The organism is Microbacterium sp. lyk4-40-TSB-66 (assembly GCF_030209475.1).
GTDB lineage: Bacteria > Actinomycetota > Actinomycetes > Actinomycetales > Microbacteriaceae > Microbacterium.
In genome coordinates this window covers 1-114,693 of record NZ_JARVRW010000011.1, presented here as the reverse complement: position 1 = coordinate 114,693, position 114,693 = coordinate 1, and the positions used below count along the sequence as shown (strand labels likewise).

Here is a 114,693-nt window from a genome sequence, read left to right as displayed (position 1 = left end):
CCCCGACGGCACGAAGTCCTTCACGGTGACGTGCTTCGACCCCGATGCCCCGACGCCGAGCGGCTTCTGGCACTGGGTGCTGGTGGATCTTCCCGCCGACACGCGCGAACTGCCCGCGGGCGCCGCCTCGGCGCCGCTGCCCGAGGGGGCGTTCCACGTGCGCAACGACGGCGGCCGAGCCGGGTTCCTCGGCGCCGCACCGCCCCAGGGCGACCAGCCCCATCGCTACTTCTTCGTCGTTCACGCCGTCGGCGCGGACACCCTGGGCATCGATGCGGATGCCACCCCGGCGGCGGCGTCGTTCGCCCTCGCCTTCACGACCCTGGGCCGAGCCATCGTGCACGGCACCTACCAGCACTGAGGAGCGGTCATGACTCGACGCACCGAAGGTTTCGACAAGGAGCAGACCGTCGCGGGCGTCGAGGAGCGCGTCGCCGCGCGGTTCCCGGGGGCCGCGCCCGACCTGGTCCACGGCGAGGCGGTCGTCGCCGTGGACCGCTACGCCGATGCCCCCGTGAAGGATTTCGTCGAGATCATCGCCGAGCGCGACGCCCGCGCGGCCGTCGAAGAGACCCTCGAACAGGGCTGAGCGGGCTCAACCCAGCTGCAGCTCCGCCTCGGTCTTGGGATAGGAACGCCGCAACCACTCACCGAACTTGCGCGTTCCGAGGCACGCTGCGCGATCGGCGCACCGGATCACCTCGTCCTGCTGCGTGTAGATGCGGTAGGTGTCGACTTTCGCGTCCAGCACCGCCCCCTCGACGTTCCGCGGCAGGTCCGCCGACGGATAGCCCACGAAGTAACGGATGCCGGGTGCCACCGCCGGATCCGAGGACAGGGCGTCGCGTACGACGCTGCCGACGACCGAATGGTCGGGGTGGTCCCCCGGAGCGAAGGCACTCCCCCGAGGGATGTGCGTGAGGACGCGTTGGGGAGCGAAACCCGTCGAGAGCTCGTGCACGGTGGCCAGTACCTGCTCCCGAGACACGGGCGACCCGCCTGAAACGGGCGAGAGCGACGGGATCCCCCCGTCGTAGAGACGACCCAGCGTGGCGAATCCCGTGTCCGCGAACCCCGCTCCCGTGATGTTGCCGTCGGGCAGGCGGAGGAAGATCACCGACACCCGGGGGTCCCCCTGCGGAGTCAGGCGGCGCACGTGAACGCCGCTCGTCAGCGTGAGATCGGTGGAATCCCACAGGCCCTGCGCCCCGCGCATGTCGTTGTAGGCGCGCAGGATGCCGAGTTCTCGGGCTTCGACGTATCGCATCCCCTTGCCCGCGTCACCCGCGGTCACGAACACCGTTCGCACGCAGTCGCCGGCCTCGAGCGCGTCGGAGATGGTCGGGTTGCCGAAGATGATGTCGTCGTCGGGGTGCGCCCACACGCCCATCACGGTGGACGGACCATCGCACCCCTGCGCCGCGGGCGAGGCGGGCGCCTCGGGCGTCGGCGCGGTCGTCGCGCTCGGTGTCGCGGTGGGCGACGGGGATGCCGTCGCGGTGGGCGCGGCCGAGGTCGACGGCGTGGGCGTCGCCGACGCCGCCACCGTCGGGGGGTCCGGCCGCACGACGGCGAAGGCGAACACACCGGCGACCGCCGCGACGACGACGGCGCCGATGACGACGGTCGCGACGAGGCCCGCGGATCGGCGTCGACGGCGGGCGCGGTGCGTGCGCGCGGAGGCGCGAGACATGGATGCCCCTTCTCGGACGACTGACACGGCTGGCCCCGAGCACGGGGATCCCGCGCCGGTCGAGCCGCTCCGGCGCACGCCGGAGTGATCGAGCTGACGCGCGCCCGAGTGTAGGGGAAGACCGGAACGCGAGCGAATACGTCCCCCGCGAGCGCGCAGCGCGCGCTTCCCGTTCACGTTTCGGGCGTATGAAGACATCCGACGGGTGAATCTGCGGGTGACATTGGCCTGTTAGTGTTCGCGAGGTGGGATCGACGCAGGTCGATCGGGGGGAGGCATAGGTCGTGACAGTGGACCTTCGCGGCAGCGCATCGGTGTCGGGTTCGCACCCGCCGGTCGCCGAGACGACATCGGCGCCGCCCACGACCGACAGCCCCACCCCGATGTACCGTCGCGATCCCTGGCGCCGCACGTACCGCCGCGCCCTGGTGATCACCGACCTCCTGTCGCTCGCCTGGGTCGTCTACGGCACGCAGCTGCTCTGGTTCGGTCTCGGCAACGCCCAGCTCGCCGCGCGAAACGACGGGCGCATCACCGACCTGTCGTACTGGGCGTTCTCCGCCATCCTCGTGGTGACCTGGATGTGGGCCCTCGCCTTCGTCGAGTCGCGCAGCGACCGGGTCATCGGAACCGGGTCGGCCGAGTACGTCCGGATCGCCGACGCGAGTTTCCGCCTCTTCGGCGCCGTCGCGATCATCGCCTTCCTCACCCAGATCGACATCGCCCGCGGGTACCTCCTCATCAGCCTCCCGTTGGGGATCGCCGTCCTCCTCTTCACCCGGTGGGTCTGGCGCCAGTGGCTGATCGTGCAGCGCTCGAAGGGGCGCTACTCCGCGAACGTCCTGCTCGTCGGGTCGCTGACCTCGGTCACCCAGTTGGCGCGCGAGTTCGCCCGGATGCCCAGCGCGGGCTATCGCGTGGTCGGCGCCTGCGTCCCGAACGGCAAGATCGCCGACGTCATCCCCGGCACGGACATCCCGGTCATGGGTCACGTGGGAGACGTGTCCCGCGCCCTCGAGGTCACCGGCGCCGACACCGTCGCCGTCACGAGCGCCGACGAACTGCCCGCCGACAAGGTCAAAGAGATCTCGTGGAGCCTCGAGGCCGGGCGTCAGCACCTCGTGCTCGCCCCGAGCATCGTCGACATCGCCGGTCCCCGCCTGCACACACGCCCCGTCGCGGGCCTTCCTCTCATCCACGTGGAAACCCCGAAGTTCTCCCGCGGTCAGAGCTTCCTCAAGCGCACGGTCGACCTCACCGCCGCGTCGGTGGGTGTCGTCCTGTTGAGCCCGCTCCTGGTCTTCCTCATGCTCTCGGTCCGTCTCTCCAGCGACGGTCCGATCTTCTTCCGGCAGACACGCGTGGGTTTCCGCGGCCGCGAGTTCACGATGATCAAGTTCCGCTCGATGGTGGTCAACGCCGAGGAGCTGCTCGCCCAGCTCGCCGAGCAGCAGCGCGACTCGGGCAACGAGGTCCTCTTCAAGATGAAGAACGACCCGCGGGTGACGCCGATCGGTCGCGTCATGCGCAAGTACAGCCTCGACGAGCTCCCCCAGCTGTTCAACGTCATCGGGGGCTCGATGTCTCTGGTCGGCCCGCGTCCTCCGCTTCCTTCGGAGGTCGCCGTCTACGCCGACCACGTGCACCGGCGGTTCCTCGCCAAGCCGGGCATCACCGGTCTGTGGCAGGTCAGCGGGCGCTCCTCGCTGTCCTGGGAGGAGTCGGTTCGTCTCGACCTTTCGTACGTCGAGAATTGGACCCTGCTCGGAGACTTCGTCATCCTGGGTAGGACCGCCCGCGCCGCGCTCGCGCCGGGCGAGACCGCCGCGTAAGACTTCCACCCCGTTCCCTTTCCCGAGTGCCGGCGCCGCCGGCGCGGGACGACACCCCTCCGAAAGGCTTCCATCGTGCGTCTGTCTGTAGTTGGTTGCGGTTATTTGGGAGCCGTGCACGCCGCGGCCATGGCATCCATCGGTCACGAGGTCGTCGGCATCGACGTCGATGAGCGCAAGATCGACGTCCTGTCGAAGGGCCAGGCGCCCTTCTTCGAGCCCGGCCTGCAGGAGATCCTCACCGAGGGCATCGCGTCGGGCCGCCTGTCGTTCACCACCGACATGGCCGCCGCGCAGGGCGCGAAGGTCCACTTCGTGGGCGTCGGCACCCCGCAGCAGGCCGGCGGGCACGCCGCCGACCTCACCTACGTGGATGCCGCGATCGACGGCCTGGTGCCCTACCTCAGCGACGGCGACATCGTCGCCGGCAAGTCCACGGTCCCCGTCGGCACCGCCGCTCGCCTCGCTCCCCGCGTGGCCGAGCGCGGCGCCACCCTGGTGTGGAACCCGGAGTTCCTCCGCGAGGGCTGGGCCGTGCAGGACACCATCGACCCCGACCGCCTCGTGGCGGGCGTGCCCACCGAGAACGGCGCTCCGTCCGCCGAGGGCGAGCGCACGGCCCAGGTGCTGCGCGAGGTCTACCACCCCTCCATCGCCAAGGGCACGCCCTTCATCGTCACCGACTACGCCACGGCCGAGCTCGTGAAGGTCTCGGCCAACGCGTTCCTGGCGACCAAGATCAGCTTCATCAACGCCATCGCCGAGATCGCCGAGGTCACCGGGGCCGACGTCACGACGCTGGCCGACGCCATCGGTCACGACGCCCGCATCGGGCGACGCTTCCTCGGCGCGGGGATCGGCTTCGGCGGCGGGTGCCTGCCGAAGGACATCCGCGCCTTCTCGGCGCGGGCCGAGGAGCTCGGCCGCGGCGAGTCCGTCGCCTTCCTGCGCGAGATCGACGCGATCAACCTGCGTCGGCGCGACCGTGCCGTCGAGCTCACCACCGATGCGCTCGGCGGCAGCGTGTTCGAGAAGAAGATCGCCGTGCTCGGCGCGGCCTTCAAGCCGCACAGCGACGACATCCGCGACTCCCCCGCGCTCGACGTCGCGGTGCGTCTGCACGGCCTCGGCGCCCGCGTCACGCTGACCGACCCCGCCGCGATCGAGAACGCGCGTCGCATCCACCCCCAGTTGACGTACGAGGAGGACCTCGACGCGACCCTGCGCGACGCCGACGCCGTCATCGTCGTCACGGAGTGGGACGAGTACCGGCGCGAGCTCTCCCCCGAGCACGCCGCGTCGCTCGCCCGCGGGCTGGTCGTGGTGGACGGCCGCAACTGCCTCGACCCCGCCGCGTGGCGCGCAGCGGGATGGACTTACTTCGGCATGGGTCGCCCCTGACCGACCCGCCGTCGACGAGACGCCCCGACCGTTCGGTCGGGGCGTCTCTTGCGTGGTGCAGGATGCATCGACGGCGGGCGTGACGATTCGCGTGCTCGACACGTCTCCTTTATGACGAGCCCATCCGCCTCCCCATCGGGGACGAGACGGCGAGCGGGATCACCTCGTCCGAACGGAGGATGCCATGCGCAACAGAATCATCGTGATCGGCGCCGTCGCGCTCATCGCCTACGTGGTGGGCACCCGCACCTCGAGGGTCCAGGTGAAGAACCGGGAATCGGTGGGACATCAGGTCGTCCGCCTGTGGAACGACCCCCGTGCGCGCAAGCGCCGTCACAAGGCCGCGAAGAAGGCCGCCGCAGCGGCCGAGAAGCGCGCGAAGAAGACGTTCCGCGACCTGCGCCACTGAGTCGGGTCGGTGAGGGGGTGCCGCCGGCGGGCACCCTGGGGATAACGTCCGTTCCCCGGCATCCGCATGTCAAGATGTGCATGTCACACCGAGGAGAACCATGGACACCACCCCGCTCCCCCTCCCCGTCCGGGGCGCCGCCGACGAGGCCGATGCCGACGACCTCGTCGACGGGGCCCTCGGGTTCGCGCCGCACTGCCCTCGCTGCTTGCGCACCTGCGAGCCCTGGCAGGCGGGTCGCGCCTTTGCCTGGCGGTGTCCGGACTGCGCACTCCCCCTAATCGGCTGATCGCGGAGGCTACGCTGACCCCGTGGTCGCCAGCATCCTCATCTCGATCTCCGCCGTCGTCTCGGCCGTGCTCGTCGGCTTCGTCGCGCGCCGCATCATCGGCACGGCGGTGGGGTGGCCGCGGAGCATCGTGGTGGGTCTGCTGGTGTTCGTGTTGGGGGTGCCGTCGGCGGCGTGGACCCTGAGGCAGACGGGTCTCACCGCGGCGGGAGACACGATCCCCGCCGAAGACGTCTGGCTGTGGGTGGGGCTCGTCGCCCTGTCCCTCGCCTGGGTATTCGCCCTCGGCGTCGCGGCGCTGGTCGCGAGCGAGGCGATCTTCCCCACGCGTGCGTTGCCCAACCCCGTCGACCTCGTCCGCGCGGCGTTGCGTCAGCGCAAGCGCACGCGCCGGTACCTCGAGATCCTCACCATCGCCTCACGACACGGTGTGGGCTGGCTGTTCCACGGTGGCCGCTCCCGGGTCGAAGAGCAGTTGAGCACGTCCGAGGAGCGAGCCAACGCCATCGTGGCGACGATCAACGACGCGGGGGTGAGCTTCGTCAAACTCGGCCAGGTGCTCTCGACCCGCCGCGACCTCGTTCCCGAGCCCTACCTCAGCGCACTGGCATCCCTGCAGACGAACGCCACGACGCTGCCGTGGTCGACGGTGCGACAGGTCATCGAGGCGGACCTCGGAGCCGCGATCGACGAGGTGTTCGCCGAGGTGGACCCCACTCCCCTCGCCGCCGCCTCCGTCGCGCAGGTCCACCGGGCGCGCCTCTTGGACGGCACGCGCGTGGTCGTGAAGGTGCAGCGCCCCGCGGCACGCGCCCAGGTCGAGGCGGATGCCGACATCATCGGCCGCCTGGCACACCGCACCGAGGCGCGCACCCGTGTCGGCCGCGACCTGCGTCTCGAGGCCGTTGCGCGCGGGTTCACCGCCACCCTGCTCGAGGAGCTCGACTACCGCATCGAAGCGCGCAACACGTCGATGATCGGAGCGACCCTCGACGAGATCGACCGCGCGGAGCCCGGCCGACGCGGTGTCGTCACGGCGCCGCGTGTCTTCCCGGCCGCGTCCCATCAGCGGGTGCTGACGATGGAACTCGTCGACGGCGCGGCGCTGAGCGACTCCGCCGACAGGCTCTCGGCGATGGATGCCGAGCAACGCGACCGTCTCGCGCAGGTGCTCATGTCGACGGTGATCGAACAGATCCTCGTCTACGGCGTGTTCCACGCCGACCTGCACCCGGGCAACGTGCTCCTGCGGGCCGACGGGACCCTCGGGATGATCGACTTCGGCGCCGTGGGGATCATCGAACGCAGTCGGCGACAGCAACTGACCGCCCTGCTGCTGGCCGCGCTCAGCGAGAACGACGTCGCCGCCGCCGATGCGCTCCTCCTCATCGTCGACGTCCCCGATGATCTCGACTTCGACGCCTTCCGCCACGACGTGGGCGTGGTCCTCACGACCGAGCACCTGCGCACGACCGGACACGGATCGATCTTCACGCGGATGGTCGACGTCATCCGGCAGCACCGCATCGCGCTGCCGGGCGAGCTGGCCTCCGCCTTCCGCAGCTTCGCCACCCTCGAGGGGTGTCTGCGGGTGCTCGTCGACGACTTCGACATGGCCGGTCGGGCCCTGCCGCTCATGCCCACGTTGCTGCGGCGCACCCTGTCGCTCTCGCGGATGGCGACCGACCTCCAAGCCCAGTCCGTGATCGCCCTCGCGCGCCTCGAGCAGGTGCCCCGTCGGCTCGACGCTCTCCTGACGGGCGCCGAGAACGGCTCGATCGGCATCACTCTGCGCGGACAGGACGGCTCCGACATCAGCGACATCCTCGGACGCGCGACCGGCGAGATCGCGTCGACGCTCGTCTCGATCGCGGCCGTGGTGATCGCCGTGGTCCTCGTCATCGCGGGCGGAGGACCCGTTCTGGGTGGGTCGATCACCCTCTTCGCCGTCCTGGGCGCCGTCGTCGGGCTCTTCGGCTTCCTCGGACTGCTGAGGATCGTGCGCCGCGGCTTCACCCGTCGCGGCTGAGTCGCGCGCGGCGCGTCGACGGTGCGCGGCTGCGCTTACGGTGTGGCGTGCTTTCCGTCCCGCATCACTCCGGAGACCGTCGGACCGTCAGGACCGTCGGTCGGCTCGGGATCGTCGCCGCGGCGATCTATCTCGTGCTCCTCGCGGTCATCCTCCTGTCGCCCACCCATCTCGACCGGGATGCGGACCTGGTCTTCCGCCTCGCGTTCCGCCTCTTCCCCTCCGCCAACGGGCGGGAGGTGGATTTCGGTCTGAACGTGCTGCTCTTCCTTCCGTTCGGCGGCCTCCTGGCGCCTCTCCTGCCGCGACATGCCTGGGCGGTCCTGGTCATCGCCTGGGGCGTTCCGACGCTCGTCGAGATCGCCCAGGGACTCCTCCTGCCGGCCCGCGTCAGCAGCATCTTCGACGTCGTCGCCAACGCCGCTGGCAGCCTCACGGGGGTTCTGCTCGTTGCGGGCCTGCGCCGTCGGCTCAACCCGTGATTCACCCGTCGGAGAGTCACGTTCCACCCGCTCGCCGTCGCTCTCCGCCGCTCTGCGCACGTCGGCTCCCAGCTCGCGCAGGATGCGTCGGGGATGCAGTTGCCGCGGATCGTATTCGCGCCAATCGGGAGCCATGTCGTCGAGATCGCGGGTGACCTGGGCTCTGCCCTGCTGGTACAGGGCATGCACTCGTCCGACCATCTGCGGGAGCTTCCGACGCCATTCGACGAGGCGCGAGGGCCCCACGATCAGCCCGATCAGAACGCCGACGAAGATGAGCTTGTCGAGCTCGATCCCGAACATCTCAACCCCTCCGCGCCGCGCGGCGGCTCGCCGGCACACCGTGGCGGGTGCGGTACTCCCGACGCGTGCCGGCGACGCGCTGTGTCGTCTCGAGCGGAGATCCGAGTGCGGGCAGTCCCGCCATCGCCCCCAGGATCGTCGAGACGGCCCGGGTGGCCTGGCGCTCGAACTCGGTCCACACCTCCGCGGGCCGACCGACCGGGTCGATGACGTCGTCGACGTCATCGACCGCCGTCCGCCCGGCCAGACGCGCCCGCGACGCCGCGCGGACGAGCCCGGCCCAGTCGGACGCCGCAGCCTGCACGGCCTCGTCGTCCACGAGACGCGCGAACTCCCGCACCGTGAACACGCTCGAGAGCAGGTCGGGCCGCAGATCGAGCACCACCCTGCGGTGGGCGCGTTCGGCGCACAGCACCGTGTCGCCGGTCGCGAGGACACCGTCGGCGAGACGACGCGTGCGATGAGCGGAGAGCTCGAGTCCGAAGGTGCGCCCGAGGCCGACGACCTCGGACGCCGCTTCGTCGCCCGGCCGCGCCGCGGTTCCCGCGCTCTCGACCTGCGGAGCATCATCGGTCATCACCGAGAGCCGTGACGAAAGCAGCCCGGCGATGAAGGGCGAACGGATCATGTTGGCCGTACAGACGACGACGATGCGGTTGCCCCCCACGGTTCCCTTTCGCGACAGCGCGACCCCGTCCGTGCGACGGTCGCTTCGGCGCCCAGTCAAACGGATACCCCCTCGACCAGCGTCCACCGCGGCCCGGCGCCGACATCCGCTCCACGGGGTGATATCCCGGATGCCGACGGGCGAGGTTGCGGTCGTCTTCGACGATCGCCCGCGCGTCCGGTCGAACATGGGCACTTGACCCCCCCACACGAAAGGTCGTCATGGGCATCTTCGGGAACGCATTCTCCGGCTGGCACCTCCTCCTCATCCTCGCCGTCGTCCTGCTGCTGTTCGGCGCGGCGAAGCTCCCCGGGCTGGCCAAGAGCGTCGGCGAGTCGGTGCGCATCCTGCGCACCGAGAGCAAGGACACGGCCGCAACGGGTGACGACGAGCCCACCACGCCCGCAGACCCGGACCGCACCCGGCCCGGGTCGTCGTCCACGACGTGACGCGGGCTCCGAAGGCTCGCCGTCCGCGCAAGCCGCGTTCGACAGATGGGACAGGAGGGGCCATGCCCCTCCTGTCCCATCTGTCCGAGTTGCGCAAGCGTCTGGCGATCGCCGCGGTCGCCATCGTGATCGGTGGGGTGGTCGGCTTCGCGCTGTCGGACGCCCTCATCGCGGCGGCCGCCGATCCGCTCTCCCACGTGCACGGCCCCTCGATGACGGGGCTCAACTTCACCCGCATCGGCGAGGCGTTCGATCTGCGGTTCAAGATCGCGATGACGGTCGGCATCGTGCTCGCGTCGCCGGTGTGGATCGCTCAGGCCTGGGCATTCCTCGTGCCGGGGCTCACCTCGCGCGAACGACGCACCGGCGTCACGTTCGTCGGCCTGGCCGTGCCGTTGTTCCTCGGCGGCGCCTGCTTCGCATGGGTGATCGTGCCGCAGATCGTCGAGTTGCTCGCCGGCTTCGCGCCGTCGGGTTCGACGACCATGCTCACGGCGAGCCAGTACTTCGATTTCCTCCTCAAGCTCGTGATCGGTGTCGGCCTGGCCTTCGTGTCGCCACTGGCGATCATCGCCCTCAACGCGGTCGGCGTGCTCAGCGCCCGCAGCGTCGTGCGGGGCTGGCGCGTCGCGCTCGTCGTGATCGTCGTCTTCTCGGCGGCGGTGACGCCGCCCGCTGACCTGATGAGCATGGGGATCATCGCTCTACCGCTCTGCGTGCTCTACGTCGGCGCGGCGGCATGGACATGGGTGCACGACCGGCGGGCAGCGCGCCGCGCGCGCTCGACCGCGTGACCTGTGCGGCGACGGCTCAGTGCCCGTCGCCGTCTCGGCCGAGGATCCCGCCGGGCCCGATCTCGTCGTGCAGCCGTCGCTGCAGGAGCCTCGCCCCGTCGCGCGTCAGCGCCAACGACGCACCGATCCCCGTCTCGATGACGATCCACGTCTCGGACTCCCCCGCGCGGCGAAGTGCGCCGAGTTCGAGCTCGGTCTCGCGCCCGGGGCCGTGATCCTCCGCCCTTCGGGCCGTCACCGTCAGGGCGACACCCGCGCTGCGGTGATCCTCGTCGTCGGGGTGCACCGTGGCTCCGTGCGCGGTGACGCACCACGGGTGAATGCACCGCCCGTCGCCGACACCGTCGGTGAGGAGTCGCTGGTTCATGCCTGACACCTTTCTCGCGGGGCCGTCGCACGCGACGACGACCCGAACATCGGTGGGCACGAACGAAGTGAACCGCGAACCTCCGACATCGCGGTCAGTGCGCGGGTGGAAGCCCCTCCGGAGGGGTGGGGATCAGCTCGCGCAGTGGCACGCCGAGCACGTCGGCCAGTGCCACGAGTGTGCGCAGCCTCGGATTCGCCGCCGTACCGGGGTTCGACTCGCCCTTCTCCAGCTTCCGGTAGGTGAAGGTCGCGAGACCCGCGGCGTGAGCCACCTGCTCCTGCGACATCCGCTTCTCGGCTCGGGCGCGCAGCATCCGGGCGCCGAGCTCGCGCGCGAAGTCGTTCCAGGGGTCGGGCTCGTCGCTCATCGGTCCAGCTTGCAGGCCCACCCACTCTCACATGAACATGTAAACATTTCTCAGAGCGTTCGTGCGCCCCACCTTGTGTGGCGCCCGACGGAGGTGAGGGGTCCTCCCGCGCGGGTGAGGGGAGGGGCGATCGTGGCCGGACGACGCGGGATCCCGGTCGACGGACGGGTTCCGACAGGCCTGTCGCCTCACGAGGAGAAACCGTCGCGTGGCGCTTCACCCCGCCCCCGCCGTCACGCCGCACCGTCGGGCTTCAGCGCGGCGATGGGAGAGTGCCCGCGCCCACCGCTGCGTCCAACCCCGGGCGCCGGTCTCGTGAACATCCGACGGGCATCGACCACGGAGCACACATGAGCACATCCGTCTCACTCATCGAGTCACCCGAGCAGTCCCGCAGCCTCACCTCCCACACCCGCGCGTCTTCCTGGCAGCGTCGATACGCGCGCTGGGTGACCGTCGTGGACGCCGTCGTCGTGACGGCGGTCACCCTCGGCACCCAGGTCCTCTGGCTCGGTCCGCACCCCGTCGCCGTCGCCTCCTCACCGTTCTCGTACACGACCGTCTCCGTCGGACTGAGCGTCGCGTGGATGGCCGCCCTGTCGCTCTGGGGCACCCGCCAAGCGCGCGTCGTCGGGTACGGCGTCGCCGAGTACCGTCTCGTCGTCGCCGCGTCCGTGCAGTTGTTCGGGCTGGTGGCCATCGTCGCGTACCTGACGGGGGCGGAACTGTCCCGCGGATACTTCCTCCTCGGACTCCCGCTCGGCTGCCTCGCGCTGATCGTCGGCAGGCTCCTGTGCCGAGGCGGGCTCGCGCGAAGACGGCGGGGCGGCTCGATGAGCGCGCGGGTCGTGCTGATCGGCAGCGCGGAGGAGAACGCCCGCGTCGCCACCGAGCTCGCCCGCCAGCCGTCGGCGGGGCTCCAGGTCGTCGGAGTCCACACCCTCGACCGCGCCGCGTTCGGATCGACGTGGTCGGAGGAGCAGGCACGGCACCTGCGCCGACGGCTCGACGACCTCGATGCCGACAGTGTCCTGGTGTCCGGCGGCGCCGTGGTGGATGCGCACGACATCCGGCGGATCGGCTGGAGCCTCGACCCGGGACGCCAGCACCTCATCGTCGCCGTGAACCTCACCGATGTGGCCGGCCCCCGGTTGCACACGCGCCCCGTCGCGGGACTCCCGCTGGTGCACATCGAGACCCCGCAGTACTCGATGACGCAACGCGTCCTCAAGCGCGCGTTCGACATCGCGGGAGCGGGCCTGCTCGTCGTCCTCCTGTCGCCGGTCTTCGCCGCGCTGGCCGTGCTCGTGCGCGCGTCCGGTCCCGGACCGATCCTGTATCGCCAGGAACGCGTCGGCCAGGGCGGCAGCCGCTTCGGCATGCTGAAGTTCCGCTCCATGGTGGATGGCGCGGATTCCCGCCTCCAACAGCTGCTCAGCGAGCAGGGCCGCGACGGCACGCCCCTGTTCAAGGTGGAGAACGACCCCCGCATCACGCCTGTCGGACGGTGGCTCCGCAAATTCTCGCTCGACGAGCTGCCGCAGCTGTTCAACGTCCTGGGGGGTCAGATGAGCCTCGTGGGTCCTCGACCGCAGCGCGAGGCCGAGGTGGAGTTCTACGATGACGACGCCCACCGCCGCCTCATCGTGCGTCCGGGGATGAGCGGGCTCTGGCAGGTCAGCGGGCGATCGGCGCTGGCGTGGGATGACGCCATCCGCCTCGACCTGTTCTACGTCGAGAACTGGTCGCTCGTCGGCGACATCGTCATCCTGCTCCGTACCTTCAAGGCGGTGCTCGCCCCGGGCGGCACCGCGCACTGAACACGACGAAGGCGCCGGCTCTCAGGAGCCGGCGCCTTCGTCGTGTCCGTGCGGGTGATCAGCCGCGGCGGGTGCGACGACGGCTCACCGTGTCGACGGCGGTCGGTTCCTCCGCGGACGGCACCGCGATTTCACTCTGGACATCACCCTCGGCCGTGGATGACGTCCTCCGCTGCGACAGGGTGCGCAACCCGCTGACGTTCTCCGGCGGCAGCCCGCCGGACCGCCGGCGCGGCGCCGCCTCCTGCTCGGCCGGGACGGCTTCGGCTTTCTTGCCGCGTCGGCGCAGACTCAGACGCCGCCAGCCCTTCACCGAGGACCGCGGCATCCCGTAGCCGTAGCCGTAGTATCCGCCGTACTGCGATCCGTAGTAGCCGGAATCGGCCCCGCGCAACGGCATCCGGTTCAGCACGACACCCAGGAGATGCCCGCGGGTCTTGGCGATGTTCTCGGTCGCGCGGGTCAGCATGTCGTCGGTCGTACGCCCGGCGGTCACGACGAGCACGGCGCCGTCGGCCCAGCTCGCGATCACGGCCGCGTCGGCGACGGCGAGGGTCGGCGGCGAATCGACGATGACGACCATGTCGTCCGCGAGCTTGCGGGCGAGCGACTGCATGCGCTGCGACCCCACCATCTCGCTCGGGTTGGGGGGCGTGCGCCCCGCCGCCACCACGAACAGCCGACCATGTTCGTCCACCTGGTGGGCGACCTGTTCGATCTGCGCACGGCCGGCCAGGACGTCCGACAGACCCACGTCGTCGGAGAACCCGAACATCCCGCCCACGACCGGGCGCCGCATGTCGGCGTCGATGAGGACGACGGACTGCCCCGTCGCGGCGATGCTGACGGCGAGGTTCGCGGCGATGGTCGACTTGCCGTCACCGGGGAGCGGGCTCGTGACCACCAGCACACGGGCGGGACGGTCGACGTCGACGTACTGCAGGTTGGTGCGCAGCTCGCGCATCGCCTCCTTGTGGGCGAAGGACCCGCGCCCGTCCTTGATGTCGTCGAAGGAGAACACGGCGCGCCCGCCGGCCAGCTCCTTGTCGACGGGGAGGACGCCGACGACCGAGGCGTCGACGGCGTCGGTGATGTCGCGCGCCGAGCGCACCCGCCGGTCGAACGCCCGCCGGACGAGGGCGAAGATGAGCCCGGCGACTCCACCGGCGAGCGCTCCGAGGCTGACGTCGAGCCGCACGTTCGGCGACGAGGGGGCTGTCGGCAGACGGGCCGAGTCACCGGCGACGAGTCGCACCGCGCTCTGACCGCCCCCGCCCGTCTCGAGCTGGTCGACCTCCTGGGTCATGCCGCGGATCCACGCTTCGGCGAGATCCCGCGCGGACTCCGGCGTCGGGCCGGTGGCATCCACTCGGACGTTGACGGTGTCGATGGGGTTCGAGACCCGGACGCGCTGCACGAGCGATTCCGGGCTGTCGGAGAGCCCCAGCTGCCCCCGCGCGGTCTCGGCGACGCTGCGCCAGTAGCCCATGTCGATGAACGACTTCACCTTGGACAGGGCGAGCTGATCGCCCGCGAGCGCGGCGCCGGTGGAACCGTCGGATGCCACGGCTGCCACGTAGCCGCTCGCGTCCGCGGTGTAGACCCGCGGCTGGAGCGAGCTCCACCCGAACCCCGCCAGCCCACCCACGACGATCAGGGCGACGATCGCCTTCCAATACGCGCGCACGACGCGCACCATCCGTTGAATGTCCACAACGTCCGCCTTTCGCGACGCGACGGCGGCACCGTCGGTCGCCCGCAGCATAGGCATACGCAGGAGCCGATGAAGATGCGCCGGCGGACCCCGCCCGGCGGGCGAAGGCGGCAGAGAACGGGGGTCGGGGCGAACAAAAGGGTGACGCCACGAGGGGTGAGAAGGGGATGACGAGGGGGATGAAAGATGCGTTTTTCGCCCGCTCCCGCTCGTCTTCACCCACAGGATCATCTACACGCGGTGGAGGTCTCGCCGCGATGACGAACCTCTTCGCCCGCCCGAGGAGAGGTCGTCCCGACCACCTGGAGGTATCGATGCTCATCGACGTGGACACCGTTCCCACCGCCGTGCGTGCGGTTCGGCGCATCAGCCGATTCTGGGCCTCACGCACCCATTCCCTCGCCCTTCTGCGCGACGCGCTCACCAGCGACGTGGTGCTGCTGCGGGGACCGGCCGGCGTCGGCAAGACGTCTCTGCTCCGGCAGTTCGCGGCCTCTCTCGACGACGACACCCAGCGCGGCGTCCAGTTCATCGACGGCAGCCTGACCACCCCCGAGAGCATTCCGCAGATCCTCGCGGCGTTCGACGAGGGCCCGAGCGCGCACGTTCTGCTGATCGACAATCACGTCGAGGGAGCGGGGCTGTCGACCGACCACCTGCTGCACCTCCTCCGCTCCGACCCGAACCTGCAGATCGTCGTGGCCACCCGGCAGGCGACGGGGTTGGAGAGCCCGCTGGTCGCCCTCGAGTTCGACGTGCAGGTGATCCCCGCCGAGCACCTGCTCATGACGAGGGACGAGCTCGCGGAGGTCCTGGAACTGAACGGGGTCGCGACGACGGAGGTGGGCATCGACGCGCTCGCAGAGCGCACCCACGGCTGGCCCGCCCTCGTGCAGCTGGCCAGCGCCCGGCTCCGCCTCGAGGGGATGCCGCTGCGCACGCGCGACGAGGCGATGGCGGTGGCCGAGTACGCCAACGCCGCGTTGACCGCGGATCTCGAGCAGCGTCTCGACGTGCCCGTGTCGGATGACGTGCGCCTCCTCGCCGTCGCCCCCCACGTGACCGTGGCGATCGCCGATGCGATGGGGGTGGATCCGCTGTCGGGATCGACGGGCGAGTTGGTCGCCCACCTTCGGGACGCGGGTTTCATGTGGCCGAGTTCGACGCGCCTGACCCTCGCCGAGCCCATCCGGGAGCAGTGGTTGCGGGAGATCACCGAGCGCAGGCCCGACGACGTGGGACGTGCCCGCCTCCGCCTGCTCGCCCACCTCGTCGACGGCGGCGAACCCCTGCTCGCCGCCCAGTTGGCGGCCGACGCGGCCCAGTGGGCGACGCTCGCCGGTGTGCTGCGCTCGTCGGGCCCTGAGATCTGGGCGCGCGACCCGGAGGGTTTCGAGCGGCTGGTCGCGCATCTGCGCGCACACGCGTCCATGACGCCCGCGGTGGTCGACGTCCTGCTGATGCTCGATCCCGTGACGGCGACATCGCTCGACACTCCCGGGCTCGTCGTCACCGCACTCGGTCAGCTCCCGGATGCCAAGAGCGCCGCATCCGGCAACGTCGACGCCCTGATCCTGCGTGTGAGCCTCCTGCGCGCGGCCGGGCGCTTCGCGCTCTCCACCGAAGCGGCGGCGATGCTCGGCGACGTCGTCCGCAGATCGCGGGAGCTGCGCCCCGAGGTCTTCTGCGAGCCCTGGTACCAGATCGGGATGACCGCGTTCGCGATGGGCAAGCTCCGCGACGCGCGCGCGGCGCTCACCCAGGTCGAAGGCGCCGCTCCCCCGGCCCGTCGCATGCGCGCCCGCGGCGTCATCGCGATCCTCGACCTGCTCGAGGGAGACGTGCGAGGCGCGCGTCAGGTGCTGACCCCCGGCAGGGACGACAACTGGCGCGTCTCCCCGTGGGGGGAGGGCATCCGACTCGCGGAAGCGTGGTTGCAGCTGGAGGCGGGGGACGCAGCGGGTGCGCGCGCACTGCTCGACGGCATCCCGGCGACGGCGGGAGCCCGCGAGCTGTGGCCGTTCGCGGCCGGGGTGCACGCTCTGTCGTTCCTGCTGTCGGGGTCGGCGTCCGACGCGCTCGGACTCCTGCGCACCTGGATGGTGCGGGCCCGGAGCACGCCACCCTCCCACTACCAGTCCACCCAGATCCTCACCGCGCGGGCCAAGGTCCTCATCGCCCTCCGCCAGGCCCGGAAAGCCCTCTCCCTGTTCGAGGGACCGTTCGCTCTCGCGTCGACGACGGCACCGGCGATCGCCCTGTCTCAGCTGTACGCGGGACGGGCGCATGAAGCCTTCGTGATGAGCGTCAAGTGGGGGCTGCACCACGAGCCTGCGCCGCGGGCCGCGCTCGAGAGTCTCGTCGTGAGCGTCGTGGCGGACGTGCGCTTGAACGGCGTGGCCGCGCACCGCACAGCAGCGCAGCGGGCAGAAGCCCTGAGTGCGCGATACGACCTGTGGAGTCCGTGGAGTGCCGTCGCGCCGGAGGATCGGGCGCTCGTGCTGCAGATGCTCTCGCCCGCCTCGAGGGACGAGATCACCCGCAGATGCTCGTTTTTCGCCTCATCGGTCAGCGTCCCGCACCTGACGAAGCGCGAGCAGGTGGTCCTCGTGCACCTCACCCCGACGTCGACCATCGCCGATATCGCGAGGGCCCTCGTGGTCTCGCCCAACACGGTCAAGACGCAGTTGCAGAGTCTCTATCGGAAGCTCGGTGTCTCCGACCGATCGAGCGCGATCAGGGCCGCCCACGCCTGGGGGCTCATCGAGACCGATCCGGAGGGGTGAGCGCGCGGTCGCGGCGGCGGCGTCGCCGCGACCGCGCCCCGATCACGCGAGCGATCGCGAGCACGATCAGGACGACGACGACCCCGGGCACGGACAGCGGAACACCGGCGCCGCGGAGCACGAGAAGGATGACGACGAACGATGCGAGGGGGAGAACCCAGGACAGCACCAGACGGAGGCGCCGGAGTCGGAGGGGCGCACTCCCTCGGCGACCGCCGTCAGCCATCGGATCGTGCGGCGGTCCGGCGCGACGCGCGATGATCAGCGGCCACCTGCAGGCCGAAGACCCCGAACCAGGCGATGGCGAGCGTGGCGGCGGTGAATTCCAGGTTGCCGCCGAGGACGGTGTCGCCCTTGAACAGGGCGATCATGGCGCCCGTGAGCGAGGTGGCACCCACCGCGACCAGGGTGACGATGCTGGCCGCCCGCATCCACGGACGACGACGGAGCGCGGCGACCTGACCCATGGCCACGATCGCCAGCACGAAGCCCAGCACCGCGAACGAGATGTGCACGAAGTCCTGCACCAAGGCGCCGGGTGTGAAGGGAACGGGGCAGCCCGGCGAACAGGTGACAACGGATGCCACCCCGAAGCACAGGCCGCACACCAGGAGGGTCGTCGCCACCGGCCACCCCACCACGTACCCGGCCCCGCGGGTGAGAGTGGCGCGGTCGACCAGGACCGCCGCCACCGCCAAGAGCAGAAGCGCAAGATTGAACAGCGGCGCGGTCGGCATCCCCGTCGCCCCGAGCTGACTGACGTAGTGCACGGTAGGGTCGCCCGCCCGACAGATCCAGATGAGGGCGGCACTGGCGAAAGCGGAGATCGCGCCGAAGAGAGCCAGCCGCGCCGGGCGTGCGGTCCCGTGCCCGGATTGCGCGTCGACGGGCCGTTCGAGAGTGTCGGTCATCGGCTCCTCCTGGTCGGGCTCGGCCACCCTATCGTCTCCTCCCGCCCGCTCTCGGTGGAGCGAGGTGATCTGTCCCTCGACGCGGGTGATTTCGCGCCGGGGCGTCCGCGCGGACGGACGCCCCGCACCAAGCTGGACGGGCGGGCAGAGCGAACGCGTCGCCTGCGAGCCGGGGGGCCGCACCGCTGGACGCCGCTCTGCCCGCACCTCTCCCCCGCAGGACCCTCTCGCACCCCCTGGCGAATCGTCCGCGCCTCCCCGGGGGGAGAACGGTTCCGTCGTGGGCGAGGACGCCCCCGAGGGGCGAACCCACGGGTGAGAAAAGGGCCCCGTCCCGCAGTTGCCACCCCCGGGTATGCCAGCCTCGACATCGAGCGGTCGTCGAGTGGTTCTCCCCCAAGACCCGCCTCTGCGAAAGCGATCGCTCTCCCCGATGCGCGGTCCCGCGGCTCCGGCACCCGAGCCCGGGACCGCGCATTCCTTACGGACCGGCGTCTCAGCCGACGCGCCTGGCCCTTGCGACCCGAGCGACGTCCGGCACGGGCGTCCGAACCGAGGAGGACTCCCGTGACAGAGAGCGACGAACCCGACGGCACGCGACGTGATCGCGGGTCCGCTCCGGTGGGCACCGGGGCCGGCGCGTCTCTGCTGGACGCGCTGCTGAATCAGACCGGATCGGACGATCGACCCGCACCGGCATTCCCCGTCGGCTTCCGCGGCTACGACCGTGAGGCCGTCGACGATGCCGTTCGCGATCTCGGCGAGCGCGTGGCACGTGCCACCGCGGACGCACGCGAAGCGAAACGACACGCGGAAGCGGTCTTCGCCCAGCAACGAGCCGAGCACGATCGGGAGCTCGAGGAGTCCGCGCGTCTGCGCGCCGAAGAGACCGCCGCCCTGCAGGAGCAGGCGCGTGAGGCCGCGGCACGCGCGGCGGATGCCGAGATGCGGGTGACGGCGCTGTCGGCGGAGTTCGCCGCGGGCCGCAGCGAGCATCCCGACCCGCAGCAGGAACGCCAGCAGTTCGATGCGATCCTGCGCGTGGCCGAGGAGCAGGCGTCCGTGCTGGTGCAGAACGCCGTCGCCCAGGCGGAGAGACTGCTCGCGAGCGCGCGCGACGAAGCGGCATCCCTGCGCGAAGAGGCCGTCGCCGAACAGACGCGACTGCGCGCCGAGGCGCACCACGATGCAGATCAGGTGCGCCTGCGGATCGAGACGGAGGCGACGGCGCACGCGGCACGCCTCGACCGCGAGAGCGCGCACGCGGCGGAGCGCGTCGCTCAGGCCGAGCGCGAGGCCGCCGCCGTGCGCACCGAATCCGAGAGGGGCGCCGCGGCGCTGCGGTCGATGGTGTCGCGCGAGACGAGCGAGCTCCGATCCGCGGCGGAGCGCGACGTGCGCGAGATGACCGCGCGCGTGCTGGAGTTCGAAGAGTCCCTCACCCGACGTCAGGACGAAGCGCAGCAGGAGTTCCTCGTTCTGCACAATCAGGCTGTGGCGCACGCCGAGCGCATCACGGAGGACGCGAACGAGCAGGTGGCCGCCGCCCTCGAGCACGCGCGGCGTATCAGTGCACGAGCCGACGACTTCGAGCGGCTCGCCCGCGCCCAGGCCCAGCAGGTCGAAGCCGACGCGCAGGTGCGAGCCCGCGAGATCCTCGACGACGCAGGAGAGAAGGCGAAGCGCATCGCCGACACGATCACCTCGCACAGCGTCGGGGTGCTGCGCGACGCGGAGGACCGCGCCCGCGACCTGCGCTGGCAGCAGCAGCAGCTCGGCAGCTTCCTGGCCGAGATGAACGAGTTGCTGCGCGCCGTGCCCCGAGGCTCGCACACCCCGAACGATCAGCCTCTCGAAGGCGCGTCTGAGGGGGCGACGACCGACACACCGACGACGGAGGCCGACCCGCCGGGTACCGATCGGGAGGAGTGAGCCGTCGCGTCGTTCCGCGCATTAGCGTGGGACGATGCGAAACGTTCCCCTCGGCACCACCGGCTCGACCGCCCCCAACGTCGTCGCCGGCATGATGCGCATCGACGACAAGACCGACGACGAGGTTCGGGCGCTCTACGGCGCCGCGCGCGACGCCGGGATCGACTTCTTCGATCACGCGGACATCTACGCGCGCTCCCTGCACTCCGCCGAGGAACGGTTCGCCGATGCCCTGCGGTTGAACGCCGCCGAACGCGGCGAGATCCGGCTGCAGACGAAGGCGGGCATCGTGCGGGAGGGACCGTACTTCGACTTCTCCTACGAACACCTCGTGTCCTCCGTGGAGGCGTCGCTGCGCGCCCTGCGGACGGACTACGTCGACGTCCTCCTGCTGCATCGTCCCGACGCGCTCGTCGAGCCGGACGAGGTCGCGCGCGCCTTCGACCATCTCGAGAGCTCGGGCATGGTGCGGGCGTTCGGTGTGTCGAATCACACGCCTCGCCAGATCGACCTGCTGCGGACCGCCGTACGTCAGCCCCTCGTCGCCAACCAGGTGCAGTTGTCGATCGCCCACGCCCCCGTCGTGGTGCAGGGACTCGCCGCGAACATGGAGAGCGCCCCGCAGTCGTCGGTGCGGGACGGCGGCGGACTCGTCGAGTACTGCCGGATCGAGGGCATCACGCTCCAGGCCTGGTCCCCCCTGCAGGGAACCCGAGGAGGCGGAGGCGTCTTCCTGGGGCACCCCGAGTACGCCGAGTTGAACGCCGTCATCGATCGACTCGCCGAGAAGTACGGCGTCCCGCCCCTCGCGATCGCGGTCGCCTGGATCACCCGGCATCCGGCGGGCATGCAGGTCGTCCTCGGCACGACGAACCCTGCTCGGGTCACCGATGCGGCCGCCGGATCCGACCTCCCGTTGACGCGGGCCGAGTGGTACGGGCTCGTCCGGGCGGCGGGATACGTCGTCCCCTGACAACGCGTACGGCGCGTCGGCGGCGAGATCCCGCCTCAGTCGCCGCGGCGTCGTCTGCGCCCGCGGCTGATGACGATGACGCCCCCGACGACGATGATCGCGGCCGCGATCAGCGGGATCAGCACGAACGCGAAGCGGCCCGCCTCGGCCTCGGAGTCGGGTTCGGCCTGGGCCGAGTCATCCGCTCCGGTTGTCGCCGGCGTCGCCGTGGGCGTGGAGCTGCCGCTCGTCGGAGCCGGTTCCGCCGACGCCGCCGAGACGGAGACGGTGACCTCGGCGAGCACCGACTCTCCGGTGCCGACCGCGACGACGATGTCGCCCGAGCGGGTCGGGGTGAACTCCACCACGGCGGACCCGTCCGAGACGGGCACGGCGGCGGTCGTCGCACCGGTTTCGGCGCCGTCGCCGGAGAACGCCCCGGCACTCGGGTCGTCGATTCCGAACGTGGCCGACTCGAGGCCGCCGAGGCCCGACGCGGTGATCGTCGTCACCTCGCCGATGGCGGGGGACGAAGGTGCGGCGACGATGGCGGGGGTCGCAGCCGCCGACGCGGGTGAGGGAGCGTTGGTGAGCGCGGCGAGCAAGACGGCCACGGCCAGCGGAGATGTTCTGATTCGCACGGGAATCCCTTCGTCGGTCCGCGCCACGCTAATGACGCTCTGCCGTCCGCGATCGACCATGGACGGACACGCGGCCGCAGGGTATGAGGGCCGTCTGATGTGCTCGCCTAAGCTGGCCGCAGCCCTGAGGGAGGGAGACCGGATGAGGACGCCGACGCGCTTGCCCCTGGGTGCCGTCTTGAGCGCGATCTCCGCGGCGATCTGCGCGGTGCCGACCCTGGTCCTGCCGGCGGATTCGCCGAACGCGCCGAAGGTTGCTCTGCTCGCGGTCGCCACCGTCATCTTCATCGTCGGCGTCGCACGGGTACGCAGCGAAGAAGGGCCACGCCCGCACACCGACCACATGGCCGACCGGACCGAGGACCCTATCGGCGACCCACCTCGCGGGTGAGGAGACGAGGGAGCGCCACGAGTCAGCGGGACGGCATGCCGACGGTGTCGGCACCGACGACGGCGATCGGTTCGGTCGGAGTGTCCCATGCCGAACCGACGAGTGCGACGGTCGCGGCCGGCCCGGCCCACGCCGGACCGGTCACGCGGCGCGGGCGAGGGTCCGCGCGCTCTTCGCGCGAGCCGGAGCGGCGGGAGCCGGTGCCGCGGAGAGCTCGTCGATCGCGACGTCGAGGCTGAGGCCGCGCGAGGAATTCGCGTCGTTCGCCATGCGCTTCAACAGGTTCTGGTCGAGCGACTCCGGCTGCTCCGAGTCGAAGACGAAACGCAGCGGGATCGACGGCTGCAGCCAGATGGTGGAGCGGCCCACGGGCTCGTCGGCCCCGTGCACCCACGAGAGGGTGAAGCTCTCGCCACGGCGCAGCTTGGTCGCCACGACCACTTTGACGTGAGCCAGAACGCGATCGTCGACGCTGATCGGCGCGGTGGTCGTGCCGTAGTAGAGCTTCGCCATGATGTACCCCTCTGCTCGTTGCTTACGTTTCAACTTACTAAGTAGACTAGCGAATAGGCAAGCGAGATATTAGGAGAGACGATGTCGACCCACACGCCATCACCTCCGTCGTACTGGTACAGCGAGAGCGCGGACGACGACCGTGGAGCACGGATCATGGAGGCCATGCGTTCGTACCGCACCGCCGAGATGGCCATGCGCCGCCGGACGCAGGCATCGATGTCGATGAGCGAGAACGAACTGCTCGTCCTGCGCGTGCTCACCCGCGCCGCGGCATCCGCGCTCGAGGTGACCCCCATCGACCTCGCGCGGCACCTCGGCGTGTCGACCGCGTCGGTCACGGCCCTTCTCGACAGACTCGAATGCTCGGGTCACCTCCAGCGGCGACCCCACCCGACCGACCGGCGAAAGGTCCTGGTCTCCACGACCGGGCACGCCGACGTCGAGATGCACGACACCCTCTCGGCCCTGCACGCGCGCATGATGCAGGCCACTCGCGGCATGAGCGAAAGCGAGACCGCGGCGGTGACGTCGTTCCTGCACCGCATGCGCTGCGCGGTCGCCGACGGGTGCGATGCCGCGGGTGACGGATGCTGCGCGGTGAGATCGATGGCCCGCCCCGCCCTCCTCCCCGACGCCGACGCGGTCCCGGGCGCGGCCGCGTGAACGCCTCGGTCACGGCGGGAGTCGTCCTGCGCGTCGACGACGAGGCGGAGGTGATCCTGTCGATAGCCCCGGCCTCCGGCTGGGTCATCGAGGAGCACCTGCAGATCACCGTCGAGGGCCGAGCGGTGCCGCACCGGGAGCAGGCCGACGCCCACGGCACGCGGCTCCATCGCGCGACGCTGCCCGTGGGCACCGCGATCATCGACTATCGCGCACAGGTCTCACCGCCCACCGCACCGGCCGAGTCCGACGACGTCGACGCCGTGCGCTATCTCCGGCCGAGTCGATACGTGCCGTCCGACGAGCTCGGCGAGGCGGCATCCCTCTTCTCCGAACTGAGTCCCCGCGAGACGGTGAAGCGGGTGCCGGCGTGGGTGTCGGAGCGTCTCTCCTACGTCCCCGGGTCGAGCGGACCGACCGACACCGCCATCGACACCCTCCGGGCGCGAGAGGGCGTCTGCCGCGACTACGCCCATCTGACCCTCGCTCTTCTGCGTGCGAGCGGCGTGCCGGCGCGACTGGTCTCGGCCTACGCACCGGGCCTCGAGCCCATGGACTTCCACGCGGTGGTCGAGGCCTTCGTAGACGGACGTTGGGAGGTCGTGGATGCCACCCGGCTGGCGCCCCGCGACCACCTGGTGCGCATCGCGACCGGCAGGGACGCGGCCGACACCGCATTCCTCACGACCCTCTCGGGTGCTCTCACCCTGGAGTCCGTCGAGGTCACGGCCGTCGCGACGGGCGACCTCGTCGCCGACGACCACGTCCGATCCGTGCTGGTGCGCTGACGCGGGCGGCCGGACTCCCCCACCGCGTCGACGGCCGGTCGACCGCGGTCTCCTATTCGGCGACCCGGACGACTTCGGCGATGACCCGGGGGTCGGCGAGGATACGGAAGTGTCCGCCGTCCGCCAGGCGCACGTTGCGCGCTCCCGCGAGTTCGCTGCCCTCCGGGATATGCGGGTCGAAGGTCCCGTAGATCGACACGATCCGCGCGTTGGCGTCGGCCGCCGCGGCGAGCGCGCGCATCGTGGCATCGCCCGACGCGAAGGCCCGCAGCGAGGGAGTGGGCATCAGCCGGCTGTAGCGCGATCCACCGAAGGGCGTGGCGACGGCGACCATCGCCCGCACCCGCGAACCGGCCGGGTGGAACGCCATGACGTGTTTGCCAATCAGTCCGCCCTTGCTGTGCGCGACGAGCACGACGTCGTCCAGGCCGCGCGTGAGGAGCAGGACGGCGACGCGAGAGGCCTGCTCGGCGATCGGACGACGGTTGTCACCGAGCTCGTCGACGACGTACACCGGGTGGCCGCGTTCGTGCAGGGCGCGGGCGAGGGGCTCGAGGAAGCGCCAGGTCTCGTAGATGCCCGGGAGCAGCACGATGGGAGTGCCCTCCCCCTCCGACAGAGCCTCGGGTCCCTCCCGACCCACGAGAGCGCGCCATTGGCCGCGGAGCGCGTACGCGTAGTCCTGCACCCACCACCGCAGGTCGCGCACAGCGACGCCGAGCCTCGTTCCCCCGCGTCTCCCGGCATCCCTCGACATACGACCATCCTCGCCACGACCCTGCGGGGGAACAGCCGGGTTGCGCCACCGGCGCCGCACACGCATGCCTCGGGCGCAACCCCGGAAATGTGTCCGCGGGCCCGTCCTATCGTGTCGGCCATGGACATCTCAGACATCCGCTGGAACGAACCCGCACGCCAGAAGATCCTCGACGACGCCGACAACGTCCTGCGCGAGGCGGTCGTCGCGATCGCCCGCGAGAACGAGGGCATCTCGTCGGATGAGGCCTTCGCCCAGATCAACGCGCGCATCAAGGACCGCTTCATCGACTACGAGCCCGGCCCCGACATCCGCACCTACGCCGATGCCATCGCCGCCGGCGAGATCCCGACCGACGCCGGGTGAGCCTCCGCTCCCGGGCGCCGCGTCGTGCGCCCGGGGGCAACGCCCAGTGCCGCCGCGCCGGCGCCCGGGAGCGATGTCCGCGCCGCCTTCGGATTGCCTGAGATCAGGCCGGTACGGCGCCGGAGCGGCGTACTCTTCCTATACCCCGCCCCGCCATCGTCGGCGCGGATGACGCCGCTCTGGCGTCCTCGATGACCCTCGCCCGTCGAGCCTTACCCCCACGTGGCTCCGGACGAGGGTCGTCGTCCGTCTGCGTGGGTACGCGCTTCTTCAGCGATCCTCGCCGTAGCCGCGGATGCTGCGGAGGTCGTCCTTCAGGTCTTCGGTGGGCAGTCCCTCGTCGGCGACGGCCGCGTCGGCGGCCCGCTGCTCTCGCGCGCCGTCCTTCTTCTCCTCCACGCCGGCGTCGGTGGCGCCGTCCATGACGGGGGCGTCCTGGGTCTCTTCGCGATCAGTCATCATCGTCCTCCTCGGAACAGGTGTGATCGGAATCCTCGCGCACCGCCGCCTCCCCGAGATGGGGCTTGCGCGCGGTCGGCCCGGTGCGACGGAGGTGCGCGGGGCACCCGCGCGATCGGCCTGGCGCCCCCTTGAGACACGAGAGCGGCCGGACCGCTGGATCTCAGTGGTGCGCGGGATGCCGCCGCTCGAGCGCAGACCCCTCGACGTCGACGTTGGGGATGATGCGGTCGAGCCAGCGCGGCAGCCACCAGGCCGACCCGCCCAGCACGTGCATGACGGCCGGCATGAGCAGCATCCGCACGATGAAGGCATCGAACAGGACGCCCAGGGCGAGGCCGAGGCCCATCGACTTGATGATCACGGAGTCGGAGGCGATGAAGCCCGAGAACACCGCGATCATGATGATCGCGGCCGCGGCGACCACCGTGCGGCCGGCGCGGAAGCCCTGCGCCACCGCCAGGCGCGGTGCCGCCCCGTGCGCCCAGGCCTCTCGCATCCCGGTGGCGAGGAAGAGCTGATAGTCCATCGCGAGGCCGAACAGGATGCCGACGAGGATCACCGGCAGGAAGCTGAGGATGGGGCCGGGGTTGTGCACACCCAGAAGCCCTCCCAGCCAGCCCCACTGGAACACCGCCGTCACCGCGCCGTACGTGGCGAAGAGGGAGAGGACGAAGCCGGCGGTGGCGATGAGGGGAACCAGGAGCGAGCGGAACACCATGATCATGATGAGGAACGACAGCCCGACGACGACGACGAGGTAGATCGGCAGGACGTCCGCCAGTCCCTCGGAGATGTCGATGTTGATGGCGGCTGCGCCCGCGACGCCGAGTTCGATGTCGCCGTCCACGGGAGGCAGTGCCCGGAGGTCCCGCACGAGCTGCTCGGTCGACACCGCGTTCGGGCCCTCTTGCGGGATCACCTGGAAGGCCGCCAGCGTGCGGTCGTCGGAGACGGCGACGGGGGCGACCGCCGCGACGTCGTCCTGCGCGAACAGCTCCCGGGCGACCTCGAGCTGCAGTCCTTGCACGTCGGCCTCGGCGGTGCCGGCGGGGAGTGCCGCGGTGACGAGCAACGGGGCGTTCGCGCCGGCTCCGAAGGCGTCCTCGGTCCAGGTGAAGGCGTGGTAAGCGGTGGAGTCCTCCGCCTCGGACCCGCCGTCGGGGAGCCCCAGCCGCATCGACAGCGCGGGGATGGCCACCACCAGCAAGGCGGCGACGGCCACCACCATGGTCACGATGGCGCGAAGGGTCGACATCGGCTTCGCCTTCGTCGCGGTGGGCACGGCACCCGTGCGGGCGGCGCGGCGGGGGTGCTCCCCGGCATCCACGACGGGGGCGCCCGCGCGGGCGGCGCGGCGAGGGTGCGTCGCCTCGCCCGCCACCGTGACGCGCGACCGGGCACGGCGGCTGAGGATGCGAAGTCCCGCCAGCCCGAGCAGCGCCGGCGTCAGCGACACCGCGATCAGGACGGCGACGAAGACGCTCACCGCACCCGCCGTGCCCATCAGTCCCAGGAACGGGATGCCGGTGATGTTCAGGGCGAGGAGCGCGACGATGACCGTCATGCCGGCGAAGACGACGGCGTTGCCCGCCGTGCCGTTCGCGAGGCCGATCGACTCGACCACGTCGGCACCCTGCAGCAGCTGTCGACGGTGGCGGTACAGGATGAACAGCGCGTAGTCGATGCCCACCGCCAGGCCGAGCATCACGCCGAGGATCGGGGTGACGGACGCCATCTGCACGAGCCCCGAGAACGACAGCGTGGCCATGGCCCCGATGGCGACGCCGACGAGTGCCGTGATGATCGGGAAGGACGCCGCCAGGAGCGATCCGAGCACCACGATCAGGACGATCGCGGCGACGGCGACGCCGATGGCCTCGCCCACGCCGAGGATCTCGGGCACGCCCTGCGAGATCTCGGTGTTGAACGCGACGTCGACCCCGTCGACCGGGTCGGCGGTGAAGTGCTCGACGACCGCCTCCTTCGAGGATTCCGAGAGCTCCAGCCGCGGCTCCCCGAACGAGACGTTGACGATCGCGGTCGACCCGTCGTCGGAGACGAGCCGGATGGCATCCGCGAACGAGAGCAGTTCGGCGCCCTCGGCGAGCTGCGTCTCCTGCGCGGAGATCTGCGCGAGGCCGTCGGTGATCTGGGTCTGCTGCTGCGCGAGCGCGGCGCGTTGCTGATCGAGCTGACTCTGCTGCTGATCGAGCTCGTCGAGCTGCGCCTGCTTCTGGGCGTCGGGCAGGGGCGCCGCGTCGAGCTGCGCGCGCCCGGCGTCGAGCTGCTGCTGCCCCTGGTCGAGCTGTGCGGAGCCGGCGTCGAGCTGCGCCTGGCCCGACTCGGCCTGGGCACGGGCGTCGTCGAGCTGCTGACGACCGTCGACGACCTGCTGGCGCTGCGTGTCGAGCTGCGCCTGCGTGGCGAACGGGTCGGTCACGCGCGCGACATCGGGGAGGTCTCCCGCCGAGTCGACGAGGGCGGTGATGTCGCTCTTCTGGGCGTCGGTGAGGGCCGACCCGTCGGCGGTGCGGAAGACGACCGCGCCGGACGCACCGCTGAAGTCGGGGAGTTCGTCCTGCAGTTCCGCGATGACGTCTCCGGATGCCGTGCCCGGGATGTCGAAGCTGGAACTCAGTCCCTTGAAACCGAGCGCGAAGCCCCCCACGACGACCCCGAGGATCACCACCCACGCGACGATCACGGTCCATGCGCGGCGAGCGGCGAAGGTTCCGAGACGGTGCAGCAGTTCGGCCATGCGGGGTTCCTCTCGTGCGGTGCGCGCGAGGGAGCACCGTCGGCTCCGACCAGTCCCGGCAAAGATAACACGCACCGTCTCGTCTTGATCGCGGTCGACATCGCGCACAATGTGTGACATGGCTCTTCCGCGCAGTGGTCCCGTCCGCAGCGAAGCTGCGCGCCTGGCGATCCTGGAGGCTGCCGCCTCCCTGTTCGCCGAGAGCGGGTACGAGCACTTGACGATGGAGGGCATCGCGCGCCGCGCGGGCGTGGGCAAGCAGACGATCTACCGGTGGTGGCCGACCAAGGGCGACGTGATCGCCGAGGCGATCCTCGAGGGTCGTCTGCTCGGCGGGCGCCGCGACCTCCCCGACACCGGCGACGCCCGCACCGATCTCGCCGCGTGGCTCACCGATCTGTTCACCCTGCGCGCGAGTCCCGACGGCGAGGGTCTGCTGCGCTCGCTGGTCGCCGCCGCGGCAGGGAGCGCCGAGACCGGGCGACGCCTCCGCGCCGAGATCCTCGCGGCACCCCTCATCGACCGACTCTCGCAGGCCATGGGCGGCGTCGGCGGCGCGCGACTCGACGCCGCGGCCGACGCTCTGGTGGGAGCCGTGATCCTCCGCGCGCTCAGCCGCGAGGACTTCGACCACGACGACATGCTCGTGCTCGTCGACGCGATCGTGGGAGAGCGCACTCCCCCGCGCTGACGGTCGGCCCCGCGCAGTGGGATAGCGTCGAAGCGTCATCCCTCCCTCGACCCGATGAGCATCCGATGAGCCGACCCAAGCTGCAGGACGTCGCCGCGCGCGCCGGCGTCTCGGTGACCACCGTCTCGCGCGTGCTCAACAACCGGGGCTACCTCAGCGACGACATCAAACGTCGCGTCGACGATGCGGTGTCGGAGCTCGGCTACCGCCCGAACGAGATCGCCCGCTCGCTCATCGGTCAGCGTTCGACCCTCGTGGGCCTGATCGTCCCCACGGTCGCCGATCCGTTCTTCGGCGAGCTGGCGTCGCACGTCGAGGGGGCCCTCGCGACGCGCGGCTACAAGATGCTGCTGTGCGACTGCCACGATACGCCCGAGCGCGAGGAGAGATACCTCGAGCTGTTGCAGGGCAACCGGGTCGACGGGATCATCACCTCCACGCACAACCGCGATATCGCCGGCTACGGGCGTGCGGACCTGCCCATCGTGGCGATCGACCGCCGCCTGGGCGAGAACATCCCCACCGTGCACAGCGACAACCGCACCGGCGGAGTGCTCGCCACCGAGCACCTCATCGCCCGCGGATCGCGCTCCGCCGTGCACCTCACGGCCACCGATCACTCGGGCAACCAGCGCGCGGCGGCCTACCGCGAGCGCATGCGCGCGCACGGCCTCGAACCGCGTGTCATGGCCTACGGCTACGACACCTCGCTCGACGAACGTCGAGCCGCGATCGAGACCTGGCTGACGGTGAACGCCTGCGACGGCGTCTTCGCCAGCGACGACCTCACCGCCCTGATGGCGCTGGAATGGGCGCGCAAGACCGGGCGCCGAGTCCCCGACGACCTGCGGATCGTCGGCTACGACGGAGCATCGGCGCTGCAGCTGGCCGTACCCGGCCTCACCACCGTCCGCCAACCCATCGAGCGGATGGCGACGCGAGCGGTCGACCTGCTCCTCGAGCGGATGACGGATGCCACGGGCGGCGCCGCAGCGGAGCAACCGCTGCCGGTGGCGCTTCGCCATGGCTGGACGTCCTGAACCCCTCCACCGCCGAGGGGTGGTCGCGGCCGCACCGGGTGGGGGTTGCGGTGCGGCCGCGAGCCTACGGGGCGCTCGGATCGTTGACGGCGAGCGGCGTCACCGAGAGGTCCCGGATGCTGATCGCCCCGCGCGTCGCCTCCGCGGTGACGCCGGCGCGGGCGTCGGCGTATGCCGCCGAGGTCAGCGAGGCACGCCCGTCGCCCGTGAACACCTCGATCGAGGAGGCGTCGACGAGGATGTCGAGGACGATCGAGCCCTCGGCATCCACCGGGGCGGTACGGATCTCCCGATACGTCTCGGGCATGGCATCCGCCACCGCGTCCTGTCGTCGATCGAGGAAGATCACCCCCGCGTCGGAGTCGTAACCGACGGTCACCTCCGCGTCGGCGGAGCCGAATCGCAGGCGCAGCTCGCCCCCGTCCGGCGCGTCGACCCGGGCACGCAGGCGATAGGCGCCCGTGCGCGGTTGTGCGGGCAGGTCGACGATCCCGCCGGGGGCGACAGCGAGGTCGGGCGCCGTCGCGGGCTCGCCCTGCCGCGCGTCCAGGGCGGCGACGGGCTGCGACAGCAGGCTGAGGCGTCCGTCGACCTCGCGCAGGACGATCTCACGGGTGGTCGAGAGCGATCCGCCCTGCCAGCTCCCACCGGGCAGGTCACGGGCATAGGCCCAGTTGTTGATCCAGCCGAGGGCGAACCGGCGCTCCAGCCGGCCCTCGTCGCCGTCGCGCGGGTCGTCCCAGGTCACGGCGGCGTAGAAGTCGGCGCCCCCGTCGAGCCACTGCGGCTCGTCGGTGTCGGCGACGAAGCGCTCCCCGTCCCACGCGCCCGTCCAATACGCGAAGCCGGTCGTCCCGCCCTCTCGGGAGGCATCCGCGCTCGCGCCCAGCACCCATGTGCGCCGGCCCGAGTCGGGATCGACCATCTCGAAGAGGTCGGGGCACTCGAGCAGGCCGTAGTCGGTGCGTACGAAGTCGGAGACGTAGGTCCACTCGCGGAGGTCGGGCGAGGTGTAGAACCCGAGGCGCTCCCCCTCGGCGAGCACCATCACCCACTTCTCACGGGCGTCGTCCCACACGATCTTCGGATCGCGCCAGTCGGTGGTGCCGGGATTGTCCATGACCGGGTTCCCCTCGTAGTTCTGGAACGTGAGACCGCCGTCGGTGGAGGAGAACAACGACTGGCGCTGCACGCCGTCGTCCTGCTGGGTGGTGAGCGCGACGATCGCGCCCGCACCGAATCCGGCCGTGTTGCGTTCGTCGACGACGGCGCTGCCGGTGAGGATGTCGCCCAGACCGTTGCGGTACTTCTCGATCGCGACGCCGCGGTTCTTCCACGTGACCATGTCGGTGGAGGTGGCCAGGTGCCACTCGGTGCCGTTCCCCTCCGGGTAATCGGCGTTGTAGAGGTAGTAGAGGCGCCACTCGCCGTCGACGAAGACGGGGCGCTGGGGATCGTTGATCCAGTGCTGCTCCGGGGTCAGGTGGAACGTCGGGCGGAACCGCTCCCACCCCTCGGGCGTGGCGAACGCGTCCGCCGTCGGGGTCGGGGAGGGCTGCGGCGTCGGCTCGTCGGCGCGCGGCAGCAGCACGATCACGAGCGCGACCACGACGACGGCCGCGACGATCGAGGCGACCAGGATGCCGATGCGTCGACCGCGCGTGCGGCGGACGGGGCGAGGGTCGATTCCCATCATGCGCGTCTCCTGTTCCCTCGTCGGTGGGCAGCCGTCGCGGCACCGGCCACCAGCAGAGCGGCACCGAGGCCGAGGGGCAGCGCGGCATCCGTTCCGGTCTCCGCGAGGCGGTCGGGGAGATTCGGACCGGGCGTCGGGGTGTCGATGACCGGGGGCACGGCGGGGGTCGGCGAGGGAGGGGGCACGACCGTCAGACGGGGTTCCAGGGAGAGCGTGCGGGTCGACTCTCCGGCGACGGAGCGCTTCGCGGTGAAGTCCCCCGTGTTCGACACCTCGGTCGCGGCCTCGTCGAGGATCGTCTCGAGGGTGATCTGGACGATCTCATCACCGATGTCTTCGACGTGAACGCTCACCTCGGCGTCGCCGCAGGAGACGGTCACACGCTCAGCGGGCACATCGGTCGCTCCCACGAGGTAGCCCGTCGCGGGGTCGGTCTCGCCCGCCGCGCGGACACCGACGCCCGCAGCACAGTCGACCCGCTGGCCGGGGCCGGGGCGGTCGACGACGTCGAGCGAGTCCCAGGGCCCTCGCGGCGATTCGAGCACCCAGCGGGCGCGTGTCTCGGTCTCATCCGTCCACGCGCCGTACTTGTTGCCGCGCGAACGGTCGGGGGCGCCGTAGAACGGCCCGGGCTCTTCGCCCGGGCGGAGGGTCGCATCCGCGCCGGATGCGACGGTCTCCACCGTCGGGGGTGCCTGGTCGAGCACTGAGCGCACGACCACCTCGCCGCGCCGGTGGGCGGGGTCGGCGGCGGCGGCGGTCAGCTCGATCGCGGCGGACCCGGCGGCGTCGATGCGCACGACGCCGATCGACACCCCGGTCGAGGCGATCCAGTCGGCTCCCGCCACAGCCCCCGCGTGCTCGGGCAGCGACAACGTCACCACGTCACCGGGCGCCGCGTCGGCGGGCAGTTCCCACCGCACGTCCGAGACCGTCTCGGCGCCGTCGCGCGTCACCGTGACGTCGGCCGGAAGCGGCACCACCGTCAGAGCGTTCGCGGGGACGGCGAGGAGAGTCGAGCCGAGGACGACGCCGCCGGTGACGACGAGCGAGCGGGCGAGGAGACGGGAGCCGACGCGGATCACTGCTCGCTCACCTCACGGGCGGTCCGACGGCGACGCGAGATGACCAGGGCAGCGGCCCCCGCGCCTACGGCGGCGACCGCCAGGCCCGCACCGGTGACCAACGACGCCGAATCCACACCGGTCACGGCCAACGGCGAACCGGGTCGCGTGGAGCCGGCGGCGGGTCCGTTCACCGACGCGGGGACGGGGACGGACGTCGCGGCGGGGCCGGCGGTGGGCTGAGCCTCGGTGGGCGACGGCGAGGGAGAGGGCTGCGCGGGCCCGGGAACCGAGGTGATGCCGTTCGCGGCGAGCAGCAGCGTCGAGTCGAGCTGACCGTCGACCGTGTCGGCGACCGCGGCGACCACCTCGACCGGCTGCCCGGGGGTGACGGCGGTGGTGCAGGTCAGCGCGACGGAGTAACCGTTCATCTCCGTGTCGGCCCCACCCGGCGCACCATCGGCGGTCAGGTTCGACACGTAGAGCTGAGAGCGCGTGTCGGCGTTGATGCTGGTGACGCCCACCGGCACGTCGCCGACCGTCGAGCACAGGCGTCCGTCGACGTACACGCCGAACGCGTCGGTGTAGTCGCGCTCGGCCCAGCCCGCGTACTCCTCGCTACCGATGTGGTAAACGATTGTCAGCTTTTCGCCTTCGGGTACGACGGTGAGACGGAGTTCCGCCGCGTCGTACGTGGTGGTCGCGAACGACGACTCGAGCAGGGCCGAGCCCGGCCCGCCCAGGTCGCCCGTGGTCGTGAGCTTGGCGTTGGGGCCGACCAGCGAGGACGACGTGAAGTCCACGTCGGCCGCGGCCGTCGGGTCGGCGGCGCGCAGCGAGCCGGTACTCAGCGCGACACCCGCGAACGGTCCGGCGGGGAGCCCGAGGTCGAGACCGTCGACGGTTGCGGCCTGCACGGTCCGCCCGAGCGAGAGCGTGGCGGACGACAGCGAGACGTGCTCGCCGACCAGGGAATTCGCGGCGGTTGCGGCATCCTGGCCCTCGAGGGTGGCGACTGTGGCGGCGGCGTGCGCGGGAGCCGCGGCCAGGAGGACGATCGCGGCCGACGAAGCGGCCGCGGCCGCCACCGCGAAGGGGACGCGCCGCGCAGGAGTCCTGCGGGCGGAGGGGACGAGCTGGGTCATGACACTCCTGTGATTGCGATGGGCGCGACGAATGCGGGTCTTTTCGACCGGGTTCACGTCGTCGCGAAGAGGTGGCTGGTGCGGACTCAGACGACCGCGAGAGGAGGGATGCCACGGAGCACGCCACGCGGCGGCTCGAGGTCGAGAGTGCCAGAGATCCTGGGCGAACACAAATTATGTCAATCGTTTGACAGAAACCGCAGGGGCTCCTACGCTGATCGACGAGGAGAAGGATCCACGTCTTGCGAACGAGAAAGCAGAACGACGTGACCACCACGCACAACCGAGCGGGGCGCACGCGCTTCCGGCTCGCGGCGATCGCCGCTGTGATCGCCACCACCGCCGCTCTCGCGGCGGGCGCACCCGCCCAAGCCGAACCCGCGCCCGAGGCCGTCGCGGGCTACCCCGCACCGACGGAGCACACCCAGAAGGCCTACGACCCCGAAGACGACTTCACCGCCAAGTGGACCCGCGCCGATGCGCGGCAGATCCAGGCGATGAGCGATCCCACGGCCGCGTCGCGCGAGAACTCCCTGCCCGAGGAGTACACGATGCCGACGGTGCCCCAGGACTTCCCCGACATGAGCAACGAGGAGGTGTGGGTCTGGGACAGCTGGACCCTCACCGACGGCACCTCCGCCCAGCCCAGCTTCAAGGGATGGGAGGTCGTCTTCTCGCTCGTCGCCGACCGCAAGCTCGGCTTCGACGACCGCCACACCTACGCCAAGCTCGGCTACTTCTTCCGTAAGGCCGACGTCGCCGAGCGGCCCGAGGACGGCGGCTGGACGTACGGCGGACTGGTGTTCCCCGACGGCGCGTCCGGCGCGATCTTCGAGGACCAGTCCTTCAGCCACCAGACCGAGTGGTCGGGCTCGACGCGCATCTTCGACGGCAACAAGCTGCGCATCTTCTACACCGCGGTGGCGTTCTACCGCAACGAGGACGGCTCCAACCGCAAGCCGTACGACCCGCGCCTCGTCCAGAGCGAGGGGCGCCTGTTCGCCGATGAGAACGGCGTCTGGATGACGGGCTTCCGCGACCAGCACGACATGCTGCAGGCCGACGGCGAGTACTACCAGACCGGTGCGCAGAACGAGTTCTTCAACTTCCGCGACCCGTTCACCTTCGAGGACCCGGCCCACCCGGGCAAGACCTACATGGTGTTCGAGGGCAACTCCGCGGTCGCCCGCGGCGAGCGCGCGTGCACCGAGGAAGACATGGGCTACGCCCCCGGCGACCCGCACGCGGAGACCGCCGACGAGGCGATGGACAAGGGCGCGCACTTCCAGATGGCGAACGTCGGCCTCGCGGTCGCCGAGAACGCCGCCCTCACCGAGTGGCGCTTCCTGCCGCCGATCCTGTCGGCCAACTGCGTGAACGACCAGACCGAGCGCCCCCAGATCTACATCAAGGACGGCAAGTACTACCTGTTCACAATCACGCACCGCGGGACGTACGCCGCCGGCATCGACGGCCCCGAGGGCGTCTACGGCTTCGTCGGAGACGGCATCCGCAGCGACTTCGAGCCCGTGAACCGCGGCTCGGGACTCGCCCTCGGAAGCCCCTCGAACCTGAACTTCCCCGCGGGCACCCCCTTCGCCCCGAACCCCGATCAGCACCCGGGACAGTTCCAGGCCTACTCGCACTACGTCATGCCCGACGGCCTCGTGCAGTCGTTCATCGACACGATCGGCACGAGCGACGACTTCGTGCGCGGCGGCACCCTCGCCCCGACGGTGCGCCTCGACATCGAGGGCGAGGACGTGACGGTCGATCGCTCGTACGGCACGAACGGGCTCGGCGAATGGGCCGACATCCCCTCGGGCTACGCGCACGAGATCGCCGGCACGTCCGACCCGCGCCCGATCGGCTGATCCACCGCCCGTTCGGGGGTCCTGCACCCCCGAACGGGCACCCCACCCCGCGAGATGAGACACCCCACCTCGGTCGACGGGGCACCGCACCCCGGGAACGGGGCTCCGCTACGGCGGGGCCCCGTTCCGCCTTTCCAGGGACAGGGGGATGCCTACGTCGACGGCGCGAGGAGTCCGGACGCGTACGCTGGCTTTCACCACCCCTGGGGAGGAGTGGTGAGGGGTCCGGGTGCCGATGGATGCCATGTCGATGGCGGACGCGATCCTCCGCGCCCTCGGCGGCACGGAGAACGTCGGGACGGCGACGCACTGCGCCACGCGCCTGCGGGTCACCCCCCGCGAGCTCTCGCGGGTGGACACCGCAGCCCTCGACGCCGTCCCCGGCGTGCTGGCCGCGCAGGTGGTCGGCGAGCAGGTGCAGATCGTGGTGGGACCGGGGCGCGTCGACGACGTCGCGGACGCTCTGGATCGTCGGCTCGCGCCGCCCGCCGCGGCATCCGTCCGCCCGCTTCCGACGCGGGCGATCAGCGTGCTGGTCGACGTCTTCACTCCCCTGCTGCCCGCCTTCGTCGCCGGCGGACTGCTCACGGCGCTCCACAACGTCCTCGCCGGGCCCGGGGCCTTCGGCGACCTCGCGGTGGTGGATGCCGTGCCGTGGCTGCGCGGACCGGTGGCCCTCTTGGGCCTGCTGGGAGCGGCCGTCTTCGCGCTGCTGCCCGTTCTCCTGGGCTTCTCGGCCGCGGGGCGCTTCGGCGGCAGCCCGTATCTGGGGGCGGCGATGGGGGCGGCGCTCGTGGCCGCTCCCGGTCTCGCGGCCGACTCCGCCCTTCCCGCCATCCATCTCGCCCCCGACACGGGGTGGGTGATCGCGGGGGTCGACGTGCTCGCCATCGACTACCAGGGCACGGTTCTGCCGATCATCGCGATCTGCTTCGTGCTCGCCCGGCTCGAGCGGTTCTTCGGCCGTCGGATGCGGGGATCCGCGCGTCTGCTGCTCGTCCCCCTGCTGACCCTGCTGACGACCGGCCTGCTCGCCTTCCTCGTCCTCGGACCGGCGTTGCGCTTCACCGCGGACGCCGCCGCGGTGGGCATGGAGTGGCTGTACAGCAGCGCCGGGCTCCTCGGCGGCACCGTCGTGGGCGCCGTGTACTCCCCGCTCGTCGTGACCGGGCTGCACCAGGGCCTCATCGCCATCGAGCTCGGGCTGCTCTCGACCGGCGGCTCGTTCATCTTCCCCGTCGCCGCCGCCGCCAACGTCGCCCAGGCCGCGGCGACACTGGCCGTGTGGGTGTCGGCGCGTCGGGGTTCGCGGTTGCGGGCGCTGGCGGCGACGGCGACCGCCCCGGCCGCGCTCGGCATCGCCGAGCCCGCGATGTTCGGCGTGACCCTGCGACTGCGGGTGCCGTTCGCCATCGCGGTGGGGGCGACGGCGATCTCCGCGACCCTGCTCGCCGCCTTCCGCGTGGAGGCCGTGACCCTGGGGGCCGCGGGCGTCTTCGGCTTCCTGTCGATCGCTCCCGGTCGGGTGGGACCGTTCCTGCTGTGCCTCGGCGTCTCGATCGTGCTGTCGTTCACCGGGACGCTGGTGTGGGCGCGGTGGCGACGGCGACGTGGACGCCCCCTCGAGGGGGACGGGGCCACCGAGCCGCGCGACGACTCGGTCGTGCGCTCCCCCGTCTCGGGCACCCGCGTCGAGGTGTCGACCCTGGCCGATCCGGCGTTCGCCGCGAGCGCGCTGGGCCCGACCTCGGCGGTCACCCCCGCCTCCGGGCTCGTGTCGTCGCCCGCGGAGGGGACGGTCAGCGCGATCGCCGCCGCCTCCCACGCTTACGGCGTCACCACCGACGACGGCACGGAACTCCTCGTGCACGTCGGCATCGACACGGTGCGGCTGGGAGGGCGCGGGTTCCGACCGCTCGTGCGCGTCGGCGACCGGGTGTCACCGGGCGACGCGCTCGTGCACGTCGACCTCGCGGCCGTCATGGCGGCGGGGTTGGATCCGGTGGTGCTCACGATCGTCACGAATGCCGACGAACGGGCGTTCAGCTCCGTCGAGGGGTCGCAGGACGTCACCGCGGGGACACCCGTGCTGCGCCGGACGACTTCCCACGACGAAATTTGATTAACCGCTTGACCATCTCTCGGAGAGCTTGCTAGCTTCTGCGTAACCGATTAACCACACGGGTTCGATCGGCGCAGTGAGTCTCGACGAGGAGTCATCCGATGCACGAACGAGGGTTCTTCCGCCCGCCCCACGCCTGGGTCGGCGACGTCATCCCGTGGCAGGAGGACGGCCGGTTCCACCTGTTCTACCTGCACGAGTCGCGGCGGACGCCGAAGGTCGGCATGCCGTGGCACCGCGTCGTCACCGACGACCTCGTCACCTTCACCGAGACGGGGCCCGCGCTGGCCTCGGGCGGCCCGGATGCCGATGACTTCAACGTCTACACCGGCAGCGTCGTCGTCGCCGACGGCATCCATCACCTCTTCTACACCGGGCAGAACCCCGACCACCGCGGCACCGACGGACTGCCGTTGCAGCTGGTGATGCACGCGACCAGCACCGACGGCATGCGCACCTGGCAGCGTCACCCCGCGCACACGTTCGGTGCGACCGCGGGCTACGAGACGGCCGACTGGCGCGATCCGTTCGTCTTCCGCGACGAGGACGCCGGTCTCTGGCGCATGCTCGTCACCGCCCGCCACGCCGACGGACCCGCACGCCGCCGCGGGGTCATCGCGCAGTGCATCTCGCGCGACCTCCGCACATGGGAACCCGCCGAGGCGTTCTGGGATCCGCGGCGTTACATCGCGCACGAATGCCCCGAGGTGTTCGAGTGGAACGGCTGGTGGTACCTGGTCTCCTCCGAGTTCAGCGAGACCTTCACCACCCGCTACCGCGTCTCGCGCAGCCTCCACGGCCCGTGGATGGTCCCCGCGGACGACAGCCTCGACGGCCGCGCGTACTACGCGGCGAAATCCGCCGCCCGCGGCGACCGGCGCTTCTTCTTCGGCTGGATCGCCTCGCGCGAGGGCGGCGTCGACGACGGCGCCTGGCAGTGGGCCGGCACCCTCTCGGTGCTGGAAGCCGAGCAGAACCCCGACGGTACGCTGCGGTTCCACCCCCCGGTCGAACTGGTCGACAGCTTCGATCGGGGCTTCGCGGCCATGGCATCCGGAGCGGCCCTCTCCGCCCCCGACGGCTACGCCGACCTCGTCGTCTCCGAGACCGCCCCCGCGGCCTTCCGCGTCGACGCGGTGTTCGACATCGCCGCCGAGACGACCGAGTGCGGCCTGATCCTGCGCGCGAGCGACGACGGCGACGAGGGTTACGTGCTGCGCCTGGAGCCGCGCCGTAATCGGTTGGTCTTCGACCGCTGGCCGCGTCTTCGCACCGGCGGCGAGCAGTGGCAGATCTCGGGCGACGTGCCCTTCGCGGTCGAGCTCGAGCGTGCCGTCACGCTCGACGCCGGCCCGCACCGACTCGAGGTGATCGTCGACGGCGACCTGTGCGTCGCCACCGTCGACGGAGCCGTCACCCTCAGCACCCGCCTCTACGACCGCACGACCGGCGGTATCCGCGCCTTCGTCGGCGAGGGCGCGATGAACGTCGTCACCCTCGAGGTCTCCACCCGCGACACCGACGGCGGAGTCGTCACGGCCCGCCGCGACGACCTCCTCGTCACCTCTTCCTGACTCCACCCGCACCCGAACCACACACATCAACGGAGATTCACATGGTCCACCACGCACGCACGGCATCCTGGATCGCCCTGGCCGCCGCGACCGCCCTCGTCCTCACCGGCTGCGCCGGCACCGGCGGCGGCGGCGACCCCACGAACGTCGACCCCGAGGGCGAGGTGAAGCCCCGCGAGATCTCGTGGCTGCTCTCGCGCCCCGCCGACGGCGGCGTCATCACCGCGATGCAGAAGATCGCCGACGAGTACGCAGCCGACCACCCCGGCTTCGCGCTCAACCTCATCACCACGCCCGATAGGCCGAGCTACATCCAGAAGTACGAGACGCTCGCCGCGGCGAACAAGCTGCCCGAGCTCTTCGACACGGATGCCACCCCCTTCGCGCAGAAGCTCGCTGGACAGGGGCGCATGGTCGACGTCGACCTGCTGCTCGAGGATCTGGGGTTGGCCGACGAGTATCGCGAGGCGGCGCTGAACTACCAGCGCTTCGACGACGGCTCCCTCTACATGGTGCCGTTCGAGTTCCAGCTGGAGTTCTTCTGGTACAACCGCGACCTCCTGACGCAGGCCGGGGTCTCGGTGCCCGCGACGCTCGACGACTTCGCGCCGATGTGCGAGGCGCTACGCGCGAAGGGCATCACCCCGATCGCGCTCGACGGCGCCGACGGGTGGCCCCTCGAGCGTTACATGGCCTACTACCCGTTCCGTCAGGCCGGTCCTGAATACGTGCAGAAGCTCAAGACGGGTGAGGCGAAGTTCTCCGACGCTCCCGGTCGCGCCGCCGCCGAGTGGCTCGCGGGCCTGGGCCGGGCCGGCTGCTTCCAGGAAGGGTTCTCCTCCACCGGGTACGCCGATGCGCAGGCGCAGTTCACCTCGGGCAAGGCCGCCGTCTACAACATCGGCACCTGGGAGCTCGGCAACCTCGCCACCGACGAGCTCGACGCGGGCGTGCGCGACAGCGTCGATTACTTCACCCTCCCCACGCTCCCGGGGGCCGTGACCGCCGACGACGAGTACGTCGCCCCGTCGGGCATCGGCATGGCCGTCAACGCCGCCACCTACGACCCGCTGGTGCGCGACTTCCTCGCCTTCGCTCTCGAGCGCTACCCGGCCGAGGTCGCCGCCTCCGGCGCCCTGTCCCCGACCACCGGCGTCGAGACCGAGATCCCCGCGAACGCCACGCCGCTCTACGACCGGGCGATCACGCAGGCGGGCGAGGTGGGTGAGAAGCTCGCGATGCCGTGGGACACGCAGCTCGACCCCGCCACGAACACCCGCCTGCAGCAGGAATTGACCCTTCTCGTGCAGGGCGACATCACGCCCGACGAGTTCGTCAGCACGATGGATGCCGCCCTGACGGAGAACGTCGGTGGCTGACACGCTGACCCCCAGCCGGCCCCGGGTGACCGGGGCCGGCCGGCCCGCGCCGCGCCGCGCGGCGATGCGCACCTCGATGCTGCCGCGGCGCTCGGGGTGGGCGGTCGCCGTCTTCCTCGTCCCGCCCCTCGTGCTGTACAGCGCCGCCGTGCTGCTGCCCATCGGCCAGTCGCTCGTGCTGAGCCTGTTCGAGTGGGACGGCATCACCGACCTGCAGTTCGTGGGCCTCGACAACTACGTCAAGATGTTCACCCGCGACGACGTCTTCTGGACGGCGTTCGGCAACGCGCTCGGGTACCTCGCCATCTGCCTGGTGCTCCAGCTCGGCGGCGCGCTCGCGGTGGCGGGTCTGTTGACGGCCCTCCCCCGGGCCCGCGAGCTGGTGAAGACGCTCTACCTGCTGCCCGCGGTGATCTCCACCGTCGCGATCGCCTTCCTCTTCCTCCGCGTGTACTCGCTGGAGCCGGTCGGCCTGGTCAACCAACTGCTGGCGTGGGTGGGTCTCGAAGGCCTGCAGACGGCGTGGCTGTCGAACGTGCAGACCGTGCTGGCGGCGGTGTCGATCCCCGAGGGCTGGCGCTTCACGGGCTTGTACATGCTCATCATCTACGCGGCCCTGATCGCCGTCCCCAAGGAGCTCGAAGAGGCCGCGCGCCTCGACGGCGCCTCGTGGTGGCAGACGTTCTGGCGCATCCGCTTCCCTTACATCCGCCCGGTCTGGATCACCACGACCGTGATGGCGACGACCTTCGCCCTGCGCGGCTTCGACATCCCCTACCTGCTCACCAACGGCGGCCCCGGACAGGCGTCCGAGTTGCTGACCACCTACATGTACAAGACGGCCTTCGTCCACACCGACTACGGCTACGCCAGCGCGATCTCGGTCTTCATCGTCGTGGAGTGCCTGGTCGCCGTCGGCCTGATCTTCCTGCTGCTGCGTCGGAAGGACGCGTGATGAGCCTCACCCTCACCCCCACCCCGGTGGCATCCACCCCCCGGGCCCCCGCACCCGAGAACCGCCGGGTCCACCGCTCGCCGCGCCTGCGGGTGCAGCGCACCCTGCTGACGGTCACCGTCGTGCTGATCGTGATCGTGCAGGTCTACCCCCTGCTGTGGCTGTTCCTCACGAGCTTCCGCACCGCCGCGGACTTCGCCGGCGGCGACCCGTTCGCCCTGCCGCGGGAGTGGACGCTCGACAATTACGCCCGCGCCTTCGGCACCGGCAACCTGCTGCTGAACATCGGCAACTCCCTCATCGTCACGCTGGGCGCGAGCCTGCTGATCGTCGTCGCCGGCATGATGGCGGCGTACGCGCTGCAGGTGCTGGGGTTCCGCCTGAGCGGGTTCGTGCGGGCGTTGTTCCTGCTGGGCATCATCGTGCCGGTGCAGATCGCGCTCGTGCCGCTGTTCATCGACTACTCGCAGGTGGGACTTCTCGACACCCACCTGTCGATGATCCTGCCCCTGGCGGCGTTCTCGCTGCCGATGGGCGTGTACCTGTTCTCGTCGTTCTACGAGTACATCCCGCGCGAGCTCTACGAGGCCGCATCGCTGGACGGGGCGGGCCCGTACCGCATCTTCCTGCAGATCACGGCGCCCCTGTCGGTCAACACGATCATCACCGTCGTCCTCGTCAACAGCATCTTCATCTGGAACGACTTCATCTTCGCGAACACGTTCGTGCTGTCCGACGGACTGAAGACGATCCCGCTGGGCCTGCAAAACTACATCGGAGCGATGGGCAACACCGATTGGACGGCGACGTTCGCCGCGGTGTGCGTCACGGTGACGCCACTGCTGCTGGTGTTCCTCGTGCTCAACAAAGCGATGATCGCGGGCCTGGAGAGCGGAGCCACCAAGGGATGAACGCGAGGACCCCCTCATGACCACGACCATGCGCGATGTCGCCAAGGCCGCCGGCGTCTCGGTCGCGACCGTGTCGCACGTCGTCAACGACAAGCCCGGTGCCCGCATCGGCGACGACGCCCGACGCCGCGTGCAGGAAGCCATCGTGGCGCTCGGGTACCGCCCGAACGCCCTGGCGAAGACGCTGTCGGAGGGCAGCTCGCGCTTCATCGGTCTGGTGGCGGATGCCATCGCCACCACGCCCTTCGCCGGGCAGATCATCCACGGCGCCCAGGACGAGGCGTGGCGCCACGGCTTCGTGCTGCTGGTGGCCAACACCGAGGGCAACGCCGCCGCCGAGAACGACGCGATCGCGATGATGCTGGAGCACCAGGTGCGCGGCATCCTGTACTCCACCTGGTACCACCGCGAGATCGAGGTGCCGCCGCCGCTGCAGCACACCGAGACGGTGCTGGTGAACTGCTTCGCCGCCGACGACGCATTCCCCGCCGTCGTCCCCGACGAGGAGCAGGGCGGGCGCACCGCGACCGAACAGCTGCTCGCCGCGGGGCATCGCCGGATCGCCTTCGTGAACACCACGTCGCCGTCGCCGGCGCGCAGCGGTCGACTCGCCGGCTACCGCTCGGCGCTGGAGGCCGCGGGCGTCGCGGGCGACGACGCGCTGGTGTTCGAGGCCTCCCCCCAGCAGGAGGGCGGCTACGACGTGACCGCCGCCGTCATCGACTCGGGGGCGACGGCTGTCTTCTGCCACAACGACCGCGTCGCCATGGGACTCTACGACGGCTTGCGCGAGCGCGGCCTGCGCATCCCCGACGACGTCGCCGTCATCGGCTTCGACAATCAGGACGTCATCGCCGCGCACCTCAGGCCGCCGCTGTCGACCGTGGCCCTCCCCCACTACGAGCTCGGAGCCGCGGGGGTTCGGACACTGCTCGGCCTCGAATCCCCCGCCATCGGTGCGCGGCAACTGATCGCGTGCCCCTCCATCCCCCGGGAGTCCGTATGAGCCTTCCCCGTCCGCGGTTCCACCTCGCCCCCGCGCGCAACTGGATGAACGACCCGAACGGCCTGGTGTTCACCGGCGACCGCTGGCACGCCTTCTTCCAGTTCAACCCCGAGGGCAACGACTGGGGCAACATGAGCTGGGGCCACGCCTCCAGTCCCGACCTCCTGCACTGGGACGAGCATCCCGTGGCACTGCGCCACCGACCAGGCGAGCAGATCTACTCGGGCTCGATCGTGGCGGGCGACGACGGCACGCTCAGCGCGTTCTACACGAGCGCGTACGACCGCGGCATCCAGGCCCAGTCACGCGCGACCAGCGTGGACGACGGTTTCTCGTGGACGATGGATGCCGCGAACCCGGTGATCGATCGCGGCAGCGCCGACTTCCGCGACCCCAAGGTGGTGCGCGTGCCCGGCGGCGGCTGGCTGATGCTCGCGGTCGAGGCGGTGGAACGGCGCGTGGTGTTCTACGCCTCCGACGACCTGTCCACCTGGCGCGAGACGGGGTCGTTCGGCCCGCTCGGTCCCGAGGGGGTGGTGTGGGAGTGCCCCGATCTCGTGCGTCTGCCGGTGGAAGGGACCACCGAGCGCGTGTGGGTGCTGCTGCTCAGCACCAACCCGGTGGGAGACGACGCCGACCCCGCGGGTTCGGCGATGCACTACGTCGTGGGCGACCTCGTCGACGGCGTCTTCCATTCGCCCGACGGCGACCTGCGCCCGCTCGACCACGGCCGCGACTGCTACGCGGGAGTGACCTTCGACAGCGCCCCCGGGGGCTCCGCCATGATGCTGGCGTGGATGGGCAATTGGCGCTACGCGCGCGTCGTCCCCTCCTCGCCGTGGCGCGGGGCCATGTCGCTCCCGCGGACCCTCGGGCTGCGCCGCATCGGCGACGCGCTCCACCTCGTGCAGGGCCCCGTGCTGCCCCCGTCCGACGAACTCGACGCCTCCGCGCCGCGGATCGCGCCGCACGCCGTGATCGACGTGCGGTGGGACCCCGCCGCCGCGGGCACCGTCCGCCTCCGGCTCCACGGAGACGACGACGCCACGGTCGAAGTCGTCCACGACCCCGCCGCCCGCACGCTCTCCGTCTCGCGCACGGGACGCGCCGCCGACGCCCTGCACCCCGACTTCGCCGGTATGCGCTCCGCACCGCTGGCCGACCCCGCCACGGGCGCCCTGACTGTCGTGATCGACGGGCCGCTGCTGGAGGTCTTCGCCGACGACGGCCTCACCGTGCTCTCGCACCTGGTCACCCTCGGCGCCGGTCCCGTCTCGGTCTCGGCGAGCGCCGCGACCTCCGTCGTCCCCGCCGTGCGCGTCGGGGCGGTGCGCATCGGCGCGCCCGCCGGCACCGCACAGGAAGGTCCCGCGGCTCCGGCGGCCGCCTGACCGACGTCACCCCCCACCGCCGGCCACCCGGCGGGCGCATCGTCGCGCCCGCCGATCACGAGGAAGTGAGTAGCACCATGCCGTTCGAGATCACCCGTCGCACCCTCCTGCAGGGCGCCGGGGCCGGGGCCTTCGGCCTCGCCCTCGTCTCTCCCGCCGCACCGGCCGCCCACGCGGCCGCCCCCTCCCAGCGCGCGGTGTTCCACATGACGCCCCCGTCCGGGTGGCTGTGCGACCCGCAGCGGCCGATCGTCTCCGGCGGGCAGTACCAGCTGTACTACCTGCACTCCGACGTCAACAACGGCGCCGGGGGGTGGGATCACGCCACCACCGACGGGGTGGGTTTCACCCACCACGGCACCGTCATGCCGCTCACGAACGGCGTTCCGGTGTGGTCGGGATGCCTCGTCGTCGACACGGCGAACACCGCGGGCTTCGGCGCGGGAGCCGTCATCGCGCTCGCGACGCGTCCGACCGGCGGCATCCGCAGGTATCAGGAGCAGTACCTGTACTTCTCCACCGACGGCGGCTACAGCTTCACGATGCTGCCCGACCCCGTGCTGGTCAACACCGACGGACGCACCGCGCAGACTCCCGCCGAGATCGACAACGCCGAGTGGTGCCGCGACCCGAAGGTGCACTGGGACACCCTGCGCGGCGAGTGGGTCATGGCCCTCGGCCGTGCCCGCTACGCCGGGTTCTACACCTCGTCGAACCTGCGGCAGTGGAGCTGGCGCAGCAACTTCGACTACCCGAACCCCCAGCTCGGCGGCATCGAGTGCCCCGATCTGTTCCAGATGACGGCCGACGACGGCACCGGTCACTGGGTGCTGGGCGCCAGCATGGATGCCTACGGGGTGGGCCTCCCGATGACCTACGCCTACTGGACGGGCACGTGGAACGGCACGCGCTTCGTCGCCGACGACCTCACCCCGCAGTGGCTCGACTGGGGGTGGGACTGGTACGGCGCGGTGACCTGGCCGAGCATCGAGGCGCCCGACACGAAGCGCCTCGCGATCGGGTGGATGAACAACTGGAAGTACGCCGCCCGCGACGTGCCCACCGACGTCACCGACGCCTACAACGGCCAGAACTCGATCGGGCGCGAGCTGCGCCTGGCCCGGCAGTCCGGTGGGTGGTACAGCCTCTTGAGCGCCCCCGTCGCCGCCCTCGCCTCGCGCGCCACGTCGACGCTCACCCTGCCCGATCGCACCGTGAACGGCGGCGCCGTGCTGCCCTGGAGCGGGCGGGCCTACGAGCTCGAGCTCGACATCTCGTGGACGGATGCCACCAACGTCGGCGTCTCGGTCGGTCGCTCCGCCGACGGCTCTCGACACACCAACATCGGCAAGTACGGCTCCGACCTGTACGTCGATCGGGGGCCCTCCGAACGCGCCGGCTACGCGCTGACGCCCTACACCCGCGCCGCGGCTCCGATCGACACCGCGGCCCGATCCGTGCACCTGCGCGTCTTCGTCGACCGCCAGAGCGTCGAGGTCTTCGTCAACGCGGGGCACACGGTGCTGTCGCAGCAGGTGCACTTCCTCGACGGCGACACCGGGATCTCGCTCTACGCCGACGGAGGCGCCGCGCGGTTCTCCGGCATCACGATCCGAGAGTTCGCGGTGCCGGTGTAGGGGGAGACCGGGGGCGCGGGGGCGCGCCCCCGGTCGCTACCACAGCCGGGGAAGCGCAGTCCAGTCCCCGCTCCCCCGTGGCATCCCGTAGAATCGTGCGAAGCAAGGGGAGTACTCCCACCGCGACGATCTCGTCAGTACGGTCCACGCCATCGTGAACCCGGGACGTCGGCCCATCTCGCCGGGTGGAGGAGACCTTGGTGTCTTGCTGTACACCGAATTCCCTTGGAGGCCGTCTTGGGCGTCACACCCCTCGTCTGGATCATCACCATCGCGGTCACGATCGCGTTCTTCGTGTTCGAGTTCTTCGCTCACGTCCGAAAGCCCCACGAACCGACCGTCGGTGAATCCGCCCGGTGGTCGGCGTTCTACATCGGCCTCGCACTGCTGTTCGGCGTCGGGGTGGGCGTCTTCTCGGGGTGGACGTACGGCGGTGAGTACTTCGCCGGTTACCTGACCGAGAAGGCCCTCTCCATCGACAACCTCTTCGTGTTCCTCATCATCATGACCGGGTTCGCGGTGCCGAAGAAGTACCAGCAGAAGGTGCTGATGATCGGCATCGTCATCGCCCTCATCATGCGCGGCGCGTTCATCGCCGTGGGCGCGGCGCTGATCGAGAACTTCTCGTGGATCTTCTACATCTTCGGCGCCCTCCTGCTCTTCCTGGCCTACAAGCAGGCGTTCTCGCACGGCGACAGCGACCCCGCCAACGGCAAGTTCATGCAGTTCGTGCGTCGCATCCTCCCGGTGAGCGAGGAGTACAACGACGACAAGCTCACCGTCCGCAAGAGCGGCAAGACCTTCGTCACCCCGATGCTCCTGGTGATCATCGCGATCGGCTTCATCGACCTCGTCTTCGCGGTCGACTCGATCCCGGCCATCTACGGGCTCACGCAGGAGGCTTACATCGTCTTCACCGCGAACGCCTTCGCCCTGATGGGTCTGCGCCAGCTGTACTTCCTCATCGGCGGCCTGCTGGAGCGCCTCGTCTACCTCGCACAGGGGCTGGCCGTCATCCTCGCCTTCATCGGCGTGAAGCTGGTGCTGCACGCCATGCACGTCAACGAGCTCCCCTTCATCAACGGGGGCGAGCCGATGCTGTGGGCTCCCGAGATCCCCATCTGGTTCTCGTTGCTCTTCATCGCGGCCACCGTTGCGGTGGCGACATGGCTGAGCCTGCGCAAGACCCGCAACGACCGCGAGGCGAAGCAGCGCGAGACGTTCGACGGCGAGAAGGTCATCCACGCTCCCGAGGACTGACCCTCACCCAGCGGGCCCGCGGCGACGCCGCGGGCCCGCTGTCGTATCCGCAGTCGGCGCGCAACCCCGGTGAGCGGACGGATGCCGCGGCCTACCGTGGCGGGCATGACGCGATTCGGCTACACCCTCATGACCGAGCAGAGCGGCCCCCGGGCGCTCGTCGACTACGCCGTCGGTGCCGAACGCGCCGGCTACGACTTCCTCGTCTCCAGCGATCACTACTCCCCCTGGTTGACGAGCCAGGGCCACGCGCCCTACGCCTGGACGGTGCTCGGTGCCGTCGCGCACGCGACCTCGGACGTCGAGCTGATGACCTACGTCACGTGCCCGACGGTCAGGTATCACCCCGCGGTCGTCGCCCAGAAGGCGGCGACCCTGCAGCTGCTGTCGGAGGGGCGGTTCACGCTCGGCCTCGGCTCGGGCGAGAACCTCAACGAGCACGTCGTGGGCGAGGGCTGGCCGGCGGTGCACGCCCGTCAGGACATGCTCGTGGAGGCCATCGAGATCATCCGGGCGCTGCACACCGGCGACCTCGTCACCTACGACGGCGAGTACTTCCGCGTCGACTCGGCGCGGGTGTGGGATGCGCCCGACGGCGGCGTCCCGATCGGCGTGGCCGTATCGGGCGAGCACTCCATCGCGCGCTTCGCACCTCTCGGCGACCACCTGATCACCACGGAACCCGACGCCGAGATCGTCCAGGGCTGGGACGAACACCACGACGGCGAGTCGCGCAAGATCGGGCAGATCCCCATCAGCTGGGACCCCGACAAGGATGCCGCGATCGCCCGCGCCCACGATCAGTTCCGCTGGTTCGCCGGCGGGTGGGCCGTGAACGCCGATCTGCCGACTCCGGCCGGGTTCGCCGGCGCCTCGCAGTTCGTGCGCCCGGAGGACGTCGCGGAGTCCATCGCGTGCGGCCCCGACCTCGATGAGCTCGCCGAGAGCGTCCGCCCCTTCATCGACGCCGGTTTCACCGACATCGCCATCGTCCAGGTCGGCGACGAGAAGCAGCAGCAGTTCGTCGACGAGGTCGCCGCCCCGCTCCTCGAGAAGCTCCGCGCCCTCTGATCGTCCGGGGGCATCCCTCGCGGGTCCCGGTGAGACCGCGTGGACGGTCCGGGGCACGCGGACGGCTGCGGAACTCCCCCACCCGTGCTGAGGCCTCGTACCCTCCTGCGGGACGAGATCCCTGCGCGGGAGCCCCCGGCGACGTGACGGGAGCTCCCGCGCAGAACCACGCCCTGCGTCTAGGCGCCGTCGCGCAGATCGCGGAAGAAGGCGTCCACGTGCTGCCGCAGCCCGTCGATCCGGCGGTCGCGCGCGGCTGCCGCATCGTGCCCGAGGTAGGCGGGCGGATCGAGTCGGCGGACGTTGCGCGAGCACTCGAAGCGCGAGCACACCAGGATGCCGACCGTGTTGCCGGCGCGACCGGCCTTCCCGGAGCGACGGGCGGAGAAGAACACGACGTCGTTGGGCAGTGTGATGTCGGAGCACCAAGAACACTGCGGTCGCGAGCGGGTGGGCTGCTCCGTCTGGCGCAGTTGCAGGCCGACGGGTTCGCCGTCGACCACGGCCACCGCGAACCCGAGGAGCGGCGCCTTGGGGTCGCGCCACCCGACGTAGTCGAGACGATCCCACTCGGTCTCGTCGATGTCGGCGGGGATGACGATGGCGCTGCGCTCACGGGTGGAGACGTTGACGAACGAGGCGCGGAGGGTGGTTGCGGAGAGGGCGTGCATGATGTTCCCGTCGATGGGCCGCCGCGGTCAGCGAGCGGCACGGTGTCCGCAGAGCGTGCGGACGAGAAGACCTGGTCGTCGAACGACCACGATCGGCGACGCCCGCCCGAGGAGCGGGACGTCGGCGCCGGTCACCCGGCGAAGGAGGCGGCGCGCACGGCGCCTGTGCCGCCGGCGCTCCGCGCGCCGACGACCCCCTCACGCCCGGAGGGCATCGACGAGGTGACGGGGGCCATCCCCCCACGATACGCCCGTCAGGCGCGTAGGGCAGCGGAACCGAGGGTGCGTTCCACCGCGACCTCCAGGACGACGCGGTCGGGGTTGACCCGAGGCTGGCGATAGCGCGCCGCGTACAGATCGACGGCGTGCGCCACGGCATCCGCGTCGTCGCTCACCCGTGCCGGGCCCTCGAAGCTGATCCAGCGCCCGCCGTCGACGGAGCAGATCGACGCCCGTCCGCTGCGGGCGGCGTTGACGAACTTCTGCGTCCCGCGGGAACCGATCACGCGGACGACGCCGTCTTCGTAGGTGAAGCCCACCGGCACGGAATGCACTCTCCCCGAACGCCCCACGGTCGAGAGGGTGGCCAGGTGGTATTCGCTCAAGAAGGAGCGCGCGTCGTCGGTCAGCACGTCTCCAGCGTGCCACGACCGACGGGGTCCGATACCGTCCGGGTCGCGGAATCCCATCGGCGCACGCCTGTCGCGCTGACGGCGAGCTCCGTCTCTCCCGCCTCGGCGAGCACCTTCAGCGCCTCACCGACGCGCTCGAGCGGCACGCGACGCGCCAGGGTGACGTGCGCCGTCCACGCGCCCGGCCTCGTGTGGGGGGCGTCGTCGCCCATCTCCGCGAGCGCGTGCACGCGGTCGTGGACCTCCAGCAGCTCGAACGAGGGGACGACCGACCGCGCGATCACCCGGGACCGCCCGATCCCGAAGAGCAGCGGCGCCCCGAGAGCGAGCGTCAGCGGCAGACTCGCGGCGAGCGCGGACAGATCGACGTCGGCGAGCTCCGGGCGCACGAGCAGGGTGATGTGCGGGCGGTTGCTCTCGCCGGTGTGGCGCGCCTGGCTCGGGAGATCTGCGGCGACCAGTGCGTCCCATTCCCGGCGCACCGCGGCATCCGAGGGCTCGTCGAACACGAGTTCCAGGCTGACGACGGCGGACACGGTACTCAGCGTGTCGACCACCACGCCGCCGCCACCAGCAGCGGCTGGAAGAACAGGCGGACCAGGCGCTTGCGGTCGGTGTCGAGCCCGAACGCCGAGCGGCGCTTGCGCCATTGATCGACGTTGCCGGGGAAGATCGCGATGAAGAAGGCCGCCAGGGCGGCACCTATCCGGCGCCGTTCCCGCGGCAGAGCCACGAGCGCGAGACCGAAGGCGGCCTCGACGACTCCGGATGCCACGACCACGGCATCCCGGTCCAGCGGGCCGCGCTCGACGATGGCGTCGGGGACCTGCGCCTGGAAGTCGCGGCGGGCGAAGGTCAGGTGGGCGGTACCGGCGAACACCATGGCTGCAGCCAGCGTCCAACGCACGACAGATCTCATGCCCGTCACGCTAGTTCTCCCCGTGGGCGCGCCCCGCGGGCTTGACGAGGCTTCGGGGCCGTACCGCTAGGGCACCCATCCGGATTCCGCAACCCCGGGCCGCGTTCCGCCGACCCGGGTTGACTGGGACTCGAAGAAGGAGGTGCACCGTGACCATGACCGACGCCGCGTCCCCCGCGACCCGCGACGGCGATCTCGATGCCCTTCTCGTGCGTGCCGCCTCCGGTGACTGCGAGGCCTTCGTCGCGTTCTACGATGCGACGGCGTCGCGCGTGTACGCGGTGCTGTTGGCGGTGACCGGCGTCGCCGAGCAGGCCGACGCACTGCTCGAGGGCATCTACCTCGAGGCGTGGGAACGCATGCGCGGGCGAAACGCCCCGCCTTGCCCCGGGATGCAGTGGGTCTCCGCCATCGCCCACCGTCACGCCACCGGTCGGCGCTGAGTCGACGGGTGCGCGGGTCGATGTCGTTCCGCCACCGAGCATCTCGGCGGTCGAACTAGAATGACGGCACGGGTGGCTGACCCTCGAGGAGACGTATGACGATCGAGATCGAAGACGACGCCGCGACGACCGCTGCACGAGCGGTCGAGCGACTCCGCCTCGCGGAGGCGCGGCTCGCCCGCCGACGCCAGTCCGACTGCGGACCGAGCGAGAACGCGCGCGCAGCGATGCGCTACATCCTCGAACGAGCTGATGCGGGAGCCACCGTCACGCCCTCCGAACTCGCGCAGTACCTCGGCATCTCCGCGGCATCCGTCACGGGCATGCTCGACCGTCTGCACGCCGGCGGTCTCATCGCCTTCGTCGCGAACCCGACCGACCGGCGCAGCAAGTTCGTGGTGCCTTTCGACCGGGGAACCGATCCCGACGCCATCGATCCGGTCACGGCGCAGATCCGCGCCTTCGCCGCCGAGTTGCCCCACGACGCGGCCGATCAGGTGGCCGCGTTCCTCGATCGCGTGCGCGAGGTCGTCGACGCGGAATGCGCCTGAGAGCGACTACCCCGCGGGCGCCGAGTCGGCATCGGGTTCGGGCGTGACGCTGAGCCCCTGGGGCGTGCTCGCTTCGTTCATCAGATCCTCGATCCACCGGCGGTTCAGCTGCGGCGGTCTGCTGCCGTAGAAGTGGAAGACGAGCGGGATCGACGGCGAGACCCACAGGGAGCGCGTGCCGCTTCCGTCCCCCATCGGGAAGTGGAACATGAACGACTCGCTGCGGCGCAACTTGTTCATGAAGACCACGCGGAGGTGGGAGAGCGTCCGGTCCTCGATGTCGAATGTGTGACCGAGCGTGTTGTAAACCAGTTTTCCCACCGCACGAGTCTATACGCTTCGGGTCGTTAACTATCTGGCGCGCGGCCGGACGCGGCGCGCCGCCATCCCGGTACTCACCGTCGAGGGGGCCCGTCGGCCCGTCCGCCGCCCGCATCTCCGGACGCGCCGGATCGAGAGGGAGCTGCTCCGCACGGCGCGGAGGTCCCCGCGACGACGGGATCGCTTCGGATGCGGACGTCCGCATCCGAAACCGGGGCGGCGCGAGTGGTTCCCGCGCGCGCACACCCGTGGTCGGGGGCGGGAAATGTGCCAAGATTGCGCTCGTCGCACTGCGACACCGCGTCTCGGGGGAGAACGCGGGCGCGCGAGCGCGAATGCGGAGGAGTTGGGCAGATGAATGACGCAGCAGAGCCGCCGAAAACAGCGGTCATCGTCGAAGACGACCCCGACATCCGCCACCTCCTCGCCGACGTCCTCGAGTCGGCGGGATTCGCGACCGTCTCCGTAGGGAACGGCATCGACGGAGTACGCGCCGTCGTCGCCCATCAGCCGCTCATCACGACACTCGACGTCAATATGCCGGGCATCGACGGATTCGAAGCCGCGCGGCGCATCCGGCGGCAGAGCGATACGTACATCATCATGCTGACGGGTCTCGAAGAGGAGGCGGACGTCGTTCTGGGCCTCGGCGCCGGCGCCGACGAATACGTGGTCAAGCCGTTCCGTCCCCGCGAACTCCGCGCCCGGATCGAAGCGCTCCTACGTCGACCCCGTGCCGGCGAGTCCGGCGGGACCGCGCCCGCCGCGGGTCGGGAGGGTGCCCAACCGACCCTCTCCGCCCCCGACACCGAGGCGGACGTCCTCATCAGCACGCGGACCGACGTCGCCACGGTGCTCCGCGACGACGAGGTCCCCGCCCCGGATGCCGGCTGGCTCGCTCACCGCGATCTGCACCTCGACCCCGAAAGCCGGCTCGTTCGGATGGCGGGCGACGAGCTCGATCTCACCCGCACGGAATTCGACCTCCTCGCCGCCCTGATGGAGTCCAAGCGGCGGGTCCGCAGCAAGGCTGATCTCACCCTGGTCCTGCGGGGCGAGTCCTACGTCACGAGTTACTTCGTAGGCGACGCCGACAAGCGCGCGATCGAGGCACACATGACCAATCTGCGCCGCAAGCTCGGCGACAACCCGGCGAACCCGCGTTACATCGAAACCGTCCGCGGCGTCGGGTACCGGATGACGTCGGAGTTCTCCGCGTCCTGATGCCGCCGCGCAGAACAGATGCCTCGGCCCCCTCCGGGGCCGAGGCATCCGCCCCTCCGACTGTTCGGGCGGTCGAAGGCGGGCATTCGTCGTCCTCCCGATCGGAGTCGACGACGAACGAGCGTGCAAGACGTCGTCACCCTCGCGGCGAGGGCGACCGTCCGTGGGCGGCTGGTGTTCACTCTGCGGGATCCGACGCAAGGTGCCCGCTGTGCGCGGGCATCGTCTCCTCAAGATCGGCGCAAGAACGCCCGGCGGCCGCTGGTGAGACGAGCGCCGCGTGACCGTTCTCGCACTGGCGTCGACGATCACCGCGGCCGGTGTGGCCCTGACCATCCTCTTCTTCGCCCATGGCCGCACCGGGGACGACCGCGGGGGCGCGCGAGCAGAGATGGTCACCTATTTCGGCCTGGCCGCGCTCGCCGCCCTGTTGTGCGGGGCGATGAACTTCCTCGAGACGGCGGGGGGCGGGACGGCTGCCGCCGCCGGCGGGAACGCCACCAACGTGATGGCCGTGGGTATGGTGTGGGCCGGCGCCCGGCGCCTCAACCGTCGGCGCGCGGTTGGCGCGATCGGCATCGTCGCGGGCGGGATCTTCCTCCTCGGCCTGACGTTCCTCGTCCCCCTCGAGGAAGCCACCGTGCTCAAAACGGTGGGGCTCGTCGCCTTCGCGTCCCTCGGCGCCGTCGAGTCGGCGCGCCGTCCCCTCGGGGACCTGCGGGGAAGTCGCCTCCTGGTCTGGACCCTGGGCCTGTACGCCGGCTACAACGCCGCGCGCATCGGGGTGGTCGTGGTGAGTGGGACCGCGCCCCTCGTCGAGCCGGGGGTCGTCTCCCCCGCGGCGACGGCGATCGTGAGCGCCGTGGCCATCGCCCTCGTCTCCGCGAGCGCGGTCCGCATCGGTCGGCAGCTCGACGACCGGCCGTCGCCCGGTACGCGTGCCCACGATCGAGGGGCCCTCCGACGCGAGGCCGCGCGCCTCATCGCGACGGCCGGCAGCGCACGGGTCACGGTCGTCCGGCTGCCCGAGATCGACCTCATCCGCACCGCGCACAGCGTCGCCCGGGGCGACGAGATGGTCCGCGCGATGGCGGGCGCCGTCGACGACGCCCTCCTCGATGCGGCGACCGGGGTCCCCGCTCGCGACACCGTCTTCGCCGTCGCGCCCGAGGGGATGACGACGGATGCCGTCGAGTCGGCCGTACGAGTCGCATTCGCCCGTCGCATGCCCCTGCTCGATTACGACGACATCCCCGACCTGTCGTTCGAGCACTCCGTCATCCGGACGGTCGACGGTCTCTCCGCGCTCATGAAGCACCGTCGTGCGCGTGCGCGCCGCGGCAGGGTGGGCGGCCACTGATCGGACGGCGCGCCCGCGTCGACACCTCGTGAGACGGTGGCCGATCCGTGGGGTGCCGCCCCAGCCCGGTCGATAAGCTCGGGGCATGGCATCCCCGAGGAGCGTCCCTTCGGCGCCTGCCTCGGACGACGGCGGGCGCGACGACGACGCGGACGGCCCGGGCGGGCGCACGCGATCGGTGTGGCTCCTCCAGCTCCTCCTCGGTGCGAGTGTCATGATCACGGTGCTGCTGGTCCAGGTGATCGAACCGACGCTGTTCGCCTTCTGGCCGTTCTCCGCGGGCGTCGGCGTCGTGATCGCGCTCACGGCCGTCGCCATCATCGTCCCCTGGCACAGGGCCCCCCGCGCGGCCGTCGCCGTCATCCCCTTCGGCGACATCATCGCCATCGGCCTCATGAGCGTCGGCACCGACCTGCGTTTCGGGTTCTTCTGGGTCTTCCCCATCATGTGGATCGCCACCCATTTCACGCTCGTGTCCCTCGTCGCAGCGCTCGCAGGGGTCGCCGTCATCGTCCTCCTGGATGCCACGCTGAACGCCACGGGGCCGTCCTCCGCCCTGCGGCTGCTCGTCGTGCTGCTGTCGATGACCTTCATCGCCATCACCGCCTACCTGTCCGCTCGACAGACCCGCGCGTTCAAGCAACTGCTGCGGCGGCAGGCGCGACGCCTGCAGGGCACCCTCCAGAGGGTCTCGGGTCAGGAGCGTCGCGTATCGCAGATGCTGAACGGGCTCGACACCGGTATCGCGCGACTGTCGGCGGACGGCGAGGTGCTCGCCCTCAACGACACCTACGTCGCCCTCTACGGCATCGAGCGCGACGACCCGCAGCGCCCCGGCCGTGCGGTGGAGTACTCCACGCTGCGCGGTGAGCCCCTCCCCGACGACGAACGCCCCTTCGCCCGGGCGGCACGGGGAGAGCATCTCGACGACGAGAGGATGTGGTTGTTCGACACCCGCGGCGAGTGGCGCGCGCTGTCGGTGTCGACGCGACGCCTGGTGTCATCCGACGAACCGGAGGGCACGCTGCTCATCGTCCACGACGTGACGGCGCTGATCGAGTCCGAGCGCGCCCGCGAACGTCTGGCGGCGACCGTGTCGCACGAACTCCGGAACCCTCTCACCGCCATCGTCGGCCACGCCGATCTCGCCCTCGACGATCCCACCCTCCCCCCGAAGGTGCGTGAACAGCTCGAGGTCATCGCCGGGGCCGGGGAACGGATGCAGAAGCTCATCTCCGAGATCCTCGCGTCCTCCCGCGGCGTCTTCCGCGAGTCGGTGGCGGCGGCCGCCGCCGACGCGAGTCGGATCATCGCCTCCTCCCTCGAGTCCTTCCGCCCGGCGGCCGCCGCGCGGCGCGTCAGCGTCATCGACGAGCTGCCCCCGACCGCCGATGTGGCGGGAGACGGATTCCGCCTGCGCCAGGCCTTCGACAACATCCTGAGCAACGCGATCAAGTACACGCCCGCGGGCGGCACCATCCGCGTCTCCGCCGAGGTGTCCCCCGACGATGTCATCGTGCGCTTCGCCGACTCCGGGATCGGCATCCACGCCGACGACCTGTCACGCGTGTTCGACCCGTACTTCCGCGCGCGCACCGCGCGCGAGAGCGCGATCCCGGGCACGGGCCTGGGGATGGGCATCGTCCGCAGCATCGTGGAGGAGCAGGGCGGTTCGCTGTACCTCGAGAGCGAGCTCGGCGTCGGGACGACCGTGACGGTGATCCTCCCCGCGCCCGCCGACGACCAGTCCTCCTGACCGGGGGGGGTCCCCGAACATCGGAGCCATTCCTGCCCCGCGTGCGGAGCGAGTGGTCCATGCGCGTGCGTGCGGGTGAAGCGGAGGGTGACAAAAGCGGCCCGGCGGGGAGTCGCGCCCGCGGTGAGGGTCGGCGAGGTGCGGACGTGCCCCGGATCCGGCGCGGCGACGCCCTTAGGGTGTTCGCGTGATCGACACCCCCCGCTCCGCATCGACGTCCGTCGGGCGAAGGGCCTTCGCCGGCGTGGTCTGTCTCATCGCGGTCGCGGGGCTGGCGCTCACGGCGTGGATCGGCGTGCGAGCGACCCTCGCGCAGAACCACCTTCAGCAGGCGAGGGTGGCGGTGTCGGCCGCCACCGGCGTCCTCGACGATCCGGCGGCGGCGACGACCGTCTTCGCGGCCCTCGGCGATGACACCTCCGCGGCACGGGAGCTGACCGGCGATCCCGTCTGGCAGCTCGCGGAGGCGCTGCCCTGGGTCGGACCCCAGCTGTCGGCGGTCTCCGACACCGCACGGGCGATCGACGGCGCCGTCGGCGCCCTCGGGCCGCTGGCGGCGGCGTCCGCCGGGTTGTCGGTCGAGGTGATCCGCCCCGTCGACGGCGCGGTCGACGTCGCGCGGATCGCCGCCATCGCCCCGGCGGCGACCGCCGCCGCCACGACGCTGCGCGAGTCGGCCGATCGCCTCTCCGCGATCGACCGGGGACCGCTGCTCGGACGGGTGGCGAAGGGGGTCTCGGATGCCGGCGAGCTCCTCGATACGGCGGCCGACGGGGCCGACGCCCTCGAACGGGCGACCCGGCTCGTGCCGGCGATGCTCGGCGCCGACGGTCCTCGATCCACTCTCGTGCTGTTCCAGAACAACGCCGAATGGCGCTCGCTCGGCGGCGTCGTCGGCGCGGTGGCCCAGCTCGACACCCTCGACGGCCGGATGACGCTGGTGGCCCAGGCGTCCTCCGCCGACTTCGGCGACCTGAGCGCGGCGCCGGTGGCCGACCTCGCCGCCGACGTCCGGAGCATCTACGACACGCGCCCCGCCCGATACGTGCAGAACACCACGCAGGTGCCCGACTTCTCCGTCGGTGCGCCGCTCGCGCGCGAGATGTGGCGCCGAGTGCACGGCACGACCGTCGACGCCGTGGTCGCCCTCGACCCCGTGACCCTCTCCTATCTGCTGCGCGCGACGGGACCCGTGCATCTGCCGTCCGGCGACGACCTGACCGCCGACAACGCCGTCCGACTTCTTCTCGAAGAGACGTATCGTCGCTACACCGACCCGCGCGAGCAGGACGCCTTCTTCCAGAGTGCGGCGGCGGCGGTCTTCCAGGCGCTCGCCGACGGTCGGGTGGATCCCGCCGCCCTGGTCGATGCGGTCGGCCAGGCCGGACGCGAACGGCGACTGCTCGTCTGGAACGCGGATGCCACGGAGCAGGCCGTGCTCGAGGGGTCGACCCTGCAGGGCGCCCTCCCCGCGGCCGACGGCACGCGCAGCACCTTCGGCGTCTACCTGAACGACGGCACCGGTTCGAAGATGGACTACTACCTGCATCCGCTCGTGGAGACGGCGTGGTGCGACGCCGACACGGCCTCGCTGCACGTCGAGCTGCACAGCGACGCCCCCGACCCCGCCACGCTGCCGGCGTACGTGACCGGGGGTGGAGAGTACGGCGTACCCGTCGGCGACACCCTCACCGGGGTCTACGTCTACCTCCCGCCCGGCGCCGAGCTCCTCGAGCGTCGGACGACCGGTGGGGACGACACTGCGGGCTTCGCCGGCGGGATGCACGACGGTCGGCAGGTGGTGAAGTGGTCCGTGCGCGTGGCCCCCGGAGAGACCGCGCAGCTCGACCTCCTCGCGCGGCTGCCTGTGACGCCCGAACTGGATGCCGTGTCGACACCCACCCGTGACGGCTCCGAGCTCCCCCGCGGCGGGGAGTGCCGCTTTCCCGGCTGAGGGATCGAGGCACGACCCGATGGGGTGAACTCCGGGGCGCCACCGCGTGAAACCACCTCGTCCCGGGCGAGTCGTACACGCCTCCTCCACAAGACTCTCCGCTAGAAGCCATTCGGACTGCGGCAGGCGGACCTCGCCCCGTATCCCCGTGCCGGCTCGACTTCGCCAAGCAGATGGGGCACACCATGAAGACCACGATCATCCGGGCCGTCGCGGCGCTCTCGCTCGCTGCGGCCGCGTTGACGGCCCCCACGGCCGCCAACGCCTACACCGACCCCGCCGTCGTCCGTGTCACGCCGTCGGTCGCCACCCCCGGCGGCGTGGCGACGTTCACCACCGACCTCGCTCCCTATCAGGGTGACGAAGAGATCCTCATCTCCGTCACCGGCGGTGCCGCCAAGAGCATCACGCTCGCCTCGGTCGCCACCGAGACGAACGACTCCCTGCGTACTCGCGCGGTCGGCGGCCACCTCAAGACGCCGGTGCGCTTCCCGAGCAACGCGAAGGGCACGTACTACTTCACCTTCACGGGAGCCGCGAGCGGTGTCGTCCTGCACGCGACCGTCACGGTGTCATCGTCGGGCACCAGCACGTCGCCGGCGAAGGGCGGTCTGGCGGTGACGGGCTTCGACGCCGACAGCACCACGGGCCTGTGGGTCGCGGGCGGTGCGCTCGTCCTCGCGGGCGGCGCAGTGGCCATCGGCGCCGTCGCCCGTCGTCGCCGCAGCACGCAGTCCTGATCCACCACAGAGCCACGAGAGGGGGTCGTCTTCGGACGGCCCCCTCTTCGTCGGTCACCCGAGGACGACGCTCACCCGAGTCCGCCGCCGCGGGACGCCGTGACCTCCGCCGTGATGAGGATCGGCAGGTGGTCGCTGAGACCCTGCGGAAGCGTCGTGATGTGAGCGATGTCGAAGCCCACCGAGGTCGCGAAGTCGTAGTGTCCGCGGAAGAAGCGGTAACGGGTGTACGTGCGCGCATCGCTCAGGGTCAACTCGTATCCCTGGTCGCGGACCTTCTGTCCCAGGTTCTCCTTGAAGACCGGATAGTTGTAGTCCCCCACCATCAGCGCCGGGAGACCGGGGCCGAGGTTCTGGAGCTCGGTCAGCGCCGTGCGGATCTGGTGTCGTCGCAGCGAGTTGAGCGCCGTCAGCGGAGCGGCGTGGAACGAGGCGACGATCACATCCCGACCCGTGTCGATGTCGCGCAGCCGCACCCCCAGCATCCGTTCTTCGGCGGGCTTCAGCACGTAGTCGTGCAGCGACTTCTTCAACGAGATCGCCCGCACCTCCTCGGCGCGGAACGTGTTCTCCCGGTAGTACACGGCGAGACCGAGACGGTTGCGCTGGGTGGCCTCGGCGAGACGCAGTCCGCCGACCTGTTCGGGGATGTCGTTCGTGTCGCACTCCTGCAGGCACAGCACGTCCACCCCGTGCGTCTCGAGGAGCGCGGTCAGCTCACCGGCGGCACGGTGCTTGTTGAGGTTGTACGAAATGACCTTCATGAGGATGTCAGCATACGACCGGCCGCACGACGCTCTCCGAGGGGTTGCATCGGCACCGGACAGGACGATCAGGATGCCGTCTCGTCGGCATCCCGTCTGTTGCGGGTCTGTTCGGCACGGGTCGCCAGCAACTCGTCCGCCGGGTACCCGACCTCGGCGAGCACGAGCCCGCGCGCCGCCAGCACCTTCGTCTCGGGGATGCGCATGCGCGCGTCGCGGATGGCCACGACGTCGTCGACGTCGATACGGCCCTCTCCCACGGCGACGCACGCCCCCACGAGGGCCCGCACCATGCTGTGACAGAAGGCGTCCGCCCGGACGTTCGCCACCAGGACACCGTCGTCGCCGCGGCGCCAGTCGTACTCCAGCAGGGTGCGGATCGTCGTCGCCTCCTCACGCGCCTTGCAGTACGCGGCGAAATCGTGCAGGCCGATGAGGCGTGAGGCGGCGGCATCCATCGCCTCGAGGTCGAGGGCGACGCGCAGAGTGGTCGTCCGCAGGCGGTCGAGCGGGTCGTACCCCGTGGTCGCATCCGCCAGTCGGTACGCGTACCGCCGCCACACGGCCGAGAACCGTGCGTCGAACCCGTCGGGGGCACGCGACGCGCGCAGCACGGAGACGTCGGAGTACTGGCCCAGGACGCCGCGTACGCGGCCCGCGAGCGCGGCGATGGCGTCGGCCTCGTCGTTGTCGCGTCGCCGTCGCGGCAGGCGTGCGATCTGGTGGTCGTCGAGATCCAGGTGTGCGACCTGTCCCGAGGCGTGCACGCCGGCGTCGGTGCGGCCCGCCACGATCAGTCGAGGCTCACCGCCGACGATGCGTGCGAGCGCGGCCTCGAGTTCGCCCTGCACGGTGCGCAAGCCCGGTTGCCGGGCCCACCCGCGGAAGTGTGTGCCGTCGTAGGCGATGTCGAGGCGGATACGCACCCCACCAGCCTACGAGCAGTAGCCGGTCGCCACGGAGCCCCGAGAACGACGATGCCCCCACCCGGATCGGGTGAGGGCATCGTGCGCGGTGAGAGAGGCTCAGGCCTTGGAGTCGTTCTCGACGGCGTCCGCGGCGGCGGCCTCTGCGGCCGCTCCCTCTTCGTGCGACTCGGCGCCGGCGTCGGCGGCCTCGTCGGTGGTGTTCTCCTCGGCGGGGGCCTCGTCGGCGACGGGCTCCTCGGCGGCGGGCGCGGCAGCGGCGGCGGGAGCCGCAGCGGCCTTGTTCGACGCCTTCTTCGCGACGGGCTCGAGCACGAGCTCGATCACGGCCATGGGGGCGTTGTCGCCCTTGCGGTTTCCGACCTTGGTGATGCGGGTGTATCCGCCGTCACGCTCGGCCACCAGGGGCGCGATCTCGGTGAACAGCGTGTGCACGACGTCCTTGTCGCCGATCACGCCGAGCACGCGACGACGCGCGTGCAGGTCGCCGCGCTTGGCGAAGGTGATCAGGCGCTCGGCGAGCGGACGCAGGCGCTTCGCCTTGGTCTCGGTCGTCTTGATGGACTTGTGCGTGTACAGCGCTGCAGCCAGGTTGGCGAGAAGCAGACGCTCGTGGGCCGGGCCGCCTCCGAGGCGGGGACCCTTCGTGGGCTTAGGCATGTCGTGTTACTCCAGTGAGAGGTTCGGTCGGGTCCGACCGGGGTCAGACGGTCTCTTCGTCGTAGCCGCTGTAGAACTGGGCGCCGTCGAAGCCGGGCACCGAGTCCTTCAGCGACAGGCCGAGGGAGGTGAGCTTGTCGCGCACCTCATCGACCGACTTCTGACCGAAGTTGCGGATGTTCATCAGCTGCGTCTCGGAAAGGGCCACCAGCTCCGAAACGGTGTTGATGCCCTCGCGCTTGAGGCAGTTGTACGAGCGGACCGACAGATCGAGGTCTTCGATCGGCATCGACAGCTCGTTCGAGAGGACGGTCTCGACCGGCGCGGGGCCGATCTCGATGCCCTCGGCCTCGACGTTCAGCTCGCGGGCGAGACCGAACAGCTCGGTGAGGGTGCGTCCGGCCGAGGCGACGGCGTCGCGAGGGGCGATGGACGCCTTCGACTCGACGTCGAGGACGAGCTTGTCGAAGTCGGTACGCTCGCCGGCGCGGGTGGCGTCGACGCGGTAGCTGACCTTGAGCACGGGCGAGTAGATCGAGTCGATCGGGATCTGACCGGCCTCGGCGTACTCGTTGCGGTTCTGCGTCGCCGAGACGTAGCCGCGGCCGCGCTCGATGGTCAGCTCGAGCTCGAACTTCGCCGTGTCGTTGAGCGTCGCGATGACCAGCTCGGGGTTGTGCACCTCGACACCCGCGGGAGCGGAGATGTCGGCGGCGGTGACCTCACCGGAACCGGTCTTGCGCAGGTACGCCGTGATGGGCTCGTCGCGCTCGCTCGAGACGACCAGCTGCTTGATGTTCAGGATGATCTCGGTGACGTCTTCTTTCACGCCCGGGATCGTGCTGAACTCGTGGAGCACGCCGTCGATGCGGATGCTCGTGACGGCCGCGCCGGGGATCGACGACAGGAGGCTGCGACGCAGCGCGTTGCCGATCGTGTAACCGAAACCGGGCTCCAGCGGCTCGATGACGAAACGGCTGCGGAACTCCCCGATCTTCTCCTCGGTCAGAGTGGGACGCTGTGCGATGAGCACTATGTGTTCCTTTCGATCACGTGCCCGCTATATGACACGTGTAATGGGGTGAGGTGTTGAGTTGTACTCGCGGGATGCCGCGTCACGCGGGCGAAGCGCCGAGGGCGAGCCGTGGCATCCGGAAGTCTGTTACGCGCGTGAGCGCGGCGTTCCCGGGGAGCGACGAGCACTCCCCGGGAACGATCGCGTCAGACGCGGCGGCGCTTGGGCGGACGGCAGCCGTTGTGGGCCTGCGGCGTCACGTCCTGGATCGAGCCGACCTCGAGGCCGGCGGCCGTGAGCGAACGGATCGCGGTCTCACGACCCGAACCCGGTCCCTTCACGAAGACGTCGACCTTCTTCACACCGTGCTCCTGCGCCTGGCGAGCGGCCGACTCGGCGGCCATGCCGGCGGCGTACGGCGTCGACTTGCGCGAGCCCTTGAACCCGACACCGCCGGACGAAGCCCAGCTGATGACGGCACCCGAGGGGTCGGTGATCGAAACGATGGTGTTGTTGAACGTCGACTTGATGTGGGCCTGGCCCACGGCGATGTTCTTCTTCTCTTTGCGGCGCGGCTTGCGCGCGGCGGACTTGGCCTGTGCCATGTGCGTTCTCCTGAATCCTGACGCTCAGCCCGCGGCTTAGCGCGCCTTCTTCTTGCCGGCGACGGTGCGCTTGGGTCCCTTGCGGGTACGCGCGTTCGTCTTCGTGCGCTGACCGCGCACCGGGAGGCCGCGACGGTGGCGGATGCCCTCGTAGGAACCGATCTCGACCTTGCGGCGGATGTCGGCGGCGACCTCGCGACGGAGGTCACCCTCCACCTTGTAGGTGCCTTCGATGTGGTCGCGCAGAGCGACCAACTGGTCGTCGGTGAGATCCTTCACGCGGATGTCGTGGTCGATATCCGTTGCCGAGAGGATCTCGACGGAGCGGGTGCGACCCACGCCGTAGATGTAGGTAAGTGCGATCACCACGCGCTTGTCGCGCGGGATGTCGACGCCGGCGAGACGTGCCATGCGGCTCTCCTCAGAGTGTCGTGGAGGTGTGGAGCAGGATCGGTGCTCGGGCCTCCGCCCCGAGGTGTCCCCGTCATGCGATCGCTGAGCCTGTCGAAGCGCCCGGACGATGACGGATCTGATCCTGCCGGTGTGTATTCAGTTGGAAAGGGGTTATGCGGCGAAAAGCTCAGCCCTGGCGCTGCTTGTGGCGCGGGTTGCTCTTGCAGATCACCATCACGCGCCCGTGGCGACGGATCACCTTGCAGTGGTCGCAGATGGGCTTGACGGAGGGGTTGACCTTCATGATGTTCCTGTTTCGCTGTCTTCGAACGCGCGTGGTGCGGCTCGTTACTTCTCGGCCGGACTCAGCGGTAGCGGTAGACGATACGACCGCGGGTGAGGTCGTACGGGCTCAGTTCGACGACGACCCGGTCCTCGGGGATGATGCGGATGTAGTTCTGCCGCATCTTTCCCGAAATGGTGGCGAGCACCTTGTGACCGTTGGTCAGTTCGACACGGAACATCGCGTTGGGCAGTGCCTCGGACACCGTGCCCTCGATCTCGATGACACCGTCTTTCTTCGCCATAAACTCGCTCACGCTCAATTGCAGACCGGCCGGTCTGCGGTGGATGGGGAATCGGTGCTTCGACACGCCAATGAAGGCGCAACGCACCAAAGATCAAGCATACGTGGTGATACCCACTCCGGCAACTCGCCGGAGGTGTCGTCAGCCGTCGAGGCGGTCGACGATGTCCTTCTGCGGGTCGCCCGTCAGGTCGGTCTGGTTCGCCAGGACGGTACCGTCCACGGCGATCGTCGGCGTCGCGATCCCCCCGCTGCCGGGTTGCACCGGGGTGTTCTGGGTCATCGCCGTCACGAACCTCGTGTACGTCCCATCCGAGATGCACGACGTGGCGGCATCCGACGCCCCCACCGAGGTGGCGATGGACGCGAGGGTCGCATCGTCCAGACCGGCTGTGTTCTCCGACGGCTGCTGCGCGTAGAGGGCCTTCACGAACGCGGGGACGTTGGCGGGATCGTCCACGGCGACGCAATACGCGGCGGAGGCGGACCGGGTGGAGTACTCGGTGCCCTGGGAGGCGCGGTCGAGGATCGAGATGGGGTGGATGTTCAACGTGATCTCGTCGCTGGCCACCAGCTGGTCGAGCGTGGGCCCGTAGGCCTGCTCGAACTGATTGCAGACCGGGCACATGAAGTCGATGTACGTGTCGACGGTCTTCGCACCGGACCCAACCGCGATCGCCCCCGTCTCGGTGTCGACCGCGGAAGACTCCGGCAGCGTTCCGGGCGAGGTGGCCTGGTTGTTGGCGAACCACACGACGCCTGCCACGATGAGCACGACGACGAGCACCGCCGCCGTCACACCGATCGCGAACCAGTTCGTGGACTTCCGCACAGCGGCCATCATCATCAGTCGATCTCCTTCGGCACCACGCCGAACGGCGCCAATTTCTCGGCACCGCCGTCGTGAGCGGTCAGCACCCAGATGCCCCCATCATGCACGGCGACGCTATGTTCCCAATGGGAGCCGGCCGTCCCGTCGAGGGTCGACACCGTCCAGCCGTCGTCTTCGGTGAAGGTCTCCTGGTCGCCGATGACGACCATGGGCTCGATGGCCACCGCCAAGCCAGGGCGCACCTCTGCGCCGCGATCGGGCACCGCGTAGTTGAAGATGCTCGGCGACTCGTGCATCTTCCGGCCGATGCCGTGACCGACGTAGTCACGCAGGATGCCGTATCCCCCCTCAGGGGCATGGGCGTCGATGTACTGCTCGATCGCCGCCCCGACCTCGCCGAGGTGCGACGCCCGGCTGAGTGCCGCGATACCCGCCCACAGCGACCCCTCCGTGACCTCGGAGAGACGACGTCGCGGCGCGACGATGTCGTCGGGGGCGTCGCCGGGGACGATCACGGTGAAAGCGGAGTCGCCGTTCCATCCGCGCAGTTCCGCGCCCGCATCGATCGAAAGGATGTCGCCCGCCCGTAGAGGACGATCGTTCGGGATACCGTGCACCACCTGCTCGTTGACCGAGGCGCAGATCGTGTGCCGGTAACCCCGCACCATCTGGAAGTTCGACACGGCGCCACGCGAGGTGATGAGCGCGGACGCCGCGGCGTCGAGCTCGAGCGTGGTGACGCCCGGAGCGACGAGCGCGCGCACCGCGTCCAACGCGTCGGCGGTGATGAGGCCCGGCTCGATCATCGAGCGCAGCTGGGCCGGCTTCTTGTAGACGGAGGAACGGAGGCCCACGTCACGCAGCCGGCGACGCGTGGAGACCGCGCGCTTCGAGCGCCGCGAAGATGCGAGCGGTCACCTCGTCGAGACTGCCGACGCCGTCGATCTCGTCGACCACGTCGCGCGTGCCGTACACGTCGAGGATGGGCGCCGTCTCGCGTTCGTAGATACCCAGACGCGTGGCGATCGCCTCTTCGGTGTCGTCGGCGCGCCCCTGCTCGGATGCGCGCGCGGTCAGGCGCGACAGCGACTCCTCGCGCGGCACGACGAGCGCGATGACGGCGTCGAGCGACTCGCCGCGTCCCTCGAGGAACTCGTCGAGGTGCATCACCTGCGCGAGATTGCGCGGGTAGCCGTCGAGCAGGAAGCCCTCCGCCGCGTCCGCCTGCGACAGCCGGTCGCGCACGACCGCGCTGGTCAGCTCGTCGGGGACGAGGCTCCCACCGTCGATGATCGCCTTGACCTGCTGGCCCAGCTCGGTGCCCTGCGCGACGTTGGCGCGGAACACGTCGCCGGTGGAGACCACCGGAATGCCGAGCGCTTCTGCGATGCGGACGCCCTGCGTTCCCTTGCCCGACCCCTGCGGGCCCACGATCAGAAGACGCGCGCTCATCGAAGCAGCCCCTCGTAGTGACGCTGCTGGAGTTGCGCGTCGATCTGCTTCACGGTCTCGAGACCGACGCCGACGATGATCAGGATGGAGGCCCCGCCGAACGGGAAGTTCTGGTTGGCGCCGACCGTCGCGAGTGCCACCAGCGGCAGCAGGGCGATGAGACCCAGGTAGATCGAGCCGGGCAGGGTGATGCGCGTCAGGACGTAGTCGAGGTACTCGGCCGTCGGACGGCCCGCGCGGATGCCGGGGATGAACCCGCCGTACTTCTTCATGTTGTCGGCGACGTCGACCGGGTTGAACGTGATCGCGACGTAGAAGTACGCGAACCCGATGATGAGGAGGAAGTAGATCAGCATGTACAGCGGGTGGTCGCCACGCGTGAGGTACTGCGAGATCCACGTCACCCACGGCGACGGCTCCTGGCCCGGCTGCGGCTGATTGAACTGCGCGATGAGAGCCGGGATGTAGAGCAGCGACGAGGCGAAGATGACGGGCACGACGCCGGCCATGTTGACCTTGATCGGGATGTAGGTGTTCGTCCCGCCATAGGTACGGCGGCCGACCATGCGCTTGGCGTACTGGACCGGGATGCGTCGCTGGGATTGTTCGACGAACACCACGAGGGCGACGATCACGATGCTGACGGCCAGGACGAGCAGGAAGACCTCGACGCCGCGGGCGTTCAGGATCGACAGCATGGCGCCGGGGAAGGTCGCGGCGATCGAGGTGAAGATCAGGATGGACATGCCGTTACCCACGCCGCGCTCGGTGACGAGCTCGGCGAACCACATGACCAGGCCGGTGCCGGCGGTCATCGTGATGATCATGAGGAGCTGGGCCCACCAGATGTCGTTGGTCAGCAGCTGCTGGCACTCGGGCACTCCGGCCGAACCGAAGAGCTGGCCCGAACGCGCGACGGTGACGAGCGTGGTCGACTGCAGCAGCGCCAGCGCGATCGTCAGGTAGCGGGTGTACTGCGTGAGCTTCGCCTGACCCGCCTGACCCTCTTTGTAGAGCGTCTCGAAGTGCGGGATGACCACGCGCAGCAGCTGCACGATGATCGTCGCCGTGATGTACGGCATGACGCCGAGGGCGAAGATCGACAGCTGCAGCAGGGCGCCGCCCGAGAAGAGGTTCACCAGAGACAGCAGACCCTCGGTACCGCCCGACTGGTTCAGGCACTGCTGAACGTTGGGGAAGTCGACGAAGGGCGTCGGCACGTGAGCACCCAGCCGGTAAATGGCGATGATGCCCAGCGTGAAGGCGATCTTGCGCCTCAGGTCGGGCGTGCGGAAAACCCGCGCGATGGCGCTGAACAAGGGGGATTCCTCCAGAACGATCTCGGAGCGCGGCAACGCGCACTCCCCATCAGACTAATGCAGAAGGGGCCGACGGCCATAAGGCCGCCGGCCCCTTCCGGGTCGGGTCGTCAGTTGACGGTGCCGCCGGCGGCGACGATCTTCTGCTCGGCTGAGCCGGAGACCTTGTCGACGGAGACGGTCAGCGCGACCGAGATGTCGCCGGTGCCGAGCACCTTGACCTTCTCGTTCTTGCGCACTGCACCCTTGGCAACGAGGCCGGCGACGGTCACGTCGCCACCCTCCGGGTAGAGCTCGCCGAGCTTGTCCAGGTTCACGACCTGGTACTCGACGCGGAACGGGTTCTTGAAGCCGCGGAGCTTCGGGGTGCGCATGTGCAGCGGCATCTGCCCACCCTCGAAGCCGACCTTGACCTGGTAACGGGCCTTGGTTCCCTTGGTACCGCGACCGGACGTCTTACCCTTCGAGCCCTCACCGCGACCCACACGGGTCTTGGCGGTGCGGGCGCCCGGGACGGGACGCAGGTGGTGGACCTTGAGCACGCCGGGGCGCGCCGCGGGGGCTTCCTTCTTACCGGCCTTGGCGGCCGATGCCTTCTTCGGGGCGTCGACCGTTGCGGTCTCGTCCTTCTTGGCAGCCATTAGTCGATCTCCTCAACCTTGACGAGGTGGGCGACGGTCTTGACGTAGCCGCGCGTCTGCGCGTCGTCGGGACGGACGACCGAGTCGCCGATCCGCTTCAGACCGAGCGAACGCAGCGTGTCACGCTGGTTCTGCTTCTCGCTCACCTTGGACTTGATCTGCGTGACCTTCAGACGCTCGGCCATCAGGCACCTACCTTCTGGGCGGCGGCCTCGGCGCGCACGAGGCGGGCCGGGGCGACCTGGTCGAACTCCAGGCCACGGCGGGCGGCCACGGCACGGGGCTCCTCGAGCGCCTTCAGCGCCTCGACGGTCGCGTGCACGATGTTGATCGTGTTCGACGAGCCGAGCGACTTCGACAGGACGTCGTGGATGCCGGCGCACTCGAGGACGGCGCGGACGGGACCACCGGCGATGACACCGGTACCGGCGGCGGCGGGGCGCAGGAGCACCACACCGGCAGCGGCCTCACCCTGCACGGGGTGCGGGATGGTCGAGCCCGAACGCGGAACGCGGAAGAAGTTGCGCTTGGCCTCTTCGACACCCTTCGAGATGGCGAGGGGCACTTCGCGCGCCTTGCCGTAGCCGACACCGACCACGCCGTTGCCGTCACCGACGACGACGAGTGCGGTGAAGCTGAAGCGACGACCACCCTTGACGACCTTCGAGACGCGGTTGATGGTCACGACGCGCTCGAGGAACTGGCTCTCGTTGCGGTCGCGCGAACCACGGTCGCGCTGGTTGCTGTTGCGCTCGCGACCACCGCGACGCGGCTCGCGCTCACGCTCGGCGGGGGCCTGAGCGGCAGCCGCACCCTCAGCCGGGGCAGTCTGCTCGGTCACTTCGGTCTCCTTGTTGTCACTCACAGGTTCAGCCCTCCTTCGCGAGCTCCGTCGGCGATCGCGGCGACGCGGCCGGCGTAGCGGTTACCGCCACGGTCGAACACGACGTCGGAGACGCCCACGGCCTTGGCACGCTCGGCGACGAGTTCGCCGACCTTGCGGGCCTTGGCGGTCTTGTCACCGTCGAAGCCGCGCAGGTCGGTCTCGAGGGTGGAAGCGGAGGCCACGGTGTGGCCCTTGCTGTCGTCCACGACCTGGACGAACACGTGGCGCGCGGAACGCGTCACCACGAGACGGGGACGAAGCTCGGTGCCGACGACCTTCTTGCGAAGACGCGCGTGGCGACGAGCACGAGCGACGGACTTTGTCTTGACAGCCATGGTCACTTACCACTCTTTCCGGCCTTGCGGCGGACGACCTCGCCCGCGTACCGCACACCCTTGCCCTTGTAGGGCTCGGGCTTACGGATCTTGCGGATGTTGGCTGCGGCCTCGCCGACGGCCTGCTTGTCGATGCCGCTCACGGTGACCTTGTTGTTGCCTTCGACCGTGAGGGTGATGCCCGCGGGCGGGTCGATGAGGACGGGGTGCGAGAAGCCGAGGGCGAACTCGATCGCGCTGCCCTTCTGGGCGACGCGGTAACCCGTGCCGACGACCTCGAGGCCCTTGGTGTAGCCCTGGGTGACACCGATGATGTTGTTGTTGATGAGCGTGCGGGTCAGGCCGTGGAGCGACCGCGACTCGCGCTCGTCGTCGGGGCGGGTGACGAGAACCTGGTTCTCCTCGACCGACACCTCGAGGGGCTGCGCGATGGTGAGCTCGAGCTCGCCCTTCGGGCCCTTGACGGAGACCTCCCGGCCGTTCACCGAAACGGTGACGCCGGCGGGGATGTCGATGGGAAGACGTCCAATACGCGACATGTCAGATCACCACACGTAGGCGAGGACTTCCCCGCCGACGCCCTTCTGCTCGGCCTGACGGTCGGTGAGGAGACCGGAGGAGGTGGACAGGATGGCCACGCCGAGCCCGCCGAGGACCGTGGGGACCTCGGTCGACTTCGCGTACACGCGGAGGCCGGGCTTGGAGACGCGCTTGATGCCGGCGATCGACCGCTCGCGGTTCGGGCCGTACTTCAGCGTCATGTTGAGGGTGTGACCGACGCGGGCGTCTTCGACGTTCCAGTCGGCGATGTAGCCCTCCTGCTTGAGGATGGCTGCGATGTTGGTCTTGAGCTTCGAGCTCGGCATCGACACGGAGTCGTGGTGCGCCGAGTTCGCGTTGCGCAGACGGGTCAGCATGTCTGCGACCGGGTCTGTCATCGTCATGTGTTGCTTCTTTCTTTCATGAGGTTTCGGCTGCCGTTACACGACAGTCGACCTTCGATGAGGGGCCCCCGGGTGTCCGGGGGCCCGAGGGGTCAGGCCTGTGCGTCGGCCGACTGGAACGGGAAGCCGAGCTGGCGCAGCAGCGAACGGCCCTCGTCGTCGGTCTTCGCGGTGGTGACGATGGTGATGTCGAAACCACGCACGCGGTCGATGCGGTCCTGGTCGATCTCGTGGAACACGGACTGCTCCTGGAGACCGAAGGTGTAGTTGCCGTTGCCGTCGAACTGCTTGGCCGACAGACCGCGGAAGTCGCGGATGCGGGGCAGGGCGAGGTTGACGAGGCGGTCCACGAACTCCCATGCGCGGTCACCACGGAGGGTGACGTGCGCACCGATGGCCTGACCTTCGCGCAGCTTGAACTGCGCGATGGACTTGCGGGCCTTCGTGACGATCGGCTTCTGACCGGTGATCTTGGTGAGGTCCTCGACCGCACCATCGATCACCTTGCTGTCACGAGCAGCCTCGCCGACGCCGGTGTTGACGACGACCTTGACCAGGCCGGGCGTCTGCATGACGTTCGCGTAACCGAACTCCTCCTGCAGGGCCTTCTTGATCTCGTTGTTGTACTTCTGCTTCAGGCGGGGCTGGCCGGCGCCCTTGGAGGGCTGCCCTTCGGACGAAGTGCCAGTTACCGCGGCAGTGTCGGTGCTCATACTCAGAGGTCCTTGCCGCTCTTCTTCGCGAAGCGCACGCGGACGGTGCGCTTGACGCCGTCCTTCACCTGCTCCTCGACACGACGGCCGACGCGGGTCGGCTTCTTGGTCGAGGGGTCGACGATCGCGACGTTGGAAATGTGGATCGGGGCCTCGAACGTCTCGATGCCGCCGGTCTTGGTGCCGCGCTGGGACTGGCCCACGCGGTTGTGCTTGGTGACGTAGTTCACGCCCTCGACGATCACGCGGTTCTGCTCGGTGAGGACCTCGAGGACCTTACCCTGCTTGCCACGGTCGCCGCCACGCTCGGGCTTGGCACCCGAGATGACCTGAACCAGGTCGCCCTTTTTGATTTTCGCCATGATCAGATGACCTCCGGGGCGAGCGAGACGATCTTCATGAACTTCTTGTCGCGAAGCTCACGGCCGACCGGTCCGAAGATACGGGTGCCGCGGGGCTCCCCGTCGCTCTTCAGGATCACGGCGGCGTTCTCGTCGAACTTGATGTACGAGCCGTCGGAACGACGGGTCTGCTTGACGACGCGGACGACGACGGCCTTGACCACGTCGCCCTTCTTGACGTTTCCACCCGGGATCGCGTCCTTGACCGTGGCGACGATGACGTCGCCCAGGCCCGCGTACCGGCGGTTGGAGCCGCCGAGCACACGGATGGTGAGCAGCTCCTTGGCGCCGGTGTTGTCGGCGACCTTCAGCCGGGATTCGTTCTGAATCACTTTTTACTCCTTGGGTTCCAAGTAAGCCGCGAGGCTTACTTGGCCTTCTCGAGGATCTCGACCAGGCGCCAGCGCTTGGTGGCGCTGAGCGGACGGGTCTCGTTGATGACGACGAGGTCGCCGATGCCCGCCGAGTTGGTCTCGTCGTGCGCCTTGACCTTCGAGGTGCGACGGATGACCTTGCCGTAGAGCGGGTGCTTCACGCGGTCCTCGACCTCGACGACGATCGTCTTGTCCATCTTGTCGCTGACGACGTACCCGCGACGTGCCTTGCGGTAACCGCGGGCGTCCTCGTCACGGACATCGTTCTCGGCGTGCTCGTGGCCGGCGACCTGCGCCTCGGCCTTCTTCGCGGTAGCCATTACTCCGCCTCTTCCTTCGTGGCGTCGTCAGCGGCATCCGCCTTCTTCGCCTTGCTCTTCTTCGCCTTCGTCGCCGCCTCGACCGGGGCCGGGGTGGCGCGGATGCCGAGCTCGCGCTCACGGATCACCGTGTACAGACGCGCGATGTCGCGCTTGACTGCACGGATGCGACCGTGGCTCTCGAGCTGGCCGGTGGCCGACTGGAAGCGCAGGTTGAACAGCTCTTCCTTGGCCTTGCGCAGCTCCTCGACGAGGCGCTGGTCTTCGAACGTGTCGAGCTCGCTCGGAGCGAGCTGCTTGGTGCCGATCGCCATTACGCGTCGCCCTCCTCGCGCTTGATGATGCGTGCCTTCAGGGGCAGCTTGTGAATGGCTCGGGTCAGTGCTTCACGAGCGAGCTGCTCGTCGACACCCGCGACCTCGAAGAGGACGCGGCCCGGCTTGACGTTCGCAACCCACCACTCGGGCGAACCCTTACCGGAACCCATGCGGGTTTCAGCCGGCTTCTTGGTGAGGGGACGGTCGGGGTAGATGTTGATCCACACCTTTCCGCCACGCTTGATGTGACGCGTCATGGCGATACGAGCGGACTCGATCTGACGGTTGGTCACGTAAGCGGGGGTCAGCGCCTGGATCCCGTACTCCCCGAACGACACCTGGGTGCCACCGGTGGCCTGGCCGGAACGGCCGGGGTGGTGCTGCTTGCGGTACTTGACCTTGCGGGGGATGAGCATTACGCCGACGCTCCTTCTGCCACGGGGGCCTCGTTGCGCGGGCCACGACGACGGTCGCCACCACGGTCGTCACGACCGCGGGACTTGGGCGCGTTGGCCTGCTCGCGGGCGAGCTCCTTGTTGGTGAGGTCGCCCTTGTAGATCCAGACCTTCACGCCGATGCGGCCGAAGGTGGTCTTGGCCTCGTAAAAGCCGTAATCGATGTTCGCACGGAGGGTGTGCAGCGGCACACGGCCTTCGCGGTAGAACTCCGAGCGGCTCATCTCGGCGCCGCCGAGGCGGCCCGACACCTGGATGCGGACGCCCTTGGCGCCGGCACGCTGCGCGCCCTGCAGACCCTTGCGCATCGCGCGACGGAACGCCACGCGTGCGGAGAGCTGCTCGGCGACACCCTGAGCGACCAGCTGAGCATCGGCCTCGGGGTTCTTGACCTCGAGGATGTTCAGCTGGATCTGCTTGCCACTGAGCTTCTCGAGGTCGGCGCGGATGCGCTCGGCCTCGGCGCCGCGGCGACCGATCACGATGCCCGGACGGGCGGTGTGGATGTCGACGCGGACGCGGTCACGCGTGCGCTCGATCTCGATGTTGCTGACACCGGCGCGGTCGAGCGAGGTGGTCAGCAGGCGACGGATCTTGATGTCCTCGGCGAGGTAGTCGGCGTAACGCTGACCGGGCTTCGTCGAGTCCGAGAACCACCGCGACACGTGGTCGGTGGTGATGCCGAGGCGGAAGCCGTACGGGTTGACCTTCTGTCCCATTACTTGCTCGCCTTCTTGTTGGCGCGGGCCGGGGTCGCCTCAGCGGTCTCCGGCGTCGCGAGCACGACCGTGATGTGGCTCGTGCGCTTCTTGATCTGGAAGGCGCGACCCTGTGCGCGGGGGCGGAAACGCTTGAGCGTCGTGCCCTCGTCGACGTACGCGTTCTTCACGTACAGGTCGGCGTCATCCAGGTATTCGTTCGTCTTGTCGGCGGTCACGCGAGCGTTCGCGATGGCCGAGGCGACGAGCTTGTAGATCGGCTCGCTCGCGCCCTGCGGCGCGAACTTCAGGATGGCGAGGGCCTCTTCGGCCTGCTTGCCCTTGATGAGCGCGACGACACGACGAGCCTTCTGAGGGGTCACGCGGATGTGTCGCACGCGTGCGATGGACTCCACCATTTCTCTCTCCTCCTCGGTCGCCTTAACGGCGACGGCCCTTCTTGTCGTCCTTCACGTGGCCGCGGAAGGTGCGGGTGGGCGAGAACTCGCCCAGCTTGTGGCCGACCATGGTCTCGGTCACGAACACGGGGATGTGCTTGCGACCGTCGTGCACGGCGATGGTGTGTCCCAGCATGGCGGGGATGATCATCGAACGGCGCGACCAGGTCTTGATGACGTTCTTCGAACCGGCTTCGTTCTGCGAGACGACCTTGCGAAGCAGGTGCTCGTCGACGAAGGGGCCCTTCTTAAGGCTGCGAGGCATCTTCCTCTACTCCTACTTGCGCTTCTTGCCGGCGGTGCGACGGCGGACGATGAGCTTGTCGCTCTCCTTGTTCGCGTGGCGGGTGCGGCCTTCGGCCTTGCCCCACGGGGAAACAGGGTGACGACCACCGGAGGTCTTACCCTCACCACCACCGTGCGGGTGGTCGACCGGGTTCATGGCGACACCACGCACGGTCGGGCGGACGCCCTTCCAGCGCATGCGGCCGGCCTTGCCCCAGTTGATGTTCGACTGCTCGGCGTTGCCGACCTCGCCGATCGTGGCGCGGCAGCGCACGTCGACGTTGCGGATCTCGCCGGAGGGCAGACGCAGCTGCGCGTAGGGGCCGTCCTTGGCGACCAGACGCACGGAGGCGCCGGCCGAACGGGCCATCTTCGCGCCGCCACCGGGACGGAGCTCGATCGCGTGGATGACGGTACCGGTGGGGATGTTGCGCAGCGGCAGGTTGTTGCCGGGCTTGATGTCGGCGCCGGCACCCGACTCGACGACGTCGCCCTGCGACAGCTTCGCGGGGGCGAGGATGTAGCGCTTCTCGCCGTCCGCGTAGTGCAGCAGCGCGATGCGCGCGGTGCGGTTGGGGTCGTACTCGATGTGAGCGACCTTGGCGTCGATGCCGTCCTTGTCGTTACGACGGAAGTCGATCAGACGGTACTGACGCTTGTGACCGCCACCGATGTGACGCGTCGTGATGCGGCCCTGGTTGTTACGGCCACCGGTCTTCGACAGCGGGCGCAGCAGCGACTTCTCGGGCGTCGATCGGGTGATCTCGGCGAAGTCGGCCACCGACGAGCCGCGGCGACCGGGGGTCGTGGGCTTGTACTTGCGAATAGCCATTGTTCTTGTCCTCTATCCCGACCGTCAGCCGACAGACGTGAAGATGTCGATGGTGCCCGACTTCAGCGAGACGATGGCGCGCTTGGTGTCCTTGCGCTTGCCGATGCCGAAGCGGGTGCGACGGGCCTTGCCCACGCGGTTGATCGTGTTGACCGAAGCCACCTTGACGCTGAAGATCTTCTCGATCGCGAGCTTGATCTCGGTCTTCGAGGCGCGGGGGTCCACCAGGAAGGTGTACTTGCCCTCGTCGATGAGCGAGTAGCTCTTCTCGGAGACGACCGGCTTCAGGATGATGTCGCGCGGGTCCTTGTTGACGGTGGTCATGCCGAGACCTCCTCGGTGGGCGCAGCCTTCGACGCGACGAACGTGTCGTAGGCGGCCTTGGTGAAGACGATGTCGTCGGAGACGATCACGTCGTAGGTGTTCAGCTGGCCGACGGTCAGCACGTGGACGTACGCGAGGTTGCGCACGCTCTTGATCGTCAGCTCGTCGTCGCGGTCGATGACCACGAGCACGTTCTTGACGGCACCGAGGACCTTCAGCGCGGCGGCAGCGGCCTTGGTCGAGGGCGCACCCTCGATGGCGAAGCTGTCGACGATGTGCAGACGCTGCCCACGAGCGCGGTCGCTCAGCGCGCCCAGGAGCGCGGCGGCGATCATCTTCTTGGGGGTGCGCTGGCTGTAGTCGCGGGGCTTGGGCCCGTGGACGATGCCACCACCGGTCATGTGCGGCGCGCGGATCGAGCCCTGACGGGCGTTACCGGTGCCCTTCTGCTTGAAGGGCTTGCGGCCGGCACCCGAGACCTCGCCACGACGCTTGGTCGAGTGCGTGCCCTGGCGAGCCGCGGCGCGCTGCGCCACGACGACCTGGTGGATGAGGGGGATGTTCGTCTTGACGTCGAAGAGCGCGGCGGGCAGCTCGACGGAGCCTGCCTTCTTGCCGTCGGCCTTCACGACGTCGAGCGCGAGAGTCGAGTCAGCCATGATCAGGCACCCTTCACTGCGTTGCGGACGTAGACGATGCGGCCACGAGCACCGGGGACGGCGCCCTTGACGAGCATGAGTCCCTTCTCGGCGTCGACGGCGTGCACCGTGAGGTTGAGGACGGTCACGCGCTCGCCACCCATACGGCCGGCCATGCGCATGCCCTTGAAGACGCGGCTCGGCGTCGACGAGGCGCCGATCGAGCCGGGCTTGCGGTGGTTGCGGTGCGAACCGTGCGAGGCGGAGACACCCTTGAAGTTGTGACGCTTCATGACACCGGCGGTGCCCTTGCCCTTGCTGGTGCCGACGACGTCGACCAGCTGGCCGGCCTCGAAGAGGCCTTCCACGGTGAGCTCCTGGCCCAGCGCGTAGTCGGCGGCGTCCGCGGTGCGCACCTCGGTGAGGTGGCGGCGCGGGGTGACACCGGCGGCGTCGAAGTGAGCCGTCAGGGGCTTGTTCACCTTGCGGGGGTCGATCTGGCCGTAGCCGATCTGAACGGCGTTGTAGCCGTCCTTCTCGAGCGAGCGCAGCTGGGTCACGACGTTCGGCGCGACCTCGATGACGGTGACGGGAACGAGCTTGCCGTTCTCGTCCCACACCTGGGTCATACCGAGCTTGGTCCCGAGGAGGCCCTTGGAGATCTTGGAGTTGATGTCAGCCATGTCGAACCTCAGAGCTTGATCTCGATGTTGACATCGGCCGGGAGGTCGAGGCGCATCAGCGAGTCGACGGCCTTGGGCGTCGGGTCGATGATGTCGATGAGGCGCTTGTGGGTGCGCATCTCGAAGTGCTCGCGGCTGTCCTTGTACTTGTGGGGCGACCGGATGACGCACACGACGTTCTTCTCGGTCGGAAGGGGAACCGGGCCCACCACGGTGGCGCCGGCACGGGTCACGGTGTCGACGATCTTGCGCGCCGACGAGTCCAGCCCGGCGTGGTCGTACGACTTCAGGCGAATGCGGATCTTCTGTCCCGCCATTGTCTGCTCTCTCTCTTTCTCGCGTCTTACCCGACCTGGGGCATTGGACGCACGGTGGTGCTGACGCACCCTGGCACTTCCCCTCGCTCACGCGAGAGATGCTGCACCGCTGTTCAGCTGTCAAACCGGACGCCTCATGGCTTCCGGCCCGCCCCTCGCACGCACGCGTGCGAATCCCGTTGGGGATGAAGGGGTTCGGTGTGTGTTCTGCTGCCCGCGGCCCAGGACCCTGCGCTCACGCGCCGCCTGTGCACTGCCGAGACAGTGATCCTGGCGCGCGCCGAGCGCACGCCGGAATGTGGAACTGGACTAGTCTACGGACCCGTCGGGCGTGTCGCAAACCCGGGCGTGTCGCGTGCGGCGTTTCCTCAGAATCCGGGGCCGGGAACGCCGACGGCGCCGCTCCCCTCGGGAGCAGCGCCGTGGACGGTCGGGCTCAGGCGTTGCCGATGTTCTTGTCGACGTTGGCCCGCACGTCGTCGACCTTGGCGTGCTGATCGGCCGGAACGATCTTCTTGATCGCCTCCGCCGCACCGTCGAGCACCTTGTCGCTGACCTCTTCGGCCTTCTCGCTCTTGAGAGCTTCCTCGATCTTGTCGCGGTTGTCGTCGAGGAGCTTCTTGCCCTTCGCGATGATGTCGTCCACGCCGCTCATTACGTCTCCCTCGTGACCGGATCGACCAACATGCCGACCTCCCGTTCATTGTGGAGTGCACGAGACCGCCAGCGGAAGCCCCCGGACGTCGACGTCATCCGAGAACGACAAAGGCCGGGCCCGAAGGCCCGGCCTGTGCCGAATGAAGTCGGTGAGACTTACTTGACGATCTTCGTGACCGTGCCGGCGCCGACGGTGCGGCCACCCTCACGGATCGCGTAGCCGAGGCCCTCTTCCATGGCGATCGGCTGGATGAGCTCGACCGACATCTCGGTGGTGTCACCGGGCATGACCATCTCGGTGCCCTCGGGCAGCGTGATGACGCCGGTCACGTCCGTGGTGCGGAAGTAGAACTGCGGGCGGTAGTTCGTGAAGAACGGGTTGTGACGGCCGCCCTCCTCCTTGGACAGGATGTACGCCGTGCCCTCGAAGTTGGTGTGCGGGGTGACCGAACCGGGCTTCACGACGACCTGGCCGCGCTCGACGTCGTCACGCTTGGTGCCGCGCAGGAGCAGACCGCAGTTCTCGCCGGCCCAGGCCTCGTCGAGCTGCTTGTGGAACATCTCGATACCGGTGACCGTGGTCTTCTGCGTCGGGCGGATGCCGACGATCTCGACCTCGGAGTTGATGCCGAGGGTACCGCGCTCGGCGCGGCCCGTGACGACCGTGCCACGGCCGGTGATGGTGAAGACGTCCTCGATGGGCATGAGGAACGGCTTGTCCTTGTCACGCACCGGGTCGGGGATCGACTCGTCGACGGCTTCCATGAGCTCGACGATGGCGTTGACCCACTGCTCGTCACCCTCGAGAGCCTTGAGGCCCGAGACGCGGACGACGGGGGCGTTGTCGCCGTCGAAGTCCTGCGACGACAGGAGCTCGCGGACCTCGAGCTCGACGAGCTCCAGGATCTCCTCGTCGTCGACCATGTCGCTCTTGTTCAGCGCGACGAGCAGGTACGGCACGCCGACCTGCTTGGCGAGCAGAACGTGCTCACGGGTCTGAGCCATCGGGCCGTCGGTGGCGGCGACCACGAGGATCGCGCCGTCCATCTGAGCGGCACCGGTGATCATGTTCTTGATGTAGTCGGCGTGGCCGGGCGCGTCGACGTGCGCGTAGTGACGCTTGGGGGTCTCGTACTCGACGTGCGAGATGTTGATCGTGATACCACGCTGACGCTCTTCGGGCGCCGAGTCGATCGACGCGAAGTCACGCTGAACGTTGGTGGCCGACGGGAACTTGTCGGCGAGCACCTTCGAGATGGCAGCGGTGAGCGTGGTCTTGCCGTGGTCGACGTGACCGATCGTTCCGATGTTCACGTGCGGCTTGGTCCGCTCGAACTTGGCCTTAGCCACTGGGTCCTCCTCAGGACGTTGGTTGCGAGGTCTCGGGCACTGGATTGCGACCGGTTCTTCGCGGGGATGGTTCTCAGATTACTAGAGAGTCGGTATTCAGTTTGAGTGGATGCCGGGAACCGGGGGGAAACCCGGGTTCCCGGCATCCAATGAGGGCGGTGTTACTCGCCCTTGTTCTTCTGGACGATCTCGTCGGCCACGGCGCGAGGAACCTCGGCGTAGCTGTCGAACTCCATCGAGTACACGGCACGGCCCGAGGTCTTCGACCGCAGGTCGCCGATGTAGCCGAACATCTCGGACAGCGGGACGAGCGCCCGCACGACCTTGACACCCTGAGCGTCTTCCATCGACTGGATCTGCCCACGACGGGAGTTCAGGTCGCCGATGACGTCGCCCATGTACTCCTCGGGAGTACGCACCTCGACCGACATGAGCGGCTCGAGGATGACGGGGTTCGCCTTGCGGATCGCTTCCTTGAAGCCCATGGAGCCGGCGATCTTGAACGCCATCTCCGAGGAGTCGACGTCGTGCGATGCGCCGTCCAGGAGGATCGCCTTGACGCCCACCATGGGGTAGCCGGCGAGCACGCCGACGTTCATGGCGTCCTGGAAGCCCTGGTCGGTGGGTCCGATGTACTCGCGCGGGATACGACCACCGCTGACCTTGTTCTCGAATTCGTAGATCTTGTCGGCCGTGACCTCGAGGGGCTCGAGCGCGAACTGGATCTTGGCGAACTGACCAGAACCACCGGTCTGCTTCTTGTGCGTGTAGTCGTGACGCTCGACGGTCTTCTTGATCGTCTCGCGGTACGCGACCTGCGGCTTGCCGACGTTGGCCTCGACCTTGAACTCGCGCTTCATGCGGTCCACGAGGATGTCGAGGTGCAGCTCGCCCATGCCCTTGATGACGGTCTGACCGGTGTCGTTGTTCTGCTCGACACGGAACGTCGGGTCTTCTTCGGCGAGCTTCTGGATCGCCAGACCCAGCTTCTCCTGGTCGGCCTTGGTCTTGGGCTCGATCGCGACCTCGATGACGGGCTCGGGGAACGTCATCGACTCGAGGACGACCTGGTTCTGCGCGTCGCAGAGGGTGTCTCCGGTCGTGGTGTCCTTCAGGCCGATGACCGCATAGATGTGGCCGGCCGTGACCGAGGGAACCGGGTTCTCCTTGTTGGCGTACATCTGGAAGATCTTCCCGATGCGCTCCTTCTTGGACTTCGTCGAGTTGACGATCTGCGCGCCCGAGTCCAGGTGGCCGGAGTACACGCGGATGTAGGTCAGACGGCCGAAGAAGGGGTGCGTGACGATCTTGAAGGCCAGCGCGGTGAAGGGCTCCTCACGATCGGCGTGCCGCTCGATGATCGTCTCTTCGTTCTTCGGGTCGTGCGCCTCGATGGCCGGCACGTCGAGGGGCGACGGCAGGTAGTCGATGACGGCGTCCAGCATGGGCTGCACACCGCGGTTCTTGAACGCCGAGCCGCAGAGCACGGGGTAGATGTCCGAGTTGACCGTCAGCTTGCGGATCGCGGCCTTGATCTCGGCCACGGTCAGCTCTTCGCCACCGAAGTGCTTCTCGAGAAGCTCCTCGTCGGTTTCGGCGACCGTCTCGAGGAGCTCTTCGCGGTACTTCGCGACGACGTCGGCCATGTCGGCCGGGATCTCCTGGATGTCGTACTTGGCACCCATGGTGACATCACCCTTGGCGTCACCCGCCCAGACCAGTGCGCGCATCTCGACGAGGTCGACGACACCGATGAAGTCGTTCTCGACGCCGATGGGCAGCTGGATGACGAGCGGCTTCGCCTTGAGCTTGTTGATGATGGTGTCGACGGTGAAGTAGAAGTCCGCGCCGAGCTTGTCCATCTTGTTGACGAAGCAGATACGGGGGACGTTGTACTTGTCGGCCTGACGCCAGACCGTCTCGGACTGGGGCTCGACGCCCTCTTTGCCGTCGAAGACGGCGACAGCGCCATCGAGCACGCGGAGCGAGCGCTCCACCTCGACGGTGAAGTCGACGTGCCCGGGGGTGTCGATGATGTTGATCTGGTTCTTGTCCCAGAAGCACGTGACAGCAGCGGAGGTGATCGTGATGCCACGCTCCTGCTCCTGCTCCATCCAGTCGGTCGTCGAGGCGCCGTCGTGGGTCTCGCCGATCTTGTGGTTGGTTCCCGTGTAGTACAGGATGCGCTCGGTCGTCGTCGTCTTGCCGGCATCGATGTGCGCCATGATGCCGATGTTGCGGACCTTGGTGAGGTCGGTGAGCACGTCTTGTGCCACGGGATGTCCTTACGTGTGGTGGCGGATGTCGTGGGAACTTCGACGGGCTCGCGGGCCGGGTCGGCCGCCCGAGCCCGTCGAAGAGGGAGCTGTTACCAGCGGTAGTGCGCGAAGGCGCGGTTCGACTCGGCCATCTTGTGGGTGTCTTCGCGGCGCTTGACCGCGGCACCGAGGCCGTTCGAGGCGTCGAGGATCTCGTTCTGCAGACGCTCGGTCATCGTCTTCTCACGACGACCCTTGGCGTAGCTCACGAGCCAGCGCAGCGCGAGGGTGTTCGCGCGGTGCGGCTTGACTTCGACGGGCACCTGGTAGGTCGAGCCACCGACGCGGCGGCTCTTGACCTCGAGGGTGGGACGGACGTTGTCGAGCGCCTTCTTCAGCGTGGCGACGGCGTCCTGGCTGTTCTTCGCCTCGACACCCCGGAGGGCGGTGTAGACGATCGACTCCGCGATCGACTTCTTGCCGTCGACGAGGATCTTGTTGACGAGCTGGCTGACGATCGGAGCACCGTAGACCGGGTCGTTGACGACCGGGCGCTTGGTGACGGGACCTTTACGAGGCATCTGGGTCAGCCCTTCTTCGCGCCGTAGCGGCTGCGAGCCTGCTTACGGTTCTTGACAGCCTGGGTGTCGAGTGCACCGCGGACGATCTTGTAACGGACACCGGGGAGGTCCTTGACGCGACCACCGCGGACGAGCACGAGCGAGTGCTCCTGCAGGTTGTGGCCCTCGCCGGGGATGTAGGCGGTGACCTCGGTGCCGTTGCGCAGCTTCACACGAGCGACCTTGCGCATCGCCGAGTTCGGCTTCTTGGGGGTCGTCGTGTACACGCGGGTGCACACGCCGGCCTGCTGGGGGTTCGACTTCAGCGCGGGAGCCTTGGTCTTCGAGACCTTCGGCGAGCGGCCCTTGCGAACCAACTGCTGAATGGTTGGCACGTTCTCTCCTTGATTGGCTGGGTGCTCCCTCTCGGTCTCACCCAGGTGCTGCACGGTGACAGCGTCGTGTCTCCCCCGACATGTCGCTCATCTTTCGATTCATGACGTGTCGGGCTCACGTGTGATCCACCCCGCGACAGAATGATCTGGCGCGATTCGTGGTGGATATGCCGTGGGGGCGACCTGTTCGCAGGTCGATCCCTGAGATGGTGCGAGCGTTGATCCGCGAGACACGCCCGGGGGCATGACGCACGGCGCGCGTGAACGCACACCCGCTCAATGATACGCGTTCTCCGGGGGTGCGGCAAACATCCGCGAGAGCGGTCGGACCGGAGGGCGCGGGATGCCGCGCCCTAGCCGAGCAGGAGCGCGACGCCGACGGCAGCGATCACGACGACCGCGACGAGCGCGGCGGCCAGAACGAGGAGATGCGCCCGGCCCGGCGACCGCCGGGGATGGATGAGGCCGGCGTCGCCCGACCGGATCGCGTCGTCGGCGGAGGAGCGCACGACCCTCGCGGGCTCGTCCGCGCGCGGCGCGTAGGACTCCCGCTGCAACGGGACGGGCGACCGGGCCTCGCGTTCCGACGGCGACCCGCCGTCGACGACGGGAACGGCCGGCCGGATGCCGCGGGGGCGGGAGTCCACCTCGGTGTCGGCGACGGATGCGGAGACACGCGGCTCGACACCCGCGCGCGGGGCCGTCGAGGTGTCGACCTCGGATGCCGGAACACCCTCATCGATCTCTGCGGGGATCGCCGATGCGTTCCGGGGGGTCGACCGCTCCGACCGTGCCCGTGGTGTCCGCGATCGCGACGGTGCCGTGTCGTCGTCGGGCACCGGTGACCCCGTGACATCGGCGAGCGCGGACGGGGAACGGTCGTCGGCGGGCGAGGGCGGCGGGTCGTCGCGCGGGACCGTGCCCGAGAACGCCGCGTCGCCGTCCGCGGGCGCCGTCTCACCGTGATCGGAGGCGCGTGACGCGACGCCGCCGGGCGTCCGACGCGTACGGACCGTGTCTTCCCCGTCGGCGTCGGATGCGACCGGCGATGCCCGCAGACGACCGGACCAGAGGGTGACGCCGTCGGGGTCGTCGTCGTACTCGTCGCGATCGCTCACGCGTCGCTCCGCGTCAACCGCACCTCCGCGTCACCGAGGAAGAACCGTTCTCCGGCCTCGATCTCCTCCCCCGGCGGCGCTTCGACCTCGGTGCCCATGAGCGTGGCGAACAGCACCCCGTTCGTGGAGTCGAGGTCGGTGACGTACCAGACGTCCCCGCGCAGCTGAAGGCGAGCGTGGGTCTTGGACACGGTCCGCGTCTCGTCCGAGATCGCGATCAGTTGGGCGTCGGGGTGCTCGGCATCCGGCCCGGGTCGGCGCCCGAGGATGACGACTCCCGACGTCAGGGCGACCGGCGCACCCGCGGGAGGCACGAGCGTCCACGGGATGCGTTTGCGCCGTGTCACGACGGTGCGATCGAGCGCGTCGACATCGTCTTCGTCCGCGATGGTGGGCAGCTCGGACTGCGTGAACAGGGTCGAGACCGACGTGCGCGCCGACCGGGGTGACCCCGCCTCCGGCAGTTCGGCGACGGCGGACACCGCTTCGGACAGTTCGGGGAACTCCTCACCGGGAGGGACCGCCGACGGACGCGATGCCGCCACGGGCTCGGGCGAGGGACGCGTGAGAGGCACGTCGGCGATCGGCGCCCCCGAGTCGCCGCCGGTCCGCTGCGATCGTCGGGAGGGAGTGACCCAGGGGGCGACGGACGGCTCGGCATCCACGTCCAGCCCCTCGCGCACGTCAGGCTCGGCGAGGTGTCCGCGCCCCGGGGAGGCGGGGGATCCGTCCGTCCCGACCGCTCGGCCGGCGGTCGAGCCCACCACGGGGACGCTCGGCGCATCCTCCGGGGTCGGGGGCGCCTTCTCGGCGCGAGGGTCCGACATCCCCTGGAGCGCGTCCACGGCGAGGCCGCGCCGCGGACCGCCCGGCCCCCGACGGGAGTCCTGGCGCAGCGCGTCCAGCACCTCCGACACCGACGTATCGGGCGCCGCGTCCGCTCGTCCGCGACGCGCGTCGTCGTCGCCGCGGTCACGATCGGCGGACGGCGCGCGCGCCGGATCGGCCGGGGGCGACCAATCGGCGGACGACGGGATCGCATCGGCCAGCGAGACGGACGGCGCGGCGAACGGCATCACCGCCGGTTCGGAGAAGGGGACGGACACCGCTCCCGCGCGCTCGGACTCGGGCCCCTCCGTCTCACCGGCGGCATCCGGGGTCCAGCGACTCCGTGCAGAGCCCGGCGCGCTCGTCGCGGCGGGGGCGTCCGGAGTCCACCGGCTCCGCGCAGAACCCGGAGCGTCCGGTGCGCCCTCGGCACCCGGGGTCCAGCCACCCACGAGCGGAACGTACGCCGGTGGAGCGTCGTTACCCCGCCGGAACGGACCCGAACGTTCCTCGACGCGACCGGTGCCGTCGTGTCCCGACCACCGCGCCGAGCCCCACCCGAGGATGCTCGCCCAGACGATCGGGAAGAGAGCGCCCACCACCGTCAGCCCGGCGCCGCCGCCGAACGCCGTGGTGATGCGGTGGACGGCGACGATGAAGACGATGACGAAGGCGAACGTGCCGAAGAGCGGTACGACGTTCAACAGCACCAGCCACGGCGAGAAGTCACCCCGCTGGAGCACGGTCGCGACGTTCAGCACCGGCACCCAGGCCTTCCACGTCGGCTCATCCATCTTGCGGAACATCGCCGCGAGGGCGAGGGCGAACCAGACGTACAGCACCACGACGAGCGCCAGCGACGTCATCCCGAGAACCACCATCGTCGAATCGGTCATGTCGTGTCGCGCCCCACCTGAACGGCGGAACGCTTCCCCCTCTCGTCGCGGTGCGGCGGCCTCCGCCGCCGACGGCCCGGGGCGAGGAACCCCAGGAACGATCTCAACGATACGGCGGAGCGCACCCGCTGCCACCTGCTCTGGTGGCTGCGCAGGGCGCGCCGTTCCTCGTCGACGATGCGCCAGAACGCCGCGGCCTCGTCGGCGGTCACCGCACTCGGGGAGAACACGGCCCGATCCGCGTCGTCGGCCAGACGGATCCCGCCGGGGGTGGCCAGCACCTCGGCGACCTCGCGACGGGTCGGTGCGCGGGGCAGCGTGCGACGGGCGTCGAGCGCGGAGTCGACGTACTCGTCCCAGCCGCCGGCGATGGCCGAACGCGGGTCGGGATCGAGTCGACGGCCTCGCCGACGCAGCAGCTTGGCGGCGATCACCGTCAGGAACGGCCCGAACACGAGGAGGACGAGGAGCAGCGCGATGCCGCCGACCCGGGCGAGCGCCCACAGCCAGGCGAGATCCACTCCGTCATCGGTGCGCTCGTCGTCGTCGAGCGCGTCGTCCTCCTGCACCGGTTCGGGCGGGACGACCTCCTCGACGGTGTCGGGCCGGACCTCGGTGACATTCTCCGGGTCCTGCTGCTGGGTGACCTCCAGGCTCGGCGACTTCTCCCACTGCGGGGTCACGTCGACCGGCGTCCAACGTCCGTCGGAGCCCTGCACCTCGGTCCAGGCGGTGATGTCGCGCGCCCGGCACTCCCCCGCGTCGCAGGTCGAGAGGGAGGTGTCGGTGGAGCTCAGGCGCGCACCCACCACGACGCGGGCGGGGAAACCCAGCTCGTGCGCGATGAGGGCCGTCGCCACCGAGAACTGCTCGTCATCGCCGATCGCGGCGACGAAGTTGCCGGACGCCGCAGCACGCGGGTCGTCCTCGCGTTCGAGCAACCGCTCGAACATGCGGTCGATGCGGGCGATCGAGTGCCCCGAGGCGCTCGGCTGGAGTCGGTAGCCCGGCAGGTCCTGCGTCCAGTCCGGCGGTGCGGACCCCTCCAGGGCGAGGCTGTGGCTGAGATAGCCGCGCTCGCGGAGCAAGCTCACGAGCCCCTGCAGCGCCGCCCCACCCGAACCCGAGGCGTTCTGCTCCACCCACCGGCGCAGGTTGTCACCGCCGGTGGTCCCGGCTGCGTCACCGGGGGGCGCGAGCGAGACGAGGTCGGAGCCCGCGGGCTCCACCGCGTCGAGGCGGTACCGGTCTCCCGGCCGCAAGCCCCCGTCGGCGATCTGCACGCCGGCCTGTGCGTCGGCGCTGTAGTAGAAGCGGTCGGCGAGCAGCGCCCTCCGGTCGCCGTCGAACGTCGCCGCCGACAGACGCCCGGCCGTCGGCATCCATAGTCCGCCGAGGTCCCCGATCTCGACGTCGGCGTCGATCGCACGGCCGTCGCCGGCATCGCGGGACGACGGCAATCGGACGAAGCCTCCCCCCGAGTCGCCCGACGCGCGGAAGATCTCGCCGTCGTACGCGTCGAGCGTGGCGATGCGGACGCGCTCGGGAAGCTCTGCGGCACTCGCACCCGCGGGACTCGTCACGCGGAAGAGCACATCGTCGGAACGGGCGTCGGAGAACAGGGCGCGGTAGGCGGCGAGTGGGCTCACCGCCTCGGCGATCTGCCGCTCCGGTCCGGCCACCGACCGGAGGACGCGACGGTCGGCGTCGCGCGCCGCCCAGGGGACGACTGCGACGGTCGCGACTACCGCGACGACGACCATCGCCACGCCCAGGGCCGCTCGTCGTCGGTCGGCGAGGGACGGCCCCCGCCCGGCGTTCACACCGGACCGGGCGCTCGCCCGCGCCAGGGCGCGCACGCGCTCGTCGCGGGCCCGCCAGGCGAGCCACAGCACCGCGGCGAGGAGGGCTCCGAGCCCCACCGCCGTCTCGACCGGAGCCGCGAACTCGACCGGGCCGATCGACAGTGCCGAACTCGTCGCGGTGCGGCCGAAGAACAGCCCGAACCCGGTCATGGCCGAGCCCACGACGGCGGCGGCGAGTGCTCTACGGTCGGAACGGATGGCGAGCGCGAGCGTCGCGGCCGTGCCCACGAGGAAGACGACGAGTGCCGGGACGAGCAGGTTGCGGTAGGCCCCGACCGGCAGGTCGACGGTGACGAGGTCCTTCCACGCGACGACGACGCCGGCGAAGGCCTCGCCGAGCCCCCGGATGCCTTCGGGGAACGAGGTCATCCGCGACGGCACCGCGAGAGGGACCGCGAGCACGGCGAACGCGGCCGCGAGAGCGGCCGTGAGAGCCCACCCTCCCCCGCCGCGCCGGGAGACGAGGGCGACGACGCCCGCCGCGACCACGGCGGAGACCCCGACGAGCAGGAGGAACGCCGACGTCGCGTACACCGGCCATGCGGCGATCGCGGCGAGGACGACGCACACCGCGGCGTAGACGGCGCCGCCGAGCACGCGGGGTGTGATCGCCGGCTCGCGACGGTCCGTCGCGGCACGCGCGGCACGGCGCGCACTCACGAGGCCGCTCCCCGCACCAGCAGCCCCGACAGGTCGTCGAGCGTACCGATGGTGAGCACCGTGAGGCCCGCCACGCTCTGCATGCGAGGGTGCGCGCGTTCGTCGCAGATCACGGCCGCCACGGCGGTGTCGACGGGGAAGGCCAGGGCCGCCTGCCGCAGGCGCGCCAGGGGCACGGCCGAGCCAACGACGACGAATGCGATCGACAGGCGCTCGCCGGCCTCGGCCGCCAGACGGCAGACGTCTTCCACGGGCATGGTGTTGTCGTGCCGATCGAGGCCGCTGAAGCCGTCGAGCATCGCCCGCGGCGACACCACCGGGAGGTGACGGATCGCGCGGAGGCGTCCCTTCACCACACGGGGGATCTCGGAACCGGTGACGACATCGACGTCCCGGGCGTCGCGCACGGCGCGCAGGCCCAGGGAGGCTGCCGCGGAGACGGCGAGCTCGTACTCATCGGCATCCGCGTACTCCGGCGTCGCCGCGGCGAGCACGACCGCCATGCGGGACCGGCGGGACTCCTCGTACTGACGAACCATGAGACGGCCGGTCTTGGCGGTGGACTTCCAGTGCACCTGGCGGCGCGCATCGCCGGGGACGTACTCGCGGATGGCGTGGAAGGACATGTCGGCGTCGACGAGGCGACGCGTCGCGCTCCCCTCGAGATCGCGGATCAAGCCGGCGCTCGTGGAGGGGAGGCCGACGGTGCGCGGGTGCACGAAGAGGTCGTGCACGTCGTCGAACGCGTGCTCGCGTCGCAGCAACCCGACGGGGTCGCTGCGCACGGTCGTCACCGGACCGATGCGAACGACGCCGCGCGGCAGCGGGGGGATCTGCAGCGGCTCGGCCGTGGTGTGCCCAGGACGGAGGAAGGGCACGCCGAACTCGACCAGCCCGCGCCCCACCGGGATGTCGAGTCGTCCGGGCAGAGCGGCGCGCGCACCGTCGTTGCGCACCACGATCCGGCCCGTGACGCCGTGGCCCGCGACGACGCGTTCGTGCTGCAGGGTGAGGTCGACGTCGTAGGCGCGGGCTCCGAAGAGGAACGGCACGCTCATCGCCAGCAGCAGGAGGGCGGCGGCCCCCGCGACCATCCATTCCACCCATCCGAACACGACGCCGAGGATCAGACCGATCGTGGCGGCGGCGACCACGGCGGCGCCGGCGGGACGCACCGTTCGCCCGGCCCATCGCGCGGTCGCCACGACTGCATCGGCGAGGATCCGCCACAGCTCGGTCGCCCGCACCACGGCGCGCACGATGCGTCGCTGGCGGCGCACCGACGTCGACGTGACCGACGTGCGCGAGCCCGTCCGCAGTGTGCCGGCGGACGTGCGCGTCAGGCGCGATTCGGTGAGATCGGCATCGGGCACAGGTCACCCCCCGTCGCCGGACGGATCCCGGGGATGCGGGCCATCGTCACGCGCTCTCGCGCTGCGTGGGCGGAAGGGTGTCGAGCAGGACCTGGCCGATCACGGCCTCCTGCGTCACCCCGTCGAACTCGGCCTCGGGGTGGAGGATCAGGCGATGCGAGAGCACCGCGACGGCGAGCGCCTTGACGTCATCGGGAGTGACGTAGGTGCGGCCCTTCGCAGCGGCTCGGGCACGCGTCGCCCGGGTGAGGGCGAGGGCGCCCCGGATGCTGACCCCGAGGCGCACCTCGTCGGCCGTGCGGGTGGCATCCACGAGACGGGCGATGTAGTCGAGAACGAGTGCGTCGACGTAGACGGATGCCGCGAGGTCGGCCATGCCCACGAGTGCCTGCGGGGTGATGATGGCGCGGAGCTCCGCGGTGGCCACCGCGGCTCCGTCGAGGATGCGGACGGTCGCGGCGTGGTCGGGGTAGCCGAGCGAGGTGCGCAGGAGGAACCGATCGAGCTGCGCCTCGGGGAGGCGGTAGGTTCCGGCCTGCTCGACGGGGTTCTGCGTCGCCAGCACGATGAAGGGCACACCCACCTGGCGCGAGACGCCGTCGATGGTGACACTGCCCTCTTCCATGACCTCGAGCAGTGCCGACTGCGTCTTCGGGCTCGCGCGGTTGATCTCGTCGGCGAGGACGATGTTGGCGAAGATCGGGCCGGTGTGGAACTCGAACGAGCCGGTCTTCTGGTCGTAGACGGTGATGCCGGTGATGTCGCCCGGCAGCAGGTCCGGCGTGAACTGGATGCGCGTGTTCGTGCCCTGCACGGACTGCGCCACGGCGCGTGCGAGCGAGGTCTTGCCCGTGCCGGGGACGTCTTCGAGCAGCACGTGGCCGTCGCTGAGCATCGCCGTCAGCACGAGTTCGACGACGTGACGCTTGCCGAGGACGGCGCGCTCGACGTTGTCGGCGATCTGCGAGAAGGTCTGGGAGAACCAGGTGGCCTGCTCCTGGGTGATCGTCATGTCGTCTTCCTTGGCTGTGAGGGGAGGGATGCCGGGACGGCACGGGATCAGGGGGCCGGCATGCCGGGTCGGCAGGCGCCGGCGAACTCGACGGTCTTCGGGTTCAGGTTCCACGCCGGGTCGGACCAGGCCACCGTGACGCCGACGCGGTCGACGGACGTCGCCCCGACCGGAACGAGGGCCGGATCGTCGGGGTTCGTCGGCAGCTGCGTCCCGCTCGCGTCCCGGTACACGACGTTCGCGTAGCTGGGGGTCACGTTCCCCTCACCGTTGGTCGCGGTGCCGTCAGCGACGAGTCGGCCGCCGCCCTCGCAACTGGCGATGCCCCAGGTCGCCTGCACCTGATAGGGCGCGCTTCCCTGAGCCGCTTTCACCGAGCCGGGCTGCGACCGCGTGCCCCACGTCTCGTGCTGGAAGTAGACGAGGATGTTCGGGTCGCGACCGAATACGGTCGATCCGGGAGCCCAGTTGTCGTAGACGACCTTGTTGTTACGGGGCGGCGGGGTACCCGCCTCGAGCCTGCGGTCGATGAACCACCGCGCGGTGTTGTCCTTCACCTCGGCATCAGGGTCGACGCGGAACGTGTAGCCCTCGGGGGCGGCGGCGTTCTGCTGGACGTTCACACTCTGCTTGACGCCGACCGCTCCGTACGATTCGCCACGGAAGAACGTCTCGACGCAGAACGTGTACTCGTAGGTCTCGCCGTCGTTGCGGTTCGGGAACTCCTCGCGCGCCGAACTCGACGTCGGCTGGCAGCGGGAGCGTCCCTCGGCGATGTCGTACCTCAGCTCGACGTCGGTGCCGTTCGGCTGGGCCGAGCCCTCGGCGACGACGGTGGACCGCTGGTCGCCCGTCGGACGCGAGGTGAGGTTCAGCGTGAGGTTCTGCGCGGCGCCGACACCGTGCGCCGTGCCGACGAGCTCGCTCCCGTTCGCGGCTCCGCCGAGCCCCGGCGGCAGGGTGAATCGCGAGATCGGACGGACGGTGACGCTGGTGGCGGTATTGGATCCGACGACGAAGCGGCGCACCTGCACGTCGTCCTGATTGCGCCCGACGTCGACGCGGACGGTCTGGCCCACCGGGCTGGAGATCTCGAGCGCGCCCGTCTCCGACCCGTCGACCCCGCTGATCAGCAGATCGGCGACGTTGCCCTCGCCGTCGGTCTTCACCGGGGTGAACGCGAGCTCGCGCGGCTGGGCGGGCGGGCGGTACGCCCAGCCGGTCGTGCGCACCGCCCCCCGCGACTCCCCGACGGCGTTCACGGCGGTCACGACGTACTCCCGCTGCTCGCCGTTCGGAGCCGAGATGGGCGGGCACGATCCGTCGGGCGCGCACTGTCCGACGGTCTGTCCGCCGGTGCGCACCGTGAAGCCGGAGAGGCCCGGGTAGGCGCGGCCCGCCTCCCCCGGGTCGATGCGCAGCGTGAGGGAACCGTCGGCGAAGGCGGTCTGCCGCACGCTCGCCGGCGAACGGGGGTAGCCCAACAGATCGAGGGTGACGCGGGCGTCGCGGGTCGACGCCGTCGTGCGTCCCTGGGCGTCGCGGAGGGTCACGCCTGCGCTGCACGACGCCCCCGGGGTGTCGTCGTTCCATGCGGCGGCGACGCTCGTCGGCGAGGCGACGGAGAAGCTCACGCCCGTGCAGCCTGCCGTCGGCCTGACCGCCACGACCTCGAGCGGCGTCCGCGGGAGGGGATTCACTTCCCCCGGGATGCCGATGACCTCGATGGTGCAGCCCGCTCCGGCCGCCTGGGAGCACTGCGACGAGGTGGTGCCCCCCTGGGGCAGTGTCGAGGGAGCGGCACCCACACGCATCACGAGACGCGCAGGCGCCACCGCCTCGTGGCTGGTGATCGACACGACGGCGGCGTTCTCGGTACCGGGGAGCGCGCGATCGTCGCCGGTCACGGTCACCGTGGATCCGTCGAGCGACACCGCGAATGCCGAGCCGGAGGACTCCAGCGCATACCGCACGCCCGCCGCATCTTCGCGGCCGAGCTGCCACGACGTCATGTTGCGCAGATCGAAGGTGGCGGTCTCCCCCGGCCCCACGGTAAGCGCGCCCGGCCGCAGCTCGGGCTGCGGGTTGCGGGCGACGACGCCGATCGGCACCGACAGCACCGTCCATTCGTCGCTGCCGGCCACCCGCACGGGAACGCGGCACGCGTCGGTCCACGGCGAGCCGCTGCCCGCGTCGTAGGTGACGACGGAGCCCGCGACCGTGCATCGTCCCTCGGCGCGCACACCCGTGGGGGTGACGTCGGCGCCGACCTCGAGCGTCGCCCTGCGAGGAAGGGCGACGAGGGATGCCATGTCGAACGAGACGGACGCGAGTTCATCGACCCGCTGCGCCGCGTTCGGTCGGAGCGCGAGGCTCAGATCGTCGTCGCCGGGCACTCGGAGGAAGGCGTAGGTGGTGACGTCGGCGTCGCCCACGCGACCGGTCACGGCGAACGGAACGACCCGGCGCGTCGCCGGGAGGGCGCCCGAGATACGTCGGCCATCGACCTGCACGTCGACCGGATCGCCCCACAGCGCCACGTCGAGGTCGCTGACCTCGCCCCCCGACCACGTCGCCTTGCCGGCGATCACGTCGACGCCGGCGGCGAAGTCGTCGCGGTTCTCCACGGTCAGGACGGTGTCGGTGACGACGGGATAGTCGGGCACGTCCTCTCGCACGACCTTCACCACGATCAGGCCGCGGCCGGTGTTGCCGGAGTCCGACGTCACGTCGTACAGGAAGGACAGTGTGCCGGGTTGCTCGCCCGCGCGGAGCACGACGGCGGTGTCGGACACGGTGCCGATGTAACCGTCGAGACGTTCGTACTCCGGATTGCCGCTGCCGTCGATGAGCGTCTCGGGCAGATCGGGGCGCACGCCGCTGAGGGTGAGACGGCCCTGCGTGGGATCGATGTCGTTCGCGAGCGGGCTGACACGGACCGTGCGATCGGCGCCCGCCTGCACCTGCACGTAGTCGGTGAAGGTGATGGGGCTCGGGTTCGCTTCGGCGTCCAGCACGCCGATGCGGACGGTGCCCTCTCCGGTGGCGCCCGCCGAATCGGACACGCGGTAGCGCAGCGACACCTGGCCGCGGTCTCCGGGGAGCGAGGAGTACAGGATCGACTCCCCGTCGGGCGACACGGACGCCGTCCCTCGTTCGGGTTGTGTCACGATGCGGTCGAGCGTCACGGAGTCGCCGTCGGGGTCGACGGCGAAGGCGTCGAAGTCGATGGAGGTCGTCCCCCCGCTGAGCACGCGCCCCTCGAGCGTGCCCGGGAGCGGCGCGCGGTTCGACTCGTCGCCGAGGACGGTGATGCGCACCGTCGCCTCGTCCCACAGAGACGGCGTTCCGGTCGTCGAGACGCGGTACGCCACCTCGTAGGCACCCGGGGTCGTGGGTGCGAGGTAACGGAGCAGACCCCCGGATGCGAACGCGAGGCCGTCGGCGGCGGGAGTGGCCCGGACGCTCGAGGGGTCGAGGGTGGGACGCCCGCCGGCGGGCGAGATGTCGTTGTCGAGGACGGGGATGTCGATCTGCGCGCCCGCGCGGACGGTCACGGTGTCGTCGACGGCGATGGGCGCGATCTCGGGCGCCGGCGGCAGCAGGTAGACCGTCGCCTCCCCCGTGACCTGCGAACCCTCGTCGTCGGTGCCGTCGCTGACGGTGTAGCCCACCGTGCCGAGGAGGCCGGCTGCGCCGTCGGCCGTGCTCCCCGACACACGGAGGTCGTTCTGGCCGACCGTGTCGACGGTGAGCGACGCCCCCTCTTCGGCATCGGCGTCGACATCGCTCAGCAGCAACACGCGTGCCGTCGGATTCGAGACGGCACGGAAGACATCAAGGGTCGCATCCTCTTGCGGCCGGACGAAGGCCACCACGGGAGAGGTCGACAACTGCGCCGGGGCATCGGCGGGGAGCAGGGTGATCCGCGCGGTCCCGTTCGCGTCGCGACCTCCCCCGTTGACGGTGAAGTCGACACGGTAGACGCCGGGCTGCGCCGCGGTGAGTTCGAAGTCGGTGCTGCCGCCGATGACCGTGGCGGTCGCCGCCGCGCCGTCGACGACGCGGACGGAGGCCAGCGAGATGTCGCCGGCCGTGCCGGTGACGTGCGGGCCCACGTCGATCGAGATCGAGGAATCGACGGTGTCGACGACGGCGAAGGACTGCACGGAGAGTGCGGGGTCGGGGGTGACGCGCACGAGCAGCGGCTTCGTCGTCGTGGCCCCACGGGTGTCGGCGACGGTGACGTCGAGTTCGACGTTCTGTTCGCCGCCGGATCCGTCATCGGCGTGCTGGTACACGATGTCGCCGCCGGGAGTGGCGGCGACGGTGCCGATGCCGCCGCGGTTCTCGACCGAGAGGAGCAGGAGCGGGTCGCCGTCGGGGTCGATCCAGCCGGAGAGGACCGGAACGGTGACGGTGCCCCCGCGGGCGACCTCGGGGGTGGGCCAGGGCTGCAGGCAGGCTGTGACACCGCACCACACCGGCGCCGCGTTGCCGTCGTCGGGTGCCACGGTGAGGGTGACCGTGGTCGGCTTGGACGTGAGCCCGTCCGCTGCGGTGCCGTCGGTCACCGCGTAGGCGAAGGTCGCGCTGCCCACGGCCGTCGGTGAGACCCGCACCGCGAGCCGCTGCCCGGAGTCGGTCAACGACAGCGACCCGAAGCCGGGGTCCAGTCCCGTCACGCTCTCACCCACGATGCTCAGCACGTCTTCGTTGGGGTCGTGGTCGTTCAACAGGACGGGGAGCGTGACGAGGCGCCCCGGACGCACGCCGAACGCATCGGGCTCTGCGATCGGGGGCTTCGGGTCGAGCACCACGCTGAGCTGCTCCTCGCTCTGCACCGCGGTCTGTTCGGTCCGATCGTCGAGAGACCAGTTCTGGCTCGAGGGGACGAGCGAGCCGTCGGGCACCGTCCACACCCACCCCGTGCGCGTCTCGTTCAGGATGACGGCGTGCGCGGTGGCGACGAAGACCGGTCGGCGCTGGTCGGGCATCGTGGCCCCGCCGTAGTCGAGATCGGTCTCGCCCTGGTCGGAGCGCCACAACGTGCCGCGCGCTTCGCCCGGGAGGAGCCACGCGGCGTAGGCGATCCCCTGATGCCAGACCGGTCGCGCGGGTTGCCCCAGCACGTTGCCGCCACCGCCCATCTCGCGTCGCGGCGCGGAGCCGTCGGTGGGGATGGTCCACAGCGACTGATCGTCGGCCACGTAGACGGCGCGGGCACCGGCATCGGCATCGCCCACCACGACCTGGTCACCGGTCTCGATGTCGACGGGATCGCCGCCCCGGATCCACACGCGACCGGCCTCGGCGTCGACGAGCACCCAGGTGTCGCCCGCCGCCGAGATGACCGGCGACGCGACATCGGCTTCGAGGTCGTCGCGGCCCCTGACCTCGTCCGACTCGATGTCGTACCGCAGGACGGACGAATCGGCCGACGAGTAGGCGAACAGCATCCCCCGGTCGTCGAGGGCGACGGCATCGGCCGCGTAGGCCGTCGCGTCGTCGTCGCCTTCGGCGCCGAAGGGGTCGAGCTCGACGGCCGCCTGGCCGGCGCGGCTCAGGCGCCCGGCGAAGAGCGCCCCGGCATCGGTGCGATAGACGACGTAGTCGCCCGCCGTGACGACGGAGGTGGTTCCCGGGGGTGTGTCGGGTGCGGCCTGCAGCTGCTCTTCCTGCAGGTCGACGGGCAGCGCCTCATCGATGCGCGTGAGCTTGCTGTAGCTGTCGGTGAAGAGGTACGCGCCGTCACCGGACTGCGCCACCTGACTGGGATTGCCCGCCGTTCGCACGGTGTCGAGCTCGCCGACGGCGGTGTTCACCCGGGCGTAGCGTTGGCCGTCGCCGGTCTGCAGCGCCCAAACCGACGTGTCGACCTCGGGCGTCTGCTGCGCGTCGAGCCCGGGCCACACGACACTAGCCGTCACCACCAGCGCCGCCGACACCACGGCGGCGGCCACGCCCGCGACGGTGCTGCGCTTCATCGGAGCACGCCCGTGGCGTGGAGGGCCGCCACGACGACGGCGCCCGCCGTCACGGCCGTGGCCGCCGCGAGCATCCAGGGCAACGGGTGGAACGTCCTCGACGCGGGTGAGGCGATGTCGGTGTCTTCGTCGCGGGCGTACCCGGCGACGCCCGACGAGGCGCGGTGTTTGCGCGGGCCCTCGCGCTCGATGTGCGAGCGCGTCGGTCCCCTCAGCGTTCCGTCGGCGAAATCGACCGCTCGGGCGGCCGGCGCCCACTCGGCGGCGGGGACCTCGAGAGGCGTCGCGGGCAGGCCCATCTCGGCCTGCACCGTCTGCAACGCCTCGCCGAACTCGCGGGCGCTCGCGTGTCGATCGGACGGGTTGCGCGACATCGACCGCGCGAGCACCCGTTGCAGGGCCGCCGGAACGTCGGTGCGGGCGACGTCGGTGTACGACCCCCGCGCGATGCGGCGGCGCAGCTGCTCCCGGGAGTTCTGGCCCTTCTCGCGGCGTTCGAACGGGCTGTGTCCGGCCAACAGGGAGTACACGGTCGCCCCGAGGCTCCACACCTCGCTCGCGACGGTTCCCGCAGTCTGTTCGGCGACGACCTCGGGGGCGCTCCACGGCACCGACATGGCCAGCATCTCGTCGGCCCCCTGCCGCACCAGAGACGAGGAGATGCCGAAGTCGGCGAGCACGGGGGCGCCGAAGGTGGTGACGAGGATGTTGCTGGGCTTGACGTCGCGATGGATGAGGCCCGCGTGGTGCGCCGATTCGAGCGCCCCCGCCATTCGCACACCGATCGACAGCACCTCCGCCAGCGGCATCCGCTCCACCCGGAAACGCTGGGCGAGCGAGCCCGGGCAGTACTCCATGACGATGTAGGGCCGGCCGTCGGCCGAGATCCCCGCCTGGTACACGGTGACGATCGACGGGTGCGCCGACAGGTGGGCCAGCACGTCGGCCTCGGCGTTGAACATGCGCAGCAGATCGGCGTCCCGCACGTCGCTGGGCAGGACCTTCACGGCCACGTCGCGGCGGGGCATGTCCTGCCCGTAGAGGAAGACGTCGGCGAAGCCACCCGAGCCGAGGGGACGGATGTACGCGAGCCCGGGCAGGATCGGCGGCGACGACGGGAGCCGCTGCGGCATCGGGCTCCCTCCGGACATCGCATCCGCGACACCACCGGCGGACGACCCGTCGATGCTAACAAAACAGCCTGATCGCACCGGCCGTCTGTGCACAGCCGGCTCAGGTTGCCGGGGGCTCGGACTCCCGCGGATCGAAGGGCGCGTCCAGCGAACGGGTGAGGTCGTCGAGGAGCGCCGCGATCTGCGGCTCCACGTATTCGGCGACCGCGGCCTGGATGCGCAGGCGGTGGTGGAGCAGGATCGAGCAGACCTCGCGACCGATCATGTTCGCGTAGTCGTCGGCCAGCCCGACCTCCTGGCGGAGCGCCGCCTTGGCGGCATCCGAGAGCGGGGGAAGGGCCGGGAGCTCGGCGTCCTCTTCGGCGGCCAGCCCGGTCAGGGTGAACAGGAACGGCGACCCCGGCTCGGGATCGGGATCGAGCGGCATCCCCTCGAATTCGGGTTCGAGACCCTCGGACGGGCGGTAGGAACGCCGCCGGTTGCGCTCGGACTGCTGGTCGAGCTCGGCCTGGAGCATGGGGAGATTGCGGGCGGTGTAATCGGCGACGGCGTGGTCGACGATCCCCTTCACGCGGGTGGAGAGCCCGTGCTGCACGCCGTGCGGGACGTCGGAGCCCAATCCGGCGGCTGAGAGCACCGGCGAGCCGAAACAGCGGCGACACGGGGCGACGCGCCCGCGGTGGTTCGCCGGCTCCCACCGGGGCAGCCAACGCAGCCAGGCGTCCACCGCCTGACCGACCTGGCTCTCGAGCGACCGCTCCACGCTCCTACGCTAGCCCGACACGCCCGGGAACTCGCGGACCCCACGGTCCCCGCGCGTCAGGTCCGGCGTCATCCGGATGCCGTCCCTCCGGGTGCGTCGTCGTCGTCCTCCCACTTCCACCGCGGTCCGCTCGTCCGCGTACGTGCGAGGAGGACCCCGAACAGCGCCGCCGCCAGACCCACCGCCGCGACGACGGGACCCGCGAAGCCCAGGGCGACGCTGCCCGCCGCCGCGAGACCGCGCGCCGGATCGGCGCCGCTGACGAGGGCGCCGATCACGACGCCGACGATCTCGCCGACGTACGCCGCGATCGCGCACGGGACGGCGGTGAGGAAGCTCGGCGGGACGGCCCGCAGGCCCCAGAAGAGGACCCCCGCGAAGGAGCCGAGGGCGGCCACCTGCCCGATGACGCCCGGCACCGCGCCGAGGCCGCGCACCGGGATGACGTCGGCGTTCAGGACGAGGCTCACCACCCCCAGCGAGGCGATGGACAGGGCGATGAAGACGACGGAGGCGAAAACGACCGCGACCGGCGGGGTGACCCCCGCCGGTCGCGGCTCATTCGTCATGGCATCCGTTTCAGCGCTGCGACAGCTGCGGGCCGGCCTCGAGCGTGCGCTCGTACTCGCGCTGCGCCTCGGCGTTGAGCTCGGTCACGCGGCGACCGCGCGCGGCCACCCACGCGCCGAACCAGATGGTGAGCTCGCGGCCCAGCACGAAGGCCACGATGGCCAGCGGGGCGAGCACGTTGTTCAGCAGCAGGTCGGCGGACTCGCGCCCGGTGATCATCCAGAACGGCGCGGCGATGAGCACCCCGAGCAGGTGCCCGGCCCACGCGACGACACCCACGACGAGGCCCCACACCACCCAGTGGCCCCAGCGTCCGCGGTTGATCAAGGCACCCAGGAACCAGAAGCCGAAGAAGAACGCCACGGTCGGCACCCACAGGCCCCACGTGGTGAGCGCCGACAGGGCCGCGGAACCGAGCTCGGCGACCTGCAGGCCGTCGGTGAGCAGGCGCAGGCCGAGGGTGGCGGCCAGGTACAGCACGGCGAAAGCGAGGGCCGCGAGCAGGCCGATCGCACCGGCGGCGCCGCGGTTGCCGCGCGGCCGCGGAGCCTCGGGGGCCTGCACGAAGATGGGCTGCGGTGTGCCGAACGCGCGGGTGGGCTCCTCGGACGCGGGGGTCGCCGCGGCGGTGCCGGCACCGGCGACGGTTGCACCCGTGCCGGCCACGACCGCCGTCTCGGCCACCGGCGAGACCGTGGTCCGCGATTCGTCGGGGCGCGTGTGCGACGAGGTGCCGCGTTCCGGCTCGGCGGACGCGGCGTAGGCGGCCCAGCGGGCGTCTTCGTCGTCGAGGTCGACCGACGACGACGCGGGAGCGGCGGCCGGCGCCGCCTGCGGTTCGACGGGCGAGGCGTCATGAACGACCGGCGCCGTGTGGTCGCGGCGATCGGAGACCGCCGCGGCGTCGTCGCGCTCGTGCTGTTCCCGCTCGCGCCAGGCGGCCTCCGCCGCCTGGGGCTCGACGGCGTCGCGACGGGCGGCCTCGGCGTCGGCGAGACCCTCGTGGGCCCGCCCGACGACGTCGTGCGCGTCGTCCGTGGGTTCGACGACGGGGTCGCCGTACGAATCCGTCCGTGCAGCGACGCGGTCGCTGCCCGACGTGTTGTCGCTCATGGGGTCTCCTCACGCGGTGATTGCGGCGTCAGGCTAACCCGCCGCGGGCGGCGCGCCGCGTAGGCGTGCCGACGGAATGCGTCTCGACCGTGTCGGAACCTCGGCTTAGGGTGTTCCCATGTCGCCTCACCCGCTCCGCCCGGCCGTTTCCGCGGCGCTCGTGGGTGCCGTCCTGCTCGCTCTGACCGCCTGCGCACCCGCCGCCGAGGAAGCGGCTCCCGCCCCTTCGTCATCCGTCTCGACCTCTCCCACCCCCTCGAACATCCCGACGTTCTCGCGGGCGCCCACCGAGGTGCGGCTCCCCGCCGACTGCAAGGCCATGCTGTCGGCCGACGTCCTCGCCCAGCTCGGCACCATTCCGCTGAACGATCCGTCGCTGGGTCCCTCCGGGGTGCAGCCCGACGGCTCGATCACGTGCATCTGGCGCGATCCCGCCGCCGACACGACGGGGCTCTCCACCACGATCTCCCGCATGGACCGCGGGCCCACGCTCGACATGCTCAACGACCTGGTCGCCACGCAGGGGTTCAGTTGCTACACCCCCGACGCCGGTACCCGCTGCGAGAAGACGTGGGTCAACGCCACCTACCCGGTCAACGACGGGCGGACGCTCTACTGGCGCGACGACGTGCTCATCGACACCCAGTACTCGAACCTGGCCCCCACGGGATACACCGCGAGCATCATCGCCTCGATCTTCGGATGACGCGACGCGTCGTCACTCGCCGAAGAAGGCATGGGATGCCACGGTCTCGGCGTAGCCGAGGGGCTCCCATCCACTGAGGGTCGACGACACCCACCGGTCGCCCCGCAGGTCGTGCACCTCGCTCAGGTCGCCCGACGTGCGTTCGCAGTGCGTCACGTCGGTTCGGGTCCGATCGGGCGCCGTCTCGCACGCGAACCCCTGGGCGGTCAGCGTCGCGGCCGCGGCGGCGGCACCCTCCGCCGACACGGTCGACACCGTCGTCTCGAGGAAACGGCCGGCGACACCCCTCCAGTGGCACGTGACGACCGTCGTGGACCCCGCCGCGGCGACCGCTTCCACGGTCGACGACGGCGGCGTACGGCGCTGCGACAGCAGTGCCTCCGGCGACCACACCAGCGATGACCACATCGGCTGCGAGTACAGGTGCCGGCAGTCGGTCGCGGGCGCGACGGGCTCGGCCTCCTCCGACGCGGGCGCCCCGGTGGCCGCGCGGAGAGTGTCGCCGACGAACGCGACGGTCACCGGCACCCCGGGGGCCGCGAGCACGCCCAACCCCACGACCGCCGCCACGCAGAAAAGCCCGGCCGGCCATGCCAGCCACAGGCTGCGTCCACCGATCCGGGCCATGCGTTCCTCCTCGTCCACGGTAGGCGCACTCCCCCACCGCACCCGGTTCCCGACACGCCGCGAGCACGGCGGGCACCGGTCGTCGGACACGGCGAAGGTCAGGACGCCAGAAGGCCCCCGGCAACTGCCGGGGGCCTTCGGGGATCAGGTTGCCACGCCGCGGCGCGGCATCCATCGACCGCGAGGGGAGCGGGCGGACCCGCTCTCCTCGATCAGTTGTACGTACCGGGCGTGAAGTCGTCCGTCGAGAAGCTGTCGAAGTCGACGTAGCTCAGGTCGGCGTCGCTGTACGCGCCGTCCGAGGCGAAGATGCGGTTGGGGTACCGCTCGCTCTTCGCTTCCTCCGTCGCCTCGACCGTGACGTTGCGGTACTTCGCAAGTCCGGTTCCGGCGGGGATGAGCTTTCCGATGATGACGTTCTCCTTGAGGCCGACGAGCGGGTCGCTCTTGCCCTCCATGGCCGCCTGCGTCAGGACGCGGGTGGTCTCCTGGAACGACGCGGCCGACAGCCACGACTCGGTCGCGAGCGACGCCTTCGTGATACCCATCAGCTCGGGACGACCCGACGCGGGACGTTTGCCCTCGCCGACCGCCTCGCGGTTGATGGCCTGGTAGCGCTTGAAGTCCACCAGCTCACCGGGCAGCAGGTCGGTGTCGGCGTGGTCGACGACGGTGACCTTGCGGAGCATCTGTCGGACGATGACCTCGATGTGCTTGTCGTGGATCGGCACACCCTGCGAGCGGTACACGCCCTGGACGCCGTTGACGAGGTACTTCTGCACCTCGCGGGCACCCTGCACGCGCATGACCTCCTTGGGGTCGAGCGTTCCCACGAGGATCGGCTGACCGACGACGACGTGCTGTCCGTCCTCGACCAGGAGCGTCGCACGCTTCAGGACGGGGTAGACCACCGGCTCGTCGCCGTTGTCGGGCGTGAGGATGACCTTCTTGGCCTTGTCGGTCTCGTCGATCGTGATGCGGCCGTCGGCCTCGGCGATCGGCGACGCACCCTTGGGGGTACGGGCCTCGAAGAGCTCCTGCACACGGGGCAGACCCTGCGTGATGTCGTCTGCGGAGGCGGAACCACCGGTGTGGAAGGTACGCATCGTCAGCTGGGTACCGGGCTCACCGATCGACTGGGCCGCGATGATGCCCACGGCCTCGCCGATGTCGACGATCTTGCCGGTGGCGAGCGAACGGCCGTAGCACTTCGCGCAGACACCGACGGCCGAGTCGCAGGTCAGCACGGAGCGGACCTTGATCGACTCCACACCGCCCTCGACCAGCTTGTTGATGAGCACGTCGCCCACGTCGTCGCCGGCCTCGGCCAGCACGGTGCCCTGCGCGTCGACGACCGCCGTGGCGAGCGTGCGGGCGAACACCGAGTTCTCGACGTTGGCGTCCTTGACCAGCGCACCGGTCGAGTCCGCCGCGGCGATCGGGAGCTCGAGGCCCTTCGACGTGCCGCAGTCCTCTTCGCGGATGATGACATCCTGCGAGACGTCGACCAGACGACGGGTGAGGTACCCCGAGTCGGCCGTACGGAGGGCCGTGTCGGCCAGACCCTTGCGGGCACCGTGCGTCGCGATGAAGTACTCGGCGACCGACAGACCCTCGCGGTACGAGGAGATGATCGGACGCGGGATGATCTCACCCTTGGGGTTGTTCACCAGGCCTCGCATACCCGCGATGTTGCGGATCTGCAGCCAGTTACCACGGGCGCCCGACGAGACCATGCGGTTGATGGTGTTGTCGGCGGGGAAGTTGTCCCGCATCGCCTTCTGGACCTCGTCGGTGGCCTCGGTCCAGATCTTGATGAGCTCCTGACGACGCTCGGCGTCGGTGGTGAGACCCTTCTCGTACTGTCCCTGGACCTTCGCAGCCTGCTTCTCGTAACCCGCGACGATCTCGGCCTTGTTCGGCGGCGTGAGGATGTCGCTCAGCGCCACCGTGACACCCGAACGGGTGGCCCAGTAGAAACCGGCGTCCTTGATGCGGTCGAGCGATGCCGCGACCTCCACCTTCGGGTACTCCTCGGCCAGCTTGTTGACGATCTGCGACAGCTTGCCCTTGTCGGCCTGTTCGCGCACGAACGGGTAGCCCTTGGGGAGCGTGTCGTTGAAGATCGCCTGACCGAGCGACGCGTCCACGAGACCGTGCTTCTCGTAGCCCTCGGGCGCCTGGCCCTCGAGGAACGTGAGGCCGGGGATGCGGATGCGCGCCTTGGCCTGCAGGTCGAGGGTGCCCTCGTCCTTGGCCAGGATCGCCTCGCCCACGGAACCGAACGCACGACCTTCGCCTGCAGCACCCTCCTTGAGGGTGGTCAGGTGGTGAAGGCCGATGATCATGTCCTGCGAGGGCAGGGTCACCGGACGGCCGTCCGACGGCTTCAGGATGTTGTTCGAGGCGAGCATCAGCACGCGGGCCTCGGCCTGAGCCTCGACCGACAGCGGAAGGTGCACGGCCATCTGGTCACCGTCGAAGTCGGCGTTGAACGCCGCGCACACGAGCGGGTGCAGCTGGATCGCCTTGCCCTCGACGAGCTGGGGCTCGAACGCCTGGATGCCGAGACGGTGCAGGGTGGGTGCACGGTTCAGCAGCACGGGGCGCTCGCGGATGATCTCTTCGAGCACGTCCCAGACCTCGGGGCGGTAACGCTCGACGGCGCGCTTGGCGGCCTTGATGTTCTGCGAGTGACCGAGGTCGATCAGGCGCTTGATCACGAACGGCTTGAAGAGCTCGAGCGCCATCTGCTTGGGCAGACCGCACTGGTGCAGCTTCAGCTGGGGTCCGACGATGATGACGGAACGACCCGAGTAGTCCACGCGCTTTCCGAGCAGGTTCTGGCGGAAGCGACCCTGCTTTCCCTTGAGCATGTCGCTCAGGGACTTCAGGGCGCGGTTGCCGGTACCGGTGACGGGGCGACCGCGGCGACCGTTGTCGAACAGCGCGTCGACGGCCTCCTGCAGCATGCGCTTCTCGTTGTTGACGATGATCTCGGGAGCACCGAGATCGATCAGGCGACGGAGGCGGTTGTTGCGGTTGATCACGCGACGGTAGAGGTCGTTCAGGTCGCTGGTGGCGAAACGTCCACCGTCGAGCTGCACCATCGGACGAAGCTCCGGCGGGATGACCGGGACGACGTCGAGCACCATCGAGGCCGGCGACATTCCGGTCTGCAGGAACGAGTTGACGACCTTCAGGCGCTTGATCGCGCGGATCTTGCGCTGACCCTTGCCCTCGGAGATCTGCAGGTGCAGGTTCTCGCTCTCGGCCGCCAGATCGAACGCCTCGAGGCGACGCTTGATCGACTCGGCACCCATGTGCGCCTCGAAGTACTGACCGAAGCGGTCCTGCAGCTCGTGGAAGACGTCGTCCTCGGGCTTGAGGGCGCCCACCTCGAGCGTGCGGAAGTCCTCCCACACGCGCTCGAGCTTGGCGATCTGCTCGTCGGCGTTCTTGCGGGCCGACGTCATGTCCTTCTCGGCGGCGTCCTTGACCTTCTTCTTCTGGTCGGCCTTGGCGCCCTCCGCCTCGAGGGCGGCGAGCTCCTCCTCGAGCTTGGCCAGGCGGGCGGCGATGCGGGCATCGCGGCGGTCGCCGAGCGTCTTCAGCTCGAGACGGATGTTGTTCTCCTGCGTGGCGAGGTCGCGGTGACGAGCATCTTCGTCGACCGAGATCACCATGTAGGCGGCGAAGTAGATGACCTTCTCGAGGTCCTTCGGCGCCATGTCGAGGAGGTAGCCCAGGCGCGAGGGCACGCCCTTGAAGTACCAGATGTGCGTGACGGGCGCGGCGAGCTCGATGTGGCCCATGCGCTCACGGCGCACCGAGCTCTTGGTGACCTCGACGCCGCAGCGCTCGCAGACGATGCCCTTGAAGCGCACGCGCTTGTACTTGCCGCAGGCGCACTCCCAGTCGCGGGAGGGCCCGAAGATCTGCTCGCCGAAGAGGCCGTCCTTCTCGGGCTTCAGCGTGCGGTAGTTGATCGTCTCGGGCTTCTTGACCTCACCGAAGGACCAACGACGGATGTCGTCGGCGGTGGCCAGACCGATACGGATCTGATCGAAAGTGGTTGATTCGAGCACTGGTTCTCCTGTGTCGGAATTCTCTGAAATCTGAGCTGGGTCGCTGAGCTGGGAGCTCAGATCTCGTCGATCGACGAGGACTCGAAGCGGCTGGAGATGTTGATGCCGAGCTCTTCCGCGGCGCGGAAGGCGTCGTCATCCGTGTCGCGGAGGTTGACCGCGGTGCCGTCGGCCGAGAGGACCTCGACGTTCAGGCAGAGCGACTGCATCTCCTTCATGAGCACCTTGAACGACTCGGGGATGCCGGGCTCCTGGATGTTCTCGCCCTTGACGATGGCCTCGTACACCTTGACGCGGCCGAGGATGTCGTCGGACTTGATCGTGAGGAGCTCCTGCAGCGCGTACGCGGCGCCGTAGGCCTCGAGCGCCCACACTTCCATCTCACCGAAGCGCTGACCGCCGAACTGCGCCTTACCACCGAGCGGCTGCTGGGTGATCATCGAGTACGGGCCCGTCGAACGCGCGTGGATCTTGTCGTCGACGAGGTGGTGCAGCTTCAGGATGTACATGTAGCCGACCGAGATGGGCGCCGGGAACGGCTCGCCGGAGCGGCCGTCGAACAGCAGCGTCTTGCCCGTGGAGTCGACCAGGCGGTCGCCGTCGCGGTTGGGGATCGTCGAGTCGAGCAGACCCGCGATCTCGGCCTCGAACGCACCGTCGAACACCGGGGTGGCGACCTTCGTGCCGGGAGCCGCCTCGCGGGCGACCTCGGGCAGCTGGGCGGCCCATTCCGGGGTGCCCTCGACCTTCCAGCCCTGCTGGGCGATCCAGCCGAGGTGGAGCTCGAGGACCTGACCGAAGTTCATTCGACCCGGGATACCGAGCGGGTTGAGGATGATGTCGACCGGCGTGCCGTCGGAGAGGAAGGGCATGTCCTCGATCGGGAGGATCTTGGCGATGACACCCTTGTTGCCGTGGCGGCCGGCGAGCTTGTCGCCCTCGGTGATCTTGCGCTTCTGGGCGATGTAGACAACGACGCGGCGGTTGACGCCCGAGCCGAGCTCGTCGTCACCGTCTTCGGCGTTGAACTCCTTGACGGCGATGATCGTGCCCTGCTCGCCGTGGGGCACCTTCAGCGAGGTGTCACGGACTTCGCGGCTCTTCTCGTTGAAGATCGCGCGGAGCAGACGCTCCTCGGCCGACAGCTCGGTCTCGCCCTTGGGCGTGACCTTGCCGACGAGGATGTCGCCGGGACGCACCTCGGCGCCGATGCGGATGATGCCGCGGTCGTCGAGGTCCTTCAGCAAATCGGGGCTGACGTTGGGGAGGTCACGGGTGATCTCCTCCTTGCCGAGCTTGGTGTCGCGCGCGTCGACCTCGTACTCCTCGATGTGGATCGACGACAGCGTGTCGTCCTTCACAAGGTCCTGGCTGAGGATGATCGCGTCCTCGAAGTTGTGGCCTTCCCAGGTCATGAACGCCACGAGGAGGTTCTTGCCGAGCGCGAGCTCGCCGTTCTCGGTGGCGGGACCGTCGGCGATGACCTCGCCGGCCTCGACGCGCTCTCCGGCCGAGACGACCACGCGCTGGTTGTACGACGTGCCCTGGTTGGAGCGGTCGAACTTGCGCAGGAAGTAGTCCTGCGTGCCACCCTCGTCGAGCTGGACGGTCACGACGTCGGCCGAGACCTCCATCACCACACCGGCCTTCTCGGCGGTGACGACGTCACCGGCGTCGATGGCGGCGAAGCCCTCCATACCGGTACCGACGACAGGCGACTCGCTGCGCACGAGCGGCACGGCCTGACGCTGCATGTTCGCACCCATGAGGGCGCGGTTGGCATCGTCGTGCTCGAGGAACGGGATGAGCGAGGTCGCCACCGACACCATCTGGCGCGGCGAGACGTCCATGTAGCCGATCTCGTCGACGGGGAACAGGTCGACCTCGCCACCCTGGCCGCGGCGGGCCAGAATGCGGTCGTCCACGAAGTGGCCGTCGGCCTGCAGTGCCACACCGGCCTGAGCGACGATGTGGTCGCTCTCTTCGCTTGCGGTGAGGTAGTCGATCTGGTCGGTCACCCGGCCGTCGACGACACGGCGGTACGGCGTCTCGATGAAGCCGAACGCGTTGATGCGCGCGAACGAGGCCAGCGAGCCGATCAGGCCGATGTTCGGGCCTTCCGGGGTCTCGATGGGGCACATGCGGCCGTAGTGCGAGGGGTGGACGTCACGGACCTCGACGCCGGCACGCTCGCGCGACAGACCCCCCGGGCCCAGCGCCGACAGGCGGCGCTTGTGGGTCAGGCCCGCGAGGGGGTTGTTCTGGTCCATGAACTGCGACAGCTGGCTCGTTCCGAAGAACTCCTTGATCGCGGCGACGACGGGGCGCACGTTGATCAGGGTCTGCGGCGTGATCGCCTCAATGTCCTGCGTGGTCATACGCTCGCGGACGACGCGCTCCATGCGCGACAGACCGGTGCGCACCTGGTTCTGGATGAGCTCTCCGACGGCGCGGATGCGACGGTTGCCGAAGTTGTCGATGTCGTCGGTGTCGAGACGGATCTCGGCGGCGTTGCCCGCGCGGACACCGTCGAACGTGACGTCGCCGCGGTGCAGGCGCACGAGGTACTTGATCGTGGCGACGATGTCGTCGACGGTCAGCACCGAGTCGTTGAGCGGCTTGTCCAGGCCCAGCTTCTGGTTGATCTTGTAGCGACCGACCTTCGCCAGGTCGTAGCGCTTGGAGTTGAAGTAGAAGTTGTCGAGCAGCGCACGGGCGGCCTCGGCGGCGACCTGCTCGCCCGGACGGAGCTTGCGGTAGATGTCGCGCAGCGCGTCTTCCTTCGTGAGGATCGTGTCTTTCGACAGCGTCTCTTCGATGGAGTCGAAGCCCGAGAACTCGGCGAGGATGTCTTCGCTGGTCAGGCCCAGGGCCTTGAGGAAGACGGTGACGGACTGCTTGCGCTTGCGGTCGATGCGCACGCCGACCTGATCGCGCTTGTCGATCTCGAACTCGAGCCAGGCACCGCGCGAGGGGATGACGCGCGCCGACACGATGTCCTTGTCGGAGGTCTTGTCGGGCGTCTTGTCGAAGTAGACGCCGGGCGAGCGCACGAGCTGGGAGACGACGACACGCTCGGTGCCGTTGATGATGAACGTGCCCTTGTCGGTCTGGAGCGGGAAGTCGCCCATGAAGACCGTCTGCGTCTTGATCTCACCGGTCTGGTGGTTCATGAACTCGGCTTCGACGTACAGCGGGGCGGCGTAGGTCTTGCCGCGCTCCTTGCACTCTTCGATCGAGTACTTCTCGGGCTCGAGGTAGGGGTTCGTGAACGAGAGCTGCATCGTCTCGCTGAGGTCTTCGATCGGGGAGATCTCCTCGAAGATCTCTTCCAGACCGCTGATCTCGGGAACGTCGGTGCGACCCTGTTCCTGCGCCTCGGCGACGCGCGCCTTCCAGGCTTCGTTACCGACCAGCCAGTCGAACGACTCGGTCTGCAGCGCGAGCAGATCGGGAACGGTCAGCTTGTCGGAGATCTTGGCGAACGAGAGGCGGGATGCTCCGCGTCCGCTCTTGGGGGTGGTGGTGGTAGATGCGTTGCTCGCAGCAGCCAAGGGAATAACCTCCAGAAGCCCGGGCGAGGGGCTCGTGATTCCTTGTCGTCAGGTGGAGTGCGTTCCTGCCCCGAAAATCTGCTCGTCGCACACCGCTGGGAAGCGGGGACGGGGCAGACTCAGCCGACCACCATATGAGGGCAGGGGGAATCGAGGAGCGCAAAGTCCAAGCATACGCGGGAGGACTCGCCGTGTCCAGTCCAATTCTTGACGCGTCTGCGGACCTGCGGTATAACCGCGTGCGCCCGCCCGGCATTCCTGCGCGGGTGGCGGATCAGGCACCCCGGAACCGCACCCGATCTCCGGGCCGCGCCTGCGCGAGGGCGTCGAGCGCGGCATCCGTCACCACGGCGATCACGGGATACCCGCCCGTCACGGGACCGTCCGCCAGCAACACCACAGGACGCCCGTGCGGTGGCACCTGGATCGCTCCGGGGCGCATCCCCTCGCTCGGCAGTTCTTCGTGCCGGGCGCGCTCCAGAGCGGGGCCTTCGAGGCGGATGCCGACGCGGTCGGCGTGGGACGACACCGTCCAGGTCGCGGCCCGCAGCGTCGGCGAGGCGTCGGCGGCGAACCAGTCGGCCCGGGGGCCCGCGGTCACGCGCACCTCGAGGAGCGACGGCGGAACCGACCACGGGAATGCGTCGACCACGGGGATCTCCGCCGCCGGGACCCCCACCCGGAGGGTGTCGCCGACGGCCACCGGTGCGGGTCCGAGACCCGCCAGCACATCGCGGGAGGCGGAACCCAGCGCAGCCGGGGCGACGATCCCCCCGCGCACCGCCAGGTAGACCCGGAGCCCCGCCCGCGCGATTCCGATGCGCAGCTCGGCCCCGGCCGGGACGAGCCGGGGAGCGAAGGCCTCGGCCGGTCGTCCGTCGATGTCGACGTCGACGAGGCCACCGGCCACGCACACCCAGGTGTCGGCCTCGGCGCGGGCGACGAAGCCGCCCATCGCGATCTCGAGGCCGGCGGCGCCCTCGTCGTTTCCGACGAGGCGGTTCGCTGCGCGCAGCGTCGCCCGGTCGAGCGTCCCCGATCGCGCGACACCGAGCGCCGCCAGACCGGGGCGGCCGAGGTCCTGCACGGTGGTGAAGGCACCGGGGATCACCACCCGCAGGGCGGGGCGCGGCGGATCCGTGCATCCCGCCGCAGCGGGGACTTCAGACGGCGACGCGCTGGCCATGGGGCCGACACCGGGCACGGGAGCGGAGGGGATTCCGGCACGGGAGGAGATGGCCGCGGCATCCGGTCCTCCTCCGCCGGAATGTCCTCCGCTCGTCGGGGAGGTAGCGCCCCGCGTCGTCGACGCGGGTCCGGACCCTTCGACAGGCTCAGGGTCCACGACAGGCTCAGGGTCCACGACAGGCTCGGGGTCCACGACAGGCTCGGAGGCCGCGATGATGCGGGGGCGCTCGGGCACGAAACGCACGCGGGCGCGCGGGGGCAGCAGGACCGGCGCCGTGGCATCCGGATCGAAGAGCACCGCGTCGGTCGCGCCGATCAGCCGCCAGCCTCCGGGCGTCTCGCGGGGATAGGCGCCACTGAAGCCGCCCGCGAGTCCCACGGCCCCCGTCGGCACGCGCGTCCGCGGTTCGGCCAGGCGCGGCACGTCGTAGGGCCACGCCGCACTGACGAGATAGGCGAACCCGGGCGCGAAGCCCGAGAAGGCGACCGTCCATTCCACGCCCGCGTGGCGCGACAGGAGCTCGGAGACCGGGATGCCGAGGAGTTCGGCGGTCGAGGCGAGGTCGGCGCCGTCGTAGCGCACCGGCACCTCGACGAGGGGGCCGGAGGTGTCGGCATCCGGAGTCCGTCGGGCGGCGTCGAGGATCCACGCGCGCACGACCTCGCGCGACACCCGCGCCGGATCGAAGGCGACGAGCACCGTGCGGGCGGCGGGAACGAGGTCGTCGACGCCGACGGGCGGGTCCTCGGCGAGCGCGGCGTGCAGCGACAGCACGGCGGCGAGATCGGCGACCTCGGCGAGCACGGCCCGCTCCCCCATCGGAAGCAGTCGCACGCCGGGTCGCGCGACCTCGGGCGGCCCCGTCACCACGGCGCGCGCACCTCGACGCCCGCGGTGTCGAGCGCGGCGCGGACGGCACGGGCCATCGCGACCGCCGACGGGGTGTCGCCGTGCAGGCACAGGGAGGCGGCATCCACCGCGATGCGCGTGCCGTCGACGGTCTCGACCTCGCGGTCGCGCACGAAACGCAGCGCGCGTGCGGCGACCGTGGCGGGGTCGTCGACGAGGGCCCCGGCCTCGCCCCGCGGCACGAGCGCCCCCCGCGCCGTGTAGCCGCGATCGAGGAACGCCTCGTGCACGAACGGCAGCCCCGCGGATGCCGCCGCCGCGGCGATCGCGCCGGGGAGGCCGAGGACGGGGAGGGCGCGCCCCAGGCGCGACGAGAGGTCGGCCACGGCGGCGACGACGGCGCGGGCGGGAGCGGCGTCGTCGATCACCGCGTGGTAGAGCGCACCGTGGGGTTTGACGTAGCGGATGTCGGCCCCGGCGGCGGCGAGCGCGGCCAGCTGCCTCGCGATGCTCGCGCGCAGTTCTGCGGGAGGGGGATCGAGCCGGACGCGTCCGAAGTTCTCGCGGTCGTCGTAGGAGGGGTGGGCTCCCACGGCGACGCCGAATCGTTCGGCCCGCTCGACCGCCTCGCGCATCGACGCCGCGTCGCCCGCGTGGCCCCCGCAGGCGACGTTGGCGCTGGAGATGACGGAGAACATGGCTTCGTCGTCGGCGGTCGGGATCCCGTCGACGGTCTCACCGAGGTCGGCGTTGAGATCCACGCGCATGCTGCCCACGCTAGCGCTGCCGGGGCTCTGGGGTCGGGGCTCTGGGGTCGGGGCTCTGGGGTCGGGGGTCGGGGCTCTGGGGTCGGGGGTCGGGGGTCCGGGGTCCGGGGTCCGGGGTCCGGGGTCCGGGGTCCGGGGTCGGGGGTCCGGGGCGTGGGCCGGGGGCGCGGGGGTCGGGGTCGAGGGTCCGGGGTCGGGGGTCCGGGGTCGAGGGTGCGGGCCGGGAGGGGTCGGGGGCGCGGGGGTCGGGGCGCGGGCCGGGGCGCGGGTTGGCGCGGGATCCGCCGTTCGGGGCAGGAATCCCCCGCCCCGAACGGCGGAATGCGCCCCGAACGGCGAAGAATGTGGCGATCGTGCGCGTTACGGCCGCGTGACGATGTGCGGGATGGGGTGGGCAGAAGCGCCGCGGCGGGTGAGGATGGAGGGATGACCTCCGATGTCGCCGGTCCCCCCGCTCCGGCATCCCCCCATCCCCTCCTCTCGGTCCGCGACCTCGCGGTCGACTTCGCCACCATGGACGGCCCCGTGCGGGCCGTCGACGGGGTGAACCTCGACATCCACGCGGGCGAGACCATCGCCATCGTCGGCGAGTCCGGCTCCGGCAAGTCGACGACCGCCATGGCGATCATCGGCCTGTTGGCATCCGGTGGACGCGTCGCGCGCGGGCAGATCCTGCTCGACGGCGAAGACTTGACCACCTTCGGCGAGGCCCGCATGCGGCAGGTGCGCGGACGCCAGATCGGCCTGGTTCCCCAGGACCCGATGTCGAACCTCAACCCCGTGGCCAAGATCGGCACGCAGGTCGCCGAGACGCTGCTCGCCCACGGACTCGCCGACCGCTCGAGCGTGAAGGGCAAGGTCGTCGAGGCGCTCGAGGCCGCCGGACTCCCGGATGCCGAGAAGCGCGCGTCGCAGTACCCCCACGAGTTCTCCGGCGGTATGCGTCAGCGCGCGCTCATCGCGATCGGACTGGCGTGCCGGCCGCGGCTGCTCATCGCCGACGAGCCGACCAGCGCCCTCGACGTCACCGTGCAGCAGACCATCCTCGACCAGATCGACAAGCAGACCGACGAGTTGGGCGCCGCCGTGCTGCTCATCACGCACGACCTCGGCCTCGCGGCCGAACGCGCGTCGAAGGTCGTCGTGATGCACCGCGGGCGCGTCGTCGAGCAGGGCCCGGCGAAACAGATCCTCGAGAACCCGCAGCACGCGTACACGAAGTCGCTCGTCGCGGCGGCGCCGTCGGTGGCGGCGGTGCGCCTGCGTCCGGAGGACTTCCGCAGCGACCGCCCCGAGGCGACCGTCCGCGACGACATCGTCCAGATCGAGGGACTGACCAAGGTCTACCCGGTGCGCGGACGCGGCGAGGACTTCCGCGCCGTCGACGACGTGTCGCTGTCGATCCCGCGGGGCCAGACCGTGGCGATCGTGGGCGAGTCCGGCTCGGGCAAGACGACGACGGCGCGCATGCTGCTGAAGGTCGTCGAGCCCACCAGCGGCACGATCCGCTACGACGGCCAGGACGTCTCCGCTCTGACGGGCGAGGCCCTGCGGCAATTCCGGCAGAAGGTGCAGCCAATCTTCCAGGACCCCTACTCCAGCCTGAACCCGATGTTCACCGTCGAGCGCATCGTCGAGGAACCGCTCAACGTCTACAAGCGGGGCTCGAAGGCCGACCGCGCGAAGCGCGTGCGCCAGTTGATGGATGACGTGGCTCTGCCGGCATCCATGCTCCGCCGCTATCCCTCGGAGCTGTCGGGCGGTCAGCGCCAGCGCGTCGCGATCGCCCGCGCCCTCGCTCTCTCGCCCGAGCTGATCGTGTGCGACGAGCCGGTGTCGGCCCTCGACGTGCTGGTGCAGGCGCAGATCCTCGACCTGCTGGGCGACCTGCAGCGCGAATACGGTCTGAGCTACCTCTTCATCTCGCACGACCTCGCGGTGGTGCGCCTGATCAGCGACTACGTCTGCGTCATGAAGGACGGACGCCTCGTCGAGGCGGCATCCAGCGAAGAGGTCTTCACCAACCCCCGCGACCCGTACACGCGGCGCCTGCTGTCGTCGATCCCGGGCAACGAGCTGGGCTTGGCCGGCTGACGCGCGTTCGCGGGCGCGTCCCTCTTCGTGCGAGGGAAGAGCTGCACCCTCGCACGAAGTGGGACACGCCGCTCGTCGGGCGGCTCGCCCCGTTCGGCATGTCCCACTTCGTGCGGGAATCGGGCGGCGAACCTGCACCACGTGGGACATCTCACACGCACGGCAACCGGCAGACGGCT

General features: G+C 70.1%; 110 protein-coding genes (1 of these 110 only partly in view). 39 read left to right on the top strand and 71 right to left on the bottom strand.

Translation table 11 applies throughout. From position 1 onward, the window contains the following. Both QRO03_RS14155 and QRO03_RS14150 read left to right on the top strand, forming a co-directional pair. A protein-coding gene (locus QRO03_RS14155) for a YbhB/YbcL family Raf kinase inhibitor-like protein (protein ID WP_285138118.1) crosses the window boundary here: on the top strand, positions 1-361 show its 3' portion. Its footprint begins 164 nt before the window's first position; 361 of the gene's 525 nt are visible here — the last part of the coding sequence; its start codon lies beyond the left edge, outside the window; its stop codon occupies positions 359-361. A 9-nt stretch (positions 362-370) separates the two neighbouring features. Then, complete coding sequence (locus QRO03_RS14150) at positions 371-589, top strand: three-helix bundle dimerization domain-containing protein (protein WP_285138117.1); 219 nt, start codon at positions 371-373, stop codon at positions 587-589. Between the two features lie 6 nt (positions 590-595). Here QRO03_RS14150 and QRO03_RS14145 read toward each other — a convergent pair whose 3' ends face one another. Beyond that, positions 596-1,693: a PIG-L family deacetylase gene (locus QRO03_RS14145; RefSeq protein ID WP_285138116.1), complete on the bottom strand. Its 1,098-nt coding sequence runs from the start codon at positions 1,691-1,693 to the stop codon at positions 596-598. Positions 1,694-1,977: 284 nt separating this feature from the next. On the opposite strand from QRO03_RS14145, the gene QRO03_RS14140 reads away from it, so the two are divergent. The 5 genes from QRO03_RS14140 to QRO03_RS16390 all read left to right on the top strand — a co-directional run bounded on the left by QRO03_RS14140 (position 1,978) and on the right by QRO03_RS16390 (position 8,135). Further along, positions 1,978-3,525 (top strand): sugar transferase, encoded by a 1,548-nt coding sequence (locus QRO03_RS14140; protein ID WP_502883053.1) that lies wholly within the window; start codon positions 1,978-1,980, stop codon positions 3,523-3,525. A gap of 75 nt (positions 3,526-3,600) precedes the next feature. Next, positions 3,601-4,926 carry a UDP-glucose dehydrogenase family protein gene (locus tag QRO03_RS14135; RefSeq protein WP_285138115.1) on the top strand — a complete coding sequence of 442 codons (1,326 nt, stop codon included), beginning with the start codon at positions 3,601-3,603 and terminating at the stop codon, positions 4,924-4,926. A gap of 184 nt (positions 4,927-5,110) precedes the next feature. After that, positions 5,111-5,335: a hypothetical protein gene (locus QRO03_RS14130; protein WP_285138114.1), complete on the top strand. Its 225-nt coding sequence runs from the start codon at positions 5,111-5,113 to the stop codon at positions 5,333-5,335. A gap of 311 nt (positions 5,336-5,646) precedes the next feature. Further along, positions 5,647-7,653, top strand: coding sequence for an ABC1 kinase family protein (locus QRO03_RS14125; RefSeq protein WP_285138113.1), 2,007 nt, complete (start codon positions 5,647-5,649; stop codon positions 7,651-7,653). Positions 7,654-7,700: 47 nt separating this feature from the next. Then, complete coding sequence (locus tag QRO03_RS16390) at positions 7,701-8,135, top strand: VanZ family protein (protein ID WP_350224135.1); 435 nt, start codon at positions 7,701-7,703, stop codon at positions 8,133-8,135. 304 nt (positions 8,136-8,439) lie between these two features. On the opposite strand, the gene QRO03_RS14115 is transcribed toward QRO03_RS16390, so the two are convergent. Next, positions 8,440-9,105 (bottom strand): arsenate reductase/protein-tyrosine-phosphatase family protein, encoded by a 666-nt coding sequence (locus tag QRO03_RS14115; RefSeq protein ID WP_285138111.1) that lies wholly within the window; start codon positions 9,103-9,105, stop codon positions 8,440-8,442. Between the two features lie 221 nt (positions 9,106-9,326). Between QRO03_RS14115 and QRO03_RS14110 the strand changes: the two genes are divergently transcribed. Continuing rightward, positions 9,327-9,554, top strand: coding sequence for a twin-arginine translocase TatA/TatE family subunit (locus QRO03_RS14110; protein WP_285138108.1), 228 nt, complete (start codon positions 9,327-9,329; stop codon positions 9,552-9,554). Between the two features lie 62 nt (positions 9,555-9,616). Next, the gene (tatC, locus tag QRO03_RS14105; protein ID WP_285138107.1) at positions 9,617-10,348 is read left to right on the top strand and encodes a twin-arginine translocase subunit TatC; all 732 of its coding nucleotides are present in this window, start codon (positions 9,617-9,619) and stop codon (positions 10,346-10,348) included. A 16-nt stretch (positions 10,349-10,364) separates the two neighbouring features. Here the strand turns inward: tatC and QRO03_RS14100 are convergent, their stop codons facing one another. Next, positions 10,365-10,715 carry a DUF6907 domain-containing protein gene (locus QRO03_RS14100; RefSeq protein ID WP_285138106.1) on the bottom strand — a complete coding sequence of 117 codons (351 nt, stop codon included), beginning with the start codon at positions 10,713-10,715 and terminating at the stop codon, positions 10,365-10,367. Between the two features lie 94 nt (positions 10,716-10,809). Continuing rightward, positions 10,810-11,085: a helix-turn-helix domain-containing protein gene (locus tag QRO03_RS14095; protein ID WP_285138105.1), complete on the bottom strand. Its 276-nt coding sequence runs from the start codon at positions 11,083-11,085 to the stop codon at positions 10,810-10,812. A 350-nt stretch (positions 11,086-11,435) separates the two neighbouring features. Between QRO03_RS14095 and QRO03_RS14090 the strand changes: the two genes are divergently transcribed. Beyond that, a complete protein-coding gene (locus tag QRO03_RS14090; RefSeq protein ID WP_285138104.1) occupies positions 11,436-12,905 on the top strand; it encodes a sugar transferase in 1,470 nt (489 codons plus the stop codon). 58 nt (positions 12,906-12,963) lie between these two features. Here the strand turns inward: QRO03_RS14090 and QRO03_RS14085 are convergent, their stop codons facing one another. Continuing rightward, on the bottom strand, positions 12,964-14,619 hold the full coding sequence (locus QRO03_RS14085) for a tyrosine-protein kinase domain-containing protein (protein ID WP_285138103.1): 1,656 nt from the start codon (positions 14,617-14,619) through the stop codon (positions 12,964-12,966). A 257-nt stretch (positions 14,620-14,876) separates the two neighbouring features. Between QRO03_RS14085 and QRO03_RS14080 the strand changes: the two genes are divergently transcribed. Further along, positions 14,877-17,405 carry a LuxR C-terminal-related transcriptional regulator gene (locus tag QRO03_RS14080; RefSeq protein ID WP_285138102.1) on the top strand — a complete coding sequence of 843 codons (2,529 nt, stop codon included), beginning with the start codon at positions 14,877-14,879 and terminating at the stop codon, positions 17,403-17,405. Between the two features lie 218 nt (positions 17,406-17,623). Here QRO03_RS14080 and QRO03_RS14075 read toward each other — a convergent pair whose 3' ends face one another. Further along, entirely contained in the window at positions 17,624-18,316 is a 693-nt protein-coding gene (locus tag QRO03_RS14075) for a DUF998 domain-containing protein (protein ID WP_285138101.1), read from the bottom strand. 567 nt (positions 18,317-18,883) lie between these two features. On the opposite strand from QRO03_RS14075, the gene QRO03_RS14070 reads away from it, so the two are divergent. After that, positions 18,884-20,248 carry a coiled-coil domain-containing protein gene (locus QRO03_RS14070; protein ID WP_285138100.1) on the top strand — a complete coding sequence of 455 codons (1,365 nt, stop codon included), beginning with the start codon at positions 18,884-18,886 and terminating at the stop codon, positions 20,246-20,248. 34 nt (positions 20,249-20,282) lie between these two features. Beyond that, positions 20,283-21,221: an aldo/keto reductase gene (locus QRO03_RS14065; RefSeq protein ID WP_285138099.1), complete on the top strand. Its 939-nt coding sequence runs from the start codon at positions 20,283-20,285 to the stop codon at positions 21,219-21,221. A gap of 35 nt (positions 21,222-21,256) precedes the next feature. Here the strand turns inward: QRO03_RS14065 and QRO03_RS14060 are convergent, their stop codons facing one another. Continuing rightward, complete coding sequence (locus QRO03_RS14060; protein ID WP_285138098.1) at positions 21,257-21,841, bottom strand: hypothetical protein; 585 nt, start codon at positions 21,839-21,841, stop codon at positions 21,257-21,259. A gap of 178 nt (positions 21,842-22,019) precedes the next feature. On the opposite strand from QRO03_RS14060, the gene QRO03_RS14055 reads away from it, so the two are divergent. Continuing rightward, positions 22,020-22,232, top strand: a complete 213-nt coding sequence (locus tag QRO03_RS14055; protein WP_285138097.1) for a hypothetical protein — start codon at positions 22,020-22,022, stop codon at positions 22,230-22,232. 141 nt (positions 22,233-22,373) lie between these two features. Here the strand turns inward: QRO03_RS14055 and QRO03_RS14050 are convergent, their stop codons facing one another. Continuing rightward, positions 22,374-22,745: a DUF7882 family protein gene (locus QRO03_RS14050; protein ID WP_285138096.1), complete on the bottom strand. Its 372-nt coding sequence runs from the start codon at positions 22,743-22,745 to the stop codon at positions 22,374-22,376. An 81-nt stretch (positions 22,746-22,826) separates the two neighbouring features. Between QRO03_RS14050 and QRO03_RS14045 the strand changes: the two genes are divergently transcribed. Both QRO03_RS14045 and QRO03_RS14040 read left to right on the top strand, forming a co-directional pair. Beyond that, positions 22,827-23,411: a MarR family winged helix-turn-helix transcriptional regulator gene (locus QRO03_RS14045; protein ID WP_285138095.1), complete on the top strand. Its 585-nt coding sequence runs from the start codon at positions 22,827-22,829 to the stop codon at positions 23,409-23,411. Further along, the gene (locus tag QRO03_RS14040) at positions 23,408-24,199 is read left to right on the top strand and encodes a transglutaminase-like domain-containing protein (protein WP_285138094.1); all 792 of its coding nucleotides are present in this window, start codon (positions 23,408-23,410) and stop codon (positions 24,197-24,199) included. The genes QRO03_RS14045 and QRO03_RS14040 overlap by 4 nt, the downstream gene beginning before the upstream one ends. Before the next feature lie 52 nt (positions 24,200-24,251). Here QRO03_RS14040 and QRO03_RS14035 read toward each other — a convergent pair whose 3' ends face one another. Then, positions 24,252-24,956 (bottom strand): esterase/lipase family protein, encoded by a 705-nt coding sequence (locus QRO03_RS14035; RefSeq protein ID WP_285138093.1) that lies wholly within the window; start codon positions 24,954-24,956, stop codon positions 24,252-24,254. Positions 24,957-25,076: 120 nt separating this feature from the next. Between QRO03_RS14035 and QRO03_RS14030 the strand changes: the two genes are divergently transcribed. Further along, positions 25,077-25,322 carry a hypothetical protein gene (locus QRO03_RS14030; protein ID WP_285138092.1) on the top strand — a complete coding sequence of 82 codons (246 nt, stop codon included), beginning with the start codon at positions 25,077-25,079 and terminating at the stop codon, positions 25,320-25,322. 270 nt (positions 25,323-25,592) lie between these two features. Here the strand turns inward: QRO03_RS14030 and QRO03_RS14025 are convergent, their stop codons facing one another. Then, a complete protein-coding gene (locus QRO03_RS14025) occupies positions 25,593-25,781 on the bottom strand; it encodes a hypothetical protein (RefSeq protein WP_055960171.1) in 189 nt (62 codons plus the stop codon). Positions 25,782-25,944: 163 nt separating this feature from the next. Further along, positions 25,945-28,542, bottom strand: coding sequence for an MMPL family transporter (locus QRO03_RS14020; protein WP_285138091.1), 2,598 nt, complete (start codon positions 28,540-28,542; stop codon positions 25,945-25,947). Between the two features lie 118 nt (positions 28,543-28,660). Here QRO03_RS14020 and QRO03_RS14015 point away from each other — a divergent pair, with 118 nt between their 5' ends. After that, positions 28,661-29,233, top strand: coding sequence for a TetR/AcrR family transcriptional regulator (locus QRO03_RS14015; RefSeq protein ID WP_285138090.1), 573 nt, complete (start codon positions 28,661-28,663; stop codon positions 29,231-29,233). Positions 29,234-29,298: 65 nt separating this feature from the next. After that, on the top strand, positions 29,299-30,273 hold the full coding sequence (locus QRO03_RS14010) for a LacI family DNA-binding transcriptional regulator (protein WP_285138089.1): 975 nt from the start codon (positions 29,299-29,301) through the stop codon (positions 30,271-30,273). A 64-nt stretch (positions 30,274-30,337) separates the two neighbouring features. On the opposite strand, the gene QRO03_RS14005 is transcribed toward QRO03_RS14010, so the two are convergent. Genes QRO03_RS14005 through QRO03_RS13995 form a run of 3 tightly spaced genes read right to left on the bottom strand, consistent with a single transcriptional unit; the run spans position 30,338 to position 34,178 of the window. Beyond that, the gene (locus QRO03_RS14005) at positions 30,338-31,969 is read right to left on the bottom strand and encodes a glycoside hydrolase family 32 protein (RefSeq protein WP_285138088.1); all 1,632 of its coding nucleotides are present in this window, start codon (positions 31,967-31,969) and stop codon (positions 30,338-30,340) included. Beyond that, entirely contained in the window at positions 31,966-33,054 is a 1,089-nt protein-coding gene (locus QRO03_RS14000; protein ID WP_285138087.1) for a hypothetical protein, read from the bottom strand. The genes QRO03_RS14005 and QRO03_RS14000 overlap by 4 nt, the downstream gene beginning before the upstream one ends. Beyond that, positions 33,051-34,178: a choice-of-anchor L domain-containing protein gene (locus tag QRO03_RS13995; protein ID WP_285138086.1), complete on the bottom strand. Its 1,128-nt coding sequence runs from the start codon at positions 34,176-34,178 to the stop codon at positions 33,051-33,053. The genes QRO03_RS14000 and QRO03_RS13995 overlap by 4 nt, the downstream gene beginning before the upstream one ends. Before the next feature lie 266 nt (positions 34,179-34,444). Between QRO03_RS13995 and QRO03_RS13990 the strand changes: the two genes are divergently transcribed. From QRO03_RS13990 to QRO03_RS13940, 11 genes are all read left to right on the top strand, one after another. Next, positions 34,445-36,052, top strand: a complete 1,608-nt coding sequence (locus tag QRO03_RS13990) for a glycoside hydrolase family 68 protein (protein ID WP_285138085.1) — start codon at positions 34,445-34,447, stop codon at positions 36,050-36,052. Positions 36,053-36,287: 235 nt separating this feature from the next. Then, complete coding sequence (locus QRO03_RS13985; protein WP_285138163.1) at positions 36,288-38,174, top strand: glucose PTS transporter subunit IIA; 1,887 nt, start codon at positions 36,288-36,290, stop codon at positions 38,172-38,174. A gap of 101 nt (positions 38,175-38,275) precedes the next feature. Continuing rightward, a complete protein-coding gene (locus QRO03_RS13980; protein ID WP_285138084.1) occupies positions 38,276-39,748 on the top strand; it encodes a glycoside hydrolase family 32 protein in 1,473 nt (490 codons plus the stop codon). 41 nt (positions 39,749-39,789) lie between these two features. Then, a complete protein-coding gene (locus QRO03_RS13975) occupies positions 39,790-41,127 on the top strand; it encodes an ABC transporter substrate-binding protein (RefSeq protein WP_285138083.1) in 1,338 nt (445 codons plus the stop codon). 76 nt (positions 41,128-41,203) lie between these two features. Continuing rightward, a complete protein-coding gene (locus tag QRO03_RS13970; protein WP_285138162.1) occupies positions 41,204-42,082 on the top strand; it encodes a carbohydrate ABC transporter permease in 879 nt (292 codons plus the stop codon). After that, positions 42,082-42,993, top strand: a complete 912-nt coding sequence (locus QRO03_RS13965; protein ID WP_502883052.1) for a carbohydrate ABC transporter permease — start codon at positions 42,082-42,084, stop codon at positions 42,991-42,993. Before QRO03_RS13970 ends, QRO03_RS13965 begins: the two co-directional genes overlap by 1 nt. Positions 42,994-43,009: 16 nt before the next feature. Further along, positions 43,010-43,999: a LacI family DNA-binding transcriptional regulator gene (locus tag QRO03_RS13960; RefSeq protein ID WP_285138081.1), complete on the top strand. Its 990-nt coding sequence runs from the start codon at positions 43,010-43,012 to the stop codon at positions 43,997-43,999. Then, a complete protein-coding gene (locus QRO03_RS13955; RefSeq protein WP_285138080.1) occupies positions 43,996-45,390 on the top strand; it encodes a glycoside hydrolase family 32 protein in 1,395 nt (464 codons plus the stop codon). The genes QRO03_RS13960 and QRO03_RS13955 overlap by 4 nt, the downstream gene beginning before the upstream one ends. 77 nt (positions 45,391-45,467) lie before the next feature. Next, entirely contained in the window at positions 45,468-47,027 is a 1,560-nt protein-coding gene (locus QRO03_RS13950) for a glycoside hydrolase family 32 protein (RefSeq protein ID WP_285138079.1), read from the top strand. A 237-nt stretch (positions 47,028-47,264) separates the two neighbouring features. Further along, positions 47,265-48,287 carry a TerC family protein gene (locus tag QRO03_RS13945; RefSeq protein ID WP_285138078.1) on the top strand — a complete coding sequence of 341 codons (1,023 nt, stop codon included), beginning with the start codon at positions 47,265-47,267 and terminating at the stop codon, positions 48,285-48,287. 105 nt (positions 48,288-48,392) lie between these two features. After that, entirely contained in the window at positions 48,393-49,358 is a 966-nt protein-coding gene (locus QRO03_RS13940) for an LLM class F420-dependent oxidoreductase (RefSeq protein ID WP_285138077.1), read from the top strand. A 179-nt stretch (positions 49,359-49,537) separates the two neighbouring features. Here QRO03_RS13940 and QRO03_RS13935 read toward each other — a convergent pair whose 3' ends face one another. From QRO03_RS13935 to QRO03_RS13920, 4 genes are all read right to left on the bottom strand, one after another. Further along, positions 49,538-50,029: an FBP domain-containing protein gene (locus tag QRO03_RS13935; protein ID WP_285138076.1), complete on the bottom strand. Its 492-nt coding sequence runs from the start codon at positions 50,027-50,029 to the stop codon at positions 49,538-49,540. 254 nt (positions 50,030-50,283) lie between these two features. Continuing rightward, on the bottom strand, positions 50,284-50,661 hold the full coding sequence (locus QRO03_RS13930) for a PPOX class F420-dependent oxidoreductase (RefSeq protein WP_285138075.1): 378 nt from the start codon (positions 50,659-50,661) through the stop codon (positions 50,284-50,286). Further along, positions 50,655-51,197: a 2'-5' RNA ligase family protein gene (locus QRO03_RS13925; RefSeq protein ID WP_285138074.1), complete on the bottom strand. Its 543-nt coding sequence runs from the start codon at positions 51,195-51,197 to the stop codon at positions 50,655-50,657. The genes QRO03_RS13930 and QRO03_RS13925 overlap by 7 nt, the downstream gene beginning before the upstream one ends. Before the next feature lie 5 nt (positions 51,198-51,202). Further along, positions 51,203-51,580, bottom strand: coding sequence for a DoxX family protein (locus QRO03_RS13920; protein ID WP_285138073.1), 378 nt, complete (start codon positions 51,578-51,580; stop codon positions 51,203-51,205). 149 nt (positions 51,581-51,729) lie between these two features. Here QRO03_RS13920 and QRO03_RS13915 point away from each other — a divergent pair, with 149 nt between their 5' ends. Next, positions 51,730-52,023, top strand: coding sequence for a sigma-70 family RNA polymerase sigma factor (locus tag QRO03_RS13915; protein ID WP_285138072.1), 294 nt, complete (start codon positions 51,730-51,732; stop codon positions 52,021-52,023). Positions 52,024-52,118: 95 nt separating this feature from the next. Continuing rightward, a complete protein-coding gene (locus tag QRO03_RS13910; RefSeq protein ID WP_285138071.1) occupies positions 52,119-52,574 on the top strand; it encodes a MarR family transcriptional regulator in 456 nt (151 codons plus the stop codon). Between the two features lie 6 nt (positions 52,575-52,580). Here QRO03_RS13910 and QRO03_RS13905 read toward each other — a convergent pair whose 3' ends face one another. Beyond that, complete coding sequence (locus QRO03_RS13905; RefSeq protein WP_285138070.1) at positions 52,581-52,895, bottom strand: DUF7882 family protein; 315 nt, start codon at positions 52,893-52,895, stop codon at positions 52,581-52,583. Between the two features lie 354 nt (positions 52,896-53,249). Between QRO03_RS13905 and QRO03_RS13900 the strand changes: the two genes are divergently transcribed. The 5 genes from QRO03_RS13900 to QRO03_RS13880 all read left to right on the top strand — a co-directional run bounded on the left by QRO03_RS13900 (position 53,250) and on the right by QRO03_RS13880 (position 59,929). Then, entirely contained in the window at positions 53,250-54,119 is an 870-nt protein-coding gene (locus QRO03_RS13900; protein WP_285138069.1) for a response regulator transcription factor, read from the top strand. A gap of 280 nt (positions 54,120-54,399) precedes the next feature. Beyond that, positions 54,400-55,479: a hypothetical protein gene (locus QRO03_RS13895; protein WP_285138068.1), complete on the top strand. Its 1,080-nt coding sequence runs from the start codon at positions 54,400-54,402 to the stop codon at positions 55,477-55,479. A gap of 85 nt (positions 55,480-55,564) precedes the next feature. Further along, complete coding sequence (locus QRO03_RS13890) at positions 55,565-57,235, top strand: ATP-binding protein (protein WP_285138067.1); 1,671 nt, start codon at positions 55,565-55,567, stop codon at positions 57,233-57,235. A gap of 187 nt (positions 57,236-57,422) precedes the next feature. After that, positions 57,423-59,189: a DUF4012 domain-containing protein gene (locus QRO03_RS13885; protein ID WP_285138066.1), complete on the top strand. Its 1,767-nt coding sequence runs from the start codon at positions 57,423-57,425 to the stop codon at positions 59,187-59,189. 185 nt (positions 59,190-59,374) lie between these two features. Then, complete coding sequence (locus QRO03_RS13880; protein ID WP_285138065.1) at positions 59,375-59,929, top strand: hypothetical protein; 555 nt, start codon at positions 59,375-59,377, stop codon at positions 59,927-59,929. Between the two features lie 71 nt (positions 59,930-60,000). Here QRO03_RS13880 and QRO03_RS13875 read toward each other — a convergent pair whose 3' ends face one another. From QRO03_RS13875 to QRO03_RS13645, 47 genes are all read right to left on the bottom strand, one after another. Then, complete coding sequence (locus QRO03_RS13875) at positions 60,001-60,693, bottom strand: endonuclease/exonuclease/phosphatase family protein (RefSeq protein WP_183418524.1); 693 nt, start codon at positions 60,691-60,693, stop codon at positions 60,001-60,003. A gap of 68 nt (positions 60,694-60,761) precedes the next feature. Next, entirely contained in the window at positions 60,762-61,619 is an 858-nt protein-coding gene (gene truA, locus QRO03_RS13870) for a tRNA pseudouridine(38-40) synthase TruA (protein WP_285138064.1), read from the bottom strand. A gap of 99 nt (positions 61,620-61,718) precedes the next feature. Further along, on the bottom strand, positions 61,719-62,279 hold the full coding sequence (gene rplQ / locus QRO03_RS13865; RefSeq protein ID WP_285138063.1) for a 50S ribosomal protein L17: 561 nt from the start codon (positions 62,277-62,279) through the stop codon (positions 61,719-61,721). 43 nt (positions 62,280-62,322) lie between these two features. Next, entirely contained in the window at positions 62,323-63,312 is a 990-nt protein-coding gene (locus QRO03_RS13860; RefSeq protein WP_055959305.1) for a DNA-directed RNA polymerase subunit alpha, read from the bottom strand. A 188-nt stretch (positions 63,313-63,500) separates the two neighbouring features. Further along, positions 63,501-63,899 carry a 30S ribosomal protein S11 gene (gene rpsK, locus QRO03_RS13855; protein ID WP_013583990.1) on the bottom strand — a complete coding sequence of 133 codons (399 nt, stop codon included), beginning with the start codon at positions 63,897-63,899 and terminating at the stop codon, positions 63,501-63,503. A gap of 36 nt (positions 63,900-63,935) precedes the next feature. Beyond that, on the bottom strand, positions 63,936-64,310 hold the full coding sequence (gene rpsM / locus QRO03_RS13850; RefSeq protein ID WP_285138062.1) for a 30S ribosomal protein S13: 375 nt from the start codon (positions 64,308-64,310) through the stop codon (positions 63,936-63,938). A 169-nt stretch (positions 64,311-64,479) separates the two neighbouring features. Next, positions 64,480-64,596 carry a 50S ribosomal protein L36 gene (gene rpmJ / locus QRO03_RS13845; RefSeq protein WP_005050492.1) on the bottom strand — a complete coding sequence of 39 codons (117 nt, stop codon included), beginning with the start codon at positions 64,594-64,596 and terminating at the stop codon, positions 64,480-64,482. Between the two features lie 61 nt (positions 64,597-64,657). Further along, complete coding sequence (gene infA / locus QRO03_RS13840) at positions 64,658-64,879, bottom strand: translation initiation factor IF-1 (protein WP_013583992.1); 222 nt, start codon at positions 64,877-64,879, stop codon at positions 64,658-64,660. A gap of 141 nt (positions 64,880-65,020) precedes the next feature. Next, on the bottom strand, positions 65,021-65,725 hold the full coding sequence (locus QRO03_RS13835) for a DsbA family protein (RefSeq protein ID WP_285138061.1): 705 nt from the start codon (positions 65,723-65,725) through the stop codon (positions 65,021-65,023). After that, entirely contained in the window at positions 65,725-66,564 is an 840-nt protein-coding gene (gene map / locus QRO03_RS13830) for a type I methionyl aminopeptidase (RefSeq protein ID WP_285138060.1), read from the bottom strand. Before map ends, QRO03_RS13835 begins: the two co-directional genes overlap by 1 nt. 1 nt (position 66,565) lies before the next feature. After that, entirely contained in the window at positions 66,566-67,162 is a 597-nt protein-coding gene (locus tag QRO03_RS13825) for an adenylate kinase (protein ID WP_285138059.1), read from the bottom strand. Beyond that, positions 67,159-68,481, bottom strand: coding sequence for a preprotein translocase subunit SecY (gene secY, locus QRO03_RS13820; protein WP_055959315.1), 1,323 nt, complete (start codon positions 68,479-68,481; stop codon positions 67,159-67,161). The genes QRO03_RS13825 and secY overlap by 4 nt, the downstream gene beginning before the upstream one ends. A gap of 110 nt (positions 68,482-68,591) precedes the next feature. After that, positions 68,592-69,122 carry a 50S ribosomal protein L15 gene (gene rplO, locus QRO03_RS13815; protein ID WP_285138058.1) on the bottom strand — a complete coding sequence of 177 codons (531 nt, stop codon included), beginning with the start codon at positions 69,120-69,122 and terminating at the stop codon, positions 68,592-68,594. Continuing rightward, complete coding sequence (rpmD, locus tag QRO03_RS13810) at positions 69,122-69,307, bottom strand: 50S ribosomal protein L30 (protein WP_013583998.1); 186 nt, start codon at positions 69,305-69,307, stop codon at positions 69,122-69,124. The genes rplO and rpmD overlap by 1 nt, the downstream gene beginning before the upstream one ends. Then, positions 69,307-69,987, bottom strand: coding sequence for a 30S ribosomal protein S5 (gene rpsE, locus QRO03_RS13805; protein WP_502883049.1), 681 nt, complete (start codon positions 69,985-69,987; stop codon positions 69,307-69,309). Before rpsE ends, rpmD begins: the two co-directional genes overlap by 1 nt. Further along, complete coding sequence (gene rplR, locus QRO03_RS13800) at positions 69,984-70,343, bottom strand: 50S ribosomal protein L18 (RefSeq protein WP_043361012.1); 360 nt, start codon at positions 70,341-70,343, stop codon at positions 69,984-69,986. Before rplR ends, rpsE begins: the two co-directional genes overlap by 4 nt. A 2-nt stretch (positions 70,344-70,345) precedes the next feature. Beyond that, positions 70,346-70,882, bottom strand: coding sequence for a 50S ribosomal protein L6 (gene rplF / locus QRO03_RS13795; RefSeq protein WP_285138056.1), 537 nt, complete (start codon positions 70,880-70,882; stop codon positions 70,346-70,348). 6 nt (positions 70,883-70,888) lie between these two features. Next, positions 70,889-71,287 carry a 30S ribosomal protein S8 gene (gene rpsH, locus QRO03_RS13790; protein ID WP_055959322.1) on the bottom strand — a complete coding sequence of 133 codons (399 nt, stop codon included), beginning with the start codon at positions 71,285-71,287 and terminating at the stop codon, positions 70,889-70,891. Between the two features lie 92 nt (positions 71,288-71,379). Continuing rightward, positions 71,380-72,000, bottom strand: coding sequence for a 50S ribosomal protein L5 (gene rplE, locus QRO03_RS13785; protein ID WP_285138055.1), 621 nt, complete (start codon positions 71,998-72,000; stop codon positions 71,380-71,382). Positions 72,001-72,002: 2 nt separating this feature from the next. Beyond that, positions 72,003-72,362 (bottom strand): 50S ribosomal protein L24, encoded by a 360-nt coding sequence (rplX, locus tag QRO03_RS13780; RefSeq protein ID WP_013584004.1) that lies wholly within the window; start codon positions 72,360-72,362, stop codon positions 72,003-72,005. A gap of 2 nt (positions 72,363-72,364) precedes the next feature. Beyond that, positions 72,365-72,733 (bottom strand): 50S ribosomal protein L14, encoded by a 369-nt coding sequence (rplN, locus tag QRO03_RS13775; protein ID WP_055959324.1) that lies wholly within the window; start codon positions 72,731-72,733, stop codon positions 72,365-72,367. A 35-nt stretch (positions 72,734-72,768) separates the two neighbouring features. Then, a complete protein-coding gene (gene rpsQ, locus QRO03_RS13770) occupies positions 72,769-73,095 on the bottom strand; it encodes a 30S ribosomal protein S17 (protein ID WP_055959326.1) in 327 nt (108 codons plus the stop codon). Continuing rightward, positions 73,095-73,409, bottom strand: coding sequence for a 50S ribosomal protein L29 (rpmC, locus tag QRO03_RS13765; protein ID WP_183418533.1), 315 nt, complete (start codon positions 73,407-73,409; stop codon positions 73,095-73,097). Before rpmC ends, rpsQ begins: the two co-directional genes overlap by 1 nt. After that, a complete protein-coding gene (gene rplP / locus QRO03_RS13760) occupies positions 73,409-73,828 on the bottom strand; it encodes a 50S ribosomal protein L16 (RefSeq protein ID WP_055833705.1) in 420 nt (139 codons plus the stop codon). Before rplP ends, rpmC begins: the two co-directional genes overlap by 1 nt. After that, positions 73,828-74,586 (bottom strand): 30S ribosomal protein S3, encoded by a 759-nt coding sequence (gene rpsC, locus QRO03_RS13755; protein ID WP_055959329.1) that lies wholly within the window; start codon positions 74,584-74,586, stop codon positions 73,828-73,830. The genes rplP and rpsC overlap by 1 nt, the downstream gene beginning before the upstream one ends. Further along, the gene (gene rplV / locus QRO03_RS13750; protein WP_183418534.1) at positions 74,586-74,984 is read right to left on the bottom strand and encodes a 50S ribosomal protein L22; all 399 of its coding nucleotides are present in this window, start codon (positions 74,982-74,984) and stop codon (positions 74,586-74,588) included. Before rplV ends, rpsC begins: the two co-directional genes overlap by 1 nt. Positions 74,985-75,006: 22 nt before the next feature. Beyond that, positions 75,007-75,288 (bottom strand): 30S ribosomal protein S19, encoded by a 282-nt coding sequence (gene rpsS / locus QRO03_RS13745; RefSeq protein WP_013584011.1) that lies wholly within the window; start codon positions 75,286-75,288, stop codon positions 75,007-75,009. Positions 75,289-75,300: 12 nt separating this feature from the next. Beyond that, positions 75,301-76,140 carry a 50S ribosomal protein L2 gene (gene rplB, locus QRO03_RS13740; protein WP_013584012.1) on the bottom strand — a complete coding sequence of 280 codons (840 nt, stop codon included), beginning with the start codon at positions 76,138-76,140 and terminating at the stop codon, positions 75,301-75,303. Positions 76,141-76,164: 24 nt separating this feature from the next. Further along, positions 76,165-76,464 (bottom strand): 50S ribosomal protein L23, encoded by a 300-nt coding sequence (gene rplW, locus QRO03_RS13735; protein WP_055959332.1) that lies wholly within the window; start codon positions 76,462-76,464, stop codon positions 76,165-76,167. Beyond that, complete coding sequence (gene rplD, locus QRO03_RS13730; RefSeq protein WP_285138054.1) at positions 76,461-77,123, bottom strand: 50S ribosomal protein L4; 663 nt, start codon at positions 77,121-77,123, stop codon at positions 76,461-76,463. Before rplD ends, rplW begins: the two co-directional genes overlap by 4 nt. 2 nt (positions 77,124-77,125) lie before the next feature. Further along, on the bottom strand, positions 77,126-77,785 hold the full coding sequence (rplC, locus tag QRO03_RS13725; protein WP_285138053.1) for a 50S ribosomal protein L3: 660 nt from the start codon (positions 77,783-77,785) through the stop codon (positions 77,126-77,128). An 8-nt stretch (positions 77,786-77,793) separates the two neighbouring features. Beyond that, positions 77,794-78,102 carry a 30S ribosomal protein S10 gene (gene rpsJ, locus QRO03_RS13720; protein ID WP_013584016.1) on the bottom strand — a complete coding sequence of 103 codons (309 nt, stop codon included), beginning with the start codon at positions 78,100-78,102 and terminating at the stop codon, positions 77,794-77,796. Positions 78,103-78,538: 436 nt separating this feature from the next. Further along, complete coding sequence (locus QRO03_RS13715; RefSeq protein ID WP_285138052.1) at positions 78,539-78,757, bottom strand: hypothetical protein; 219 nt, start codon at positions 78,755-78,757, stop codon at positions 78,539-78,541. 158 nt (positions 78,758-78,915) lie between these two features. Continuing rightward, positions 78,916-80,109 carry an elongation factor Tu gene (gene tuf / locus QRO03_RS13710; RefSeq protein WP_055959340.1) on the bottom strand — a complete coding sequence of 398 codons (1,194 nt, stop codon included), beginning with the start codon at positions 80,107-80,109 and terminating at the stop codon, positions 78,916-78,918. A 161-nt stretch (positions 80,110-80,270) separates the two neighbouring features. After that, positions 80,271-82,385, bottom strand: coding sequence for an elongation factor G (gene fusA / locus QRO03_RS13705; RefSeq protein WP_285138051.1), 2,115 nt, complete (start codon positions 82,383-82,385; stop codon positions 80,271-80,273). Between the two features lie 92 nt (positions 82,386-82,477). Beyond that, positions 82,478-82,948, bottom strand: coding sequence for a 30S ribosomal protein S7 (gene rpsG / locus QRO03_RS13700; protein WP_285138050.1), 471 nt, complete (start codon positions 82,946-82,948; stop codon positions 82,478-82,480). Positions 82,949-82,953: 5 nt separating this feature from the next. Further along, the gene (gene rpsL, locus QRO03_RS13695; RefSeq protein WP_013584051.1) at positions 82,954-83,322 is read right to left on the bottom strand and encodes a 30S ribosomal protein S12; all 369 of its coding nucleotides are present in this window, start codon (positions 83,320-83,322) and stop codon (positions 82,954-82,956) included. A gap of 353 nt (positions 83,323-83,675) precedes the next feature. Continuing rightward, positions 83,676-84,440 carry a hypothetical protein gene (locus tag QRO03_RS13690; RefSeq protein WP_285138049.1) on the bottom strand — a complete coding sequence of 255 codons (765 nt, stop codon included), beginning with the start codon at positions 84,438-84,440 and terminating at the stop codon, positions 83,676-83,678. Further along, a complete protein-coding gene (locus QRO03_RS13685; RefSeq protein WP_285138048.1) occupies positions 84,437-86,164 on the bottom strand; it encodes a DUF5684 domain-containing protein in 1,728 nt (575 codons plus the stop codon). The genes QRO03_RS13690 and QRO03_RS13685 overlap by 4 nt, the downstream gene beginning before the upstream one ends. Next, a complete protein-coding gene (locus tag QRO03_RS13680) occupies positions 86,161-88,689 on the bottom strand; it encodes a transglutaminase domain-containing protein (RefSeq protein WP_285138047.1) in 2,529 nt (842 codons plus the stop codon). The genes QRO03_RS13685 and QRO03_RS13680 overlap by 4 nt, the downstream gene beginning before the upstream one ends. Beyond that, on the bottom strand, positions 88,686-90,062 hold the full coding sequence (locus QRO03_RS13675) for a DUF58 domain-containing protein (RefSeq protein ID WP_285138046.1): 1,377 nt from the start codon (positions 90,060-90,062) through the stop codon (positions 88,686-88,688). Before QRO03_RS13675 ends, QRO03_RS13680 begins: the two co-directional genes overlap by 4 nt. A 46-nt stretch (positions 90,063-90,108) precedes the next feature. After that, the gene (locus tag QRO03_RS13670; RefSeq protein ID WP_285138045.1) at positions 90,109-91,074 is read right to left on the bottom strand and encodes an AAA family ATPase; all 966 of its coding nucleotides are present in this window, start codon (positions 91,072-91,074) and stop codon (positions 90,109-90,111) included. Positions 91,075-91,121: 47 nt separating this feature from the next. Beyond that, on the bottom strand, positions 91,122-97,061 hold the full coding sequence (locus QRO03_RS13665; RefSeq protein WP_285138044.1) for an Ig-like domain-containing protein: 5,940 nt from the start codon (positions 97,059-97,061) through the stop codon (positions 91,122-91,124). After that, a complete protein-coding gene (locus QRO03_RS13660; RefSeq protein WP_285138043.1) occupies positions 97,058-98,194 on the bottom strand; it encodes a serine/threonine-protein kinase in 1,137 nt (378 codons plus the stop codon). Before QRO03_RS13660 ends, QRO03_RS13665 begins: the two co-directional genes overlap by 4 nt. Positions 98,195-98,294: 100 nt before the next feature. Further along, positions 98,295-98,957: a spermidine/putrescine ABC transporter substrate-binding protein gene (locus QRO03_RS13655; RefSeq protein ID WP_285138042.1), complete on the bottom strand. Its 663-nt coding sequence runs from the start codon at positions 98,955-98,957 to the stop codon at positions 98,295-98,297. A 68-nt stretch (positions 98,958-99,025) separates the two neighbouring features. Continuing rightward, positions 99,026-99,526 carry a DUF6121 family protein gene (locus tag QRO03_RS13650; protein WP_285138041.1) on the bottom strand — a complete coding sequence of 167 codons (501 nt, stop codon included), beginning with the start codon at positions 99,524-99,526 and terminating at the stop codon, positions 99,026-99,028. A 10-nt stretch (positions 99,527-99,536) separates the two neighbouring features. Further along, positions 99,537-100,640 carry an ABC transporter gene (locus QRO03_RS13645; protein ID WP_285138040.1) on the bottom strand — a complete coding sequence of 368 codons (1,104 nt, stop codon included), beginning with the start codon at positions 100,638-100,640 and terminating at the stop codon, positions 99,537-99,539. Between the two features lie 118 nt (positions 100,641-100,758). Between QRO03_RS13645 and QRO03_RS13640 the strand changes: the two genes are divergently transcribed. After that, the gene (locus QRO03_RS13640) at positions 100,759-101,346 is read left to right on the top strand and encodes a hypothetical protein (RefSeq protein WP_285138038.1); all 588 of its coding nucleotides are present in this window, start codon (positions 100,759-100,761) and stop codon (positions 101,344-101,346) included. A 12-nt stretch (positions 101,347-101,358) separates the two neighbouring features. Here the strand turns inward: QRO03_RS13640 and QRO03_RS13635 are convergent, their stop codons facing one another. From QRO03_RS13635 to QRO03_RS13615, 5 genes are all read right to left on the bottom strand, one after another. Next, positions 101,359-101,973 carry a hypothetical protein gene (locus QRO03_RS13635; protein ID WP_285138037.1) on the bottom strand — a complete coding sequence of 205 codons (615 nt, stop codon included), beginning with the start codon at positions 101,971-101,973 and terminating at the stop codon, positions 101,359-101,361. A 212-nt stretch (positions 101,974-102,185) separates the two neighbouring features. Next, positions 102,186-106,061, bottom strand: a complete 3,876-nt coding sequence (gene rpoC / locus QRO03_RS13630) for a DNA-directed RNA polymerase subunit beta' (protein ID WP_243497328.1) — start codon at positions 106,059-106,061, stop codon at positions 102,186-102,188. Positions 106,062-106,117: 56 nt separating this feature from the next. After that, entirely contained in the window at positions 106,118-109,615 is a 3,498-nt protein-coding gene (gene rpoB / locus QRO03_RS13625) for a DNA-directed RNA polymerase subunit beta (protein WP_285138036.1), read from the bottom strand. Positions 109,616-109,889: 274 nt separating this feature from the next. After that, positions 109,890-111,674: a 5-oxoprolinase subunit B/C family protein gene (locus tag QRO03_RS13620; protein WP_285138035.1), complete on the bottom strand. Its 1,785-nt coding sequence runs from the start codon at positions 111,672-111,674 to the stop codon at positions 109,890-109,892. Continuing rightward, complete coding sequence (locus QRO03_RS13615) at positions 111,668-112,420, bottom strand: 5-oxoprolinase subunit PxpA (protein WP_285138034.1); 753 nt, start codon at positions 112,418-112,420, stop codon at positions 111,668-111,670. Before QRO03_RS13615 ends, QRO03_RS13620 begins: the two co-directional genes overlap by 7 nt. 426 nt (positions 112,421-112,846) lie before the next feature. On the opposite strand from QRO03_RS13615, the gene QRO03_RS13610 reads away from it, so the two are divergent. Next, entirely contained in the window at positions 112,847-114,514 is a 1,668-nt protein-coding gene (locus QRO03_RS13610) for an ABC transporter ATP-binding protein (RefSeq protein ID WP_285138032.1), read from the top strand. The last annotated feature ends 179 nt before the right edge of the window (positions 114,515-114,693 follow it).

Excerpts from the sequence above, each read along its gene's own strand:
- QRO03_RS14010 (WP_285138089.1), top strand. The coding sequence starts at position 29,299 with ATGAGCCGACCCAAGCTGCAGGACGTCGCCGCGCGCGCCGGCGTCTCG.
- rplP (WP_055833705.1), bottom strand. The coding sequence starts at position 73,828 with ATGCTCATCCCCCGCAAGGTCAAGTACCGCAAGCAGCACCACCCCGGC.
- QRO03_RS13900 (WP_285138069.1), top strand. The coding sequence starts at position 53,250 with ATGAATGACGCAGCAGAGCCGCCGAAAACAGCGGTCATCGTCGAAGAC.
- rplE (WP_285138055.1), bottom strand. The coding sequence starts at position 72,000 with ATGAGCACCGACACTGCCGCGGTAACTGGCACTTCGTCCGAAGGGCAG.
- rplV (WP_183418534.1), bottom strand. The coding sequence starts at position 74,984 with ATGGTGGAGTCCATCGCACGCGTGCGACACATCCGCGTGACCCCTCAG.
- QRO03_RS14080 (WP_285138102.1), top strand. The coding sequence starts at position 14,877 with ATGACGAACCTCTTCGCCCGCCCGAGGAGAGGTCGTCCCGACCACCTG.
- QRO03_RS13980 (WP_285138084.1), top strand. The coding sequence starts at position 38,276 with ATGCACGAACGAGGGTTCTTCCGCCCGCCCCACGCCTGGGTCGGCGAC.
- QRO03_RS13960 (WP_285138081.1), top strand. The coding sequence starts at position 43,010 with ATGACCACGACCATGCGCGATGTCGCCAAGGCCGCCGGCGTCTCGGTC.
- rpsC (WP_055959329.1), bottom strand. The coding sequence starts at position 74,586 with ATGGGACAGAAGGTCAACCCGTACGGCTTCCGCCTCGGCATCACCACC.
- QRO03_RS14035 (WP_285138093.1), bottom strand. The coding sequence starts at position 24,956 with ATGTCGAGGGATGCCGGGAGACGCGGGGGAACGAGGCTCGGCGTCGCT.
- QRO03_RS13645 (WP_285138040.1), bottom strand. The coding sequence starts at position 100,640 with ATGAGCGACAACACGTCGGGCAGCGACCGCGTCGCTGCACGGACGGAT.
- rplR (WP_043361012.1), bottom strand. The coding sequence starts at position 70,343 with ATGGCTGTCAAGACAAAGTCCGTCGCTCGTGCTCGTCGCCACGCGCGT.
- QRO03_RS14095 (WP_285138105.1), bottom strand. The coding sequence starts at position 11,085 with ATGAGCGACGAGCCCGACCCCTGGAACGACTTCGCGCGCGAGCTCGGC.
- QRO03_RS13640 (WP_285138038.1), top strand. The coding sequence starts at position 100,759 with ATGTCGCCTCACCCGCTCCGCCCGGCCGTTTCCGCGGCGCTCGTGGGT.
- QRO03_RS13955 (WP_285138080.1), top strand. The coding sequence starts at position 43,996 with ATGAGCCTTCCCCGTCCGCGGTTCCACCTCGCCCCCGCGCGCAACTGG.
- QRO03_RS14050 (WP_285138096.1), bottom strand. The coding sequence starts at position 22,745 with ATGGCGAAGCTCTACTACGGCACGACCACCGCGCCGATCAGCGTCGAC.
- QRO03_RS13890 (WP_285138067.1), top strand. The coding sequence starts at position 55,565 with ATGGCATCCCCGAGGAGCGTCCCTTCGGCGCCTGCCTCGGACGACGGC.
- tatC (WP_285138107.1), top strand. The coding sequence starts at position 9,617 with ATGCCCCTCCTGTCCCATCTGTCCGAGTTGCGCAAGCGTCTGGCGATC.
- rplQ (WP_285138063.1), bottom strand. The coding sequence starts at position 62,279 with ATGCCTAAGCCCACGAAGGGTCCCCGCCTCGGAGGCGGCCCGGCCCAC.
- QRO03_RS13685 (WP_285138048.1), bottom strand. The coding sequence starts at position 86,164 with ATGACCGATTCGACGATGGTGGTTCTCGGGATGACGTCGCTGGCGCTC.
- QRO03_RS13935 (WP_285138076.1), bottom strand. The coding sequence starts at position 50,029 with ATGCACGCCCTCTCCGCAACCACCCTCCGCGCCTCGTTCGTCAACGTC.
- QRO03_RS13835 (WP_285138061.1), bottom strand. The coding sequence starts at position 65,725 with ATGATGATGGCCGCTGTGCGGAAGTCCACGAACTGGTTCGCGATCGGT.
- QRO03_RS14025 (WP_055960171.1), bottom strand. The coding sequence starts at position 25,781 with ATGACTGATCGCGAAGAGACCCAGGACGCCCCCGTCATGGACGGCGCC.
- QRO03_RS13920 (WP_285138073.1), bottom strand. The coding sequence starts at position 51,580 with ATGAGATCTGTCGTGCGTTGGACGCTGGCTGCAGCCATGGTGTTCGCC.
- QRO03_RS13970 (WP_285138162.1), top strand. The coding sequence starts at position 41,204 with ATGCTGCCGCGGCGCTCGGGGTGGGCGGTCGCCGTCTTCCTCGTCCCG.
- QRO03_RS14015 (WP_285138090.1), top strand. The coding sequence starts at position 28,661 with ATGGCTCTTCCGCGCAGTGGTCCCGTCCGCAGCGAAGCTGCGCGCCTG.
- rplX (WP_013584004.1), bottom strand. The coding sequence starts at position 72,362 with ATGGCGAAAATCAAAAAGGGCGACCTGGTTCAGGTCATCTCGGGTGCC.
- QRO03_RS13610 (WP_285138032.1), top strand. The coding sequence starts at position 112,847 with ATGACCTCCGATGTCGCCGGTCCCCCCGCTCCGGCATCCCCCCATCCC.
- QRO03_RS13825 (WP_285138059.1), bottom strand. The coding sequence starts at position 67,162 with ATGAGCGCGCGTCTTCTGATCGTGGGCCCGCAGGGGTCGGGCAAGGGA.
- rpsG (WP_285138050.1), bottom strand. The coding sequence starts at position 82,948 with ATGCCTCGTAAAGGTCCCGTCACCAAGCGCCCGGTCGTCAACGACCCG.
- rpsJ (WP_013584016.1), bottom strand. The coding sequence starts at position 78,102 with ATGGCGGGACAGAAGATCCGCATTCGCCTGAAGTCGTACGACCACGCC.
- QRO03_RS14145 (WP_285138116.1), bottom strand. The coding sequence starts at position 1,693 with ATGTCTCGCGCCTCCGCGCGCACGCACCGCGCCCGCCGTCGACGCCGA.
- QRO03_RS13875 (WP_183418524.1), bottom strand. The coding sequence starts at position 60,693 with ATGAAGGTCATTTCGTACAACCTCAACAAGCACCGTGCCGCCGGTGAG.
- QRO03_RS13615 (WP_285138034.1), bottom strand. The coding sequence starts at position 112,420 with ATGCGCGTGGATCTCAACGCCGACCTCGGTGAGACCGTCGACGGGATC.
- QRO03_RS13985 (WP_285138163.1), top strand. The coding sequence starts at position 36,288 with ATGGATGCCATGTCGATGGCGGACGCGATCCTCCGCGCCCTCGGCGGC.
- rplO (WP_285138058.1), bottom strand. The coding sequence starts at position 69,122 with ATGGCTGCCAAGAAGGACGAGACCGCAACGGTCGACGCCCCGAAGAAG.
- QRO03_RS14030 (WP_285138092.1), top strand. The coding sequence starts at position 25,077 with ATGGACATCTCAGACATCCGCTGGAACGAACCCGCACGCCAGAAGATC.
- QRO03_RS14005 (WP_285138088.1), bottom strand. The coding sequence starts at position 31,969 with ATGATGGGAATCGACCCTCGCCCCGTCCGCCGCACGCGCGGTCGACGC.
- QRO03_RS13715 (WP_285138052.1), bottom strand. The coding sequence starts at position 78,757 with ATGAGCGGCGTGGACGACATCATCGCGAAGGGCAAGAAGCTCCTCGAC.
- rpsS (WP_013584011.1), bottom strand. The coding sequence starts at position 75,288 with ATGCCTCGCAGCCTTAAGAAGGGCCCCTTCGTCGACGAGCACCTGCTT.
- rpmJ (WP_005050492.1), bottom strand. The coding sequence starts at position 64,596 with ATGAAGGTCAACCCCTCCGTCAAGCCCATCTGCGACCACTGCAAGGTG.
- rpsM (WP_285138062.1), bottom strand. The coding sequence starts at position 64,310 with ATGGCACGTCTCGCCGGCGTCGACATCCCGCGCGACAAGCGCGTGGTG.
- QRO03_RS14020 (WP_285138091.1), bottom strand. The coding sequence starts at position 28,542 with ATGGCCGAACTGCTGCACCGTCTCGGAACCTTCGCCGCTCGCCGCGCA.
- QRO03_RS13665 (WP_285138044.1), bottom strand. The coding sequence starts at position 97,061 with ATGAAGCGCAGCACCGTCGCGGGCGTGGCCGCCGCCGTGGTGTCGGCG.
- rplC (WP_285138053.1), bottom strand. The coding sequence starts at position 77,785 with ATGGCTGACATCAACTCCAAGATCTCCAAGGGCCTCCTCGGGACCAAG.
- QRO03_RS13910 (WP_285138071.1), top strand. The coding sequence starts at position 52,119 with ATGACGATCGAGATCGAAGACGACGCCGCGACGACCGCTGCACGAGCG.
- QRO03_RS14065 (WP_285138099.1), top strand. The coding sequence starts at position 20,283 with ATGCGAAACGTTCCCCTCGGCACCACCGGCTCGACCGCCCCCAACGTC.
- rplW (WP_055959332.1), bottom strand. The coding sequence starts at position 76,464 with ATGACCACCGTCAACAAGGACCCGCGCGACATCATCCTGAAGCCGGTC.
- QRO03_RS13650 (WP_285138041.1), bottom strand. The coding sequence starts at position 99,526 with ATGACGAATGAGCCGCGACCGGCGGGGGTCACCCCGCCGGTCGCGGTC.
- QRO03_RS14110 (WP_285138108.1), top strand. The coding sequence starts at position 9,327 with ATGGGCATCTTCGGGAACGCATTCTCCGGCTGGCACCTCCTCCTCATC.
- rpsQ (WP_055959326.1), bottom strand. The coding sequence starts at position 73,095 with ATGGCTACCGCGAAGAAGGCCGAGGCGCAGGTCGCCGGCCACGAGCAC.
- rpmC (WP_183418533.1), bottom strand. The coding sequence starts at position 73,409 with ATGGCGATCGGCACCAAGCAGCTCGCTCCGAGCGAGCTCGACACGTTC.
- QRO03_RS14075 (WP_285138101.1), bottom strand. The coding sequence starts at position 18,316 with ATGACCGACACTCTCGAACGGCCCGTCGACGCGCAATCCGGGCACGGG.
- rplF (WP_285138056.1), bottom strand. The coding sequence starts at position 70,882 with ATGTCGCGTATTGGACGTCTTCCCATCGACATCCCCGCCGGCGTCACC.
- QRO03_RS13975 (WP_285138083.1), top strand. The coding sequence starts at position 39,790 with ATGGTCCACCACGCACGCACGGCATCCTGGATCGCCCTGGCCGCCGCG.
- QRO03_RS13965 (WP_502883052.1), top strand. The coding sequence starts at position 42,082 with ATGAGCCTCACCCTCACCCCCACCCCGGTGGCATCCACCCCCCGGGCC.
- QRO03_RS14130 (WP_285138114.1), top strand. The coding sequence starts at position 5,111 with ATGCGCAACAGAATCATCGTGATCGGCGCCGTCGCGCTCATCGCCTAC.
- QRO03_RS14045 (WP_285138095.1), top strand. The coding sequence starts at position 22,827 with ATGTCGACCCACACGCCATCACCTCCGTCGTACTGGTACAGCGAGAGC.
- QRO03_RS13660 (WP_285138043.1), bottom strand. The coding sequence starts at position 98,194 with ATGCCGCAGCGGCTCCCGTCGTCGCCGCCGATCCTGCCCGGGCTCGCG.
- QRO03_RS13635 (WP_285138037.1), bottom strand. The coding sequence starts at position 101,973 with ATGGCCCGGATCGGTGGACGCAGCCTGTGGCTGGCATGGCCGGCCGGG.
- rplB (WP_013584012.1), bottom strand. The coding sequence starts at position 76,140 with ATGGCTATTCGCAAGTACAAGCCCACGACCCCCGGTCGCCGCGGCTCG.
- QRO03_RS13940 (WP_285138077.1), top strand. The coding sequence starts at position 48,393 with ATGACGCGATTCGGCTACACCCTCATGACCGAGCAGAGCGGCCCCCGG.
- infA (WP_013583992.1), bottom strand. The coding sequence starts at position 64,879 with ATGGCGAAGAAAGACGGTGTCATCGAGATCGAGGGCACGGTGTCCGAG.
- QRO03_RS13950 (WP_285138079.1), top strand. The coding sequence starts at position 45,468 with ATGCCGTTCGAGATCACCCGTCGCACCCTCCTGCAGGGCGCCGGGGCC.
- QRO03_RS13670 (WP_285138045.1), bottom strand. The coding sequence starts at position 91,074 with ATGACGATCACCCAGGAGCAGGCCACCTGGTTCTCCCAGACCTTCTCG.
- rpsK (WP_013583990.1), bottom strand. The coding sequence starts at position 63,899 with ATGGCACAGGCCAAGTCCGCCGCGCGCAAGCCGCGCCGCAAAGAGAAG.
- QRO03_RS14100 (WP_285138106.1), bottom strand. The coding sequence starts at position 10,715 with ATGAACCAGCGACTCCTCACCGACGGTGTCGGCGACGGGCGGTGCATT.
- QRO03_RS14150 (WP_285138117.1), top strand. The coding sequence starts at position 371 with ATGACTCGACGCACCGAAGGTTTCGACAAGGAGCAGACCGTCGCGGGC.
- QRO03_RS13880 (WP_285138065.1), top strand. The coding sequence starts at position 59,375 with ATGAAGACCACGATCATCCGGGCCGTCGCGGCGCTCTCGCTCGCTGCG.
- rpsH (WP_055959322.1), bottom strand. The coding sequence starts at position 71,287 with ATGACGATGACAGACCCGGTCGCAGACATGCTGACCCGTCTGCGCAAC.
- QRO03_RS13995 (WP_285138086.1), bottom strand. The coding sequence starts at position 34,178 with ATGACCCAGCTCGTCCCCTCCGCCCGCAGGACTCCTGCGCGGCGCGTC.
- rpmD (WP_013583998.1), bottom strand. The coding sequence starts at position 69,307 with ATGGCCGAGCGTCTGAAGGTCACGCAGATCAAGTCCAAGGTGAGCGAG.
- rplD (WP_285138054.1), bottom strand. The coding sequence starts at position 77,123 with ATGGCTGACTCGACTCTCGCGCTCGACGTCGTGAAGGCCGACGGCAAG.
- QRO03_RS14090 (WP_285138104.1), top strand. The coding sequence starts at position 11,436 with ATGAGCACATCCGTCTCACTCATCGAGTCACCCGAGCAGTCCCGCAGC.